The sequence below is a fragment of the Streptomyces sp. Mut1 genome (genome assembly GCF_030719295.1).
GTDB classification, from domain to species: Bacteria; Actinomycetota; Actinomycetes; order Streptomycetales; family Streptomycetaceae; genus Streptomyces; species Streptomyces castrisilvae.
This window is the reverse complement of sequence record NZ_CP120997.1, coordinates 6,472,726-6,586,869: the sequence shown is the minus strand read 5'-3', so window position 1 is coordinate 6,586,869 and position 114,144 is coordinate 6,472,726. Positions and strand designations below refer to the sequence as shown.

Here is a 114,144-nt window from a genome sequence, read left to right as displayed (position 1 = left end):
CAGTCGTGGTCCTCGTCCGCCGGGTGCGGCCGGTCCGCGCTCGCGCCGCGCCGGCGGCGGGTCTCCCAGCCGTCCATGATCTTGCCCTTGTGCCCGAAGCGCTCCGGGTCGAAGTGCGCGGGCTCCGGCTTCAGCAGGTTCTCGCGCTGGGCGAAGAACTCGTCGTTGGCGGCGATCACGCCCGCGCCGAGCCGCCGGTCGGCGAGGTCCACGAGGTGGGTGAAGGGGTGGCCGGCGGTGCGGTAGTCGGCGTACGGGTCGCCGCCGCCGTACGGGTCGGCGTCGCCGGTGAAGTGTGCTGTCGCCGTCATGCGCGGTTGTCCCTTGTCTGGAGGCGGCCGGTGGGTTCGGCGAGGACGCCGTCGGCGGCGATGCGCACGCCGCGCAGCCAGGTGGAGCGCACCACGCCGTGCAGGGTGCGGCCGGCGTAGGCGGTGACCTGGTTGCGGTGGAACAGCTCGGCCGGGTCGACGGTGAAGGTGGCGTCGGGGGCCAGGACGGCGAAGTCGGCGTCGCGGCCGGCCTCGATGGCGCCCTTGTGGCGCAGCCCGGCCAGGGCGGCGGGGGCGGCCGACATCCAGCGGGCCACGTCGTCCAGGCTGTGGCCGCGCCTGCGCGCCTCGGTCCAGATCGCGGGCAGGCCGAGCTGGAGGGAGGAGATGCCGCCCCAGGCGGAGGCGAAGTCCGGCGTCTTGAGGTCGGTGGTGCAGGGCGAGTGGTCGGATACGACGCAGTCGATGGTGCCGTCGGCCAGCGCCTGCCACAGCGCGTCCTGGTTGGCGGCCTCGCGGATGGGCGGGCAGCACTTGAACTCGGTCGCCCCGTCGGGGACCTCCTCGGCGGTGAGGGTGAGGAAGTGCGGGCAGGTCTCGACGGTGAGCCGGACGCCCCGGCGCCGGGCGGCGGCGATCAGCGGCAGGGCGTCGCTGGAGGACAGGTGCAGGACGTGGACGCGGGCGTTCAGCCGCTCGGCGTGGGCGATGAGCCCCTCGATGGCGGTGTTCTCGGCGTCGCGCGGCCGGGACGCGAGGAAGTCGGCGTAGGCGGGGCCGCTCCGCTGCGGCGCGGACGCCAGGTGGCGGGGGTCCTCGGCGTGCACGATCAGCAGTCCGCCGAAGCCCGCGATCTCGGCCATCGACCGGGCCAGCTGCTCCTGGTCCAGCTCGGGGAACTCCTCGACGCCGGAGGGCGAGAGGAAGCACTTGAAGCCGAAGACTCCGGCCTCGTACAGGGGGCGCAGGTCCTTGACGTTCGTGGGGATCGCGCCGCCCCAGAAGCCGGTGTCGACGTGCACCTTGGGCTCGGCGACCCGCTGCTTGACGCGCAGGTGCTCGACGGTGGTGGTGGGCGGCAGCGAGTTCAGCGGCATGTCGAGCAGGGTGGTGATGCCGCCGGCCGCGGCGGCGCGGGTGGCGGTGTGGAAGCCCTCCCACTCGGTGCGGCCGGGGTCGTTCACATGGACGTGGGTGTCGACGAGGCCGGGCAGCAGGACGTCGTCGCCGAAGTCCTCGACGCGGGCGCCCGAGGGCGGCTCGGCGTCGTACGGCAGGACGGCGTCGATGGTCCCGCCGGTGACGGCGACGGCCGCGGGCCGGGTCCCGCCGGGGGTGACGACGCGCGTCGAGCGCAGTAGCAGCTTCACGTCCGTACCGGGCACCCGTGCTCCTCACTTCGCGAATTCAACGAACTGTTGAAGGAGTCTTCACTCGGGAACGCGACCCGTCAAGACCTGCCGCCGCACCCCTGGCGTCGCGCCACCCGCTTCTGGAGGTTTCCACAAAGTAGAAGGTTCATTTCGGAGTGCGGAACGTAGAATGGGCCAGAGGCGGCGTCGCCGGACCGCCGCACGGCCTGCGGACACCCGGACAAACGGGCGCTGACCGGCCATGACGGCCCCCGTCGGCAGTGGGCCGATCGGGAACGGCCCGATAGGCTGCTGCCTTGCTCCTCCGCTTCGAAAGGACCGTTGACGTGCCGCCGTCCCACGCCAGCACTTCCGACTCCAAGCCCGCCGGTTCCAGCGGCGGTGTGCAGTCCCTTGAGCGCGCCTTCGATCTGCTGGAGCGGATGGCAGACGCGGGGGGCGAGGTCGGCCTGAGCGAGCTCTCCGCGAGCAGCGGGCTGCCGCTGCCCACGATCCACCGGCTGATGCGCACGCTGGTCGTCTGCGGTTACGTACGCCAGCAGCCCAACCGGCGTTACGCGCTCGGCCCCCGCCTGATCCGGCTCGGCGAGTCCGCCTCCCGGCTGCTCGGCACCTGGGCCCGCCCGTATCTGGCCCGGCTGGTCGAGGAGACCGGCGAGACGGCCAACATGGCGCTGCTCGACGGCGACGAGATCGTGTACGTGGCGCAGGTGCCGTCCAAGCACTCGATGCGCATGTTCACCGAGGTCGGCCGCCGGGTGCTGCCGCACTCCACGGGCGTCGGCAAGGCGCTGCTGGCGCACACCCCGCCGGAGGAGGTGCGCGCGCTGCTCGCCCGGACGGGGATGCCCGCCGCCACCGAGAAGACGATCATCACCCCGGACGGCTTCCTGGAGGCGCTCGACCAGGTCCGCCGGCTGGGATACGCGGTGGACGACAACGAGCAGGAGATAGGGGTCCGCTGCCTGGCGGTCCCGGTGCCCAACTCCCCCACCTCGGCGGCGATCTCGATCTCCGGCCCGGCGGGCCGGGTCACCGAGGCGGCCACCGAGCGGATCGTGCCGATCCTCCAGCAGGCCGCCAGGGAACTGTCCGACGCACTGGCCGGCTGAGCCACGGCGTACGAGAAGGGGCCCGGAGCGAGCGCGCTCCGGGCCCCTTCTCGTCCCCGGCGTCAGGCCGGGACCTCCGCCGTCAGCCGGCCGTCGAGCATGGTGACCGTGTGGTCCATGCGGTCCAGGTGGGTGCGGTCGTGGGTGACCAGGACCGTCGCCGTGGACCGCTGCCGGGTCAGCGTCACGAGGAGGTCGAGGACGGCCGCGCCGCGTTCGTGGTCGAGGGCGCTGGTCGGCTCGTCGACGAGCAGGAGCGCCGGGTCGTTCATCAGGGCCCGCGCGATGTTGATCCGCTGGCGCTGCCCGCCGGACAGCTGGTGGGGCCTGCGGCCGGCCTGGCCGGCGAGGCCGACCGCGTCGAGCAGTTCGAGCGCCCGGGAGCGGGCGGCCTTGGCCGGGCGGCCCGACAGGTGCGTCATGACCTGGAGCTGTTCGGCGGCGGTCAGCGAGGGCAGCAGGTTGGGCTGCTGGAAGACGATGCCGATCCGCTCCCGGCGCAGCGCCGCCTTGTCCGCGCGCCCCAGTCCCGCGGTGTCCGTACCGGCGACGACGACCGCGCCCTCGTCGGGGGCGACCAGTGTCGCGGCGACCGCGAGGAGACTCGACTTGCCGGAGCCGGACGGGCCGACGACGGCGGTGAGGGTGCCGGCGGGGACGTCGAGCGCGACGCGGTCCAGGGCGGTGAGGCGCCCGTCGCCGTCCGGGTAGGTGAGGGTGACATCGGTGAGCGTGAGGGTCATCGGGCACTTCCGAGCGCGGTGAGCGGGTCGACGGAGGTGATCCGCCGGATGGACAGGGCGGCCCCGGCGGCGCCGAGGACGATGAGCACGGCGGCCGGGACGAGGACGGTCGCCGTGTCCAGGACGAAGGGCACGGCCCCGCCGGAGACCAGGGCGCCGATGCCGGAGGCGAGCGCGGTGCCGAGCCCGGTGCCGGCGGCGAGCATCACGACGGCCTGCCCGAGCGCGTCCCTGAGCAGATACGGGGTGGAGGCGCCCAGCGCCTTGAGGACGGCGACGTCACCGCTGCGCTGGATGGTCCAGACGGTGAAGAACGCGCCGATGACCAGGGCGGAGATGGCGAAGAGGAAGCCGCGCATCAGTTGCAGGGAGCCGTTCTCGGCCTGGTAGGAGCCGATGGCGGTCAGTGAGTCGTCGAGCGTGAGCGTGCGGGTGCCCGCCGCCTTGTCGCCCGCTGCCAGGTCGGCGCCCGAGGTGGTGGTCAGGGCGATGACGGTGGCGTCGCCACCCGCGCCGCCGCCGGTCTTCTGCCAGTCGGCGAGCGCGGTCCACACGACCGGTGTGTGGCTGTAGGAGGCGTCTCCCGCGACGGCGGCGACGGTGACCTCCTGGCCGCCGATCCGCAGCCGGTCACCTGCGTGTGCGGCCAGCTCGTCGGCGCCGCCCTCCGAGAGGACGACCTCGCCCGGCGCGACCCGGGTGCCGGGGGGCGTCAGCCCGCTGCCGGGCTCGACCCCGAACGCGGAGACGGCCGCCGTACGCTTCCCTCCGTCGGCGGCGGCGTTCAGGGTGCTGATGCCGAGGGGCTGCGCGGACTCGACGCCGGGCCGGCCGGCCCAGTCGCGCCAGGCGGACTCCTCGACGGCCGAATCGGTGAAGGACACCGACCGGCCGTCGGGCGGGGCGGCGAACGCCAGGTGGTCGGCGTTCAGCCCGGTGACGGCCGAGGTGTTCTCCCGGGCCAGTCCGGCCGTCAGACCGGACAGCAGGCCCACGAGCAGCGTGATCAGGACCACGACCGTGCCCATGAGGGCGAACCGGCCCTTGGCGAACCGAAGATCTCTCCATGCGACGAACATGACTCCAGCGTCCTTTTCCCCGGCCCCGGAAACATCGCCCGCGAGCTGGTGCCGACATCAACCTTTCGATTGACCGGCCCCGGGCGGCCCGCGCCTACGCTGGACTCATCATGGAAACGCGCGCTCATCCCCCGGTCGCCGCCGCGCTGCGGCTGTGTCTGCACGGCCTCATGCTGGGCCTGCTGGCGCTCGCCGCCGCCAAGGCCGTCAGTGACGGGCAGGCGCACCCCGGCGCGGTGATCGTGGCCGCCTGCGTGCTGGCGGCGGTGTACGTGGCGGGGGCCGCGGCCCCGTTCGTGCAGCCGGGGACGCGGGCGGGCGCGGCGTGGCTCGCGGTGCTCGGCGTGCTGTGGGCGGCGCTGCTGGTGCTGTCGCCGGACGCGCTGTGGGTGGCCTTCCCGCTCTACTTCCTCCAGCTGCACCTGCTGCCGATCCGGTGGAGCCTGCCGGCCGTGGCGGTCACGGCGGCCGCCGCCATCGCGAGCTTCCTGCTGCACGGGCAGGCGGTGACACCCGGCACGTTCATCGGCCCGCTGCTCGGCGCGGCGGTCGCCGTCGCCACGGTCCTCGGGTACGAGGCGCTGTTCCGGGAGAGCGAGCGGCGCCGCGAGCTCATCGAGGAGCTGGTGGCCACCCGGGCGGAGCTGGCCGAGGCGGAGCGCGCCGCGGGGACCCTCGCCGAGCGCGAGCGGCTGGCCCGGGAGATCCACGACACCCTCGCCCAGGGCCTGTCCAGCATCCAGCTGCTGCTGCGCGCCGCCGAACGGACCCTGCCCGAGGACGCGCCCGCCGCCGCCCATGTGCGCCGGGCGCGCGAGGCGGCGCAGGACAACCTCGCCGAGGCCCGGCGCTTCGTCCGCGCGCTGACCCCGCCCGATCTGGAGAACGGTTCCCTGGCCGCCGCCCTGGAACGGCTCTCGGCCCGTACGACCACACCCGCGCTCACCGTGCAGTTCGCCGTGAGCGGGACACCGGTCGAGCTGCCCACGCCGTACGAGGTGGCGCTGCTGCGGACCGCGCAGTCGGCGCTGGCCAACACCGTGCGGCACGCCGGGGCCCGGCGGGCGGAGATCACGCTGAGCTTCATGGACACCTCGGTGTCGCTGGACGTGGTGGACGACGGCCGGGGCTTCGGGCCGGAGGCCCCGGCGGGCGGTGACACCGGGTCCGGGGGCTTCGGCCTGCCCGCCATGCGCTCCCGGGCCCGTTCGCTCGGCGGCACCCTGAGCGTGGAGTCGGCGCCCGGCCAGGGCACCGCCGTCGCGCTGACGCTGCCGCTCCCCGTCGGCCGGACCGGGCAGGACGCGGCATGAGCACCCCGATCAGGCTGCTGCTCGCCGACGACCACCCGGTGGTGCGCGCGGGGCTGCGGGCCGTACTGGACACCGAGCCGGACTTCCGGGTCGTCGCCGAGGCCGCCACCGCCGAGGAGGCGGTGGCGCGTGCCGCGGCGGGCGGGCTGGACGTGGTCCTGATGGACCTCCAGTTCGGCTCCGGCATGCACGGCTCGCAGGCCACGGCTGAGATCACGGCGGCGCCGGACGCGCCCCGGGTGCTGATCCTGACGACGTACGACAGCGACGCGGACATCCTGGCGGCGGTCGAGGCGGGTGCGGCGGGCTATCTGCTGAAGGACGCGCCGCCCGAGGAACTGGCCGCGGCGGTGCGTACGGCGGCCGCCGGCCGCTCCGCCCTGGCGCCCGCCGTCGCGCACCGGCTGATGGACCGCATGCGGACCCCGGCCCAGGCGCTCACCAAGCGCGAGCTGGAGGTCCTGCAACTGGTCGGCGAGGGCCTGTCGAACGCGGAGATCAGCAAGCGGCTCTTCCTCAGCCAGGCGACGGTGAAGTCCCATCTGGTGCACATCTACGCCAAGCTCGGCGTCGATTCGCGCACCTCCGCCGTCGCCGCGGCGACGGCCCGCAGGCTCATCCGCCGCTGACCTCAAGCCCGTTCCCCGTCAGCGGCGCGGCGGCTCGCCGAAGAGGTCGACGGCGACGCGCACGTCCCGGAGGGCCGACGCCAGGGCGCTGACCGAGCCGATCGCCCCCGCGATCAGCAGCAGCGAGCGGCGGAGCCGGGGGATCTCGGGCACCCCGCTGAGCGCCATCGCGTCCAGCGCCGCGAGTTCGTCCTCGGCGATGGCCCGGTCGGGAAACCGCGCGGGGTGTCCGGCCAGGGCCCGCCGGAGCCGGGAGACCGCGGTACGCAGCTCCGCCACTCTGGGGTCCTCACCGCTGCCGGTCACCCGCTCCTGCCCCACGCTCTTCAACAAAGCTCCCCCTCGCACATCCTTGTGCCAGTGTTTCGACCGGGCCCCGTACCGTGGTCAAGTGTCCGGGGGTGCGGGCAAGTTAACGCCATGAAAGGTGTCGGGCGCCACTCCGGGGACGTAACACACGCCGTACGGGTGGCGAGCCTGGGCGGGAGCGGCCGCCATGGGGTATCCAGGCGGCATGACAAGCACACCGCATGCCCCCGTCGTCGCCGGACTGCTGCTCGCCGCGGGTGGCGGACGCCGGCTCGGCGGCCGCCCGAAGGCCCTGCTGGAACACCGCGGCGGCCTGCTCGCCGACCACGCGGTGCGCTCCTTGCGCGAGGGCGGCTGCGGGCCCCTGCATGTGGTGCTCGGCGCGGCGGCGGGCGAGGTGCGGGCCAGGGCCGCTCTGGACGGCTGCGCGGTGACCGTCAACGAGGAGTGGACCGAGGGCATGGGCTCCTCCCTGCGGGCGGGGCTCGGCGCCCTCGCGGACACGGGCGCGGACGCGGCGCTCGTCCTGCTGGTCGACCAGCCGGGCATCGACGCGCGGGCGGTGGCCCGGGTGCGGGCCGCGTGCCGGGACCGGACGAGCCTGGTGGCCGCCTCGTACGCGGGGGAACGCGGTCATCCGGTGCTGTTCGGGGCGGATCTGTGGGCGGACATCGTGGCGGGCGCGGTGGGCGATCAGGGGGCGCGGGCCTATCTGCGGGCGCACCGCGACGCGATCACGCTCGTCGAGTGCGCCGATGTGGCACAGGCGTACGACATCGACACCCCGGAGGACCTGACACACCTGGAGTGAACACACTGGCACGGTGCGCCAGCACCGCTCCACTTCTGTCGAGCCGGAGAATCTCGACATCAACAAACCAGTCAACTACCCGGCCCTAAGGGCCAGGCTTGGAGGTAGAGCCCGACTGGCTGCCGGGTGGGCTCCTCCGTCCAGCACCCTAAGCGGGTCCAGGGGCGCGTGACTCCGCCCCGCTTCGCCACAACTCCAGCGCTCGCGCGCGGACGTTGCGGGAGCCATTGCGGTCGGCGTGATCAACGAATCCGCACGACCGGCATGCGAACCGTCCCTGAGAGACACGGTTCAGCTTGTCTGTGTGCCCACACTCCGCGCACGTGCGGGAGGTGTAGGCGGGATCGACGAACAGGACGGGCACTCCGGCGCGGCGCGCCTTGTACTCCACGAACCGTCCGAGCTGGGCGAAGGCCCAGGAGTGCAGCGCGACCCGTTGGGGCTTGCGGAGCCGTACCCGTTGGCGGATACCGGCAAGGTCTTCCATGCCGATTCCGCGTCCGGTGCGTTCAGCCTCGGTCACGATGCGCTTGGCGATGATGTGGTTGGCCCCGGTCGCCTTGCGCTGCTCCTTGCGGCGCTGCCGCCTGAGGAGCCGCTTGGCGGACTTGGTGCCCTTCTTCTGGAGCTTGGCCCGCAGGGCAAGCTGACGCTTGCGGTAGCGGTTCAGCTCACGTCCGGCGTGGATCTTCCCGTCGGATGTGGTGGCAATGTTGACGATGCCGAGGTCCACGCCGAGGAAGTCTGCCGGCTCATACCGCTCGGCCTCGGGGACCTCGCACGTGGCGATCAGGAACCACACGCCGTCGCGGTGCACGAGATCGGATTCGCCCTTGCGGTGCTCGGCCAGGAGCTTGCGGGCCTGCCCGGAACAGGCGAACCGCACCCCGCGCACGCGCCCGCCCGTGGTCCAGATGGACACGGTCTGCTCGTCCACCTTCCAGGACAGACACCGGTCGTCGTACGGCTGCGCGGCATCGGGCCGGAACGTGACCGGCTTCGACTCGGCCCTGGCCCGGCGCTTCGAGCCCGGCCTGCCAAGGTTTCCCGCCCGGATGTTCGCCCGCAGGGTGGTGTAGGCATCGGCGACCTTCCGCAGCACGTGCAGCGCGGGCTGAGCCGACAGGCCCCACGTCTTGAGGTCGTGGTAGGCGAAGCCCTGCAACGCCTTACGCGAGGTCTCACCCCGCCGGTGCCCCTCACCGGAAAGCCAGTTCGCCGCATCGTTCGCCGTGCGCAGGGTCGCCTCAAGCGCCGACGCCACCTCGGGCGACGGCATGAGCTTGACCTGCACCACGACCTTCATACGGATCACCGTAGCATCGTGTCTATGTCACCGAGATGGGAACCAAACCCGGACATCCGCAGAGGCCGCAGCGTCGTCCACACCCTCCACGCGCATCTGGTCTTCGTACCGAAGTACCGGCGCAGTGTCTTCACCGACGAGATCCTGACCAGGTGCGAGGAGATCATGCGGGAGGTGTGCGCCAAGGCCAACGCCGAGCTACGCGAGTTCAACGGCGAACGCGACCACGTTCATCTCCTGGTCCACTACCCGCCGCAGGTCAAGCTCTCCGCCCTGGTCGGCTCCCTCAAGGGCGTCTCCGCGCACTACCTGCGCAAGGAACACGCCGACCACATCCGCAAGTACCTGTCGGGCGAACACTTCTGGTCGCCGTCCTACTTCGCTGCCTCCGCAGGCGACGCACCGCTCGCCCTGGTCAAGGAATACATCGAGAACCAGAAGCGGCCAGACTGACCGCCACACCCGCAGGCGCAGCGAACTCCGACGCTCCGCGTCTCCGGGCCGAGGAAGCAATTCCTCCCGAGCCCCAAAGGGCCGGGATTCCTCGCTAGAGCATGTTGAACTTCCACCATGAGGAAACTACTATCCACTGGTCAGAAGCCCTCTGCACCTCAGACGGCGGCCACAGCCGTATCCCGGAGCCCTGGCACGCCGTGCCGTTAGGGGCGGCCCGGCGGCCGTGGGACGCCGTCCGCACCGCCCGCTGAAGGAGTGACAGCTCATGTCCGCACCAGCGCCGTCCTCGCTGGCCATCGTCGATGCCGAGCCCCTGCCCCGGCAGGACGAGGTCCTCACCCCCGCGGCCCTCGCGTTCGTGGCCGAGCTGCACCGCCGGTTCACGCCCCGGCGCGACGAGCTGCTCGCCCGCCGCGGCGAGCGCCGTGCCGAGATCGCCCGCACCTCCACGCTGGACTTCCTGCCCGGGACCGCGGCGATCCGTGCGGACGACTCCTGGAAGGTCGCCCCGGCCCCGGCCGCGCTGAACGACCGCCGGGTGGAGATCACCGGTCCGACCGACCGCAAGATGACCATCAACGCCCTGAACTCGGGCGCGAAGGTCTGGCTCGCCGACTTCGAGGACGCCTCCGCCCCCACCTGGGAGAACGTCGTCCTCGGCCAGCTCAACCTGATGGACGCCTACAACCGGTCCATCGACTTCACCGACCCGAGGTCCGGCAAGTCGTACGCGCTGAAGCCGGCCGACGAGCTCGCCACCGTCGTCACCCGCCCCCGCGGCTGGCACCTGGACGAGCGCCACCTCCAGCTCGACGGCACCCCGGTGCCCGGCGCACTGGTCGACTTCGGGCTCTACTTCTTCCACAACGCCCAGCGCCTGATCGACCTCGGCAAGGGCCCGTACTTCTACCTGCCGAAGACGGAGTCGCACCTGGAGGCCCGCCTCTGGAACGACATCTTCGTCTTCGCCCAGGACTACGCCGGCATCCCGCAGGGCACCGTCCGCGCCACGGTCCTGATCGAGACGATCACCGCCGCGTACGAGATGGAGGAGATCCTCTACGAGCTGCGCGACCACGCCTCCGGGCTGAACGCCGGCCGCTGGGACTACCTCTTCTCCATCGTCAAGAACTTCCGTGACGGCGGCCCCAAGTTCGTCCTGCCGGACCGCAACGCGGTGACGATGACCGCCCCGTTCATGCGGGCGTACACCGAACTCCTCGTTCGCACCTGCCACAAGCGCGGCGCCCACGCGATCGGCGGCATGGCGGCCTTCATCCCGTCCCGCCGCGACGCCGAGGTCAACAAGGTCGCGTTCGAGAAGGTCAAGGCCGACAAGGACCGCGAGGCGCACGACGGCTTCGACGGCTCCTGGGTCGCCCACCCCGACCTCGTCCCGATCGCCATGGCCTCCTTCGACGCGGTCCTCGGCGAGAAGCCGAACCAGAAGGAGCGCCTGCGCGAGGACGTCTCGGTCGCGGCCGGCGACCTGATCGCCATCGACACCCTGCACGCCAAGCCCACCTACGAGGGCCTGCGCAACGCCGTCGCGGTCGGCATCCGCTACATCGAGGCCTGGCTGCGCGGCATGGGCGCGGTCGCCATCTTCAACCTGATGGAGGACGCGGCCACCGCCGAGATCTCGCGCTCCCAGATCTGGCAGTGGATCAACGCGGACGTGGTCTTCGAGAACGGCGAGCACGCCACCGCGGAGCTGGCCCGCGAGGTCGCCGCCGAGGAACTCGCCGCGATCCGCGCCGAGACCGGCGACGAGGCCTTCGCCGCCGGCCAGTGGCAGGAGGCCCACGACCTCCTCCTCCAGGTCTCGCTGGACCAGGACTACGCGGACTTCCTGACGCTCCCGGCGTACGAGCGGCTGCGCTGACGCGTTCCGCCGCCTGCCCCGCCCCCGGTGTACGTCTCCGGGGGCGGGGCTCGCGCGTTCACCCGGTGCGGATCGAGGTGACCTCGTGGACGAGCGCCGCGCTCGTCGCCGGTCCGTTGCAGGTCAGCTGGTTCGGCGGGGCGCGGTGCGCGGTGACCTCGACGTCGTAGGGGGTCGCGTGGGGCGGGGGGCCGGTGACGCGGATCAGCCAGTGGGGGCCGGCCCGGGAGGTGCCGGTGACCGTGTAGTCGTGCCGGCCGGCCGGGCCGAACCGGGCGAGCACGGCGGCGACGGCGGCCTGCTGGGGCGGGAGGAGGTCGGTGTAGCCGCGCAGGTGGCCGGGGTGGACGCGGCCGGCGAGGTGCTGTTCGACCACGGCGAGGGAGGAGGGGGCGTCGAGGCCGCCGTAGTAGACGCCGTCGGGTGCGACGAGGACGTTGGCGGCGAACCGGTCGCCGCCCACGTGGGTGCACTCCCACACCAGGTCGGGCCACCGCTCGCTCAGGGCGCGGGCCACCGGCCGGCCGCGTACGGCGCAGCAGGTGTCGTGGCGGCCGTGGGTGCAGACGAGGACGACGGGCGGGTGGCCGGGCTCTCCGGGGGCACCCAGCGCGGCGGCCGCCCGCGCCAGGTCCTCGTCGCGTTCCCAGGTGCCCCACTGCTGGCGGTGGCCGCCGGTGCCGTCGTACCGCAGTACGGCCCAGCGCCGGGGGCCCGCTTCCTTGTCCCGGCGGCCGTGGCGCCTGATGAGGAGCACCCGGGCCCGCACCGCCCGCGCCGCTTCGAACAGGAGGGTCCTGACGCCGGGTTCGAGGGCGAGGCCGTCGAAGCCGTTGGCCGGCCAGGCGCCCCCGTACTCGACGAGGACCCAGACCAGGCCGTACGGGGCCGTGCCGGTGAGCGCGTCGCCGCGGGCGCGGGCGGCGTCGGCGCAGAGGAAGCGTTGCGCTCTCACTGAGCGGCCGGCACGAGGACGCCCGCGCGCAGCAGCCTCCGCGCGCAGGCGAGGCCGAGGTCGCCGGCGGTGCGCACGTCGCCGGCGAGCAGGCGGGTCAGGGCCGGCAGATCGGTCTCCGGGAAGTCGAGCCACCCCACGCGGGTCATCAGCCGCCGGTCGTGCAGCCGGGCTTCCAGCGCGTCCCGAAGCCGGACGGGTGTGGCGGGCGCCAGGTGGTCGACGGCGGTGAGCTGGGCCAGCGGCCCGAGCGGTCCGGGGCGGGCCCCGCCCCGGCGTGCGCGGTGGAACCCGGGGGCGGGGTCGGCCTCGCCGACGGCCGCGAGGAGGCGCGCGCGGACCGGGGCGGTCACGTCGTCCGGTCCCGCCGCGCCCAGCGGCAGGGAGCCGCGCGTCCACGGGTCGTCGCGCAGCTCCGAGAGCGCGGCGCGCATGAGCTGTTCGGCCAGGGCGTAGCGCGTCCAGGCGTGGACGCCGAGCGTCAGGTGGACGGAGACGGCGCCCTGTGCCTCGGCGGCGTGGAGCCAGCCGCGCGGCAGGTAGAGGACGTCGCCCGGTTCGAGCACGGTGTCGAGATACGGCTCGCCCTGCGCGGCCTCGGCGACGGCCTCCCGGTGATCGGTCCAGGGCTGGTCGCGCAGCGGGTCGGGGTGCACGGGCCGGTGGACGATCCAGCGCTTGGTGCCCTCGATCTGGAGGACGAAGACGTCGTGGACGTCGTAGTGGGCGTCGAACCCGCGGTTCTGCGGCGGGGTGACGTAGGCGTTGGCCTGCACCGGGTGTCCCAGTTCGGCGGCCAGCCGGGCGGTGAGGTCACCGACGGGCGCCCAGGTACGCTGGAGCGCTTGCAGGACGAGGGTGGCGCCGTCGGCGAACTCCCGCCACAGGGCCGTGTCGTCCACTTGGTCGGCGATGGTGGCGCCCACGCCGGCCGGTGCGGTGAACGACGCGTCGGGAAGGGTCGCGCCGTTCTTGGCGACGCGGAGGAACGGCGTGCGCAGGCCGCGCCGCGAGACGAGTTCGTCCACGGCTCCGGCGGAGAAGAGGTCGGAGAAGTCACTGGCGCGGCGGGTGAGAAGCGCCGTGCGCGACCAGATGTCGCGGGCGAATTCCTCCCGGCTCAGGCCGGTGGTCAGACGTGTTTCCAGGACCCCGGGGCGCGCCGTCGCGGCGCCGGGGTCCTGGGGGCCGGCCGGGGAGGGGCTCAAGAACCGGTGCCGGACGAGCCCGCGCCGCCGTCGGCGCCACCGTCGGCCCCACCGTCGTGGACACCGGGCGTACCGGCGGCACCACCATCGGCCGGACCCTCGGCCGCACCGTCCGCACCACCGTCATGCACGCCCGGCGTACCCGCCGCACCACCATCGGCCGGACCTTCGGCCGCACCGTCCGCACCACCGTCATGCACGCCCGGCGTACCCGCCGCACCACCGTCCGCCGGGCCCTCCGCGCCGCTGTCCGCGCCACCGTCGGCACCGCCATCGGCGCCGCCGTCGTGGACGCCCGGCGTACCGGCCGCGCCCCCGTCCGCCGGGCCCTCCGCGCCGCTGTCGGCGCCTCCGTCCGCGCCGCCGTCGTGGACGCCGGGGGTGCCCGCCGCACCGCCGTCCGCGGGGCCTTCCTGCTGGTTCGGGTCCTGCTCGGGGCTGGTCATATTTCCTCCCGCGCATCGAGCGGCTGGGGCCGGGCCGCATACCGGGCCCGGTTCTGACGCACGGCGGTGCCACCGGGGCACCGCCGTGACCAGCCTACCGCCATGGGCGGTAAGTCTCGATTTGAGGGAAATTACCTGATACGGGCTACTTCAGCCCGTTGTCCAGGGCACCCATCAGCGTTCCCTGGGGGGTGTCGCCGGACATCTCCCAGACCATGACGCCGAGCAGGCCCTTGTCCTTCACGTAGTCGGTCTTCTTGCCGATGGACCAGGTGTCGTCGAAGGACCACCACTGGTTGCCGGTGTATCCGTACGTCGATATGGACTGCTCGTCGTGATGGACCGTCATCGTCGGGTAGGCGCCGATGAGGTTCGAGTAGCCCCGGGTGCCGGCCTCCTCCGCGAACTGGCCGGGGGCCGCGCCACCGGCCGGCTGCCACTCGCCCGCCGCGCCGCCGTCGGTGACGTTCTGCCAGCCCCGGCCGTAGAACGGAATGCCGAGGGTCAGCTTGCGGGGCTCGACGCCCGCGTCCGTGTACGCCTTGATGGCGGTGTCCGCGCTGAAGTGGAAGTCGTACGGGTCCTGGTCGTCGTTGTAGAGGTTGGCCTGGTGTCCCGTGCGGTCCGGCTCCCAGGAGTTGTCGCTGCCCGAGCCGTGGAAGTCGTAGCCCTGGACGTTGGCGACGTCGAGCGAGTCGAAGACCTTGGACAGGTCCCAGCCCTCGTCGATCTTCTGCGGGTCGGCGGGGGTGAAGGCGGTGAGGAGGCGGTGGCCGCCGCCGAGGGCGTCGAGCTGCTTGCGGAACTCGGCGAGCAGCAGGGTCAGGTTGTCCTTGTCGTCGGGCGAGTAGTGGTTGCCGGGGTGCCCGGTGCCGGTGCCCGGCCACTCCCAGTCGATGTCGAAGCCGTCGAAGATGCCGGCGGCGGTGCCGGGGCCGCCCGCGCCGCCGTACTCGGGCAGGTTGCCCTTGATGTACATGTCGATGCAGGAGGAGACGAACTTCTTGCGGGCGGCGTCGGTGGCGGCGACGTCGGAGAAGTACTTGGAGTAGGTCCAGCCGCCGAGCGAGACCACGATCTTGAGGTCGGGGTGGAGCTGCTTCAGCTTCTTCAGCTGGTTGAAGTTGCCGCGCAGCTTGCCCCAGCCGTCGTCGGCGACCCCGTCCACGGACTGGGCGGCGCTGAAGGGGCGGGCGTAGTCGGCGTCTGCGTCACCGGCTCCGGTCCCCTGCTCCGGGTCCTGGGGGTCGGCGGTGGTGCCTTTGGTGACGCCGTTGAGGCAGGTGAGGTTGTTGGGATCGATGTTGGCGAAGGCGTAGTTGATGATGTCGAGCTTGTCGGCGGCGCCGGAGTCCTCCAGGTTCTTGACGAAGTACTGGCGGCCGTAGATGCCCCACTGGACGAAGTAGCCGACCTTGGCGTAGTTGCCCGCGCCGACGATGTCGTCGGTCTTGACCGTGAGGGCGTTGCTGGCGGGTGAGGCGTTGTCGGCGGGGTCCCTGGCCTTCACGGTGAAGGTGTACGAGGTGGAGGGCGACAGGCCGCCGATGGTCGCGGTGGTCGTGGTGCCGGAGACGGTGGTGGCCGGCTCGGAGCCCCGGTAGATGTCGTAGGCGGCGACCCGCTGGTTGTCCGTCGCGGCGGTCCAGGCGAGCGTCACGGACGAGGAGTCGGTGGCGGTGGAGTGCAGGGCGCCGGGGGCCGTCGGGGCGGAGGTGTCGGTGGCCGGGTCGACGGTCGTCACGGTCAGCGGGGCGCTCTCGGCGGAGACGTTGCCCCGGGTGTCCTTGGCCCGGACGGTGAAGGCGTAGGCGGTGGCCGGGGTCAGGCCGGTGACCGTGGCGCCGGTCGTCGCGGTGGCGGAGCCCACGACCTCGCCGCCCGCCAGGATGTCGTACGAGGCCACGGGGAAGTCGCCCGCGGTGGCGGCCGTCCAGGACAGCGAAGCGGTGCGGGCGGTGACATCGGTCCGCGTCAGACCGCTGGGCGCGCCCGGCGGCGCGTCGGCGGACCCGTCGCACTTGTCACCGTTGACCCGGCAGCCGGCCGGCGCGGCGATCGGCCCGGTCGCGACGAACCAGAAGCTGTACGGCTCGGTGGAGCTGTGCGCGGCGACCGTGCCGTTGTAGTGGGCGTTGACCGCGGTGATGTGACTGCCCTGGGCGGTGACGGTGCCGTTGTACGAGGAGTCGATGGCGACCCCGGCGGGCAGGTCGAACTCCAGGCTCCAGCCGGTGACGGCGGTGTCGGTGTCGTTGTGCAGGACGTAGGTCCCCTTCCACCAGGGGCCGTTGTCGGCCGAGGTGAAGGTCGCCGTGAGCTTGCCCGCGGCGTGCGCGGGGACGGCCTGCAGGGACAGGAACGTGAGGAGCAGTCCGAGAACGGCGAGCAGTGCGGTCGCCGTTCTCCGTCTGAGTGGCATGTGCTCGGACATGGTTCTCCCTTGAGGCAGGGACCGGTGAGGCGGTCCTCGGGGAGGTGCGGATGGCGTTTCCATGGAGCACAGGGGAAAGTAATTGGTCTGGACCAAGTCGTCAATAGGTACAGACCACTTACGGTCGGCCGGGCGGACGGGCCCCACACGCCCGGCCCTCACGCGTCCGGTACTCACCGTCCGGCTCTCACGCGTCCGGCACGCGCGCCGTCAGTCGCCGAGGACGACCGTGCGCACCGCCGAGAAGTCGCCCCACTTGCCGTCCGGCAGCTTGGCGCGGATCTTCATCGCGTAGCGGGTCCCGCGCGGGTCGGTGACGGTGAGCCGGTAGTTCGCCCGGCCGGTGGGCGGCTCGCCTCCCCAGACGATCGTGGTGGTCAGCCGGCCGTTCAGGTAGAGCTGGTACGCCGGGATCGCGCCGCCCGTTTCGGGCTGCTCCCAGTCCAGGTCGACGGCGTACGCCTTGCCCTCGGCCTTCGCCGTGACCCGCAGGTCCGTGGGGGCGGTCGAGGCGGGGGCGCCGGGGGCGGAGGCGGTGGTGATGTCGATGGCGTTGCTGTCGGGTGACGAGGTGTCGGCCGCGTCGCGGGCCCGGACGGTGAACGTGTAGACCGTGCCGGGGCGCAGCCCGGTCAGCCGCGCGGTGGTCCGCGTACCGGGCACGCTGTGGATGCGCGAGTCCTCCTGGTAGATGTCGTACGCGGTGACCCCGACGTCGTCCGTCGAGCCGCCCCAGGACAGGGTCGCGGCCCGGCTGCCGTCGGCCTTGCCGCGCAGTTTCACCGGCCGGGTCGGGGCCTCGCGGTCGGCGGGGGTCGGGGCGGGGGTGGTGACGGAGGCGGCGGAGCTCGGCGCGGAGAGGTTGCCGGCCGCGTCGCGCGCGCGGACGGTGAACGTGTAGGCGGTCGAGGCGGCGAGCCCGTCGATGTCGATCATCACCCGGCTCGCCGGCACCGACTTGACCTTCTCGCCCTTGCGGTAGACCTCGTAGCCGGTGACACCCGTGTCGTCCGTGGCCGCCTCCCACATGACGTGCGCGGAGGTGGCGCTGCTCGCCTGCGCGGTCACCCCGTGCGGCGCGGTGGGCTTCTCCGTGTCCGCCGGGTCTTCGGAGCCGCAGGCGGTCAGGGCGGCGAGGAGCAGGGCGGCGGAACAGGCCAACGCGGCAGGCGTGTGGGGGGATCGCACGGTCTTGCCTTCCATCCGGCAGCAATGGTCCAGACCTGTATCGCACGGGGTGGGGCCCGCCGACAAGAGCACGGAGCGGAACCTTCCGCAATGTGCCGGTGTGCGCCCGCCCCCGCACCGGCCCGTCCGGGTGGACCGGGCGGACCATGCGCAAGGGCGGGCGCACACCGGCTGGTGGCCGGGCGGCCGAGCCGGGCGCCGGCGGGGGCGTCAGCTGGTGAAGAACTCCGTGATGCGCTGGGCGACCTGCTCGGGGTCGGCCTCGTGCGGACGGTGGCCGCCGCCGAGGGTGACGAGGTGGCAGTCCGGGATCATCGACGCCATGTCCTGGAGCCGGGCCTGCGGCATGGTGCTGCCCGGCCCGCCGGCGAGCATGAGCGTGGGGGCGACGATCTCGCCGAGCCCCTCGGCCCAGGCGGGATCGGGGTCGGCGAGCTGGGCGCCGACCGCCGCGAGCGCGGCCTCGTCGTAGTCGACCGGCCCGCCCGGCGGGACGGCGGGGCCCGCCGCGCCGGGGAACGGCGCCGGGGTCTCCACCAGCACCAGCCGCTCCACCCGGTCGGGGTGCTCCTGGGCGAGGAGGTGGGCGACGACCCCGCCCATCCCGTGGCCGACGACCCCGGCCCGGTCCAGCTCGCACGCGTCGAGGAAGCCGAGGACGTCCTCGCACATCTCCTCGAAGTCGTAGGTGTCGGGCCAGTCGCTCTCCCCGTGGCCGCGCAGGTCGATCGCGTACACCCGCCATTCCCGGCCCAGCAGACTCCCGGCCGCCTCCCAGCTCGCGGCGCTCGCGCCGAGACCGTGCAGCAGTACGACGGGCGAGCCGAACGGGTCGCCCCAGGTCCGGTACGCCAGCCGCACATCGCCGACATCCACCACAGACTGATCTTCCATGCCCCCGACGCTACCGCCGAATGCGCCGGGCCCCGTCCACCGGCCTGGCAGTCTGGTCCGGTGAAGCTCACCCCGCGTTCCCTGGCCACCTCCCTCGCCGCCCTCCTCCTGACCGTCACCGCGCTGTCCGGCTGCACCGGGGGCGGACCCGGCGGCTCGTCGGCCAAGGGCTCGAAGGGGCCGGGCCTGGCCGATCCGGTGAAGAAGGACATCGCCATGCAACTGGTGTCCAGCGCGGAGAACTCGACGCTGGACTGGAAGGCGCAGTACGGCTACATCGAGGACATCGACGACGGCCGCGGCTACACCGCGGGCATCATCGGCTTCTGCTCCGGCACCGGGGACATGCTCGGCGTGGTGGAGCGGTACGCGGACTCCCGGCCGGGCAACGCGCTGGAGCGGTTCCTTCCGGCGCTGCGGAAGGTGAAGGGGAGCGACGCGCACACGGGGCTCGGCCGGGCGTTCACCCGGGCCTGGGCCGCAGCGGCCGGTGACGCGGAATTCCGGGCCGCGCAGGACGCCGAGCGGGACCGGTCCTACTTCGACCCGGCGGTGGAACAGGGCAGGGCGGACGGTCTGGGCGCGCTGGGGCAGTTCATCTACTACGACGCCTACGTGATGCACGGGGGCGGGGACGCGGAGGGCACCACCGGCTTCCGCACGATCCGCCGCCGGGCGCTCGCCGAGGCCGACTCCCCGGCGGAGGGCGGCGACGAACTGTCCTATCTCGACGCGTTCCTCGACGCCCGCGTCACCGCGCTCCGCGAGGAGCCCGCGCACAGCGACACCAGCCGGGTCGAGACGGCCCAGCGGGTCTTCCTGCGCGAGGGCAGGTTCGGCCTGGAGACCCCGCTGCGCTGGAAGGTGTACGGCGACAGCTACGTCATCGAGGGGCCCGGCCGACCCGGGACTCCGGCTTCGTAAACCCATGCCCGACCGGCGCGCGAGGCATTGGCCGCGCGACCTGTGTGCGCCGGTGCGCACCTGGTACGACCTGCTCTTTCCCGCCCGTGTGACAGCGGGAGGCGGCCCGTGACCCGGGCGCCGCCCGGTCCGTTGAGGCGGGCGGACGGCTCACGCGCCGTGGGCCGGATGACCGAGGAGCATGCGCATGATGAAGAAGATCCTGCTGGCCGCGACGGCGCTGGCCGCCGGTCTCGGGCTGGCCCTCTCCCCCGCCGCCCAGGCCACCCCTCAGACCCCGGCCCGGCATCACGTGGCGGCGGCGCCGACCCTCGTCTGCACGGTCAACGACAACGGGGTCAACTTCCGTGGCGGGCCGGGAACGGACTACCCGGTGCTCGGCCAGGTCAACCGGGGCCAGAACCTCGACTACCGGGGTCAGCAGGGCAACTGGGTGATGGGCGACCTGTGGGGCGGCCCGACCGGCGTCTGGATCCACGTGGCCTACCTGAACTGCTGAACCGTCCCGCACCACCCCGCGCCGGACGCCCTCCTCGTCCGGCGCGGGGTTTCCGTACGGCCCGCAGGCTCTCAACTCCGGTCTGCCGCAGGGGTGTACGAGCCCGCCCACCCCTGATAGGAAAGCTTCCTAACAGAACAGCCGGAACGACGAACTCCCTGGAGGACAGGTGTACGCTCCCCACAAGCGCACCGCACGTCGCACCACTCGGTCCCTGCGCGTCGGGCTCCTCGCGCTCGGGCTCACCCTCACAGCGGTGCCCGCCACCGCCTTCGCAGGCACCGCTCCCGCCTCCGTGGCGGCCCACCGCCAGGAGGCGGCCGTGACCGGGCTCGACGATCCCGCGAAGAAGGACATCGCCATGCAACTGGTGTCCAGCGCGGAGAACTCGACGCTGGACTGGAAGGCGCAGTACGGCTACATCGAGGACATCGGCGACGGCCGCGGCTACACCGCGGGCATCATCGGCTTCTGCTCCGGCACCGGCGACATGCTCGACCTGGTGGAGCTGTACACACAGCGCGAGCCGGGCAACGTACTGGCCGGATACCTCCCCGCCCTGCGGGACGTGGACGGCGGCGACTCGCACGACGGCCTGGACCCGGGCTTCCCCGGCGCCTGGGAGACGGCCGCCCAGGACCCGGCGTTCCAGCAGGCCCAGAACGACGAGCGCGACCGGGTGTACTTCGACCCGGCCGTGGGCCGGGCCAAGAGCGACGGGCTCGGCACACTCGGCCAGTTCATCTACTACGACGCCATCGTGATGCACGGCGACGGCGGCGACAGCACGAGCTTCGGCTCCATCCGGCAGCGCGCCCTGGCGCGGGCGGCGACCCCGGCGCAGGGCGGCGACGAGGTGGCCTACCTCGACGCCTTCCTGGACGCGCGGGTCTGGGCCATGGAGCAGGAGGAGGCCCACTCGGACACCAGCCGGGTGGACACCGCGCAGCGGGTCTTCCTCAGGAACGGCAACCTGAACCTGGACCCGCCGCTCGACTGGCAGGTCTACGGCGACAGCTTCCACATCGGCTGAGCCGCGCGGTGGCGCGTACGGTCACGGCCGTACGCGCCACCGGCCGCCGGCGGCCGGTCCGTCAGTGGGCGGCCGCCTCCACCGCCCCGGCCGGGTCGTGGCCGCCGGGCGCGGTCCCTGCCTCCGGCCTGCGGCCCAGGTGGTTGAAGGCGAGGTTCAGGACGATCGCCACCACGCAGCCGGTCGAGATCCCCGAGTCCAGGACGACCAGGAGGTCCTTCGGGAAGGCGTGGTAGAAGTCCGGCGCCGCGATCGGTATCAGTCCGACGCCGACGGCCGCGGCGACGATCAGCGCGTTCTCGCCCTTCTCCAGGGCGGCGCCGGCCAGGGTCTGGATACCGCTGGCGGCGACCGAGCCGAACAGCACGATGCCCGCGCCGCCGAGCACGGGCAGCGGGACCAGGGCGATGACGGACGCGGCAACCGGGACCAGGCCGAGCAGGACGAGGATGCCGCCGCCCGCGGCGACGACGAAGCGGCTGCGGACCTTGGTCATGGCGACCAGCCCGATGTTCTGGGCGAAGGCGCTGCACATGAAGCCGTTGAACAGGGGGCTTACGGCGCTGCCGAGGGTGTCGGCGCGCAGGCCGCCCTCGATGGTCCGCTCGTCGGCCGGGCGGTCGACGATCTTGCCGAGGGCCAGCATGTCCGCCGTGGACTCGGTCATGCAGACCAGCATCACGATGGACATCGAGACGATCGCGGCGATCTCGAACTGCGGCGCCCCGAAGTGGAACGGAGTGGGGAAGCCGACCACGTCGGCATCCCCGATGGCACCGAAGTCCGTGATGCCGGTGGGGATGGCGATGAGGGTGCCGGCGACGAGTCCGAGCAGGATCGCGATCTGCTGGAGGAAGCCGCGCAGGAGCTTGCGCAGGGCCAGCACGATGACCAGGGTGACCGCCGCCATCGTGATGTTGGTGGTGGAGCCGTAGTCGTGGGCGGCGGCGTTGCCGCCCTGGGACCAGTTGAAGGCGACCGGCAGCAGCGAGACACCGATCAGGGTGATGACGGTGCCGGTGACGACGGGCGGGAAGAACCGGACCAGCTTGCAGAAATAGGGGGCGAGGACGAAGCCGAGCAGGCTCGCGACGATGATCGCGCCGAAGATGACGGCGATGCCGTCGTGCCCCCGGTCCTTGCCTATCGCCACCATCGGGGTCACCCCGGCGAACGAGACGCCGTTGACGAACGGAAGCCGGGCGCCTATGCGCCAGAAGCCGATCGTCTGGAGCAGGGTGGCTATGCCCGCGGTGAACAGGCTCGCCCCCATCAGGAAGGCGGTCTCCTTCGGGGTGAGGCCCACGGCGGGCCCCACGATCATCGGCGGGGCCACCACGCCCGCGTACATCGCGGCCACGTGCTGGAGGCCGCTGGTGAACATCCTCAGTGGGGGGAGCGTTTCGTCGACCGGATGCTTCCGGTCGGACGGGGCCGTCACCGGCTCGCCGTCGGGGTGGGCGGTCGCACATGCGTCGTTGCGAAACCTGGGCGTGGCTGCCACAGCGGTTCCTCCGGTCGGGTACACGTCTGCGGTGACGTGGGTGTCAGGGAGGTGGTACCGGGGCCGGTCCGCCGGACCGGGCCGCGGGTGATGCGGTGATGCGGATGGGGCAGGTCGTGCAGCTGGTGCGGCAGCTTTGATCGCCGGTACGGGAGGCGCGTGCGTCTGGGCAGCGCCTCCCGTACCGGTTGCCGCGGACCCCGCTCGGGTTCGCGGCGGCCGGCCGAGGGCCGTCCCCCTCGTCCGGCCGGTATCGGGGGGCCGCCGGGCGTCAGGCCCCGGCGGCGATCCGGGCGAGGCGGCGGGCCTCGTCGCGGGTGGCGCGGGCGATGGCGTCCTCGTCCCCGTTGACCAGGCGGCCGGACTCGACCACCGGCTTGCCGTCGGCCAGCGAGAGGGTGACCGGGGCGGCGGCGCCGAGGACGAGCGCGATGACCGGGTCGGCGATGGAGGAGTGGGCGAGGGTGTCCAGCTTCCAGAGCACCAGGTCGGCGAGCTTGCCGGCCTCCAGGGAGCCGGTCTGCGCGGCCCGTCCGAGGACCTGGGCGCCGCCGTAGGTGCCCAGGCGCAGCGCCTGACGGGCGTTCAGGGCGCGTTCGCGGTGCGGGCCCAGGCGGTTGATGAGGAGGGCGTTGCGCAGTTCGGTGTGGAGTTCGCCGGACTCGTTGGACGCGGTGCCGTCGACGCCGAGGCCGACCGGGACACCGGCGGCGAGCATGTCCGGGACGCGGGCGGTCCCGGCGGCGAGACGGGCGTTGGACGAGGGGCAGTGGGCGACGCCGGTGCCGGTGCGGGCGAAGGCGGCGATGTCGGAGTCGTTCATGTGGACGCAGTGCGCCATCCACACGTCGTCACCGAGCCAGCCGGTCGACTCGAAGTAGTCGGTGGGGCCCATCCCGAACAGTTCGTGGCAGAACTTCTCCTCCTCCACGGTCTCCGAGCCGTGCGTGTGCAGCCGCACCCCCTTGCGGCGGGCCAGTTCGGCGCCCTGGCGCATGAGTTCGGTCGATACGGAGAACGGCGAGCACGGCGCGACGGCGATCTGGGTCATCGCGTCGAAGGAGGCGTCGTGGTACGTGTCGACGGTCGCCTCGGTGGCGGCGAGCGCGCCCTCCAGGGACTCCACCGCGAAGTCCGGCGGCAGCCCGCCGTCCTTCTCGCTGCGGTCCATCGAGCCGCGCGCGAGGGTGAACCGTACGCCCAGGTCGCGGGCGGCGCCGATGATGGCGCCCGACAGGTCGCCGGAGCCCCGCGGGTAGACGTAGTGGTGGTCCATCGCGGTGGTGACCCCGCCGAGGGCCATCATGGCGAGCGAGCCCTGCGCGGCGGCGCGGGCCATCGGCTCGTCGATGCGCGCCCACGTCGGGTACAGCGCGACCAGCCAGTCGAAGAGGTTGTGGTCGGTCGCCAGGCCCCGGGTGATCCACTGGTAGAAGTGGTGGTGGGTGTTGATCAGGCCGGGCGTGGCGAGGTGGCCGGTGCCGTCGATCCGGCGTACGACGTTCTCCAGGCCCTCGGGCGCCCGGCCGGCGCCGACGGACTCGATGCGGTTGCCCGCGACGACGACGTGTCCCGAGGCGTACTCGGTGTCGGCGGCGTCCACGGTCGCGATCGCACAGTTCTCGATGACGATGCGTTCCACCCGGTCGGGGGCTGCCGGTGCTGCCATGGTGCTTCCTTCTCTCATCTGCGGTGTGGGCACGGCAGGACCCTAGGAGGATTTGAGTGCCACGGCGGTGCGGCCGTGGGTGCCGAGATGGTGGAAGAACAGGTTGAGCGGGACGGCGACGAGCGCTCCCGCACTGGTGCCGGAGCCCGGGACGGTCCGGGCCCAGGACGGAAAGTCCGTGTGGAGGCCGGGCGCGGCGAGCGGGACGGTGCCCGCGCCGCCGGGTACGGGCAGGGGGGCGAGCCGGACGACCGTGCCGGCACCGGGAAGCGGCCGAGGACCGGCGGGGCCGCGCCCGCCGGGGCGACGACACGCTCCGGCGGGGTGGAACAGGGGCCTTCTGCTTCCGCGGGGCGGGATGCCGGCTGTGCCATGAGGGGTCCCTCCGGCCCGGCCGGTGCCCGGCCGCCGTGAGCGGGCGGGCACCGGCTCGGAGCCGCGTCAGAGGTTGGTCATGTCGACCGGGATCTGCGGCTCGACGCCGTCCCGGAGCACGGTGCCCTCGATGAGCCCGTACGGACGGTCGGCCGCGAAGTAGACCTCGTTGTCGTTCTTGAGGCCGAACGGCTCCAGATCGACGAGGAAGTGGTGGTTGTTCGGGAGCGAGAAGCGGATCTCGTCGATCTCGCTGCGGCTGTTGATGATGCGCGAGCCCATCTGGTACAGCGTCTGCTGGAGCGAGAGGGAGTAGGTCTCGGCGAAGGCGTGGAGCATGTGCTTGCGCGCCTGCTCGTAGGACTTCTCCCAGTTCGGCATCCGCTGCTCGTCGCTGGTCCAGTTGTAGCGCCAGCGGGCGGAGACGTCGGTGGCCAGGATGCGGTCGTACGCCTCCTTGAGCGTCGTGTACTTGTCCTTGACGTAGCCCCAGAACTCGGAGTTGGTCGAGTTCAGCACGGTGAGGTCCTTGAGGCCGGAGATGACCTGCCACTTCTCACCGTCGAAGGTGATCTGGGCGGTGCGGATCTCCTGGTTCCTGCGTACGAAGGAGTGGTTGACCTCGTCGGACCCGATGAACCGGGAGTTCGCGTCGGAGGTGGCGATGCGGTCCCAGGCGTACTCCTCGATCCGGATGCGCGCCTGCTTGATCGGCTCCTGCGAGGTCACGAAGTGACGGGCGAGGTGGATGCCGAACTGCTCGGCGGATTCGATGCCGTGCTCCTTGGCGAAGGCGAACACCGTGTTCTTGGTGGTGTCCGTGGGCAGCACGTGCGCGTTGGAACCGGAGTAGTGGACGTCTTCCATCTCGCCGGACAGGGCGACCGAGACGTTCAGGTCCTTGATGTGGTGGGTGTCGCCGTCCCGCGTCACCCTGACGACGCGGTTCTCCGCTTTGCCGTACTGGTTCTGGCCGAGAATCGTGGGCATGTGTCTGCTAGCTCCCTCGGTATACGGAGTAGCCGAACGGGTTGAGCAGCAGCGGTACGTGGTAGTGCTCGCCCGGGGTGACGGCGAATGTGATCGCCACCTCCGGGAAGAACGCGCCGCTGTCCCTTACGCGGGGGGCGTCCTGCTGCGCCTCGGCTTGCTTCTTGGCGGTGAAGTACGGCTCGGTCTCGAAGTCGAGCCGTACGTGGGTGGTGCCTTCCGGCAGGGCCGGCAGGTCCTTGCAGCGCCCGTCCGCATCGGTCGCGGAGCCGCCGAGCGTCACCCAGTCCGCTTCGCCGCCCGATCGGGCGGCGAGCGAGACGGCGACGTCCGCGGCGGGGCGGCCGACGCTGGTGTCCAGGATGTGGGTGGACACCGATGCGGTGGCGAAGGTGCTCAAGGCCTTCCCTCTCCTTCTGTTGGGTCGTGTCCGGCGGAACAGGGCCGGAACCCCGGCCATGATCCGCCGGACACGGCCTAGGCGTCTTCCGTGACGAGGCGGGTGAGGCGGACGCGGTTGATCCTGCCCAGTTCGGTGCGCACGTGTCCGCGCTCCCGCTCGGGCGGGTTCCCGATCCGGGACTTCACCGCGTCGCGCATCTGTTCACCGGTGGCCCCGGTGGCGCAGATCAGGAAGACATGTCCGAACCGCTCCTGGTAGGCCAGGTTGAGTTCGAGCATCTCGGCCTTGAGCTCCTCGGTGGCGCCGGCCATTCCCCGCTGTTCGCGGGAGGAGGTCGGGTCCCCGGGCTTCGGGCGGCCGATCGGCGGGTGACCGGCCATGGCCTCGGCCAGGTCCTCCGTGCCGAGGGCCGCCGTGGCGGTGTCGCTCGCGGAGAGCAGGGCTTCGGTGGTGGCGTACGGGCGGTGGGAGAGGATCGCTCGTCCCCATGCCGCACTGGCACAGACCTCGTGCAGTGCGGCGGCCGCCGCGTCGTCCGCCAGGGTGTTGAACCGGGCGAGGCCCGGCGTGGAGCTCGAAGTCACGGGAGCCTCCGTGGCTGTTCCTCGCTGTGCGTTGGTCGGGCTGCGGATAGCTAACGCCCTCCGCCACACGGCGTCAACAGTTTGTTGAAATTCCGTTCACGCAGAGGGCCGCCGTCCGGTGATCCGGACGGCGGCCCGGTCGGCCATGTGCGGCCCGCCTGCGCGTGGGCGCCCAACTACGCCCCCTTGGTGCCGTTTTCCCTGTTCAGGTAGTTGTAGACGGTGAACCGGGAGACCCCCAGGGCCCCCGCCACCGTCTCGACGCCGTGCCGTACGGAGAAGGCACCGCGTGCCTCCAGGAGCCGGACCGCCTCCTGCTTGGTCTTGCGGTCCAGCCCGGCGAGCGGCATCCCGTGCCGGCGCTCCATCGCGGCCAGGATGTGGTCCAGCGACTCCGACAGCTGGGGCAGACGTACCGCCACGACGTCCTCGCCCTCCCAGGCCAGCACGACGTCGTCGGCGCGCGCGTCCCCCGGGCCGAGCAGTTCGGCGCCCATGGCGTCCGCGAGCGGCTTCACCGCCGCGACGAGAGGGTGGTCCACCGGCCCGGTCACCTCGGGTCCTCTCCGATGACGTTGACCTGGAGCGAGACCCGGGTGGCACCCGATGCCAGCGCCTGGCGCAGCAGACTGTCCACGGCGGTGAGCACCTCGTCGGCGCCCCCCTCCGCCGTGTTGCCGAACGGGCCGACGTCCACGGCGTCCAGCTCGGCCGCCTGGATGACCTCGCGCGCGACGACCGCGTGCGCGGGCGCCTCGTCGAGATCGAAGGGCTCCGTGGTGAACTCCACCCTCAAGCGCACTGTGCCTCCCTGATGCGTTCCACCGCCGGGACGACCCGCGGCTCGGCCACGACCCTAACGCCCCGGCGGCGGCGCCCTACAGGGGCAGCACGCAGACCGCGGCCGGGGCGTCGTACGCGGTGCCCACCGGCTCCAGGGTCCCGGTGGCCGCGTCGACGCGGAGGGCGGTGACCGTGCCGGACTTCTGGTTGGCCGCGAAGAGCAGGCTCCCGTCCGGGGAGAACGCGGTGTGCCGGGGGAAGTCGCCGCCCACGGGGACGGTGTCGATCAGGCGCAGCGCGGCCCCGCCGTCCTCGGTCGCGTACCGGGTGACGCTGTTGTGTCCCCGGTTGGCGAGGTAGGCGAAGCGGCCGTCGGCGGTGACGAGGAACTGGGCGGGGTAGCTGGTGCCCCCGCCCGTTCCGGTGGACTGCGGGTCGCCGGGGGTGAGGGTGCCGGTGGCGGGGTCGTAGCCGCAGACGACGGCGGTGTTGTCGAGCTCGCAGGCCAGGTACGCGTGGCGGCCGTCCGGGTGGAAGGTCAGGTGGCGGGGGCCGGCTCCGGGGCGCAGCGCCGCGTACGAGAGCTGTTCCAGGGTGCCGTCCGTCTCGTCCAGCCGGTAGGTGTAGACGGTGTCGGTGCCGAGGTCGACGGCCAGGATGTGGCCGCCGTCGGGGGCGGTGATGATCTGGTGGGCGTGCGGCCCGTCCTGGCCGGGTCCGGGCGCGGGTGAGCTGTGGGCGACCAGGTCCGTGCGCTCCTCCACCGATCCGTCGGCGGCCAGGGGGTGCACGGCGACGCTGCCGGAGGTGTAGTTGGCGCTGAAGAGCCAGCGGCCGCCCGGGTGGACCGAGAGGTGGCAGGGTCCGGCGCCGCCGGTGTCCCGGGTGCCGAGGACCTCGAAGGTGCCGTCGTCGGCGAGGGCGACCGCGGTGACGCCGCCGTTCTGCTGCTCGTCCACGGCGTAGAGCGTGCCGCCCGTGGGGTGGAGCGCCAGGTAGGAGGGGTTCTCGACGCCGGTGACGACGGTGCGGGCGGTGATGCTCCCGGCGCTCCGGTCGTACGCGGCGACGCCGATGCCGGTGCCGCCGGGGCTGGTGGAGGTGTAGGTGCCGAGGAACAGGGTGCCGGTGCTGCGGGCGGCGGGGTGTGCGGGGTGCGGCGGGCGGCCGGGGTGGTGGCGGGCGGTGCGCGGGAGCGTGGGGGCGGCGGCCAGGGCACCGCCCGCCAGGAGTGCTCCGAGCAGGGTGCGGCGGCTGGTGGGGGATGTCATGCGAGGCACCTCGTGGGGTCGGTCGCTTCGGATGTGTCAGCCACAGTGGCCCCACCCCGGGACCACCGCAAGAGGCGCACCGGTCATTGCGCAGGGTGCAACGCCGGGCGCCTCGGGTGCCGGTGGCCGGGCCTCAGTCACCGGACTGGATGTCGCCGCGTGTGGAGGAGGTGATCGGCTCGCCCCGGGCGAAGTCCCCCGGCGGGATGCCCGGGTGGTGGCCGCCCTCGACGGGCCGCACGGCGGCGGCCGGGCCGAGTGCCAGCCGGGAGACGATCCGGTAGCGGTCGCCCCGGTAGAGCGAGTGCACGTACTCGACGGGGCGGCCGGTGGTGTCCGAGGTCAGCCGCTCGAAGAGCAGGGCCGGGGACAGCTCCGGCACGTCCAGCAGCCCGGCCTCGGCGCGGGTCACCACGGTCGGCTCGATCGCCTGGACCGCTTCGTGGACGTGTACGTCGTGGCGCTCGCGCAGGTGCTCGTACAGGTCGCCGTTCTCCAGCTCGTCGGCGGACAGGCCGGGTACGAGTTCGGCCCGGATGTGCAGGTGCTCGATGGCCATCGGGGCGCCGTCGACCAGCCGCAGCCGGGCCACGTACACGATGTCGGCCGCCGGTGACATGCGCAGCTTGCGGCCGACGCGGGCGCCGGCCTGGAGGGTGGTGAACTCCAGCAGCCGGCTCGACCAGGCCCCGGCCGCCTGCGGCACGGACAGGGCGAGGTCGGCCGAGATCAGCTCCTGGGTGATCTTCTCGGGTGCGACGAACATGCCCCGGCCGTGTTCGCGCACCAGGAGCCCGGCGGCGACCAGCTCGTCCACCGCGGCGCGCAGGGTGGGGCGGGACACGCCGAGCGTGGCGCACAGGGACCGCTCCGACGGGATGGCGTCACCCGGCCGCCGTGACTCGATCAGCTCCAGAACGGCGTCCCGGGCCCGCTCCCGTTTGAGCACCGTCCCCGATGCGTCGGCGTCCATGTGCTGCCCCCTCCTGACGTCGTACTTCCTTGACCACTTGCTGGACCAGCCCGCCCGACCGGACCACTGGTCAAGTGGATTGTAGCCGGTGCTGAGCCAAACCTCTTGGGTCGATTTTCGCGAAGATCGCCAAAAACCCCTGTAACCAAGGGGGTTGACGGCCCCATTGGTCTATGCCACCTTCATCCACCAACAAGAGGTGAGCTGTCCAGCGGCCTTCACTGGTCAGGTGGTCAGGTCCTGTTTCCCCAGAGGTGAACCGTGAAGTACCGCTTGCTTGCCGGTGGGTCCGCGCTCGTGATGGCCGCCCTGCTCAGTGCCTGTGGCTCCTCCGACGACACGGCCGGAAAATCCGCCGAAGGCCGGACGAACATCGATGTCTGGCTGATGCGCGACAGCGTCTCGGCGCAGTTCCAGAAGGAGTTCGTGAAGGGCTTCGAGAAGGCGCACCCCGGCATCCGGGTCCGGGTCCAGATCCAGGAGTGGGACGGCATCGGCGAGAAGATCACCGCCGCGCTCGCCAGCAACGACGCGCCGAACGTCATCGAGAGCGGCAACACCCAGGTCGCCCAGTTCGCGCAGAGCGGCGGGCTCGTCGACCTCAGCGACAAGGTCGAGGAGCTGAACGGCAAGGACTGGCTGCCGGGGCTCGCCGAGCCGGGGGCGTACGAGGGCAAGCAGTACGGCATCCCGTACTACGCGGCCAACCGGGTGGTCATCTACCGCACCGACCTGTTCGAGAAGGCCGGCATCGACGCGAAGGCGGTCAGGACCCGCGACCAGTGGATCGCCGCGACCGAGAAGCTCGACAAGGGCGGCACCCAGGGCATCTACCTGCCCGGCCAGACGTGGTACGCCCTGGCCGGGTTCGTCTGGGACGAGGGCGGCGACCTCGCCACCGAGTCCGGCGGCGCCTGGAAGGGCGCCCTGGACACCCCCGAGGCGCTGCGCGGAATGGAGTTCTACGAAAAGCTCCAGGCCCTCGGCAAGGGCCCCAAGGACGCCGACGAGGCCGACCCGCCGCAGGCCGACGTGATGGCCCAGGGCAAGGTCGCCCAGGTCATCTCCACCCCGGGCGGCGCCAACGTCGTCATCGAGAAGAACCCGGAGCTGAAGGGGAAACTCGGCTTCTTCCCGATCCCCGGCAAGACCCCGGACACCCCGGGTGCCGTCTTCACCGGAGGTTCCGACCTGGTGATCCCCACCGCGTCCGGCAAGCAGGACGCCGCGCTCACCTTCATCAAGGAACTCACCGGTGACGCCTGGCAGAAGAAGCTCGCCGTCGCCATGAGCTACGTGCCGAACCGGACCACGCTCGCCTCCGCGGTGGCCGGTGACCCGGGCGCCGCCGCGATGGCGGTGGGCGCCGCGAACGGCCACGCCACGCCCAACACACCGAGCTGGGCCGCGGTCGAGGCGGAGAACCCGATGAAGGACTACATGACCGCGGTCCTGACCGGCGGCGACCCGGCGAAGGAGGCCGCCAAGGCGTCCGCCGACATCACCCGGGCCATGAAGACCGACTCCTGACCCGCGGGCCCCGGCCCCGCCCGACCGTCCGAACCATCGAGAGGAGGCGTGCCGTGTCGGTCATCCGGGAACGGACCGCACCCCCCAGTCCCCTGCGCCGGGCCGCACCCGGCACATCCGGGCCGCCGCCCCGCCCGCGGTCCGGGGAACCCCGCGGCGTGTGGCCGTACGCCCTGATCGCCCCGGCGGTGGGCGGGATGCTCTACCTGCTGCTGTATCCGCTGCTGCGGGCGGTGCTGATCTCGCTCCAGGACTTCCGGCTGCGCCAGCTGATCACGGGCGACGCCGAGTTCGTCGGACTGCGCAACTACCGCACGCTGCTGTCCGATCCGCGGTTCTGGGAGGTGGTCAGGCGCACCTTCCTGTTCATGGCGGTCAATGTCGTCCTGATCATGGTGATCGCGACGCTGGTCGCCCTGATGACCGAGCGTCTGGGCCGGTTCGGCCGCACGATGGTGCTCAGTTCGCTGGTGCTGGCCTGGGCCATGCCGGTGATCGCGGCCACCACGGTCTTCCAGTGGCTGTTCCACTCCGAATTCGGCATCGTCAACCATCTGCTGACCGGGGCGGGCTTCTCCTCCTTCGACCGCTACCCCTGGTTCGCGCACGGCACCGCGGCCTTCGCCATCCTGGTGCTGCTGGTCGTCTGGCAGTCGGTGCCGTTCGCGGCGGTCACGGTCTACTCCGCGCTGACCACCGTCCCGGCCGAGCTGTACGAGTCGGCGCGGCTGGACGGGGCGAGCGCCGCCCGGATCTTCCGCTCGGTGACCCTCCCGGTGCTCCGGCCGATCTTCCTGCTGGTGTTCTCGCTGGAGGTGATCTGGACGTTCAAGGCGTTCGTCCAGATCTGGGTGATGACCCGCGGCGGCCCGGGTGACGCGACCACGATCCTGCCCGTGTACGCGGTGCAGACCGCGCTCGCCGGCCAGCGCTACGACCTGGGATCGGCCGCCTCGATGGTCACCGTGGTCCTGATGTCCGGGGTGCTCGTCCTCTACTTCCGCCAGATGCTCCGCCAGGAGGACGAGATCCGATGAGCCGTGCCCGTACCGCGCGCATGCGGCGGATTCCGCTGAACGCCGCCGCCGTACTGACCGTCCTGGTCTGCCTGTTCCCCGTCTACTGGATGATCTCCACCGCGTTCAAGCCGTCCCGGGACATCCAGTCGACGCACCCGCGGCTCGTCCCGCACACCTGGACCCTCGACCACTTCCGTACCGCCGTGCAGGCCGACGGGTTCGGATTGTTCTGGCGCAACAGCGTCCTGGTGACGGTGAGTTCGATCCTGCTCGCCCTGATCGTCGCGCTGGCGTCGGCGTACGCGGTGGCCAGGCTCCGCTGGAAGGGCCGGCGGCAGTTCATGCTGATGGTCTTCATCGCGCAGATGGCGCCGTGGGAATCCCTGATCATCCCGATCTACATCATCTCCCGCGACACGGACATGCTGGACCGGCTGCCCACACTCACCCTCGTCTACTTCATGGTCACCCTGCCGTTCTCGGTGATCGTGCTGCGGGGCTTCATCGGGACGATCCCGCCGGAGCTGGAGGAGGCGGCCCAGGTCGACGGGTGCACCAGGACCGGCGCCTTCCGGAAGGTGGCCCTGCCGCTGCTCGCGCCGGGGCTCATGGCCACCTCACTGTTCGGCTTCATCACCGCCTGGAACGAGTTCGCGTACGCCAACTTCCTGATCATCAAGCACCAGGACAGCCGCACCCTGCCGGTCTGGCTGTCCTCCTTCCAGAACACCTTCGGCACCGACTGGGGCGCCACGATGGCCGCCTCCACCCTGTTCGCCCTGCCCGCGCTGGTGGTCTTCCTGCTGCTCCAGCGCCATGTCACCTCCGGCTTCGCGGCCGGCGCCGTCAAGGGCTGACCGACGACCCCGCTCCCCTCCCGGAGGCCCCGCATGCCCGAACCCCGCCCCGAACACTCCCTCGTCCCCCGGCCGCTCAAGGTCTCCTCCCGCCCCGGCCGCTTCACCTTCGCCCCGGACACCGCGATCCGCGCCTCCCCCGGCGCGGAGGGCGCGGCCGGTCTGCTGCGCACCCTGCTCGCCCCCACCACCGGGCTCCCGCTGGCGCCCTCCGCCACCGGCCGGATCGTGCTGGCCCTGGACCCGGAGCTGAGCGGCCTCGGCGAGGAGGGGTACGGGCTCACCATCGGCCCGGACACGGTGCTGCTGCGGGCCGCCCGCCCGGCCGGCCTGCTGTGCGGGGTCCAGACGCTGCGCCAGCTCCTGCCCGCCGAGACCCTGTCCGGGGCGGGCCGGCGAAACGGACCGTGGACGCTGCCCTGTGTGGAGATCAGCGATGTGCCGGCGCACGCGTGGCGGGGCACGATGCTCGACGTCGCCCGGCACTTCCAGCCGGTCTCCTACCTGCGCCGGTACGTGGACCTGATGGCGCTGCACAAGCTCAACACACTGCACCTCCACCTCACCGACGACCAGGGCTGGCGGATGCCCGTCGCCGCCTACCCGAAGCTCACCGGGATCGGCGGCCACCGCAGCCAGTCGATGGCGGGGCCCCCGGGCGGGGTCCCCGAGACGTTCGACGGGGTCCCGCACTCGGGGGCGTACACCCGGCAGGAACTGCGGGACCTCGTCCGGTACGCGGCCGCGCGCGGGGTGCGGGTGGTGCCGGAGATCGAGATGCCGGGCCATGTGCGCGCGGCCCTCGCCGCCCATCCCGAGCTGGGCAACGATCCCTCGCGGCGGCTGGGCGTGTGGACCCGCTGGGGCATCTGCGACACGGTCCTCGGCGTCCACGAGGAGGTCTTCGACTTCTGCCGGACGGTACTGGAGGAGGTCATGGACGTCTTCCCCTCGCCGTACATCCACGTCGGGGGCGACGAGTGCCCGACGAGCGAGTGGGAGAACAGCCCGGCAGCCGGGCGGCGGGCCGCCGCCGAGGGGCTGGCGGACGCGCGGGCGCTGCACGGCTGGTTCATGGGCCGCATCGGGGCGTTCGTGACCGAGCGGGGCCGCACCCCGGTCGGCTGGGCCGAGACCGGCACCGAACTCCCCCTCGACTTCACCGTGATGACCTGGCGCGACCCGTCCCACGCCCGTACCGCCGCCGTGCGCGGCCACCAGGTGGTCGCCGCGCACTACCGGGCCACCTACCTCGACTACGCCGAGTCCGCCGACCCCGGCGAACCGCCCGCGCAGCCGGGCCCGCCGGTCGGACTGCGCGCGGTCCACGGCGACCGGTCGCTCGCCGACGGCTGGGACCGCGCCGCCGCGGGCCGGCTCCTCGGCACGCAGGCCCAGCTGTGGACCGAGTACGCGAGCACCCCGGACCGGATCGAGTACCGGACGTATCCCCGGCTGTGCGCACTCGCGGACCGCGCCTGGTCGGGCACGCGCGCCGACTGGCCCGGGTTCCTCACGCGTCTCGGCCCCCACCTGGCACGGCTGGACGCGCTCGGCGTCCGCTACCGGCCCCTGAACCCCCGGCCGCTCACCGCGGCTTCCCCAGGAACAGCGCCAACCCAGTGAAGAGGCACTCCCCCACGACCGTTCCGGAAAGGAACAGGCTGATGAAGTCACTCGCGAAGAGCCGGATACGCGCCGCCGCCGCGGCCGCCGTCACCGTGGCGCTCGGCTGTACGGCACTGGCCGCCGTCCCCGCGACGGCGAGCGCCGCCGACGGGTCGCTGGCCGTGCAGTACCGCACCGGCGCGTCCGGGGCCACGGCCGACCAGAGCGAACCCTGGCTCAAGGTGCGCAACACCGGCAGCGGGTCCGTCCAGCTCAGCGACGTCAAGGTCCGCTACTACTTCAAGGGCGAGGCGGCGGGCGACGCCTACCGGTTCGCCTGCTCCTGGGCGGTGAAGGGCTGCGGCAACATCACCGGCACCTTCGGCACGCTCGCGTCCCCGACCGCCACCGCCGACCGCTACCTGGAGATCGGCTTCACCTCCGGCGCGGGTTCGCTGGCACCGGGTGCCGACACCGGGGACATGCAGCTGCGGTTCTACCGGTCGACCTGGCAGCCGCTGGTGCAGAGCGACGACTACTCCTTCGGCGCCGGCGCGACCGCGTACGCCGACTGGTCGAAGGTGACCGCGCAGCTCGGCGGCGCCACGGTCTGGGGCGAGGCCCCCGAGGGCAACACCCCGACCGAGCCGACCGACCCCACGGACCCGACCGATCCGACCGACCCGACCGACCCTTCGGAGGACGGGCCGACGCTCTTCGACGACTTCAACTACAGCGGCCACACCGATCCGCAGATCAACGCGCACGGCTGGAGCGTCCGTTCCAACTCCGGTGGCCCCGGGGTGCCGGGGGCCACCTGGGCGCCGGAGAACGTCACGTTCGCCACGGAGAGCGGCAACTCCATCATGAACCTGGAGACGTCGACGGCGGGCAGCGGCGAATCGACCAGGCAGACCGAGATCCTGACCCAGTCCATGAAGTTCCGCAACGGCACCTACGCGGCGCGGGTGAAGTTCGAGGACGCGCCGAAGTCGGGCCCGGACGGCGACCACCTCGTCCAGACGTTCTTCACCATCAACGACCTCAAGGCGCCGATGGCGGACGACTACGCCGAGTACGACTTCGAGTACCTGCCCAACGGCGGCTGGGGCGAGAGCGGCAACATCCTCTACACGACCTCGTGGGAGACCTACCGGCCCGACCCCTGGGAGGCCGTCAACGAGCACACCGAGTCCCGGCAGAGCTACGCCGGCTGGCACGACCTGGTCGTGACCATCGACAACAGCGAGATCACGTACTACATCGACGGTCAGGTGTTCGGCACGCACGGCGCCGCGTACCTGCCGGAGCGGGGCATGTCGATCAACTTCAACCAGTGGCTGATCGACCTGGCCGGGCAGACGAGCACGACGCCCCGCGCGTACGACCAGCAGGTGGACTACGTCCTGCATGTGAAGGACCAGGTCCTCACCCCGGCGCAGGTGAACGCCAAGGTGGCCGCGTACCGCGCGGCGGGGACGACGTTCCAGGACACGGTTCCGGCCGGATGACCCGGTAGCGGCACGGCGAACAAGCGGGGCGGACGGCCGACGGGCCCTCCGCCCCGCCTTTCGCTTGCCCGGAGCCCCCGTGCGGACCCTCCGGGCCGGGCCGAATTGCGGGCACCCCCTTGACAGCCCCGCCACCCTCCGGGCAATCTTCCGTTAAGCAGAAACAAACTTCCGCAATACGGAAGGAGCGCCGAAACCCTCATGGGCTACCCGGACCAGCGCTTCGATGTGAACCTCTCGATCCTCTTCACGGAACTCCCGCTCCTGGAGCGGCCCGCGGCAGCCGCCGCGGCCGGCTTCACGGCGGTCGAGCTGTGGTGGCCCTGGATCGAGACCCCCACCCCCGAGCAGGCCGAGCTCGACGCCCTCAAGAAGGCGCTCGACGAGGCCGGCACCCAGTTGGTGGGGCTGAACTTCTACGCCGGACAGCTCCCCGGCCCCGACCGCGGCGCGCTCTCCGTGCCCGGCACGGAGTCGGACCGCTTCCGGGCCAACATCGAGGTGGCGGCCGGCTTCGCCGCCTCGGTCGGCTGCAAGGCGCTCAACGCGCTCTACGGCAACCGGATCGACGGCGTCGCCCCCGCCGCCCAGGACGAACTGGCCCTGGAGAACCTGGTCGTGGCCGCCCGCGCCGCCGACCGGATCGGCGCGGTGCTGCTGATCGAGACCCTGAACGCGCCGGAGTCGCCGCGCTACCCGCTGGTGAGCGCACCGGCCGGGATCGAGGTCGTGGACCGGGTCAACGCCGCCACGGGCCTGGGCAACGCGAAGTTCCTGCTGGACCTGTACCACCTGTCGATGAACGGCGAGGACCTCAGCCGGGTCATCACCGCGTACGCCGACCGGACCGGACACGTCCAGATCGCCGACAACCCGGGCCGCGGCGCGCCCGGCACCGGCTCGCTCCCCCTGGAGCAGCTCCTGGACGAGCTGACGAAGGCCGGTTACGCGGGCTGGGTCGGGCTGGAGTACAAGCCCGGCGACCGCCCGAGCGCCGACTCCTTCGGCTGGCTCCCGGCCGCCGCGCGGCCCGCCCGCTGAGCGCGGCGAGAGCCCCCTCCACACGTAGATCGGAAGACACCCTCATGAGCAACAACCTCCCCAAGGTCGCGTGGATCGGTCTCGGCATCATGGGCTCGCCCATGTCCGAGAACCTGATCAAGGCCGGTTACGACGTCACCGGTTACACCCTGGAGCAGGACAAGGTCGACCGGCTGGCCGCGGCCGGCGGCACCGGCGCCGGCTCGATAGCCGAGGCGGTCGGGGACGCGGACGTGGTCATCACGATGGTGCCCGCGTCCCCGCAGGTCGAGGCCATCGCGTACGGCCCCGCCGGCATCCTGGAGAACGCGCGGCGCGGCGCGCTGCTGATCGACATGTCCTCGATCACCCCGCAGACCTCCGTGGACCTCGCGAAGAACGCCGCCGAGAAGGGCATCCGGGTCCTGGACGCCCCCGTCTCCGGTGGTGAGGCCGGCGCGATCGAGGCCGTGCTGTCCATCATGGTGGGCGGCGAGCGGGCCGACTTCGACGCGGCGAAGCCGCTGCTCGAAGCGCTCGGCAAGACCATCGTCCTCTGCGGCCCGCACGGCTCCGGCCAGACGGTGAAGGCCGCCAACCAGCTGATCGTCGCGGTGAACATCCAGGCGTGCGCCGAGGCCGTGGTCTTCCTGGAGAAGTCCGGCGTCGACCTGACCGCCGCGCTGGACGTCCTGAACGGCGGCCTGGCCGGTTCGACGGTCCTGACCCGCAAGAAGGACAACTTCCTCAACCGCGACTTCGCCCCGGGCTTCCGGATCGACCTGCACCACAAGGACATGGGCATCGTGACGGACGCCGCCCGCAACGTCGGCGCCGCGCTGCCGGTCGGCGGCGTGGTCGCCCAGCTCGTCGCCTCGCTGCGCGCGCAGGGTGACGGCGGCCTGGACCACTCGGCGCTGCTGCGCTCGGTCGAGCGCCTGTCGGGTCAGCCCGTCCAGGCCTGATCCCGGCCGCCCCCTCCCTCCCTCCCTCCCTCCCTCCCTCCTTCCCCCTCCCCTCTCCTCCCCCCCCAGACTTCCGGACGGTGCCGTCGCTGACACCTGTCCTGTCGCGCCCAGGCGCCGGCACCGTCCGGAACACCCTCCCACCACGAATTTCAACAAACTGTTGACGCCGGGTTCGGGGCGTATCTACGCTCCCGACACACCCCCAGGACTCTGCCCCCTGGCCCTCGCAGTTCAGCAGCTCCCGTACGGAAGGTCGCCCCGACACCATGACGCAGCGTGTGCTTACGACCGAGTCCGGCGCCCCGGTCGCCGACAACCAGAACTCCGCCACCGCGGGTGCCGGAGGACCGATCCTCCTCCAGGACGGCCACCTCCTGGAGAAGCTGGCCCGCTTCAACCGGGAGCGCATCCCGGAGCGCGTGGTGCACGCCCGGGGCTCCGGCGCGTACGGCTACTTCGAGGTGACCGACGACGTCACCGCCTTCACCCGCGCCGGCTTCCTCTCCGAGGTGGGCCGCCGTACCGAGACGTTCCTCCGCTTCTCCACGGTCGCCGACTCGCTGGGCGGCGCGGACGCGGTCCGCGACCCGCGCGGCTTCGCGCTCAAGTTCTATACGGACGAGGGCAATTACGACCTGGTCGGCAACAACACCCCGGTCTTCTTCATCAAGGACCCGATCAAGTTTCCCGACTTCATCCACTCGCAGAAGCGCGACCCGTTCACGGGCCGTCAGGAGCCGGACAACGTCTGGGACTTCTGGGCCAACTCCCCCGAGGCCACGCACCAGGTGACCTGGCTGATGGGTGACCGGGGCATCCCCGCCTCGTACCGCCACATGAACGGCTACGGCTCGCACACCTACCAGTGGACGAACGCCGAGGGCGACGCGTACTTCGTGAAGTACCACTTCAAGACGAACCAGGGCGTGCGCTCCCTGTCCGCCGACCAGGCCGCCGAGCTCGTCGGCAAGGACGGCAGCTCGCACCAGACGGACCTGCTCCAGGCCATCGAGCGCGGCATGAACCCGTCGTGGACGCTGTACGTGCAGCTCATGCCGGCCGCCGAGGCGGCGGACTACCGCTTCAACCCGTTCGACGTGACGAAGGTGTGGCCGCACGCGGACTACCCGCTCCAGCGGGTGGGCCGGCTGGTACTGGACCGCAACCCGGACAACGTCTTCGCCGAGGTCGAGCAGGCCGCGTTCTCCCCGAACAACTTCGTGCCCGGCATCGGCCCGTCCCCGGACAAGATGCTCCAGGGCCGCCTGTTCGCCTACGCGGACGCGCAGCGCTACCGCCTGGGCATCAACCACACCCAGCTCCCGGTGAACGCGCCGCGCGCCGCCACCGCGGACAACTACGGCCGCGACGGGCTCCACGCCACCCGCTACGGCTCGCGCCACGACAAGAACTACGAGCCCAACTCGTACGCGGGCCCCGCCCAGACGGACACGGCGCTCTCCGCCCCGCTCCCCGTCCAGGGCTGGACCGGCACCCACGAGGCACCCGCCCACACCAAGGACGACGACTTCTTCCAGGCGGGCGAGCTGTACCGGCTGATGTCGGACGACGAGAAGGCCCGCCTGATCGCCAACATCGCGGGCGGCCTGTCGCAGGTGACCCGGGACGACGTCATCGAGAAGAACCTCGCCCACTTCCACGCGGCCGACGCCGAATACGGCAAGCGCGTGGAGGAGGCGGTCCGCGCCCTGCGCGAGGACTGACCCTCCCCTCGAGCCCTGCCCGCGCCGACGCGTCCACCCGGATGAGGGGTTGTGCGCGACGCGGGCAGGACGAGGCCGCGGCGGCGGTGCGATGCCAGTGCGGTGGTACATGGGCGGGCGGCCCGGTCACCAGACCTGAAGGCCCGTGCAGCCCCCCTTCGCACCACCGCCGCGGCCCCTGTTCTTTTCCCTGAACCAAGGCGCGGAGTACGGATACGGTCCCGTACTCCGCGCCCTTTTCTTGTGCTCACGGAACGACGGACCTCACCGCTTCCAGCAGTACGGCGGTGCTCGCCCCGGGATCGTGATTCATGGTGAGCGTCCGGTAGGGCAGCTGGGCCAGGTGGCCGACGAGCGCCTTGGTGGACGTCTCGGCGGGCAGGAGCCCGAAGACGTCCGGGTACCGGTTCTCGGTGGCCGAGCCGAAGAAATCGGCGTCGGAAACGCCCCGGGCCGCCGTGGTCAGTGCGGGGGCGGCACCCGGAACGATTTCCGGGAAGAGGATTCCGACGACGTGCCCTTCGGTGGCCAACGTCAGCCCGAGCCAGGATTCCAGCTGGTCGGGAAAGAACTGCGGCTTCAGCTCGGCTCCCGACGTCGTCCACAGCGGGGTGCGATCACCAGCGAGGAGCGCGTCGGTCACTTTCTGCTTCTGGGTGGGATGCATCCGCCCGCCCGCCCGGGCACGGGCGCGCACGGGCTCGTACCAGCCGAGGGCATCGAGCAGCCCGAAGCCGATGGCCGCCGCGCTGGGCCAGGGCAGGACGCGGACGACTTCGCCGTCGAGGCGGGCGAACACTCGGTCGTTGGCCAGGAGATGGAGGCCGGTACGGGCCAGGAGAAATCCGGTAGTCGTCTTGCCGGCCCCCTTGTTGCCCAGAGTGAGGAGCGTTGCGCCGTCGTTGGGGCGGGTGACGGCCGATGCATGCAGAATCCGCCAGCCGTCGGAGAGAAGGCGGCCTCGGACGACTTCCCTGGCAAGGCGTGCTGTCGCGGTGGCGACGGCCGTCTCATCGGCACCGACGATCCGCATCCGACCGGCGGCCGGGTCCCAGGCGTATGACAACCCGTCGTCCGGCTGCGTAGCCGTGACAAGGCCGGTCGCGTCGCGGATGATCAGCATCGGGGCGGTGGCGTACGTGACCTCGTCCGGTCGCCCGGCCAGCACGCGGGCTCCGAGCGCGGCGTGCTGCTCCACGTCGACATCGGCGCGGATCACCGGGCCGGTGGGCGTGCGGCCCGGGCCGACGTCAGCAGCCGTCCACCACAGGCCCAGGTACCGGCTGACCCAGTCGGTGATGGCCAGGGTGCGGCTCATGACGGTGACCGATTGGTGGCCGGCCGTCGTGATGCGGGTAGCGAAGGTCATGACGCGGACATCTCCTTGAGGGTCGAGCAGAGGTGGTGATAAGCGGACTGCAACTTGACCTCTGCGGCCGCGAGGTCGCGATTCTCGCCGGCGTCCAAGCGCGGGAGACACACGGTGGGCTGCCCGGAGGAGAAGTGCAACGGCATTCCGAGATAGGTGTTGTCCCCCGGTGCGGACAGCTCGATGAGCCCGTCCGTGACGCCCAGGACAAGAGCGAGGGCGGCCACGGTGGCAGCGGCAGGACCGGAGCGGACCCGGCCGATCCCGGCGGCGATACGGCCGGGCCGCGCCGCCATCTCGGCCCGGATCGCCTGCACGGGGACGCGGACGGCCCGACCGTAGACGGTGGTGGAGGAGGCGCAGATCACCGCCAAGTCCCCGTGCTCGCCGATCACATGTCCTTGTACGGCCTGGGCCGGCACCCCCACCTTCCGGGCCAGGATGAGCCGGTACCGAGCGGTGTCGGTGCTGGAGCCGATCCCCCACACCCGCGTACTGCAGGACACCTCCGCGTACAGGCGGGTCATCACGTCGACGGGGTTGGTCACCACGACGACCGGTCCGGAGAACCCGGCCAGTTGCTGAGCGAGGTGCCGGATCAAAAGCCCGTTGGCGGTGAGGCCCGCCATGCGGATGTCAGTCGCGTGCCCGTTGATGAAGGCAGCTCGCGGGCAGAGCACGAGGGCATCGCACGACTTCATGAGTGCGAGGCCGACCCGGCGCGCTCGCACGGGTGATGCACTGACGAGGCTCATGTCCTCCAGATCGGTGACGAGCCCGTCGGCGCTGCGTCCGTGGCGGGACGACACCATCACGGTGTCGCACCAGTCGGTATGGACCAGGAGTGCGCCTACGCCCTGGCCGACGGCCCCGGCGCCGATGATGCCGATGGCCGTCACCGGGTCGCCGCCTGCGCGACGTGAGCCAGGCACAGACGCCACAGGTCACGCCCAGAAGGCAGGAGGGCGAGCGTGGAGGTGCAGAGATCGAGCATCTGGCAGACAGCTCCGGCCCTGGCGACCACGGCCGCAGCGTTACGGGTCATCGGCAGACCCGTCGGATGGGAGAGGTACGTAGTCAGGATGTTGGTGGTGTCCATCAGCCACAGGGTGACGAGCTGCCGCAGATGCGCGCCCTCATCCAGGGCGGACAGGCGCGTAGCCGCAGCGTCTGTATACACCGCGACCTGTTCCAGAACCATGCGGACGGACTCTTCTCCGGGCCTACGGGCGACCAGGTCGAGAAAGAGCCGGGAGAGAAGCTTGGCGAGGTCGCCGCAGGGCGGGTCACGCATGAGGCCCGGGTCGATGAACGTGGGCCGGCCACCATCGGACGGGAACAGCACGTGCTCCGGTTTGAGGTCCCCGAAGATGACCCTCCTCAACGGCGAGGATGCGGCAGCGTTGGCCCGACGCACGCGGAAAACGATGTCTCGGAGCACTTCCTCGTGTGGCGACCGTCGCAAGTACCCAGCGTCCCCTGCGCCGTTGAACTTCCGTTGGAACGTTCCGGGGATCGACCTCTCGACAATCGGTGCATGGTCGACCAGCGCCGCGACCTCGCGTCCGCGCCGCACCGGAGCGAGTTCCTGGTGCACGAGATGCAGCAGGTCAGCTGTGCGCCCCGGGGACGCGGCGATCAGTTCGGCGAGCGTCGCTCCGTGAACGTACGCAGTGAACAGGACCCCGGGCCGGTAGCCGACAACCTCCGGTACGCACAGCCCTACGGCGGCGAGCACCTGGATCTGTTTGGCCTCGCGCTCAAGAAGTGTGTCCGGTCCGGCGAGGTAGGCGCGCTGAGCGGCCTTGACCATGGGCCAGTCACCGCCACTCCCCCGGATGACGGAAACCAGGGACATCCCAAGCAGCTCCGCCTTCGCGTACAGCATGCTGCCGTCGACGGTGAGCCGCTGTACATGGCTGGTGACGCTCGGGACGACAGCGCCGAGCCGAACAGCGGAGGTCGGCCACAGCTCGCGTGCGGCTGCCGCGATGCTTCCGGTCGCGTGGTCGGCCACCAATTCCGGCGTGGGGGCTCGTACGACGTCGGGGTACGTGGCGCTCGTGGCAGGTTGATACACAAGACACTCATTTCTTCCGGATCGACCGGTACGAGGGAGTTGACCGCGTGGCACATCAGTTGCCCGGCCGAGCGGAGCCTGCCGATGCGGCGGTCCGGTGCAACGTGTCCGCGAGGAGCAGCGCGTCGTCGGCGTCCAGGTAGTCGAAGCGGACGCGGTTGCCGCCGTGCCGGCCTCGGCAATGTCCGCAGGTGGGCACCGACTCGACAAGCAGCACCTGGCCGGTCGCGGAGATCACCCGCTCCAGTTCCCGGGCGAACCGCTCGTGGTCGTGCCAGTCCCCGAGGTCGAGGTCGCGCAGGACCGACTCGTCACCGCCGAGACTGCGATAGAGCAGCGCGCCCGCGTCCATATCGAACATGCCGATGTCGATGAGGGACCGGATCCCCATGGTCTGAATGCCGGGACGCCGCTCGACGCCGATGTGCGCCAGCGCGCGGTGCAGCTGCAATGCCGCGTTCTGCACCTCGGTCAGACGCGCTTCGATCAGCCTCCCGAGGGCCCGGACTTCCCTCTCCGAGGGCAGGGTGAGAAGCAGCTCGTGGCCGGGGCACGGCAGGGGCTGTTCGAGGCGTGCCACGTCGGCGGTAATGCCTTCGGCGAGCAAGTGGGCCCGCACGTCTCCGTGCGTCCACGGGTGGGCGGCCGAGGAAACCAACCTCAGGCGCCAGCCACCCGGCGCGGGGTCTTCCTCCAGCTCGAAGTCGAGACCGGCGTACTCCAGTACAGGCTTCAGCGCGCTGGCCGGGGCCACCGCAGTCGTCAGCGATTTCGTCATCGGGTAGTCCTCGTGAGGTAGGTCGAACACCTGCTTGCGTGTGCGGTGGCAGGCCGCTCGATGGCGTACCGCGCGGGCGGAAGACGGTGTCCGCAGCTCGTTGGCACAGTCGCCCAGCCAGTAGGTCGGCACACTCAGAGATCCTTGATGCCGACGAGCACGCGACCGATCAAATTCGCGTCGGCCCGTGCGTCCTTGGGCGCCCGGAGGCCATTCGATGCGGGCCGGTCCGGGAACGCCGCCGAAGCGTCGCGGCCCTCATTCGGCCCCATGGCAGCGAGCGCGACCTCGGCCCACACCACTTTGCCCGGCGCGCTACGAGCCGGGTAGTACCCCCAGGCCCTGCTCATCGCCGCCACGATGAAGACTCCCCGCCCGCCCGTCGCACAGACACCGACCTCCTTCAGAACGGGCGGCCTCGGATCGCGGTCCCACACCGACAACCTGACGGCTCCGGACACGGCCTCCAGCAACAGCTCGAAGGTCTGCACGCTGCTCGGCGGCGAGAACGGCGGCGTCGGCTCCTCGCCGTCCTCCGAGTGCCGCACGGCATTGGTCGCCAGTTCCGACACCAGGAGCTGCGCCGTCTCAACGACGTCGGCACAGACTCCCCAGCCCGAAAGAACATCGGCAGTGTGCAGCCGCGCCAGAGCCACGGCGTTGGGCGTATCCGCCAACGCGAGCCGGCTCGTCCGGGGCGGTTCGTGGGGCATGGCAAGCCTCCTGAGTCGAGCTATGAACTCGTGGAACAACTGCGTGTGGTCTCAGGACCCGCTCCACTCCCAGTAGCCCTTCAGGGCGGAACGAGTCGTTACCAGTCGCTCGCAGTGAGTGACCGACACCCAGATAACTCCCCTCCGCCGAGGGCTGGTTAGGGCGTTCACTTGCTCGCCCAACGGGCTCCCCTAGGGCGTTTTGACCTGGCCTTTACCTGGTGGGCCGAGAGCCCGGCGGCTACCGTGCCCGCATGGACGCGATCCGCAACACCGTCCTTGAGACGTGGATGACCGAGCATGGATACAGCTCCAACAGCCTTGCTGACGCCGTGAACAGCGCTGTCGAAGAGCTGACGGGACGCCCGGGCGGGCTCGACGGGTCATCGGTCAGGGGGTGGAAGGCAGGCCGAGTTACTTGGCCGAAGTCAGCAACCCGTACCGCTCTCGAAAGCGTCACCGGATTACCCGCCGTCGCTTTAGGGTTCGTGCCACGGGGCCGGCCCTCACCCACCCCCGCCTCATCGCAGCCAGAGGAGTCCGACATGAAGCGCCGCACTCTCGTCGGCGGCATCGCTGCGGCTGCTGCCGCAGCGGCAGCCCCGGGGACCGTGTCACCACGCCGGATCGGCATGAGCGACGTCAACCGGCTGAACAAGCGCTTCGCCGAGATCATCGCCAACGACCACCGCCACGGCGGGCAACCCCGCATCGAGGAACAGGCCACCGCGCTCGCCGACGAGGCACTCAACCTCCAGAACGCGGGCAGTGCCACGCAGCGAGTGCGCAGCAGTCTGTATGCCTCCGGAGCCGCGTTCCGCTCGTCCGCGATGTGGGCAGCCATCGACGGCCGGCGCTACGAGGCCGCGAAGGCGCACATGCGCGAGGCGCAGGCCCTCGCGGAAATGTCGGGTGACCAGGCGATCAAGTTCCGCATCTGGAGTCATGCGGGCACCATGTACCGCCACATGGGCCGCCCCGCCGACGCAATCGCCGCCAACGATGTCGCCCGCAACCTGCATCTCACCCGCCGTGACCCACTGTTCGCGTCCCTCGGCCTGGCCCGCCAGGGAGCCATCCACGGCACGGCACAAAACCGGACCGAGACACGTCGCGCGTTCGAGCAGGCGCAGGACGCCATGCTGCGCGCAGACCCCGCTCACCACCGGCCGGTCTGGCTGCTCGCTTTCTATGACCAGGCCGAACTGGACTCCCTGGCTCTCTCCGCGTACCTGGCGCTCGGCGACTACCCGACCGCCGAGTACCACGCCCACCGCTGCCTGGCCTCGCGCCGGCCCCACATGGTCAGGTCTCGCGCCATCACCACGACTCGTCTCGCCCACGCCCTTCTGTCGCAGGGGGCGGCCGACGCCGCCACAGCCACCGCCATGCGGGTCCCCGCAGACGCCGCCACCCGCCACGCCCGCGTGTCGCGCATGCTCCAAGAGTTCGGGGCCGCCCTCCGCGCCACCGCACCGCGCAGCACCACCGTCCAGGCCTGGACCGATCACACCATCACCTGGAGGACGGCCGCATGACCACAGCACCCACCACCGCGTTGCGTACCTTCACCAGCTTGGACACGATCCGCGGCGACCTCCTCGATGTGTACGCCGAGGTACGCTCCCCGCTGCTCCACCTGCCGAACTACGCGGTCACCGCGTTCGGCGAACGCATCGACCGGCACTCCACCGAACCGGGATTCACAGCCGTCCTCGCGTACGCGGACAACCAACCGGTCGGCTACGCGTACAGCAACACCATCGAGCACGGCGACCGCTACTGGCAGCGCACCAGTCCCGCTCCGGCACAGCAGTACACCGAGCGCCCGGCCATGGCCCTCAAGGAGATCGGCGTGCACCCGGCCTGGCGCAAGACCGGCACCGCCCGCCGCATCCACGACGCTCTCCTTGCCACCGGCAACGGGCCGTACGTCACGCTCATGGTCAACGGTGCCGCAGGCGACGGAAAGGTCCACGCGCTCTACAAGGCATGGGGCTACGAGGACATCGGCCATAGCCAGCCGTCACCGGCGTCGCCGGTCCTCACCGTGATGATCCGTGACACTGCTGAGCCGGGAGACGGGCACCGCAGAAGCTGACCCCGGGTCCCAGCCTCGGAGTCTTGCCCCTGGGCATGCCATCCTGGCGTCGCGCACGACCGGAGCGTCCTGCACCTCCTGGTCCTTCGGCGCCAAAATCCTGGAGACATCCATGCCACGTCCGTACGTCCTGCTGTCCGCAGCAGTATCGATCGACGGCCATCTCGATACCCGTCCGGGCGAAGACCGACTCATGCTGTCGAACAACGCGGACTTCGACCGGGTCGACTCCGTACGAGCCGGCGTCGACGCCATCCTCGTCGGCGCCGGGACTTTACGCGCCGACAACCCGCGCCTGCTGGTCAACTCGGCGCAGCGCAGGGCGGCCCGGCTGGCTTCCGGCCAGTCGGAATTCCCGCTGAAGGTCACCGTCACCGCCACGGGAGACCTAGACCCGGGCTGGGAGTTCTGGCACCACGGTGGAGAGAAACTCGTCCTGGCCGCCGGCGACGCGGCCACCAGCAAGACTCGCGCCAACCTCGGTGACCTGGCGGCCGTCCACACCGTCCCCACCGAGTCCGTATGGCCAGCCGCTCTCGATGCTCTGGGTGATGTGTACGGCGTCAAGCGGCTCATGGTGGAGGGCGGCGGCACCGTACACACCCAACTCCTCGCGGCGGGGCTGGCCGACGAACTCCATCTGGTGATCGCCCCGCTGCTCGTCGGCCAGCCGGACGCGGTACGCATGCTCGGCCCGGCCGCCTACCCGGACGGCCCCGCCGCGCGCCTGCGGCTACTGGAGACGCGGCAGATCAACGACGTGGTACTCCTGAGGTACGCCCCCAAGGACACCTCAACGGAGCCACGATGAGCACGACGCCCCCCTCGCCCGACGCCCCGGGAACAGGCCGCGAGCCGAATGCCGCCGACGGCAGATGGCTCGCCCGCGCCTGCGAACTGGCCGCCCTGTGCCCGCCCTCGGAATCCGCGTTCAGCGTGGGCGCGGTCATCGTCGCCGCCGACGGAACCGAACTGTCCCACGGCTACTCCCGGCAGTCCGACCCACACGACCACGCCGAAGAAGCGGCACTGGCCAAACTGCCACCCCAGGACCCCCGTCTCACAACCGCCACGATCTACAGCTCCCTCGAACCCTGCGCAAAACGAGCCTCCCGCCCCCACCCGTGCGCCCAACTCATCGCGGAGTCCGGCTTGCGACGCGTAGTCACGGCGTGGACCGAGCCAGACACCTTCGTCCCCGGCGCAAACGGAACCAAGACACTCGAAGACGCGGGCGTATCGGTCGTAAGGATGGCCGAGTACGCGACTGCTGCGCAGTCGCCCAACGTGCACCTGCTTTGACTTTCAGTCGTCACAGCGCGCCAACTCGAAGATCGTTCGTCAGGAGCCGTTCTGATGAGGGAAGGCGTCGAGAGCGGGGAAAGCAGCTCGTTCTGCGATGCCTGGGCTACTACGGTGGCGCGATGACGCACGTGCGGGAGATGGATGAGGCCGACATCAAGGCCGTTTCTACGATCCGAGTCCGAGGATGGCAGGCGGCGTACGCCGACATCGTTCCCCGGACGTATTTGGACGCCATGACGGTGGAAGGTGATGCCGGCCACCCCCCGCAGGTCAAGCTCTCCGCCCTGGTCGGCTCCCTCAAGGGCGTCTCCGCGCACTACCTGCGCAATGAGCGCGCCGACCTGAGTACATCGAGAACCAGAAGCGGCCAGGCTGACCCTCACAGCCGCAGGCGCAGCGAACTCCGGCGCTCCGCGTCTCCGGGCCGAGGAAGCAATTCCTCCCGAGCCCCAAAGGGCCGGGATTCCTTGCTGGAGCATGTTGAACAGGTGTGAACCGGCCGGCTCGGTTTCCCCTCGCGGGCCGGCCGCAGCAGCTTCAGGTCACTTCGCGTCACGGTCATTTCGCAGGGCCTGGACAAGCCAGGGGTACACCGGGAGCAGGTTCGGAACCGCCTGCCAGCCGTTGACGTTCCACACCAGCCGCCAGTACCGGTCCACCCGGGGATCGTGCGCCTCTTCGAACTGTTGCGCCATCCAGTACTGGAATTCCGTGTCCGGGGTGCGCGCGAACACCACGGCAAAGCTGTGCACGAGGTCGTCGATGACGGGTGCGGCCCTGTCGCCGCGCGGGTCGATCCCCGACGCCATTGCCTCGGCCACCTTCTGACGGGTGAATTCCATCAGTTCCACGCCGGCATCGCGTTCGATGCCGAACGGGCGTCCGGCGGCCTCTCGTACGGCCGCCTGGCGCATCCGGGCACGGAAATCCTCGTCGCCGACCAGTTTGGCGAGCTCCACCCACGCGGCGACCTGCTCGCTGGTTGGAACATCGGGGAGGTCGGGGGTGGCAGCACGCACCATGGCCACCGCGGTCGGGTCGGCATCCACCGTGCCGAAGGTGCCCTCGATGAAATCGTCGATCAAACGTCGGCGTTCCTCGCCGGACAATTGCGTGAGCCTGTGCATGAGCTTGGTCTCCTCGGTACTGGACCCGCGTCTGGCCACGACTCGCAGAACGCTCCGACGCAGTTGCAGCATCCGGATCTGGACATCCAAGGCGTCGGCGTGCGCCGCGGCGACTTCCGCCACCGAGAGCTCGCGGGCCAGTACCCGTTGAATCGTGGCCAGGTCTATGCCCAACTCGCGTAGTGTGCTGAGGAGTTCCAGGCGAACCAGTGCGTCGGGGTCGTAGAGCCGATAACCGGCGGGACTACGGGTGGTCGGCGCCACCACCCCCGAATCGGAGTAGAACCGGATGGTCCTCACGGACAAGCCGGTCCGCCGGGAAAGCTCCCCGATCGAGTGGAGGGTCGTAGCGTCCATGCCCCCCACTCTGCCGTCTCCAGTGACTGGAGACTCAAGGCCCGTTCCCAGCCGGGCCGCGTCCCAGACGTCCACCGAGCCGCTGAAGCACGCGTCGCGTACTCTCCGCTGACCTCCGAAACGAAACGGGCACGCGCCGGACAGCCGGCCGAGGACGCGCTGCCGTAGGACTGCCGGCGTGTCATCGCCGCCGTGCGGCAGGCAGGCACGCCTCCGCTCACCTCAAGGACTGGCGGATCCTCACCATGCTCCGTACCGTCCCCGCCCGCACCACCCTCTTCCCGCGCGCCCTGCTGGTCCGACGAATCTCGAAGCCGACCGCTGAGGTCAGTAGGCGTTCATGTACCAGATCGCGCCACCCAGGAAAATCGGCAGCGTGAAAGCCATCTGGAGTATCCAGGGAACGCCTGGTCCCTCGTCGTCGGGCTTGCCGGGGTTCTCCGCACGCCATGCCATGAAGTCACGCATCGCCTTCCCGTGGCCCACGGCGCCCAGGGCGATGCCCAGGATTCCCCCGCAGTAGACGGGAAGCAGCTCGTTCAGGGGCTGGTCGTAGTTGGCGCTGTAGGCCACAGTCGCCAGGAACCCCGCCACCGGGCCGCACGACACCCAGATCATCTGCCGCCGGTTCACCATCCCGGCGAACATCACCGCCAGATACAGAGCCACGCCGACCGCGGCGAACAGCCACCACAGCGGAGACGATTTCTCCAGCACCAGCACCCCTTCGTCTGCCTTCGCGACCGTGTCCCGAAGGCCCCCCACCTCGCCCGCAAGGGCGGTCTGTACCGCCGTTGCCGCAGCTCAAGGCCTGTAGGACAACCCTAATAGCCAACAGGTGACGGACGTCAGGGGGACGGACGATCCGCTTCCGCCGCGGCCCCGCAAGCGAATCCGTGACGGGCCACGTGCCGAAGAGCGCCTACGGGATCCCGTAGGCGCTCTTCGGGAGAGGGGCCGCAGACTCCTCCGCGATCATGCCCCCACGTACGGCCTGATCGCCGTAGGTGCGTGGCCCGCCTCCGTTGCCACGTCCTCGAACTCGTTGACCGACGCGATGTCCGAGCCGCTCATCGCGATGTTCGTGACGCGTTCCAGGATCGCTTCGACCACCACCGGGACGCGGAACTCCGCGGCCAGCTTCTTGGCCTCCTCGAAGGCCGGGAGGAGGGCGGCCGGGTCCGTGACGCGGATGGCCTTGCAGCCCAGGCCCTCGACCACCTTGACGTGGTCCACGCCGTAGGCGCCCAGTTCCGGGGAGTTGAGGTTCTCGAACTCCAGGTTGACCTGGAAGTCGATGTCGAAGTTGCGCTGGGCCTGGCGGATCAGGCCCAGGTAGGAGTTGTTGACCAGGACGTGGACGTACGGGATGCGGTGCTGGGCGCCGACCGCGAGCTCCTCCAGCATGAACTGGAAGTCGTAGTCGCCGGAGAGCGCGACGACCGAGCCCTCGGGGTCGGCGGTCGCGACGCCGAGTGCGGCCGGGATCGTCCAGCCCAGGGGGCCGGCCTGGCCGCAGTTGATCCAGTGGCGCGGGCGGTAGACGTGGAGCATCTGCGCGCCCGCGATCTGGGAGAGGCCGATCGTCGTGACGTACCGGGTCTCGGGGCCGAAGGCGCGGTTCATCTCCTCGTAGACGCGCTGGGGCTTGAGCGGCACGTTGTCGAAGTGCGTACGGCGCTGCAAGGTCGCGCGGCGCTCCTGTGTGGACGCCGCCCAGGTCGAGCGGTCCGGCAGCTTGCCGACCGCCTTCAGTTCGCGGGCGACCTCGACGAACAGCTCCAGCGCCGCCTTCGCGTCGGAGGCGATGCCGAGGTCCGGGGCGAAGATCTTGCCGATCTGGGTGGGCTCGATGTCGACGTGGACGAAGGTGCGGCCGGCGGTGTAGACGTCGAGCTTGCCGGTGTGGCGGTTGGCCCAGCGGTTGCCGATGCCGAGGACGAAGTCGGACTCCAGGAAGTTCGCGTTGCCGTAGCGGTGCGAGGTCTGGAGGCCGACCATGCCGGCGTTCAGCGCGTGGTCGTCGGGGATGATGCCCCAGCCCATGAGGGTGGGGACGACGGGGACGCCGGTCAGTTCGGCGAACTCGACGAGGAGTTCGGAGGCGTCGGCGTTGATGATGCCGCCGCCGGCGACGAGCAGCGGGCGTTCCGAGGCGTTCAGCATCTCGATCGCGCGCTCGATCTGCTTGCGGGACGCGGCGGGCTTGTGCACCGGCAGCGGCTCGTACAGGTCGGGGTCGAACTCGATCTCGGTGAGCTGCACGTCGATCGGCAGGTCGATGAGGACCGGGCCGGGGCGGCCCGTGCGCATCACGTGGAACGCCTGCTGGAAGACGCCGGGGACCTGCGCGGCCTCCAGGACGGTGGTGGCGGCCTTGGTGACCGGGGCGGCGATCGAGGCGATGTCGACGGCCTGGAAGTCCTCCTTGTGGAGGACGGCGGTCGGGGCCTGGCCGGTGATGCACAGGATCGGGATCGAGTCCGCGATGGCGGAGTACAGGCCGGTGATCATGTCGGTTCCGGCCGGTCCCGACGTACCGATGCAGACGCCGATGTTGCCCGGACGGGCCCGGGTGTAGCCCTCCGCCATGTGGGAGGCGCCCTCGACGTGGCGGGCGAGCGTGTGGTGGACCCCGCCGGCCGCCTTGAGGGCCGCGTAGAAGGGGTTGATCGCGGCGCCCGGCACACCGAACGCGTTGCTGACGCCTTCGCGCTTGAGGATCTCGACTGCCGCGCGGGCAGCGGTCATACGAGGCATTGAGTGCTCCTGCTCGTCCCTGGGTGGAGTCGGGCTCTGTCGCGCCACCTGAGAGCACCAATTCCGTATTACGGAAAGTTGATTCTGTTATGTGGAAGTCAATTTAAGGCGCGTCCGGACTGCCGTCAAGAGAGGCGGGCCGGGGGCGTACGGCCGGGCCGACCGTGGCCGGAAGTGCCGCAAGCAGCTCCCCCGGAGGTCACTCGTGAGGGAGCATGGGGGTACGGAGCGGAGCCGGCCCGGAACACGGGCCCGGCCGCGTCCGCGCGGTCCGGAAGGAGCCCAGGGTGGAGTCAGTGCCGGTACGGTGCCCGGCCTGCCGCCGCGAACACGCGTACGTGACGCCCGTCTATCCGTGCCCGTGCGGGGTACCGACGGCCCCTCCGCTGCTGCGCGGCGCCCCCGCCACCCCGATCACCCACCGCACCTGGAACGACGACTGGGTCACCGTGCGCTGCGGGAGCTGCGGGCGGCACGACCAGTGGCCGCAGCCGGAGCTGTGCTGCCCGTGCGGGGCGGTACTGCGGGTGCCGGTGCGGCCGGTGGCGTCCGCCGGGCACGCGGCGGGGGCCCCGGGCCGGCCGGTGCGGCCCGCGCACATACCACTGCCGCGCACGGCGGCGGCTCCCCGGCCGGCGTTCCGGCCGCTCACGATCCGTACCGCGCGCGACGCGGTCGGCGCGGCGGCGCTCTATCTGACCTGGCTGGGCTTCCGCGAGGTGACGCAGCCGGTGACGCGCCCCGCGTTCCGGATCGACCTGCGGGCGCAGGGGCTGATCGCCCAGGTCGACTCCACCACCCGGCCGACCTCTTTGCGTGACGTCGAGTGCCTATGGCTCAACGCGCTCAACAGCTCGGTCTCCGGGGTCCTCTTCTCGCTCGCCGGATACACGCCGGACGCCCGGGAGCGCGCGGACGGGCTCCGCATCCCGCTGTTCGTCCTGGATCTCACCGGGACCCCGCAGCCGGTGAACGGCGCGGCGGACGAACTCGTCAGCACCGGCGCCTGATCGCACACCCGTACGTTTTCGGACGCGCGGCGGCCGCCACGTGCCGTACCTCACAGAAACCGCCCGGCCACCGTGCGTGTGATCCGTCACGTTCTGGCCAACGGCGGCCGAACCGAGGTTCGTTGTCAGTGGCGGGCCCTAAAGTGGGGCGCATGGTCTTAACTCCACGGACTCCCTCGACCGCGCCCGCGTACGCCCCCGCGCCTTCGACCCGTTCGGCGCAGCTCGCCGCCCTGGAGGCCAACAAGGCGATACGGGCGCTCGTGGACGCCCGCGCGGGCCAGGACTGGTCCCCCGTGGAGTCCGCCGCGTACGAGGTTCTGCTCATCGAGTGGGCCGCCGCGACGCGGGGCGCCGCAGGCGACGTCATCGAAGCCGCCTGACCACGCCCCGCCCGGCGCGCTACCTCCGGTAGTTCTCCCGCAGTTCGATCTTGCGGACCTTGCCGCTGACCGTCATCGGGAAGGCGTCCAGGATCTGGAGCAGGCGCGGCACCTTGTAGTGCGCCAGCTGCCCGTCGCAGAACGCCCGCACCTCGTCCAGCGCCGGAGGGTCCGCCGGGTCGGCGGGGATGACGCAGGCCAGGACCTCCTCGCCGTAGTGCTCGTCCGGCACGCCCACCACCTGCACATCGGCGATCTTGGGGTGGCGGTAGAGGAATTCCTCGATCTCGCGCGGATAGACGTTCTCGCCGCCCCGGATGATGACGTCCTTGATGCGGCCGACGATCTGTACGTAGCCGTCCTCGCGCATCACCGCGAGGTCCCCGGTGTGCATCCAGCGTCCCGCGTCGATCGCCTCCGCGGTCCGGTCGGGCTGGTCCCAGTAGCCGAGCATCACGCTGTAGCCCCGGGTGCACAGCTCGCCCGACATCCCGCGCTCCAGGGTCACCCCGGTCGCCGGGTCGACCACCTTCACCTCGATGTGCGGCATCACGCGGCCGACCGTGCCGGTGCGGCGCTCCAGGTCGTCGTCGCGGCGGGTCTGGGTGGAGACCGGGGAGGTCTCCGTCATGCCGTAGCAGATGGACACCTCGTCCATGTGCATCTCGGCCACGACCCGCTTCATCACCTCGACCGGGCACGGCGACCCGGCCATGATCCCGGTGCGCAGCGAGGTCAGGTCGTACGAGGCGAAGTCCGGCAGGTTCAGCTCCGCGATGAACATGGTGGGCACCCCGTACAGCGAGGTGCAGCGCTCCTGCTGGACGGCGCGGAGCACCGCGGCGGGTTCGAACGAGGGGCCGGGGATCACGATGCAGGCGCCGTGCGAGGTGATGCCGAGGTTGCCCATCACCATGCCGAAGCAGTGGTAGAAGGGCACCGGCAGACAGACCCGGTCCTGCTCGGTGTAGGCGACCAACTCGCCCACGAAATAGCCGTTGTTGAGGATGTTGTGGTGGGAGAGGGTCGCGCCCTTGGGGAAGCCGGTGGTGCCGGAGGTGTACTGGATGTTGATCGGGTCGTCGCAGGACAGCTCCGCCTCGCGGGCGGCCAGCTGATCGGGCGTCACCTCGTCGGCGGTGGCGACGAGTTCGTCCCAGGAGGGGTCTCCGATGTAGTGCACGGCCCGCAGGCCGGGGCACTGTGCGCGGACCTCGTCCACCAGGGCCCGGTAGTCGCTGGTGCGGTGGGCGAGGGAGGCGACCAGGAGCGAGATGCCGGCCTGCTTCAGCACGAATTCCAGTTCGTGCGCCCGGTACGCGGGGTTGATGTTGACCATGACGGCGCCGATGCGGGCCGTGGCGTACTGGACGAGCACCCACTCGGGGCAGTTGACCGCCCAGATGCCGACCCGGTCCCCCTTGGCCACGCCCGAGGCCATCAGCGCGCGGGCCAGCTCGTCGACGTCCGCCGCGAACCCGGCGTACGTCCAGCGCCGGCCGGACGGTACGTCGACCAGCGCCTCGCGCTCCGGGAAGGCCGCGACCGCCCGGTCCAGGTTGCGGCCGATGGTGTCGCCGAGCAGGGCGGTGGTGCCCGTGCCGTGCGCGTACGAAAGCTCCGTCATGTCAGGTCCCCCTCGGCGTATTCGGTTCCGGTGCCCTGGGCGGTGCGCTCGCGCAGCTCGATGCGGCGGATCTTGCCGGACACGGTCTTGGGCAGATCGGCGAACTCCAGCCGCCGGACGCGTTTGTACGGGGCGAGGACGGCCCGGGAGTGGGCGAACAGCACCTTGGCGGTCTCGGGCCCGGGTTCCCAGCCGGCGGCGAGCACCACGTACGCCTTCGGGACGGAGAGGCGCACCGCGTCGGGGGCCGGGACGACCGCGGCCTCGGCGACCGCCTCGTGCTCCAGCAGGGCGCTCTCCAGCTCGAACGGGGAGATCTTGTAGTCGGAGGCCTTGAAGACGTCGTCGGCGCGGCCCACGTAGGTGATGTAGCCGTCCTCGTCGCGGGAGCCGATGTCGCCGGTGCGGTAGTACCCGCCGGCCATCGCCTCGGCCGTGCGCTCGGGGTCGCCGTGGTAGCCGGTCATCAGGCCCACCGGGTGGGCCGACAGGTCGAGGGAGATCTCGCCCTCGACCGCGCCGGGCTCGCCGCTCACCGGGTCGAGCAGGACCACCTTGAACCCCGGGCTCGGCCGCCCCATCGAGCCCGCCTTGAGGACCTGACCAGGGCTGTTGGCGACCTGCACGGCGGTCTCCGTCTGGCCGAAGCCGTCGCGGATGGTGACGCCCCAGGAGCGCCGGACCGCCTCGATGACCTCGGGGTTGAGCGGTTCGCCCGCCGCGACGACCTCGCGCGGCGGGGTCTTCAGCTGGGACAGGTCGGCCTGGATGAGCATGCGCCAGACGGTCGGCGGGGCGCAGAAGCTGGTGATGCCGGAGCGGTCCATCTCGGCCATCAGCCGGCCCGCGTCGAAGCGGGTGTAGTTGAAGATGAAGACGGTCGCCTCGGCGCTCCAGGGGGCGAAGAGGTTGGACCAGGCGTGCTTGGCCCAGCCCGGCGACGAGATGTTGAGGTGGACGTCGCCGGGCTTGAGCCCGATCCAGTACATCGTCGCGAGGTGGCCCACCGGGTAGGACACGTGGGTGTGCTCGACGAGCTTGGGGCTGGCGGTCGTGCCGGACGTGAAGTACAGCATCAGCGGTTCGTCGGCGTCGGTCTCGCGGTCCGGCGCGAACGTACGCGGCGCCTCGTCGGCGCCCGTGTAGGAGAGCCAGCCCTCGGTCTCCTCGCCGACGCAGATACGGGTGTAGCCGCCGGGCACCTCGTCGAACTTGGCGGTGTCGGCGTCCCGGACCAGCACGTGCCGGACCCGGCCGCGCTCCACCCGGTCGCGCAGGTCGACGGGGCCGAGGAGCGGGGTCGCCGGGATGACGACGGCCCGGATCTTCATCGCGGCGAGCGCGGTCTCCCACAGCTCCGTCTGGTTGCCGAGCATGACGAGGATGCGGTCGCCCTCGCGCACCCCCTGGGCGCGCAGCCAGTTCGCGGCCTGGTTGGAGCGTGCGGACATCTCGGCGAACGACATCTCGGTGCGCCGGCCGTCCTCCTCCACGATGTGCAGGGCGGTGCGGTCGTTGTCCCGGGCGATCACGTCGAACCAGTCGAGCGCCCAGTTGAAGTGGTCGTCGCGGGGCCAGCTGAAGCCCTGGTAGGCCGCGGTGTAGTCCTCGCGGTGCCGGAGCAGGAAGTCCCGGGCGGCCCGAAACGTCTCCGTCGCACTCGTTTCCGGCATGTGCCCTCCTCGTTGCCGACCCGACCGGTCCCTTCGGTCCTCACATGATGTAAACAGTGACCCAGGTCTCACCACCCCCGAACGGGGGTGTCGCGGGGCCGCCGTACACCGGGGGCCGAACAGAGAGGCGTCAGCGTGCCGGAATCCGTGGATGCGTTCGAGATGCAAGCGGCGCTGCTGCGGCTGCGCCGGACGAGCGGGCTGCCGGTGGCGTTCGGCGGGCTGCTCTCCGACACCCGGCACACCAGGATCGCCGAGGTGAACGGGGCGCAGACGACGGCGCTGCGCGGGCTCGTGATCTCCTCGGGCAGTGGTCTCGGCGGCAAGTCGATGGCGCTGTCCCGGCCGTGCGCGGTGACCGACTACCGCTCGTCGCGCCACATCAGCCACGAGTACGACACGGCGGTCGCGGCGGAGGGCCTGCGCTCGGTGGTCGCCGTGCCGGTCGTCGTGCGGCGCGAGGTGCGCGGTGTGCTGTACGGGGCGCTGCGTGAGCCGCTGGTGCTCGGGGACCGCACGTTCGACGCGGCGGTGGCGGCGGCCCGTGACGTGGAGCAGGCGCTCGCGGTCCGGGACGAGGTGCGGCAGTTGCTGGCCGCGACCCGGCCGGACCCGGTCGGCGACCCCGGTGCGGCGCCTGCGGCCTGGGAGGACGTCCGGGAGGCGCACCGCGAGCTGCGCGCCCTGATGCCGAAGGTCACCGACCCGGCGCTGCGCGACGAGCTGCTCGCGGTGTGCGGGCGGCTCGCGGCGGCGACCGGCACCCCGGCACCGGGGGCGCGGGAGGTGCAGCTCGCCCCCCGCGAGATCGATGTGCTGGCGTGTGTCGCGGCGGGTGCCACCAACGCGGCGGCGGCGGAGCGGCTGGGGCTGCGCCCGGAGACGGTGAAGGGCTATCTGCGTTCCGCGATGCGCCGGCTCGGGGCGCACACCCGCCTTGAGGCGGTCGTCGCGGCACGGCGCGCGGGGCTGCTGCCTTGAGGGCTGTCCCGTAGGCCGTGTCCGCGGAGTCCCGCCTGGGCCCACGACGCCTGGCCGGCGCTCCCGCCGGTCCGGCGGACGGGCGGTGCCGGGCCCGGGTCAGCGGCGAGGTCCGAGGACCCGTGGGCGGCCGGTGCCCCGCCCCGGTCAGCGGCCGAGGTCCACGAACCGGGCGAACCGGATGTCGTGGCCGGTGCCGTCGGTGGTGGCCGGGACCATCACGGAAGGCAGGGCGGCCGCCTCGTCCGTCAGGGCGTCGCGTTCGGCGGCGGTGAGCGGGCGCAGTTCCTGCACGGTGAGCACGGCGGGTGCGTCGCGCGGGGTCTTCTCCAGCCGCCAGACCGCGGCGAAGAAGCCGTCCACCAGCACGCTTCCGTAGGTCTGGTTGCCCACCCCGTTGAGCCCCCTGAGGTGGAGCGGGATGACCCGGGTGCGGTCGGCGTGGCCGAGCAGGACGTTGTCGAACTCGGGGAGGAAGCGGGGCGGGGCGGGGGTGTCCTCGGCGGGGCGCGGGGCGTCGGGCAGGTCGAAGAGTTCGACGCCGTTCTCGTCGCGGAAGGTGATCAGCCGGGGCCGCAGCCGTTCGAAGACCTCGCCCAGCCGGGTCAGCCCCGCCCAGAACTGCATGTCCTTCACGGACGCCGGGCCGAAGGCGCCGAGGTAGCGCAGCACGGTGGCGTCGGGGGCGGGTGCCGGCAGGGCCGGCCGGCCGAGCCAGTGCTCGGCGGTGGTCAGCGCGACGCCGCCGCTGTGGCCCCAGACACCGCGCGGGGTGACCTGGACCAGGGGCAGCAGACAGCGGGCGGCGGTGCTCAGCGCACGCGGTTCCGCTTCGGGCCACTCGGGGAGCAGCCTTTCCCGGATCTGCTTCGGGGTGCGGGGCTCCTCCTCCACGTACGCCCGGCTCAGCTCGGCGAGGCGGTCCAGGTCCACGCCCGTGAGGCCCTTCCGGAAGACCCCGAGCTCCCGGTCGCGGGCCGGCTGCACCAGGGGGCGCAGGGTCAGCGCGTCCTCGGCGGTGTGGGTGTGGATGGTGGAGCGCAGGGTGACGATGCGGACGACCTCGCGCGACTCCATCAGCGCGGCCAGCTCGGCCGGTCTGAACCCCTTCAGCCGTGCCAGGAGCTGGTAGTACGGCGGCTTGGTGTTCTGGGCCTGGAGGCCGACGAGGTGGGCGACGGCGTCCTTCGCGCTCATCTCGGTCCGGCGCAGCAGGAGCTGGCGTTCCAGGGTCGCCCGGCCGAGCGCCCTGGGCGTGAGGACGGGTGCGGTGCCTGCGGAGGTCTTCGTGTGCGCGGCCATGGACGGCACGCTACGCGGCCATCAGGTCCGGTTCGTTCCTAATCGGGCCCGCCCGGCGAAGGCCGCCATGCCGTGGTCCGGAGGAAGCCGGGATCGGGCCGGGGCGACCCGCATGATGGTCCGGTGATCGCCGTCCTGTTCGCCATTCTGACCGCCTTCAGCAACGGTTCCGCCTCCGTCCTCCAGCGCCGCGCCGCCCTCGAAGTCCCGCACACCGACGCCGTGGGGATGTCGCTGATCGGCCACCTGCTGCGCCAGAAGGTGTGGCTCGCGGGAATCGGCCTGGTCATCGTCGCCGCCGTCTGCCAGGCCGTGGCGCTGGCCACGGGCCCGATCTCGGTGGTCCAGCCGATCTTCGTGATCGAGCTTCCGGCGACGCTGCTGCTGGCCGGCTTCATGATGCGGGCGCCGCTGCCCCGGCCGGTCTGGCTCGGGGTGGCGGCCGTGACGCTGGGGCTGGCCCTCGGCATGGCGTCGGCCGCGCCGGGCGGCGGCAGCAGCGCGGTGCACGGGGCCGCGTGGGTGCCGGCGCTGATCCTGACGGGCCTGGTCGAGACGCTGCTGATCGCGGGTGGGCTGGCCACCCGGGGCAATGTCCGTGCGGCCCTGCTGGCCACGGCCGCCGCCTGCGCCTACGCGCTCACCGCCGCGCTGATGAAGGACGCCATGGCCCGGCTCGACGGCGGGGGCGGTGCCGGGGCGCTGTTCACCTCCTGGCAGCTGTACGCCACCGCGGCGGCGGGCGTCGGGGCTCTCTTCCTCCTGCAGAACGCGCTCCAGGCGGGCACGCTCGTCGCCGTGCAGCCGTGTCTGACCCTGGGCGACGCGCTGATCAGCGTCCTGTACGGGGTGACCCTGTTCGGCGAGGACCTGCGCACCGGCTGGTGGGTGCTCCCCGAGCTGCTGGCTCTCGGGCTGATCGCTGCGGGGTGCGTGGAGCTGGCGCGTTCCCCGCTCGCCTCGGGAAACGCGACGGCCCCGGCCCGCGCGCGCCGGGTCGACTGACCGGGCGCCCGCGGGCCGGGGCTGCGGTGCGCGTGGCCCCCGCCACGCGTTACTTGCTGATCGCGAAACGCATCAGGGCGTGCTCGTCGCCCTGCTTGATCTTGCCCGTCTCATTGATCACCTGGAGCTTCCAGCCGGCCCCGACGCGCATGGCCTTCGCCACCGCGCAGCCGTTGTCGGTGGTGAGCAGGCTCGGCCAGATGTCGGCGACCTGCTGGCTGCTGCCGCCCGTGGCGTCGTACACCTTGATGCTGACGTTGCGCGCGTTCTGGAAGGAGCTGCCCTTCTTGTACGCGGCGGCGATGAAGACGATCGCGGTGACGTTCGGCGGCACCTTGGCGAAGTCGACGGTGACCGTCTCGTCGTCGCCGTCGCCCTTCCCGGTCTGGTTGTCACCGCTGTGGATCAGCGAGCCGTTGCCCAGCGGGTCCAGGGAGTCCAGGCCTGCCAGCCGGACCGGGTCCGCGCCCTGCATCGCGATGGCGATGAGGTCGAGGTCCGTGCCCTTCTTCTGCCGCAGCTTCCCCATCAGCCCGCCACTGCTGCCGACGGTGGGGTCCCAGGAGACGCCGATGGACAGGTGGGTGACTCCGTCCAGGTCCGCCGGGCCGTCTTCCTTGTTCAACGTGATCATTGGTGATCCTCTTCGTGGCGAGATTCCTACAGGGTGAGTCTGCCTGGTGTCCTCCCGGAGCCGCCCACCAGGGGCAAAATTTCGACCAAGTGTTGGACGTGCGGGGCCGGATTGTCCTGCGTCGGCACGATGTACGTACACGTGTCCTCGTGGTAGGACGCGGTCCGCGCGTGGACGTGCCGGGGCGCGGCCGCTCGGTTCCGAGCTGCCGCGCCCCGGGGCGGTGAGGGAGTTCTCAGCCGTTCCAGGCGGCCTGTTCGCGTACCACCAGGGGTGTTCCGAGGCGCTGATGGCCGCCGCTGGCGAGCATGCGCACCTCCCCGTGGTCGCTGATCTCGGCGCGGACGATGCCTGTCTCGTCCTCGTAGACGGGGTGCCCGCCCGCTCCGCTCCGTGCCGTGCGCCGGACGGTCACCGTGTCGTCCTCGACGGCCGACGACTGGAACACGAGCTGGTAGCTCTCGGGATAATCCATGACGCGCTCTCCAGACGACCTCTCCTGGCCTCTCGTGGCCGGCCCTTCCTGCGGGCGCCCGACGGGTACCCCCGGCTCGGCCTGCACTGTCCATGGTTGCGCACACTTCACCCGATTGCAGGCGCACCGCCGCGCCCTGCGGGGCCGGGCGCCTGCTGCCTATGCTGAAGGGGAGCCCCGCCACGGGAAGGGAAGCGCCATGGATGATGCCGACCGGGGCGACGACGTCTATCAGCCCCAGCCTCAGTCGCAGGCCGGTGACCCCGTCGAGCAGCTGGACACGGAGGACACCCTCGCCGACCCGGAGCTGGCCGACGTGCTCGACCGGGGCTATTCGCCGCCCGAGCGGCCGTGGGCGGCGCAGGATCTGCTGACGACCCCGGCCGAGCAGCGGCGGGGCGAACCGCTGGAGGAGCGGCTGTCGCGCGAGCTGCCCGAGGAGAGCGCCCCGGACGGGGACGGTGTGGGCGATGTCGTGGACGGGGACGGTGAGCCCTGGGACGGTGAGGTCGGCACCGCGCGCGCCGGACGGCTCACCCGTGACCTCGATGTGAACGAGCCGGACAGCATGGCCGGCGAGGACGTCGGGATCGACGGTGCGGCGGCCTCCGCCGAGGAGGCGGCCATGCACGTCATCGCGGACGGCCCCGACGGGACGTAGCGCCCGCGCACCCCCTTACCCCGGAGGTAATCGACGGTCCGCGCACCGTCGGACATCGTGTTCCTCACGAGCACAGCGCTCCCCGGCCCACCGGCCGGGAGCCCGATGAGAGGACTCCACGATGACCGCGTACGACGACGCCGTGCAGCGCTACTTCGCCGCCTGGAACGCCGCTCCCGAGGAGCTGGACAAGGCCGTCGCCGCGGCGTTCAGCGACGACGCCACGTACACCGACCCGCTCGCCGACGTCCGGGGCCACGAACAGCTGGCGGCGGCCATCTCCGGTGCCCGGCAGCAGTTTCCCGGGTTCGTCTTCCGGCCGGCCGGGCCGGTGGACGGCCACCACGCCCTGGTCCGCTTCGGCTGGGAGCTGGTCGCCCCGGACGGTTCGGCGCCCGTCGCCGGTTCGGACGTGGCGGCCCTCACCGACGACGGGCGGATCAGCTCGGTCAGCGGCTTCCTGGACCGGGTGCCGGCCGCCTGATCACGCGCCGGGGTGCGAACGGCGGCGCAGGGCCGGGTCGGTGAGGTCGGCGGGGTGGTAACCGGCGTCCCGGGACGAGAGGTTGGTGCCCGGCGGGACGATCTTGTCGATCCGGTCCAGCACGTCCTGGCTCAGCCGCACCCGGTCCGCGCCGAGCTGGCTGGTCAGCTGGTCCAGGGTGCGCGGGCCGATGATCGCGGAGGTGACGGCGGGGTGCTCCAGCACGAAGGCCAGGGCGAGCTGGACGAGGGTGAGCCCGGCCTCGTCGGCCAGCTGGGCGAGCGCCTCGGCGGCGGCGAGCTTGGCGGCGTTCTCCGGGGACGCGATGTCGAACCGCTCGGCCTGCCGGGCGGCCCGGCCGGAGTCCGGCTGGGCGGCCCCCTCGCGGTAGCGGCCGGAGAGCCAGCCGCCGGCCAGCGGGCTCCAGGACAGCACGGCGAGGCCGTACCGCCGGGCGGTGGGCAGCACCTCGCGCTCGATGCCCCGGGCCAGGATCGAGTACGGGGGCTGCTCGGCGACGACGCGTTCGCGGCCGCGCCGCTCGGCGGTCCACTGGCCCTCCACGATCGCCGACGGCTCGAACGTGGAGGTGCCGATGTAGCGGATCTTGCCCTGGTGGACCAGGTCGGAGAGGGCGCCGAGGGTCTCGTCGAAGTCGGTGCCGGGCTCGGGGCGGTGCACCTGGTAGAGGTCGATCCAGTCCGTGCCGAGCCGGCGCAGGCTGTTCTCCACCTCGCGGATGATCCAACGGCGGGAGTTCCCCTGCTCGTTGGGGTCGGTTCCGAGGCTGCCGTGGAACTTGGTGGCGAGGACGACGTTGTCGCGGCGCCCGCCGGCCAGTGCCTTGCCGACGATGGTCTCGGACTCACCGGCCGAGTAGACGTCGGCGGTGTCCACGAAGTTGATGCCGGAGTCCAGTGCGTGGTGGATGATCCGGACGCTGTCGTCGTGGTCGGTGTTGCCGCGCGCCCCGAACATCATCGTGCCCAGGCACAGCGGGCTGACCTTCACTCCGGTGCGGCCGAAATCGCGGTACTGCGTCATCGTGCGTTCTCCTTGACGAGTTCACTGACATTCAGGTGGTCGACGGCCGCGCCGGGGCCGGTCTCCCGGAAGGCGTCCCACAGCCGCCGGTAGGGGCCGCGGGCGGCGAGCAGGTCGGTGTGGGTGCCGGTCTCGACGACGGTTCCCGCGTCGAGCACCACCACCCGGTCCGCGCGGGCCGCCGTGGTCAGCCGGTGGGCGACGACGACGGTGGTACGGCGACGGGCCAGCGCCTCGGTGGCCGCGGCGACCCGGCGCTCGGTGGCCAGGTCCAGCGAGGCGGTCGCCTCGTCCAGCAGGAGCACGTCCGGGTCGACGAGTTCGGCCCGTGCCAGGGCGAGGAGCTGGCGCTGCCCGGCGGAGAGACCGCGGCCCCGCTCCCCCACCGGCTGGAGGTAGCCGAGCCGCAGCCCGGCGACCATCTCGTGTGCCCCGACCGCCCGGGCGGCCCGCTCCACCTCGGCGTCGGTGGCGTCCGGGCGCCCGTAGGCGATGGCGTCGCGGACGGTGCCGCTGAACAGGTGCGCCTCCTGCGGGACCACGCCCAGCCGGCGGCGGAAGGCGGTCAGGTCCAGGTCGCGCAGGTCGTGCCCGTCCACCCGGACCGTACCGGCCGACGGGTCGTAGAACCGGGCGAGGAGCTTGACCACCGTCGACTTGCCCGCGCCCGTGGCGCCGACGAGCGCGACCGTCTCGCCCGGCGCGATGCGCAGGCTCACCCCGTGCAGGACCCGGTGGCCGCCGCCGCCCGCGTACCCGAAGGAGACCGCGTCGAACTCCACCTCGCCACGCAGGGCGGGCACCGGCCGGGGGTTCTCCGCGGGCGGGGTGCCGGCCGGGGTGTTCATCAGGGTGCGGAGCCGGCCGAGGCCGACGACCGCCTGCTGGTAGCCGTCGAAGACCTGCGAGAGCTGCTGGATCGGTGAGAAGAACAGCTCCACGTACAGCAGGAACGCGATGAGCGTGCCCGCGCTCAGCTCCCCCGCGCGCACCTGGGCCGCGCCCACGGTGAGCACCGCCGCCGAGCAGAGCGTGCCGAGGAATTCGACGAACGGGAAGAACGTGCCCATGTACCGCTGGGCGCGCAGCCGGGAGTCCCGGAAGGACCGGGCGAGTACGGCGAAGTCGGCGGCGTTGCGCTGTTCGCGGCGGAAGGCCTGGGTGACGCGGATCGCGGTGACGTTCTCCTGGAGGCAGGCGTTGACGGCGCTGATCCGCTCCCGGGCCTCGCGGTAGGCGGGGACCGAGTAGTGGCGGAAGACCGCGGTGGCGGCGATGAGCAGCGGGAGCGCGGCGAGCAGCACCAGGGCGAGTTCCGCGTCGATGACCAGCAGGGTGACCAGGACGCCGAGGACCGTGAGCAGGCTGACCACGGCGGTGATCAGGCCGGTCTGGAGGAAGTTCGACAGGGCGTCGACATCGGTGGTCATCCGGGTCATGATCCGGCCGCCGAGTTCGCGCTCGTAGTAGTCGAGGCCGAGGCGCTGGAGCTGGGCGAAGGTTTTCACGCGCAAGGTGTAGAGGAGGCGCTCGCCGGTGCGCCCGGTGGTCCGCACCTGGGCGACGCCGGTCAGCCAGTTCGCGGCCACCACCAGGCCGGCGACCGCCGCCGCGGCGAACAGGACGTGCCCGGCGTGGTGGGCGACGCCCCGGTCCACGCCGTGCCGCACGAGCACCGGCACCGCGATCTGGGCTCCGGCGTCGAGCGCGACGAGCAGCAGGCCGAGCAGGAGCGGCAGCCGGAGGGGCCGCAGCAGGGCGCCGAGCCCGAAGTGCGTGTCGGCGGCGACGGCCTGTTCGGTGGGCACCTTCGGGTCGGCGGCGGGCAGCGGGAGCCGGGCGAGTCCTTCGAGGAGTTCGGGGCTGGGCGGGGCCGAGCCGAGCACCCCGCCGCCGGGTCCCGCGCGTCCGGGCCCGGAGGTGGCCGCGGCCTCGGCGAGTGCCTGGGCGGCGCGGACCGCGGTGCCCTCCAGCTGTTCGTCGTCGTCGCCGTCGGGGCGCAGCCACAGGTGCGGGGTGGGGCAGCCCGGGGCCGTGCCGGGGGCGGGCGCGGGAGTGTCGCCCGGGGTGTCCTCGGTGGCGAGGAGTGCTCGGAACAGGGCGGATCTGCCGCGCAGTTCGTCCGGTGTACCGGTGTCCGTGACGCGGCCGCCGTCGAGGATCGCGACGCGGTCGGCGAGTTCCAGCGTGGAGCGTCGGTGCGCCACGATCAGCGTGGTGCGGCGGCGGTCGTCCTCGCGGAGCCGGTGGTGGATCTCGGCCTCGACCCGGGCGTCGATGGCCGAGGTGGCGTCGTCCAGGACGAGCACGGCCGGGTCGCCGATCAGGGCGCGGGCGAGTGCCATGCGCTGGCGCTGGCCGCCGGAGAGGGTGAGGCCCTGTTCGCCGACGACGGTGTCGTAGCCCTCGGGCAGCCGTTCGATGAATTCGTCGGCGCGGGCGATCCGGGCCGCCGCGCGCACCTGTGCGTCGGTGGCGTCGGGCATTCCGTACGCGATGTTGGCGCGCACGGTGTCGGAGAGCAGGAGGCTCTCCTCGAAGACGTAGCCGATCCGGGAGCGCAGCGAGTCGAGGGTGAGGTCGCGGACGTCGCTGCCGCCGACCCGTACGACGCCGGAGGGTACGTCGTAGAAGCGGGGCAGCAGGGCGGCGGCGGTGGACTTGCCGGAGCCGGCCGGGCCGATCAGGGCGACGGTCTCGCCGGGGCGGATGTAGAGGGTGAAGCCGTCCAGGAGCGGGGCGCCGTCGCCGTACCCGAAGGTGACGTCGTCCCAGGAGACGGCCGGGGGCTCGTCGGGCAGTTCGCGGGCGCCGGGCGCGTCCGTGATCACGGGGGCCTCGTCCACGACCTCCAGGACGCGTTCGGCGCCCGCCCGTGCCTGCTGCCAGACGGTGAGCAGGGTGGCGACCTGGCGTACCGGGGTGACGAAGGAGCCCAGGTAGGTGGTGAAGGCGAGGAAGGTGCCGAGCGAGATCCGGCCGTGCAGGGCCATCCAGCCGCCGAGCGCGAGGACGGCGACCTGGCCGAGCGCGGGGACCGCCTGGAGCGCGGGGTTGTAGCGGCTGGTGAAGCGGACGACGCGCAGCCGGGAGGCGAACAGGTGGCGGGCGCGCGCTTCGAGGCCGGTGAGTTCGCGCTGTTCCTGGCCGAAGCCCTTCACCACGCGGACGCCGGTGACGGTCGCCTCGACGGTGGACGCGACCTCGGCGGCCTCCTGCTGGGCGTGCCAGTTGGCGGGGAACAGGTCGCGGCGGCTGCGCAGGGCGATCAGCCAGAGCAGCGGGCCGACGACCAGCGCCACGACGGTCAGCAGCGGGGAGAGGACCGCCATGAAGACCAGCGAGAACAGGAACATCAGCGCGTTGCCGGTGAGGTTGGGCAGGAATTGCAGCAGGGTCTGGATGAGGGTGATGTCGGAGATGGACCGGCTCACCACCTGCCCGGTGCGCAGATCGTCCTGCTGGGCGCCGCCGAGCCTGAGCAGCGCGGCGAAGGCGTCGTTGCGCAGGTCGTACTGGACTCCCAGGGAGAGCCGGCCCGAGCGGTAGCGGCGGGTGAAGCTCGCGCCGAAGCGGAGCGCGCCGAGTGCGGCGAGCAGTCCGGTCCAGGGGGCGAGCGAGGCGGTGGTGCCGGCCGCCACCCCGTCCACCACGTGCCGCAGCACGAGGGGCAGGGTGGCGGTGGCGACGGCGGCGGTCACCGCGGCGCCGAAGGCCATGAGGAGATCGGTGCGGTGCCGCAGGCAGTAGCCCAGCAGCCGCCGCGCCCAGCCGGGCGGCGGCTGCCGGACCGTACCCGTACCGGTCCCCGGATGCGGACAGTCCGTCACCGGGCCTCCGCCAGACCGATGCCGAAGTGGCCCGCGCCGAGGTCGACCTCGTCGAAGAGGCGGTTGGCCGGGCGGGGCAGCCCGTAGTGCCCGCGCAGGGTGCTCGCGGTGTACTCGGTGCGGAACAGGCCGCGCTCCTGGAGGATCGGCACCACCCGGTCCACGAAGACCTCCAGGCCGGAGGGGAGGACGGCGGGCATGATGTTGAAGCCGTCGGCGGCCCCGCTGTCGTACCAGTGGTCGATCGTGTCGGCGACCTGTTCGGCGGTTCCGGCGAAGGTGCGGTGGCCGCGTCCGCCGCCGAGCCGGCCGATCAGCTGCCGTACGGTCAGCTTCTCGCGCCTGGCCAGCTCCACGATGAGCGTGTAGCGGCTCTTGGCTCCCTCGATCTCGTCCTCGGTGGGGATGTCCTCGGGGAGTTCCGCGTCCAGGTCGAGGTCCTCGGGGGCGATCTTCAGCCGCTTGGCGAGCTGCCGCTTGGCGTACTCGGGGACGATGAGGTTCTCCAGTTCGGCGTCGAGCGCCAGCGCCTCGGCCTCGGTTTCGCCGATGACGGGCACGATGCCGGGAAGGATCTTGATGCCGTCCGGGTCGCGGCCGATGGCTCGGGCGCGCTCCTTGACGTCCTTGTAGAACGCGGTGCCCTCCTCCAGCGTCTGCTGGGCGGTGAACACGGCCTCCGCGTACCGGGCGGCGAAGTCCTTGCCGTCCTCGCTGGACCCGGCCTGTACGAGCAACGGGTAGCCCTGCGGGGGGCGTTGGACGTTCAGCGGGCCGTCGACCCGGAAGAACTCGCCGCGGTGCCCGATCTGCCGCACCCGCTCGGCCAGGGCGTGCACGCCGCGGTCCTTGTCGGCGATCACCGCGTCGTCGGCCCAGCTGTCCCAGAGTTTGGTGGACACCTCCACGAACTCGCCGGCGCGCCGGTAGCGGTCGCGGTGCAGCGGGGTGTCGTCCAGGCCGAAGTTGCGGGCCGCGTCGGCGCCGGCGGTGGTGACGATGTTCCAGCCGGCCCGGCCGCCCGAGACGTGGTCCAGCGAGGCGAACCTGCGGGCCAGGTTGTAGGGCTCGTTGTAGCTGGTCGAGGCGGTGGCGATGAGGCCGATGTGGCGGGTGGCGCCGGCCAGCGCGGTGAGCAGGACGGTGGGTTCCAGTTTGGCGGCGGGCCGGCGTCCGGGGTCGCCCATCAGGACGGGGCTGTCGGCGAGGAACAGGGAGTCCAGCCTGCCGCGTTCGGCGATCCTGGCGAGGTTCTTGTAGTGCTCGATGTCGGAGTTGGCCCCGGCCGGGCTCTCGGGCAGCCGCCAGGACGCCTCGTGGTGGCCGGTGGACATGAGGAAGGCGTTGAGGTGGAGCTGCTTGCGGTCAGGCGTGCGGGGCATGGGAGTCCTTCGCTTCGGTACGGGCCGGGGGCTGGGCGACCCCGAGCGCGGTGAGCAGGGTGTCGCGGTACTCCTGGAACCGGGGTTCGCGGCGGGAGCGCGGGGTCGGCAGGTCGATGGTGAGGTCGACGGAGATCCGGCCGTCCTCCAGGACCAGGACCCGGTCAGCGAGTTCGACGGCCTCGTCGACGTCGTGGGTGACCAGGAGCACCGCGGGGCGGTGGCGTTCGTAGAGTTCGCGCAGCAGGTCGTGCATCTTGATCCGGGTCAGCGCGTCCAGTGCGCCGAACGGCTCGTCGGCCAGGAGGAGTTCGGGTTCCCGGACCAGGGCGCGGGCGAGGGCGGCGCGCTGCTGTTCGCCGCCGGACAGCTCGTGCGGCCAGGAGCGGTCGCGGCCCCCCAGGCCGACCTCGGCGAGGGCGGTGAGGCCGCGTTCGCGGGTGGCGGGTCCGCGGAGGCCGAGGGTGACGTTGTCGATCAGCCGGAGCCAGGGCAGCAGCCGGGAGTCCTGGAAGGAGAGGGACACCCGGTCGGGGACGGTGAGTTCGCCGGAGCCCTCGACGGTGTGGTCGAGGCGGGCGACGGCCCGCAGCAGGGTGGACTTGCCCGAGCCGCTGCGGCCGAGCAGCGCGGTGAACTCGCCGGGTGCGACGGTGAGATCGAGCCCCTTGAGGATGTCGCGGTCGCCGAAGCGGCGGACCAGTCCGCGGGTGCGGATGGCGGGGCGCGGGGCGATTGCGGTCACGCCGGGGGCGGTCAGCCCGCCAGGGTGCGTCGCCATGACAGGACCTTCCTCTCGACGGCGCGTACCGCCGCGTCCGATGCGAAGCCGAAGATCCCGTAGGCCACCAGGCCCACGATGATCACGTCGGACTGGGCGTACTGCTGGGCCTGGAACATCATGTAGCCGATGCCGCTGGTGGCGTTGATCTGCTCGACCACGATCAGCCCGAGCCAGGAGGCGGTGACGCCGAGGCGCAGTCCGACGAAGAAGCCGGGCAGCGAGCCGGGCACGACGACCTTGCGGATGAACTGCGCGCGGCTCAGGTCGAGTCCTTCGGCGAGTTCGACGTACCGGCTGTCGATGCCGGTGAGCGAGGCGTACGTGTTGATGTACATGTTCACCGCGACGCCGAGCGCGATCACGGTGACCTTCATCTGTTCGCCGATGCCGAGCCAGAGGATCAGCAGCGGGAGCATGGCCAGGGACGGGATGGCGCGCTTGATCTGGAGCGGGCCGTCCAGGAGGTATTCACCGGTGCGGCTCAGTCCGGCGGCGACGGCGAGGACGACGCCCGCCGTCACGCCGAAGAACAGCCCGAGCCCGGCGCGTTGCAGCGAGATGAGGACGTTGTCCTGGAGCCGGCCGCTGGACACGAGGTCCGACGCGGTGGAGAGGACGGTCCCGGGCCCGGACAGGATCCGGGGGTCGAGGTAGCCGATGGCGGAGGCGAACCACCACAGGGCGATGACCAGCACCGGGCCGATCAGCCGCCCGAAGGGGACGGCGCGGCCGGGACCGAGCCGTCTGCGGGCCGCCCTGGGGGCGGGTGCGGGCTCCTCTGTCCGCGCGGGTGCGGCGGTCCTGCCGACGGGTGCGGCGGTGCGGGTTTTCGTCAGCAGCTCGGTCATGACGTCTCCCGGTACTGGGCGGGTACGGCCTCGGCGGCCAGCCCCTCGAAGCGGCGGTCGAACAGTTCGGTGGCGTCCTGCTCCGGTACGAATCCGCCGGCGGCCATCAGGTCGGCGGTCTCCTGCTCCCATGCGATGGCCTTGTCCCAGCTGACCGGGAACTGCGGCTTGTGGAGCGACTCGACGATGCGCCTGCCGTCCTCGTGGGAGACGCCCTGGTCCTTGACGTAGTACGTGTCGATCCACTCGTCGGTGTTCTCCCAGGCCCAGACCTGGCCCCGGGCCCAGAGCGGGACGAAGCCGCGGACGGCCGCCGCCTTGGCCCGGTCGTTGAGCACCTCGTTGGGCGCCCAGAGCACCGAGAGCAGGTCCACGACGTCGGTCCTCACCCCGCGCGCCCCGTCCTTCTCGTACTGGTCGAGGTATTTGGTCAGGGTCGGTTCGCCCAGCGGTGCCACGTCGACCTGCTTGGACTGGAGGGCGGTGAGGAACTGGGTGCTGGGCAGGGCGACCAGTTCGACGTCCTGGTGGGAGATGCCCGCCTGCTTCAGCGCCCGCAGGACGACGACGCCCTGCGCCTGGCCCTGGGAGAAGCCGATCTTCCTGCCCCGGAAGCCGGCGACGGACCGGATGTCCGAGCCGGGCGCGGTGGCGAAGACGTACGAGGGGTGGTTCCGCACCTGCACCGCGACGATCTTCGCGCCGACATCGATGGCGCGGGCCTGGATCGGCGGAATTCCGGCGTTGACGGCCAGGTCGATGGAATGCGCCCTGAATCCCTGGATGATATCGGGGCCCGCGCTCAGATTGGGCCATTGCGAAACGGTGAAGGAAAGGTTCTTCTCCAGTCCTGCGGGGCCGAGTTGGAGATGCGTCGAGCGGACGGCTATGGACAGTTTCGTGCCCGGCGGTGGCGCCCCGGACGGAAGCTTTCCGGCCGGTTCGGCGCTCGCCGCCGATTTCACCTGCGGTGAGCAGGCGGCGAGTGTGCCGACGAGGGCGGTGCCGGTGAGCGCGAGGAACGACCTACGGCCGACCGGCCGGCGGGTGTGGTGGCGTGACATGGGTGAGTCCTGATCTGTGGGCGCCGGGGGCGGTCAGAGGGAGTGGTAGCCGCCGTCGTGGAAGAGCAGCGGGCTGCGGCCCTCGTCGAGCCAGGCGTCCACCACCCGGGCGATGACGATGCGGTGGTCGCCGGCCGGGACGATCTGCTCGGTCTCCACCCGCAGCCGGCCGGCCACCCCGTCGAGCGCGGGTTCGCCGCCGGGCAGGCGGTGCCAGCGGGTGGGTTCGGCGAAGCGGTCGACGCCGCTGGTGGCGAACGTCGTGGCCAGCGGCTGCTGTTCGGCGCCAAGGAAGTGCACGACGGCGGTACGGGCCTGCTCGAAGTGCGGCCACGAGGAGGTGGTGGTCCCGATGCCGAACGAGATCAGCGGCGGATCGAGCGAGAGCGAGGTGAGCGAGGTGGCGGTGAAGCCGACGGGGCCGCGGCCCGCGTCCGTGGTGATGACGACGACGCCCGCGGGGTACTGGCGGAACGCCTTCCTGAAGCGGTCGGGGGCGATCCCCGCCGGGGCGGGGGCGGGGGCCTGAGCCGCGTACGAGGGCACGGTGACGGTCAACGTCTCTCCCTGGATGGAAAGTCGGAAAAAGGGGCGGCAGCACGGAAATTGCCTGGGGCGCGCGGAAACGCGCATGGCGAGGCGCGCGGCGGCGCGGAACATTCGCCGAATTTCAGCGGGTGATTACCTGGGGCCCGGACAGCGGCCGCGACACAGCGGCCGGGCGTCCGTGGACGCCTGCGCGGACGAGCGGAAGGAGTGCGTCACCGAGGACGCTTTCCCTGAATTCCGCTGTCGGCTGGTCATGAATCCATCATCCCGTCGGGGTTCGCACCCGGTCAACAATGCAACTGTCTGAATTAAGTCCGCCGGCGAGAACGGGCGCGATACGAGGGCGGGTTCAGGAAACCGCGGGCAGCGCGGGCCAGGGCCCGAGCGGGTCCGTGTACAGCGAGCCGAGCGCCACCGCGCCGCCCGCCGTGGCCAGCACCGACCCGGTGAAGCTGCTCGGCACCACGGCCCGCTCGGGGTCGTCGCACACCCAGGAGCGCTCCGCCACCTCCGCGCGCAGATCGGCCAGGCACTCCGGCATCCGGCCGGCCCCCGGCTCGACCACGACGAGCACCTCCGGGTCGAACATGTCCAGCAGCAGGGCCGCGGCCCGCCCCACCAGCCGGGCCCGCCGGCGGAACAGCGCCACCGCCCGCGCGTCCCCGGCCAGCGCCCGTGCCAGCAGTTGGGGGAAGGACCCGGTGACCAGCCCCTGGGCGGCGGCGCGCCGCACCATGGCCCGCTCGGAGACCTCCGACTGGAGGCATCCGGTCCGCCCGCACGAGCACGGCTCCGCGCCGCCCGACCCCCCGGCGCCCAGCGGCAGATGGGCGACGCTGCCCGCCCCCGAGCGCGGGCCGCGGTGCATGGCGCCCTCGGTCGCGAAGGCGGCGTCCACGACCGCGCCCACGAAGAGCAGGACGGTGCTGGTCCGGGTCGACTCCTGGCCGAACAACTGCTCCGCGCGGGCCAGGGCGCGGGAGTGGCTGTCCACATGGACCGGCAGCCCGGTCGCGGCGGCGAGCAGGTCGCGGGCCGGGACGTCGTGCCAGCCGAGCTGCGGATGCGCCACGATCACGCCGCTCGCCGGGTCGACGCGGTGGCCGGTGGCCAGGCCGAGGGCGAGGACGGTACGGCCGCCGGCGTGCTCGGCCACCAGCCGGGGCAGCCGGGCCGCGAGTCCGGCGAGCAGCCGGTGCGGGTCGGTGGTGCGGTGCGGCTGCCGGTCCTCGGCGACGATCCGGCCGCGCAGGTCCATCAGCGAGAGGGTGGAGTGGGCGACGGCGATGTGGGCCCCGGCCACCAGATAGGTCCCGGTGTCGATCTCGACGGGGATGTGCGGCCGGCCGAGCCCCTTGGGCCCCGAGGTCTCGGCGCTCTGCCGGACCAGGCCCCGGGCGAGCAGCCGGCCGACGTGCCCGCTGACGGAGGCGGGCGAGAGGCCGGTGAGGCGGGCGACGGTGGACCGGGCGACCGGGCCGTGGTCGAGGATCGCACCGAAGACGGAGCCGGTGCCGGTGGGGCGGCGCACGGGCGCCGGAGCGGGTATGTCGGCGCGGCGCAGCGGGCCGGTGCGGGGTTCACGGGGGCGGCGGGCGGGGGCGGACAGACTCTTCACAGTGTCTTCCAGGTCCTCGGGGGCGGCGATGGGCGCGGTGTCTGCTCGGCACAGGGCTCGGGCACAGGGCTCGGGGACCGGGAGGGCGGTGGTCCGGGCCGGCGCGGGCGTGGTGCCTCAGGCGCGGTGACACACGGCGGAGCACACACGCTTCAGGTCGATATGACCCCGCGTCGTCAGGTGTGCGGATCGCTGCATGCCGCGCAACGTAGCCGGACCGGCGCAAGCCGGTCAAACCATCGCCGCATCATGGACAGTCCCGCTCGTGACCGAACGTTTTCCGGAATTCACCTCTGATGCCTTGTCATCGCCTGTTCTACGCGCATAGCTTGTGCTCCTTCACCACACTCTGAGGGGCAGCTTCCGTGCGCATATCCACACCCCGTTCCGTCCTGCTGGCCGGCGCGGTAGCCGTGACGCTCTCGGCGACCGCGCTGCCCGCCGCCTTCGCGGCACCGTCCGCGTCCGCCGTGATCTCCGAGGTGTACGGAGGTGGCGGGAACTCGGGTGCGACGCTCACCCGGGACTTCATCGAACTGGCGAACGCGGGCTCCGCCGCGTACGACCTGTCCGGCTTCAGCGTCCAGTACCTGCCCGGCGCCCCGTCGGCGGGTTCGACGTGGCAGGTCTCGGCGCTGACCGGTTCGCTCGCGCCGGGCGGCCGCTATCTCGTCGCCGAGTCGGCGGGCACCGGAGGCACGGTCGCCCTGCCCACCCCGGACGCCACCGGCACCATCGCGATGGCCGCCGCGAGCGGCAGCGTCGCCCTGGTCTCCGGGACCACCCCGCTGACCTGCAAGACGGCCGCCGACTGCGCCGCCGACACCCGTGTCGTCGACCTGGTCGGCTACGGCACCGCGGTCGTCCGGGAGGGCAGCGGACCGGCCACCGGCGCCTCCGCCTCCGCCTCCGTGGCGCGCGCAGCCTCGCTCGCGGACACCGACGACAACGCCGCCGACCTGACCGCCGCGGCCCCCACCCCGGTCAACGCGGCCGGCGAGACCTCCGGCGGCGGCGAGGACCCCGGCGACCCGGGCAACCCGACCGAGCCCGGCACCGTGCGCGTGCACGACATCCAGGGCACCACCCGGGTCTCCCCGCTGGACGGCCGGGCCGTCACGGGCGTGCCCGGGGTCGTCACGGCGGTGCGTGCCTCGGGTTCGCGCGGGTTCTGGATCCAGGACACCGCGCCGGACGCCGACCCGCGCACCTCGGAGGCCGTCTTCGTCTACACCGGCTCCGCCGCCCCGGGCGTCTCGGTGGGCGACTCGGTGCTGGTCAGCGGCACGGTGGACGAGTACTACCCGTCCACCACCACCCAGTCGGTCACCGAGATCACCTCGCCCCGGGTCACCGTCCTGTCCTCCGGCAACGCGCTGCCCGCGCCGGTGGTGCTGAACGCCCGGGCGGTGCCCGCCCGGTACGTGCCGTCGGCCGGCGGCGGCTCGATCGACGCGCTGCCGCTGGAGCCGTCGAAGTACGCGCTGGACCTGTACGAGTCCCTGGAGGGCACCCGGGTCCGGATCGCCGACACCCGGGTGACGGGTGCGACGACCGCGTACGGCGAGGTGTGGGTGACGGTCGAGCCGAAGCAGAACCCGACCCGGCGCGGCGGCACGCTGTACAGCTCCTACACCGACCAGAACACCGGCCGGATCAAGGTCATGTCGCTGGACGCGGACAAGCCCGTGCCCACCGCGAACGTGGGTGACGTGCTGTCCGGCACCACCTCCGGCGTCCTGGACTACGACTCCTACGGCGGCTACAACCTCCAGGCCACCCAGCTCGGCAGCGTCACCGACCACCATCTGCGCCGCGAGGTGACCCGCAAGCAGAAGCACAAGGAGCTCGCGGTCGCCACGTACAACGTGGAGAACCTCGACGCGCTCGACGAGCAGGCGAAGTTCGACACCCTGGCCGAGGGCGTCGCGGTCAACCTCTCCTCCCCCGACATCGTGTCCCTGGAGGAGATCCAGGACGACAACGGCGCGGTCAACGACGGCACGGTCGGCTCCGAGGCGACGCTGAAGCGGTTCACGGACGCGATCGTGGCGGCGGGCGGCCCGCGCTACTCCTGGCGCTATGTCGCCCCGCAGGACGGCAAGGACGGCGGCGAGCCCGGCGGCAACATCCGTAACGTCTTCCTCTTCAACCCCCTGAGGGTCGACTTCGTGGACCGCCCGGGTGGCGACGCGACGACCCCGGTCGCGGCGGTGAGGACGAGGAAGGGGGTCACCCTCTCGGTTTCGCCCGGCCGGATCGCCCCGGCCAGTGCCGCCTGGGACGACAGCCGCAAGCCGCTGGTCGGCGAGTTCCGTTTCCGCGGCGAGCCGGTCTTCGTCGTCGGCAACCACTTCGCGTCCAAGGGCGGCGACCAGCCGCTGCACGGCCGCTACCAGGAGCCGGTGCGCGGCTCGGAGACCAAGCGCGTGCAGCAGGCGAAGGAGGTCAACACCTTCGTCAAGTCGCTGCTCGCGGCGGACAAGTCGGCCCGCGTCGTCGTCCTCGGCGACCTCAACGACTTCGCCTTCTCGCCCACCGTCGGCGCGCTGACCGCCGGCAAGGTCCTCAAGCCGCTGATCACCACGCTGCCGAAGAACGAGCAGTACAGCTATGTGTACGAGGGCAACTCGCAGACCCTCGACCACATCCTGACCAGCCCCGGGGTGCGCCGCTTCGACTACGACGTGGTGCACATCAACGCGGAGTTCGCCGACCAGGCGAGCGACCACGACCCGCAGATCGTCCGGCTGGACGTGAACACCCCGGACCACGGCCACCACGGTCACCGCTGATCCGGGCGGGCGGGCGGCTCAGCCGCCCGCCCGTGGCAGCGCCGGACCTGCCGCGCCCGTGCGCGGACGCGGCAGGGCGGCGAGCGGCCGGAGCGCGGGGGCGGCCTCCAGCGGCCGGTCGGTGAGGAAGCGGGCCACCAGGTCCGCCACGTCGTCGGCGCGCTCCAGGACGACCCAGTGGTCGGACTCGCCGATGGTCAGGAAGCGGCTGCCCTCGATGGTGGCCGCGAAGTCGGCCTGGCGCGGCGGCGAGGTCACGGTGTCGTGCTCGCCGGCGAAGACGAGCGCGGGGACCCCGCTCAGCCCGCCGGAGAAGTCGGGCCGGTGCTCCAGCGCCCGGCGCAGCGACCGCTCCGCGTGCGAGGAGTGCGTGAGCGCGTGCACGAAGGACCGGCGCACATAGCGCAGGGCGAGTTCCCTGCGGTGGACGGGGCGCTGCGGGTCCAGGCACATCAGCGCCTCGGCCGTCAGCCGGGCGAGTCCCTGCACGTCCCCGGTCTCCAGCCGGTCGACGGCCCGGCTCCACTGGTCGCGCTGGGCCTGGCTGATGTGCGCCGGTACGCCGCCGAGGGCCAGACGGGCGATCCGGCCGGGGTGGCGCTTGGCGCAGCCGAACGCGATGGACGTGCCGTAGGAGAAGGCGAAGAGGTTGACCCGTTCCGCGCCCAGGTCGTCGATGATCCCGGTGACGGCGGAGTACAGGAGGTCGTCGCGGGTGCCGGGCGGCAGCGGGTCGGCGCCGCCCATGCCGGGCAGGTCGGCGGTGACGACGGTGGCGTGCGGGCCGAGGTGTTCGTCCATCTGCGGCCAGCCGTACATCCCCTGGAGCGCGCCGCCGAGGACGATGACCGGTTCGGTGCCGGGCGCGGGCTGCGGCAGGGCGCGGTAGTGGTAGCGCAGTCCGTCCACCGAGAGGGTCCGGATGATCTCGTCGGGCATGGTCATCGGTCCTTCGCGGTGGTCAGGCCCTGGTGAGGACGAGGGCGGCGTTGTGGCCCCCGAAGCCGAGCGAGGTCTTGACCGCGGCGTCGAACGCCGCGGGCCTGGCCTCCTTCCGCACCACGTCGACCGGGATCTCCGGGTCGGGGGCATCGAGGTTGACGGTGGGCGGGACGAGTCCGTGCTGGAGGGCGAGCACGGTCAGCGCGGTCTCGATGCCGCCCGCCGCGCCCAGGGTGTGGCCGGTCATCGCCTTGGTGGAGGTGATGAGGGGGTGTTCGCCCAGGACCCGGCGCAGCATGGTCGCCTCGATCAGGTCGTTGGAGACGGTGGAGGTGCCGTGGGCGTTGACGTGGCCGATGTCGGCGGCGCAGGTCCCGGCGTCCGCGAGGGCGGTGCGCAGCGCCCGTTCGATGCCGAGTCCGCCGGGGTCGGGGGCGACGGCGGAGTACGCGTCGCTGGAGGCGCCGTATCCGGCGACGTGGGCGCGGACGGCGGCGCCCCGGGCGCGGGCGTGCTCGGGGCGTTCCATGACGAGGAGCCCGGCGCCCTCGCCGACGACGAAGCCGTCGCGGTGGGTGTCGAAGGGGCGGCAGGCGGCCCTGGGGTCGTCGCGGCGGGTGGAGACGGCCTTCAGCCGGCAGGCGCTCGCGATCAGGAGCCGGGAGCAGACCGATTCGGCGCCGCCCGCGACGACGATGTCGCAGGCTCCGGTGCGCAGCATCTGGTGGGCGGTGCCGATGGCGACGGTGCCGGAGGAGCAGGCGGTGGAGACGGCCTGGCTGGGGCCGTGTGCGCCGAGGTCGGTGGCGACGCTGCTGGCGGCGCCGTTGACGACGGAGAGCGGTGCGAGCTTGGGCGAGACACGGCGGGCGCCGCGTTCGGTGAGGGCGGTGTGCTGTTCGTCGTAGAAGGGCAGGCCGCCGTGGGCGGAGCCGATGACGACGGCGACCCGGCCGCTGTCCCAGACGGCCGGGTCCAGGCCCGCGTCCGCGACGGCTTCGCGGGCCGCGATGACGGCGAGGTGCGAGAAGCGGTCCATGAGGCGGTGCGCGGCCACGCCGAGCACCGTCCGGGTGTCGAGGCCGGTGACGCTGTACATGAAGTCGCAGGGCAGGCCGTGCAGTTCGGACCGGTGCGGCACGCAGGGGGCGGCCGCGGGGTCGGTCACCGCGCGCCAGGTGGCCTCGGCGCCGACGCCCGCCGATGTGACGAGTCCGATGCCGGTGACGGCGGCGGCGAAGGGCGGGAGGCGGTACGGGGCCGTCACGCGGCGGCCTTGCGGTGCACGGCGTCGATCAGATGGCCGACCGTGTCGCGCGAGGTGAGCTGGACGTCGTCGAGGTCGATGCCGAGCCGGTCCTCGATGAGGAGCCGCAGTTCCTCCAGGGCGAGCGAGTCCAGGCGGAGCTGACGGAGCGGCACCTCGGGGCGGATCGCCACGGGGTCGGTTCCGAAGTTCGCCGTCAGCAAGGTGCTGATCTCGTCTGCCGTGCTCATGCTCATCGGGCACTTCTCCGCTGTCGTACGCGGTGACGCCTTGCCGCGTGAGATGTGAGTGCCATCGGGGACGCCGGCTGGTCCGGAGTTCTCTGTTATACGCCCTGGCGACGACGGCGCCGGTCCGCGTTCCCCCGTGCGGTGGGGGGCTGTCCAGGTGTACGAATCCCGGAGAGCGCACTCCGGGCCGCCCGTGCGCCAACTCCGTTGGAGTGAAAGGACGTTCGACACACGCAGGCATGATTGTCATACGTTCGACGGCTCTCTATCGTGAGCAGCTTCGCGGCCGCCGGGCCGCTCCCCACCAAGCCCGGCGCCGTTCTCCTTCCCCCACACAGCTGGAGCAGGTATGCCCACACGCGCCGCCCACCCCAAGGCCCGCGCATCCCTCCTGGCGGCCCTCACCGCCACCGTCCTGGCGGCGACCGGCACCCCGGCCCTCGCCACGACGGACCCCGGACACCCGATGGACCGGGCGTTCGAGCGGGCCGCCGAGGAGTTCGACGTACCGCGTGATCTGCTCGCCGCCGTCGGGTACGGCGAGACCCGCCTCGACGGCCACGCCGGACGCCCCAGCCAGGCGAACGGCTTCGGCGTGATGCACCTGGTCAGCAACCCCTCGCACCACACCCTCGAACGGGCCGCCGCCCTCACCGGCGAACCGCTCGCCGCCCTGCGCTCCGAGACCGGGGCCAACATCCTCGGCGGCGCCGCCGTACTGCGCGGCTACGCGGACACGCTCGGCCTCGACGCCGGGGACCGCGACGACCTCGACGCCTGGTACCCGGCCGTCGCCCGCTACGGCGGTACGGACGGGCCGGCCGCGGCCCTCTACGCCGACACGGTCTACACCTTCCTCGCGGACGGCCTGGACACCCTCACCCCGGACGGCGAGCGGATCACGGTGACCGGCCGCCCGGTCTCGCCGCACAAGGACGGCATCGCCGCCGCGGACACCGGCGCCCGCAGCGCCGACTACCCGGCGGCGCTCTGGGTCCCGGCCGACCCGAACAACTACGCCACCGGCCGCACCGCGGCGATCGACAAGGTGGTCGTCCATGTCACCCAGGGCTCGTACGCGGGCTCGATCAGCTGGTTCCAGGACCCGGTGTCCGAGGTGAGCGCGCACTACGTGGTGCGTTCGTCGGACGGCCAGATCACCCAGATGGTGCGTGACGCCGACACCGCCTACCACGCGCGCAGCGCCAACGCCTCGGCGCTCGGCATCGAGCACGAGGGCTTCATCGACGACCCGTCCTGGTTCACGGACTCGATGTACCGGTCGTCGGCCGCGCTGACCGCCCACCTGTGCGACAGGTACGGCATCCCGAAGGACCGGGCGCACATCATCGGGCACAGCGAGGCCCCGGGCAACGACCACACCGACCCGGGCCCCTACTGGGACTGGAACCGCTACATGGAGCTGGTGGGCGGCACCGACACGGGCGGCGGGAGCCGTGACGGGCTGAGCTTCGACACGTACACCACCCAGCGGACCGGTTCGGCGGGCCCGCAGGTCAAGGCCCTCCAGCTGCTGCTGAACGAGCAGGGCTACCCGGCCGGGGACGCGGACGGCACCTTCGGTACCGCCACCACGGGCGCGGTGACGTCGTTCCAGGCTGCGCGCGGTCTGGAGGCCGACGGGGTCGTGGGAGCCAGGACCTGGACCGCGCTGCTGTCGGCGGGCTCCTCGCCGGTCCTCGCCGAGGGCGCGACGGGCGAGGACGTAAAGCGGCTCCAGCGCGCGCTGACAGCCGCGCTCGGCTCGACGGTCGCGGCCGACGGAAGCTTCGGCCCGGCGACGGCGACCGCGGTCCGCTCGTACCAGACGAGCCGGGAGCTGACGGCCGACGGCATCGTGGGGCCCGCCACCTGGGCGGCGCTCCGGGCGGGGCGCTGACGGCCCCGGTCCCGGGGCCCGCGGCCGGGCCCCGGGACCCCCTCGTCACGTTTGGGTAACCTGCCGGAAACCCTTGACGTTCCTCCAGACGCTTTCCTAATCTCCTCGTGTAGTCGTACTTCACGTGCTGCGGCGCTTTCCGCAGTGTTTTGGCAGGCACAGACAAAGACCACCTGTCGGTGGTTTCGTCATGCCTGTTTTTTCTGCGTTCCCCGTGCCACCGATGGGTCTTCCTCGAAGGCGGATTCATGGCACAACGTCCGAGCGTCAAAGGCGTCGCCGACGTCGTTGCGCTCATCGATGGGCTGGGAAAGATCACCGGCCGGGCGCAAGTCATCTGGTTCCTCGTGTTCGGCGGGCTGTTCCTCGACGCCTACTCGAACGCGGCGCTGAGCGCGGGTCTGGGACCGATGACGTCCCAGATGGACCTGACCAGCACGCAGGTCTCGATCCTCACGGCCACTGCTCCGGCCCTGGCGATCATCTTCAACCCGGTCGGCGGCTGGCTCGCCACCCGGATCGGCCGGGTCCCCCCGCTGCTCATCGCGAAGGTCTTCGCCATCGCGGGCGCCCTGCTGGCCGCCTTCGCCGGCGACTTCACGGTCGTCTGGCTGGGCCGGGTCCTCGTCGGTGTCGCGTACGGCATCGACTTCGCCGTCGCCATGGCCCTGCTCGCCGAATACACCCCGGCCAAGCTGGGCGGCCGGCTGAACCTGTGGCAGGCCGTCTGGTACGTCGCCACCACCAGCAACCTCGCGCTCGCCCTGCTCTTCTTCAACCTGGACGTCGGCGCGGACATCTGGCGCTGGTCGGTCGGCTCGGCCGCCGTCGTCGCCGTCGCGCTGCTCCTGGGGCAGTGGCTGATGCTCAGGGAGAGCCCCACCTGGCTGGCGAGCAAGGGCCGCCTGGACGACGCCGTCCTCAACCTGGACCGCATCTACGGGATCAAGGCCGTCGCCGGGAAGCCGGACGAGGCGACCCGCGCCGCGACCGCGGCGCCCGCCATCGGCTTCCGCCAGGCCGGGCTGCTCTTCAGGGGCGAATACCTGCCGCGCACCATCCTCTCCTCGGTCATCTCGCTCGGGCAGTCGATGCAGTACTTCGCGGTCGGCTGGTACCTCCCGCTGATCAGCCTGACGATCTTCGGTGAGAGCTTCGAGAAGGCCACGATCGGCTCGATGGTCTTCAACGCCTTCGGCATCGCGGGCGGGCTGCTGTCCGCGTACTTCGGCCGCCGGCTGGGGCTGCGGCTGAGCTCGGCCGCGGGCTTCGCCGGGGTGTTCGTCGCCCTGATCGCGATGGGGCTGACCTTCGAGAAGGTGCCGACGGCGGTGGCGTTCCTGCTGCCGGTGCTGTTCATCCTCTGCCACTCCACCGGTCCGGGTGCCAACGGCAAGTCCATCGCCGCGCTCTCGTACAGCAGTGACGTGCGCGCGCTGGGCACCGGCGTCACCGGGATGGTCGGCAGCTTCGGCAGTGTCGCCGGGCTGTATCTGTTCCCGCAGATCAAGGAGTCGCTCGGCCTCGCCGACACCTTCCTGGTGCTCTCCGTCGTCCCGCTGCTCGGCATGATCACCTGTCTGGCCATCAAGTGGGACCCGATGAAGGCCGCGTCGCCCGACGAGGCCGCGGCCCAGCAGGTCACCGGTTCGCCGGAACACGCGGAGTCCGTCACCGCGCGCTGACCGTCCGCCGCGCCTGCCCCGCCACACGATGGTCCCTCTCCCCTCCGCACAGCTCGCGATGCTCGCAATGAAAGGGCTGCAATGACGCAGACGCTCCCCGGCGCCGCCCCCCGGCGCGGTGTGCTGGCCATCGACGAGGGCACCACCGGCACCCGGGCCGGAGTCGTCCTCGACTCCGGCGCCGCGCACGAGGTGTTCTACCGCTCGATCGCGGTCAGCCATCCGGACGACCTCTCGGTCGAGCAGGATCCGATGGAGATCTGGACCGCCACCCTGGACGTGGCGCGCCGGGCCGTCGGCGCGGCCAGGGCGGAGGGGATCGAGCTCACCGCCGTCGCCCTCTCCACCCAGCGGGCCACCGCGATGCTCTGGGACCGGGTCACCGGGCGGCCGCTGCTGCCCGCGGTGGTGTGGCAGGACCGGCGCCACGCCGCCGAGCTGACCGCGCACGAGGCGAAGTGGGACGCCGTCCTCACCGCCCGCCAGGGCCGTCCGGTCGGCGCCCGCGCGCCGTTCCTCTGGGCCGCCCGGCAGATCGCCGCGCACCCGGAGGTCGCCGCCGCGCACCGCGCCGGCCGGCTGCTCTTCGGCACCGTCGACACCTGGCTGATCTGGCGGCTGACCGGCGGCGCCGTGCACGCCACCACCCCGACCAACGCCGCGTCCAGCGGGGGATACCTGCTGGAGCGGCACGCCTGGGACGAGGAGTGGATCGGCCACCTCGGCTTCCCCCTCGACCTGCTTCCGGAACTCCGCTCGGACGACGCCGGATTCGGCACCACAGACCCGGGAACCCTCGGCATCGCCGTCCCGCTGGCCGCCTCCATGGGCGACCAGCACGCCGCACTGATCGCGCTCGGCGGCCTCGCCTCCGGGCAGGGCATGTGCATGTACGGGACCGGCGCGTTCGTCGACGCGGCGACCGGCACCACGCCCGCCCTGCCCCGGCCGGACATCTCCGGGGTGCTCGCCCAGCCCGGCTACCGGCAGGGCGACATCAGCCACTACAGCCTGGAGGCGTACACCTCCACGGCGGGTTCGGCGCTGCGCTGGCTCTGCGACGACCTGGGCCTGTTCGCCTCGCCGAAGGAGCTCGGTGAGGAGGCCGGCCGGGTCCCCACCCGGCCGGGCCGCACCCCGCGTTTCGTCCCGGCGCTCGCCGGGGTACGGACGCCGGTCTGGCACCCCGAGGCCACCGCCGCCCTCACCGGGCTCACCCTCGCCACCACCCGCGCCGATCTGGCCCGCGCCGTCCTGGACGGGATCGCGCACTCGGTGTGCGACCTCGTCGACGGGGTGGCCGCCACGATGGGCGCCCCGTTCACCCGCCTCCGGGTCGGCGGCGGGGTCGCGGGCAGCGACCCGCTCCTGCGGATCCAGGCCGACCTGACCGGTCTGCCGCTGGAGCGGGTCGCCGACTCGGCGACCGCCAGCCTGCGCGGCACCGCCTATCTGGCCGGGGTCGCGCAGGGACTGTGGGGCTCGCTGGAGGAGATCGTCGAGGCGCAGCCACGCGGCCAGGTCTTCGAACCGTCGGCCGGCGCGGACGAACGCGCCGAGCGGCGGACCGCCTGGCGCGACGTGCTGATCGGCCATCTCAACGACCCCGCGCTCACCCCCCTCACCACCCCCCACTGACGGCCCTCACCGTCAGCAGGCGGCCGGTATCCCGACCACACCGCCGCCGCACCGAAACACCAGGAGTTGATGTTGTGATCACCATGCCCGCCCGGAAACCGCGGCGCAGCGCCGCGGCGACCCGCCGCACGCCCCTGCTGCTCGACCGCGCGGCGGCCAAGCGGCGGCTGGCCGACGACACGTACGACGTCCTCGTCATCGGAGGCGGCATCACGGGGGCGTACGCCGTGCTGGACGCCGCCTCGCGGGGGCTGCGCGCGGCGCTGGTCGAGAAGGACGACTTCGCCTCCGGCACGTCGTCGAAGTCCTCGAAGATGGTGCACGGCGGTCTGCGCTACATCGAGCAGGGCAACGTCAACCTCGTACGGCACTCACTGCTCGAACGGCACCGCTTCCGCAAGAACGCCCCGCATCTGGTGCACCGGCTGCCGTTCCTCTTCCCGATCCTGGAGAAGGAGGGCATCTTCGACGCCCGTCTCGCGAAGGGCTTCGAGGGCCTGCTGTGGACGTACGACCTGGTCGGCGGCTGGCGCATCGGGAAGCTGCACCAGCGGCTGACCGTTCCGGAGGTCCTCGCGCAGGCGCCGACGCTGCGCGCGGAGAACCTGAAGGGCGGGCTGATGTACTTCGACGCCCGCACCGACGACGCCCGCCTCGTGCTGACCATCGTGCGGACCGCCGCGGCGCTCGGCGCGACCGTCCTCAACGGGGCGAAGGCCGAGGGTCTGCTGACGCAGGCCGGAAAGGTCGCCGGGGCCCGGGTCGAGGTGGACGGTGACAGCGTCGACATCCGGGCGCGGGCCGTCGTCAACGCCACCGGGGTGTGGACCGACGAACTGGACGCGAAGGCCGTCGACGGCCACCGGCCGCAGGTGCGCCCGGCCAAGGGCGTGCACATCGTGGTGCCGTGGGACAAGGTGCGGATCAACTGCACGGTCACCGTGCCGATCCCGGGCCGTGCCCGCCGCGCGACCTGCACCCGCTGGGGCAACAGCGTGGTGCTGGGCACCACGGACGAGGACTACCAGGGCTCGCCCGACGACGTGCACTGCACGCGCCAGGAGATGGATTTCCTGCTGGAGGGCGCCAACACGGCCTTCGAGGGCAGGCTCACCCCGGACGACGTGGTCGGCTCCATAGGCGGGCTGCGTCCGCTGGTCGGCGGCAAGGAGGGCGCCACGCTCGACATGCGCCGCGACCACCACATCAGCGTCGGCCGCACCGGCATGGTGACGGTGACCGGCGGCAAGCTCACCACCAGCCGGCACATGGGCGAACTCGTCATCGACAAGGTGATGACGGTCCTGGGCCGCAAGGGCAGGAGCCGTACGACCGACCTGCCGCTGCTGGGCGGCGCCGGGTACGACGCCGAGGCCGTGGCCGCGTCCGGTGGCATCGCCGCGCACCTTGGCGAGCGCTTCGGCACCGAGGCCCGCTTCGTCGGCGACCTCATCCAGGAGGACCCGACGCTGGCCGAGCCCGTCGTCGCCGGTCTCCCGTACACGAAGGCCGAGGTGGTCTACGCGGCCCGCGCCGAGCTGGCCCGCTCGGTCGACGACGTCCTCTCCCGCCGGACGCGCGCCCGGCTCTTCGCCCGCGACGCCTCCGCCGACGCGGCGGGCGCGGTCGGCGCGATCCTCGGCCGGGAACTGAACCTCACGGAGGCCGAGGTGGAGCGCTCCGTCTCCGACTACCTCGCGGCCGTCCGTCACGAAAAGTCCGTACTCCTCGAAGGGGCAGCAGCATGATCAGCCGTCAGACCATCACCCACCCGTTCAACCGGGGCAACTACACGATCGGCGCCCCCAGTTTCGCCAAGTGGGCGCAGAACACCCCGATCGGCGACGGCGAGGCCGCGCTCCAGAACAACCCGGTCCAGGTCCCGGAGACCGTGATCGAGGCCCTGCGCGGGGCCGCGCACGCCGTGCACGTGGAGCGCGACGAGGTCGTCACCCGGACCCGCGACTGGTGGGCCGGTTCGATGATCGGCGAGACCGAGGGCCGTCCCGCGACGCCGGACGCCGTGATCGTCGAGGCGGCCGACGCGGACCAGATCGCGGCCGTGCTGCGGATCTGCCACGAGGCCGGCATCCCGGTCACCCCGTCGGCGGGCCGCTCCAACGTCACGGGGGCCGCGCTGCCGGTCTTCGGCGGTGTCGTCCTGGACGTGTGCGCGCTGAACGGGATCACCGGCTTCGACGCCGAGTCGAACGTGGTGGACGTCCAGGCCGGCATGTTCGGCGACCTCTTCGAGAAGCAGCTCCAGGAGGAGTACGGCGTCACGACCGGCCACTGGCCGTCCGCGTTCGCCGTCTCCACGGTCGGCGGCTGGATCGCCTGCCGCGGCGCCGGCCAGCTCTCCACGCGCTACGGCAAGATCGAGGACATGGTCGTGGGCGTGGACGTCATCCACGCGGACGGCACCCGCGCCACGTACGGCGACTACGCCCGCGCGGCGGTCGGCCCGGACCTGCGCCAGCTGTTCATCGGCTCCGAGGGCACCCTCGGTGTCATCGTCTCGGCGCGGCTGCGCGTGCACCCGCTCCCGGAGTACGCGAACGCCGTCGCCTTCGGTTTCGAGACCTTCGCCGAGGGCCTGGACGCCTGTCGCAAGATCATGCAGCGGGGTGCGACGCCGGCCGTGCTGCGGCTGTACGACGCCCTGGAGTCGGGCACCCACTTCGGCCACCCGGAGACCAACCTGCTGCTGATCGCGGACGAGGGCGACCCGGCGATCGTGGACGCCTCCATCAAGGTGGCGGCCGAGGTCTGCTCCGCGTACGGCCCCGAGCTGGACTCGAAGGCCGTCTTCGAGCGATGGCTGGACGAGCGGATGCTGGTCGGCAAGTCCGCCGACGGCTTCACACCCGGCCCCGGCTTCGTCGCCGACACCCTGGAGATGGCCGCGTCCTGGGCCGGCCTCCCGGTGATCTACGACGAGGTGGTCGCCGCGATCCAGTCGGTGCCCGGCACCCTGGCGGCGTCGGCGCACCAGTCGCACGCGTACACCGACGGCGCCTGCGTGTACTTCTCGCTGCGCGGCGAGGTGGCGCCCGAGGCGCGCCGCGACTGGTACCGGTCGGTGTGGGACGCGGCGAACGCGGTCCTCATCAAGCACGCGGCGGCGCTCAGCCACCACCACGGCTGCGGACTGCTGCGCGGCCCCTACCTGGCGGAATCCCTGGGCGCGGGCTTCTCGACGTTCGTGGCGGTGAAGGCGGCCCTGGACCCGGCCGGGATTCTCAACCCTGGCAAACTGGGTCTTCCCAGCCGATTCGGTACGTCTCCGCTGAACTGACCCAGCAGCAGCCGCGCACCCTCTTCCCAGTCAGGGCCTGCCATGACCCCTTCCCCGCCCCGGTCCGGCGCTCCGCTCGATCCCCGGCTCACCTCGGCGTTCGCCGAGGTGCCCGTCATCGCGTCGGTCGTCGGTACCCAGCCGCTGCGGCAGTTCCTGACCGCACCGGCCAGGGTGTGCATCCTCGCCTCGTTCGCGGTGGGGCAGCTGCCCCAAGTGGTGCCGGCGCTGGGCCGGGCGGGGAAGGTCGTCTTCGTGAACGTGGACAGCAGCCCCGGTCTCGCGCAGGACCGGGGCGCGCTGGAATTCCTCAAGAACATGGGCGCGCACGGCGTGGTCAGCACCCGGCTCCCGCTGATAGAGAAGGGCCGCCCGCTCGGCCTGCTGACCATGATGAAGGTGTTCGTCACCGACCGGTCCAATCTGCGCCGCTCCACGGACGCGATCTCGCGCGGGGCGCCGGACCTGGTCGAAGTCATGCCCGCCCCGATCATCGCCCGGATGAGCGCGCAGGCACAGCGCGCGATGTCCCCCTCGGTGGCCGCGGGCTTCGTGGAGACCCCCGCGGACGTGGCGCTCGCCCTGGCCCTCGGCTCGGCCGCTGCCGCCACGTCCGACCCCCGCCTCTGGCACCTGCGCCGCGACCAGCTGCCGCCGGTCCCGCCGGCCGCCCTCAAGAGGCCCGCCCCACCCCAGGAGTAGTACCGACATGACATACGTGGTCGTAGCCCGCTACCGAACGAGGCCCGGCGAGCAGGACACCGTCCTCCCCCTGCTCGACACCATGGCCGCCGCCTCCCGCCAGGAGCCCGGAAACCTCGCCTACCGGGTCCACCAGGGCACCGAGGACCCGCGGGCGATCGTGCTCTACGAGGAGTACGCGACGGAGGCCGACTTCACCGCGCACTGCGCGACCCCGCACTTCCAGGAGATCGTGCTCGGCAAGGTCGTCCCGCTGCTGGAGAGCCGCGACGTGCTGCGCTGCGCACCGCGCGACGGGGTGAGGGCGTGAAGACCCGCGCGGTGGTCCTGCGCGGCATATCAACGGCCCGCCCCTACGCGCGGACCCGCCCGGTCGAGGTGGAGGAGCTGACCCTCGCGGCCCCGCGCGAGGGCGAGGTCCTGGTCCGGGTCGCGGCCGCCTCCCTGTGCCACTCGGACCTGTCGGTCGTCAACGGCGACCGGGTCCGGCCGCTGCCGATGGCCCTGGGCCACGAGGCGGTCGGCGTGGTCGAGGAGACCGGCCCCGGCGTCCACCGGATCTCCCCCGGTGACCACGTCGCCCTGGTCTTCGTGCCGAGCTGCGGCTTCTGCGCCGACTGCGCGGCGGGCCGCCCGGCCCTGTGCGCGGCGGCCGCCGCGGCGAACGGCTCCGGCGCCCTGCTGCACGGCCCCTCCCTCCTGACCGACGCCTCCGGCGCCACGGTCCACCACCAGCTGGGCGTCTCGGCGTTCTCCTCGTACACGGTGGTGGCCCAGGAGTCCGTGGTGCCGATCCCCCGCGACATCCCGTTCACCGTGGCCTCGATGTTCGGCTGCGCGGTCCTGACGGGCGCGGGCGCCGTCATCAACACGGCCGCCCTGCGCCCCGGCCAGTCGGCGGTCGTCTACGGGCTGGGCGGCGTGGGCCTGTCGGCGGTGCTCGGGGCGCGGGCCGCCGGCGCGTACCCGGTCATCGCCGTGGACCCGGTCCCGGAGAAGCGCGCGCGGGCGCTGCGCCTCGGCGCGACGCACGCGTACGCCCCCGACGAGGCGGTCGCCGCGATCCGTGAACTGACGTCCGGCGGGGCGGAGGTGGCGGTGGAGGCCGTGGGCAGCCCGAAGGTGATGGCCGCGTGTCTGACGGCCGTGGCCCGGGGCGGCAAGGTCGTCTCGGTGGGCCTGCCCTCCCCGGACCGCGTGCTGGAGGTCCCGGCCCTGGCCTTCGCGGGCGAGGGCAAGTCCCTGCTGGGCTCGTACATGGGCGACGCGGTCCCGCGCCGGGACATCCCCCGCTTCCTGGACCTGTGGCGGGCGGGCCTGATGCCGGTGGAGGAGATGCACACCGGCACCCTCGCGCTGGGCGAGGTCAACCACGCGCTGGAGGAGCTGGCGTCGGGGCGGGCGATCCGTCAGGTGCTCGACGCCTCGGGGCTGCTGGGGGCCGGGGGCGCGGCCGGCCCGGCTTGACCACCGCGTCGTGATGGTGCGACATGTACGGAGCGGGCGCGCCGGACCGGTGCGGCGTCTCCGCGCCGCCACGGTCCGGATCCGCCCGAGGAGTCGCGCACATGAGAGTCGGAACGGCACGCGCCGCCGCGGTCCGCTGGGTGGCCGCCCACGCCCGCTCCGTCCCCGGATACCGGGGGGCGTACTTCAGCGGGTCGACGGTCGGCCGGGCGGACGACGCCGAGCTGGCGGCCTCCTCGGACGTCGACGTCGTGGTCGTCACGGAGGACGAGGACCCGCCCGTCAAGCCCGGAAAACTCCGGTACGGGGGCGCCCTGCTGGAGATCAGTTACGTGCCGTGGGCGGAGCTCCGCGACGCGGAGACCGTCCTCTCCTCGTACCATCTGGCGGGCAGTTTCCGCGTCGACACCGTCATCGACGATCCGACCGGCGGGCTGCGCGCCCTGTACGCGGACCTCTCGCCCCGCTTCGCCGAGCGCGAGTGGGTCCGGCGGCGGTGTCTGGACGCCCGGCGGCGCGTCGAGGGACGTCTCGCCGCGTTCGACGGCACCGCACCCTTTCACGAGCAGGTGCCGGCCTGGATGTTCCCCACCGGGGTCACCACCCACGTCCTGCTCGTCGCGGCGCTGCGCAACCCCACCGTCCGACTGCGCTACCCGGCCGCCCGTGAGGTCCTCACCGCGTACGGGCGGCCGCGGCTGTACCGGGAACTGCTGGAGCTGCTCGGCTGCGCCGACGTGTCCGCGGAGGTGGTGCGGCACCACGTGGGCGAGATGACGCGGACGTTCGACGCCACGGTCCCGGTGGCGCGCACGCCCTTCTTCTTCAGCAGCGACCTCACCGAACGGGCCCGCCCCATCGCGGTCGACGGCAGCCGGGAGCTGATCGACCGGGGCGAACACCGCGAGGCCGTCTTCTGGATCGTCGCGACGCTCGCCCGCTGTCACACCGTGCTGGCCGTGGACGACCCGGCGCTGCACACCGCGCGCCTGCCCGCGTTCGAGGCGGCCGTGGCCGACCTGACCGGGATCACCGGCACCGCGGACATCCTGGAGCGGCGCGAGGAGGTCATCCGGTTCCTGCCCGGGCTGTGGGCGGTCGCCGAGGACATCCTGGCGGCCAACCCGGACATCACCTGACCGGCCGCTCTGCTAGCTTGCCCGCATGACTCTTCCTCGTGCGTAGGACCCCGAGACGTCCGCACCCGTCGTCACGGGTGCGGCACTCCGGTGTCCCCGCATACCCGCAGCGCCGGGTCTCCGCGCTGCCTCACGAGGAATGTCGTCGTGCACACGTCTTCTCCCACGCCCTCCTACGCCGCCGTGCTCCGAACACCCCATGCCGCGCGCCCCTTCGCCGCCGCGCTGCTGGGACGGCTTTCGTACGGCGTCGCCCCCCTCTCCCTCCTGCTCGCGCTCAAGGACGCCACGCACGCGTACTCCGTGGCCGGGGCCGCCATGGCCCTGTTCGGGGCCGCGAGCGTCACCCTCTCCCCCGCCCGCGCCGCGCTGATCGACCGGTACGGACCGCGCCGGGCCGTGCCGCCCATGGCGGGGCTGTACGCGGCGCTGCTCACCGTGATCGCCCTGGCCACCTGGAGTCCCGGTGCCCCGGCACTGCTCCTGAGCGGGCTCACCACGGCGGCGGGTGCCTGCACTCCGCCGCTCGGTCCGGTCATGCGGGCGCTGTGGAGCGACCTCGTCCCCGACCGGGAGCTGTTGCAGCGCGCGTACAGCCTGGACGCGGTGGCCGAGGAACTGATGTACGTCACGGCCCCGTTGCTGGTCGGGATCGTGGTGACGGTCACCGTGCCGGCGGCCGGTGTGCTGGCCGGTGCGGTGCTCGTGTTCGTGGGGGCGGTGGCGCTGGTGACGTCCCCGGCGGTGCCCCGCGCGGCGCGCGCGAAGCAGCCCGCGGCCGGCGGACCGGGCGCGCCCCGGCTGCGCCTGCGCGGCATCGTCGACCTGCGGCACGCGGTGCTGGTGACGGCGGCCGTGGGGCTCTGTCTCGGGGCGCTCGATCTGCTGGTGGTGGCGTTCACCGAGCGGCTCCACCGGGCGGCGGCCGTGTCCTGGGTGCTGGCCGCCCTCTCGGCCGGAAGCGCCGTCGGCGGGCTGGCCTACGGGGCGGTCCGGTGGAGGTCGGCAAGCCGGGTGCGGCTGCCGGTGGTGGCCGCCGCGCTGGGCGCCGCGCTGCTGGCGGCGGGGATGTCACCGCGTCTGTACGTACTGGTCGCGCTGGTCGCGGTCGCCGGGCTCTTCGTCGCGCCCGCGCTCACGACCGCGTATCTGATCGCCGACGAGTCGGTGGACGCCTCCCGGCGCACCCAGGCGGGCGCCTGGGTGAACACCGCGTTCAACGCCGGGTCGGCGGGCGGCACCGCCGCGGTCGGTCTGCTGGTCGACCGGCTGCCGCTCGCCCTGTGCTTCGCGCTGGCGGCGGCTCCGGCACTGCTGTGCGCCGCTGCGGTGGCGGGGGCGCGGGGCGCCGCCCGCCGCCGTCGGATCGCGGAGCGCCCGGGGGTGGAAGCCGCGGACGAGGTGCGCGGAGTCTGATCGCGCCGGGCCGGCGCGGCTCGTGTCAGCCGCCGCTCCAGGACTCCCAGACCGCGGTGAGTTCCGCGTCCACGGCCGGGACGACCGTGTCCAGCAGCCGGACCTGCGCCCCCGGGCCCGCCAGGTCGGTGCGGTAGGGGTGCGGCGGGCCCGGTGGGGTCCTGCCGAGTGCGGTGACGGCGCCGATGACGCGGTGGGGGCCCAGGATGCCGGGCAGTCCGCGCAATCCGGGGTCGGTCAGGTCGAGGTCCTCGACGAGGAGTTCACGCCCGTCGTACGTCACCCGGGTCGTCGCCCGCACGCTTCCGCCGCGTTCGCCCGAGCGGCCGAGGACCAGGGTGTCGCGCCACAGCATCCGGGCCCCGGCGGCCAGCCGGACGTCCATGTCCCGCTCGACGTCCGCCCCGCCGGACACCACGAATGGCAGCCCGCACCAGAGGAGTTCGCCGCCCTCGGCGACGTCCACCCGGGCCTGCCAGCGGGAGCTGCCGCCCCGGTGGTCGTAGGCGACGAGCCCGGCCGGTTCGACGAGTTCCAGGCGGGCGCCGGGGCCGACCGAGATCCGCAGCCCGAGTGCGTCGCCCGCGAGCAGTCCGGCCCGGGTGCCGACGAGGGCGACGCGGATCCGGCCGGCCACCGGCAGCAGCGGGCGCGGGGCGAGGAACGCGCCGGGCCGCAGTTCGCGCGCCAGATGACGGCCCGTGGCGTCGCGCTCGACGCCGATGACCACCGGTTCGTTCACGAGTGGCTGTGGCTGTGGGGCGCCATCGGGCCGGGGTCGGTGGGGACATGGCTGCCGGAGCGGTGCCGGGCGAGCAGGGAGCGTACCCAGTCGGCGAGTTCGGCCGTGGAGGCCGGGTCCTTCCTGGACAGGGCGAGCACGGGGAGCCCGCCGCGGGCCGCCTCGGCGTCGGCGACCATGGCGGCCACGTCCACCTCCACATGGGGTGCGAGGTCCGTCTTGTTGATGATCAGGAGGTCGGCGCCGGCAATGCCGGGGCCGCCCTTGCGAGCGACGTCGCCGCCGCCCGCGACATCGATGCAGAACAGCTGGGCGTCGGCGAGGGCCGGGCTGAAGGTGGCGGTGAGGTTGTCGCCGCCGCTCTCGATGAGGACCAGGTCCAGCGGCCCGTACGCCTCCTCCAGATCCTCGACGGCGTCCAGGTTGGCGCTGACGTCGTCGCGGATCGCGGTGTGCGGGCAGGCTCCGGTCTCGACCGCGCGGATGCGTTCGGTGGGCAGGACGCCCGCCGAGCGCAGGAAGCGGGCGTCCTCGTCGGTGTAGATGTCGTTGGTGACGACGGCCATGGACAGTTCGCCGGCGAGCGCGCGGCACAGGGTGGCCAGGATGGAGCTCTTGCCGGTGCCGACCGGTCCCGCGACGCCGAGGCGCAGGGCGCGCGGCTGGTTGAGCGGCTCGTGGAAGTGGGGGTTGTTCAGCGGTGCGGGGGTGGTGGCGCTTTCGGGCAGGGAGTTGTCAGGCAAGGAAGAGTCTCCGTTCGCGTCGTGCGTGTTCGAGCGCCCACTGTTCGGTGAGCGGGGCCGTACGGGCGGGAAGTCGGTCCGGGCTCCGTACGGCGAGGGCGGTGGTCACCGCCCGGGCCGCTTCGGGTTCGGCGGCGAGGATCCAGGCGACCGCGTCGAGCGGGTCGCCGGGCAGGAGTTTCAGTGCGGCCGACGCGATGGTCTGGAGCTCGTCGTAGACGACGGCGTGCGCCAGTTCCTCCTCGGTGACCTTCAGTACGGCTCCGAGGGCGCCGAGCGTGACCGGCCGCAGGGGCCGGGCGGGCAGGGCCGCGAGCGCGGTGACCGCCGGGTGGTCCGGGGCGAGCCGGCGGGCCAGCCTGCGCACGCCCCGGCCGAGCGTCGCCGACGCCTCCCGCTGCGGGGCGGCGGGCGTCCGGGCGGTCAGCGCCTCCTGCACGGGCCCGTAGTCGGCCGGGTCGCGCCCGGCGGCCCGCAGCGCGAGGACGGCGGCTGCCGCCTCGGTGACGGCCGTGGTGTGCAGCCGGGCCCTGAGGAGAGCGGGAATCCGGTCGCGGGTGAGGCCGGCGGCGACGGCCGGTTCGAGGCCCGCGCTGTAGGTGTACGCGCCGACCGGGAGCCGTCCGTCACCGAGCAGGAGCGAGGCCAGGGACACCATCAGAACATGGAGTACCGCTGGGTCAGCGGCAGTTCGGTGGCGGGCGACGGCTCGACCGGTTCCCCGTCGATGTGGATGGCGAAGGTCTCCGGGTCGACGTCGATGGCGGGCAGCGCGGTGTTGTTCGGCAGATCGGCCTTGGTGAGGTGGCGGGTGGGGCGCACGGCGACCAGTTCGCGTACGAGTCCGAGGCGTTCGGCGAGACCGTCGGACAGCGCGGCCGGGGCGACGAAGCTGACGGAGAGGTGCGCGGTGGCTCCGGCGGCGGCCGTGGGGCGCAGCAGCACGGGCTGGGTGGTGGGGATCGCGGCGTTGGCGTCGCCGAGGGGCGCGTACACGACCATGCCGCCCTTGATGACGGCCGCGGGGCGGATGCCGAAGAACGCGGGGTCCCAGAGCACCAGGTCGGCGAGCTTGCCCGGTTCGACGGAGCCGACGACGTGGTCGATGCCGTGGGCGACGGCGGGGCAGATCGTGTACTTGGCGACGTAGCGGCGGGCCCGTTCGTTGTCGGCGGGCAGGGCGCTGCCGCGGTCCCCGAAGCGCTGCTTCATCACGTGGGCGACCTGCCAGGTGCGGCAGATCACCTCGCCTATCCGGCCCATCGCCTGGGCGTCGGACGAGGTGATGGAGAGGGCTCCGATGTCGTGGAGGATGTCCTCGGCCGCGATGGTGGTGGCGCGGATGCGGGACTCGGCGAAGGCCAGGTCCTCGGGGACGCGCGGGTTGAGGTGGTGGCAGACCATCAGCATGTCGAGGTGTTCGTCGACCGTGTTGACGGTGTGCGGGAGCGTCGGGTTGGTGGACGCCGGAAGGATGTGGGGGTGGGAGGCGAGGGTGATGATGTCGGGTGCGTGGCCGCCGCCGGCGCCTTCGGCGTGGAAGACGTGGATGCCGCGTCCGGCGATCGCGTCGAGGGTCCCCTCGACGTAGCCGGCCTCGTTGAGGCTGTCGCCGTGCAGTGCGACCTGGAGTCCGTAGGCGTCGGCGGCCCTGAGGGCGGCGTCGATGGCGGCGGGGGTGGCGCCCCAGTCCTCGTGGACCTTGTAGCCGCCGGCGCCGCCGAGCGCGGCCTCGCGCAGCCCCTCCGCACCGACGGTGGAGCCCTTGCCGAACAGCATGACGTTGAGGGGGACGTGGTCCAGGGACCGGTGCATCATCGCGAGGTTCCAGGCGCCGGGGGTGACCGTGGTGGCCTTGGAGCCCTCGGTGGCTCCGGTGCCGCCGCCGATGGCGGTCGTGGTGCCGGTGGCCAGCGCCTCGTGGAGGGTCTCCGGCATGAGGAAGTGGACGTGGGTGTCGACGGCTCCCGCGGTGAGGAGGCGGCCCTCGCCGGAGACGACGTCGGTGCCGGGTCCGATGACGAGGTCCGGGTGGACGCCGTCGGCGATGTCGGGGTTACCGGATCGGCCGAGGGCGACGATCCGGCCGGCCCGGATGCCGATGTCGGTCTTGACGACGCCCCAGTGGTCGAGGACCACGACGTTGGTGATGACCAGGTCGAGGGCGCCATCGGCGCGCGAGGCGGTGGCCTGGCCCATGGACTCGCGGATCGACTTGCCGCCGCCGAAGACGGCCTCCTCGCCGCCGAAGCAGCGGTCCTCCTCGACCTCGATCCAGAGGTCGGTGTCGGCGAGCCGGATGCGGTCGCCGGTGGTGGGTCCGTAGAGCGCCGCATAGGCGGCGCGGGTCAGCTGTGCCATGTCACACGGCCTCCTCTGCGTCGGATTCGGCACCCGGAGCGGCGGGGAGCACGATGCCGGGCACCGTCCCGCGGCCGCCGAGTGCGACAAGGGTGATCTCCGCGCCGACGCCGGGCTCGAAGCGCAGCGACGTACCGGAGGGAATATCGAGCCGGAATCCCTTCGCCGACGGGCGGTCGAAGGAAAGCGCGGGATTTACGTCGGGGAAATGGAAATGGGATCCGATCTGAATGGGCCGGTCCCCGTCGTTCACCACGGTGAGCTGAATCCTCGGGCGGCCGGAATTGATGTGCACCACGCCGGGTCCGGTCCGCACCTCGCCGGGGATCACGGGATCGGCGAGGTGATCGTGACGAGCTTGCGCCCGTCGGGGAAGGTGGCCTCGACCTGGACGTCGCTCAGCATCTCCGGGACACCTTCCAGCACGTCAGCACGGGTGAGAACGGAGCGGCCCGCGGTCATGAGATCGGCGACGCGGGCTCCTTCGCGGGCCCGTTCCATCGCCCAGCAGGCGAGCAGCGCGACGGCCTCCGGGTAGTTGAGGCGGACGCCCCGCGCCCGCCGGTCACGGGCGACCATTCCAGCAACACTCAGCAGCAATTTCTCCGTGTCGGACGGAGTCAGAAACATGGGAAACCTCCATGGCGGCAGTCCCCGGAATTCCCGGAATCGCCTCGGCCACGCTCCTCTTATAAACCTCCCGGTGGCGCCGTGGCAACTTCCGTCGCACCGCAAAAAGTCCCTTTCTGCCGTTATCACCTGCCATATACGGGCAAACAAGACAAATTTTGATGATCGAAGAAGGGCGGAAGGAAGCGAAGAGGCGGCCGCGCAGCCCGTTCCCGGGGTGCGCGGCCGCCTCGGTGGCGATGCTCAGCAGGTCACTTCAGGCCGAAGGCCCGGATGATCTCCTGGTCCACCGCGAGACCGTTGCCGGCCTCCGCGTGCGCCTTGAGCGAAACCGCCGTGGCGCCCTTCTTCGGGGTCTTGAACCGGGCGGTCCAGGAACCGGCCCCGTCCTTCTTCAGCTGCACCGCGCTCCAGGTCTTCCCGTCGTCGTAGCTCACCGACAGCGCGGCCTTCTTCGCCTTCACGGCGCCTTCCAGCCACTCCTGCGTGGTGGACGAGAGACCGATCTCGGTCTGCTTTCCGGCCTTCACGTCACCGGCCAGGTCGGTGTGCACGTCGTAGTCCAGCTGGAGCATCGGGATGTCGGCCTGGTACGGGCCCTCGGGGTCGAGTGCTCCCGAGACGAACGACCACTCCGAGTGGGTGCGCACGGACGTCTTCCAGGTGTCCGCGTCGCGCGAGGCGTCGAGCACCAGCCGGTAGGGCAGCTCCTCGGCGGGCAGGTCCCCGACGGATCCGGCGCGGCCGGGGGACTCGTCGAGCAGCGTGTCGCCCTGGTAGACCGCGGCCTTGCCGGTGTCGTACTCCTTGTCCGGCATGGAGCCCGAGTGACCGGCCCCGCCGTCCGTCCACGGTGTGACGTTGTACTGGATGTCGCCCCACTGCGAGCGGAACGGCCCCCAGTAGCCGGTGCCGAGGCGCGGCCGCGTGACGGGCGCGAACCACTGGGCCCTGCTGCTGCCGCCGGCCCGGTAGTCCAGCTCGCCGCTGCGCTCCTCCAGCGCGGTGTCGGTGCCCTCGGCGTTGTACTGGGCGTGGTCCTCGTACCAGTACGAGGCGCCCGGCAGCGGGGTGACCCACTCGGTGCGGGTCGCGGGGTACTTCTCGTACTCCGGGAAGCCGATGCCGAAGCCGTAGTCGGGGATGTCGTAGCGGTAGCCGGCGCCGACGACGTCACGGTGGCCGTAGAAGGTGTTCTCCACCTTCGCCAGCTGCCGGGTGGCCGGGGCGAAGGCCAGCGAGCGGTCCGGGACCGTGCCGTCGTGGCGGTCGACCAGGTCGTAGACGTAGCTCGCGTACTTGTGCTGGTCGACGGTCAGCTTCTTGCCGCGCCGGGCGGCCTTGATCAGGCTCTCGCCCGCGATACGCTGGACCGAGGCGACCGGGATGGCGAGCGTGGTGCCGTAGTCGGCGTAGGACTCCATCAGCCGGCCGTCGCCCGGGTTGACGACGAACAGCGCCTTCGCGCCTGCGGCGACGGCGGCGGCGGCCCGGTCGGCCGGGGTCACCGCGTCACCGCCGCGGATGACGACGGCCTTGCCCCGGGCGTCGACGTGCTTGTAGTCGGCGGCGGAGCCGTTGCCCGCGAAGACGCCGCGGAGCTTCTTGCGGCTGTTCTCGGCAACCGGCGAACCGTTCTGCACGGCCACCGGGACGTCCCGGCCGTCGGCCGTCAGGTCGATCAGCTTCTCGCCCTGGCGCCAGCGGGTCAGGAACGAGAAGCTGCCCTGGGTGACCTTCTTGGTGGGGCTCGCCCACAGCTGGTCGTACGTCAGCGGGATCTGGTAGGCGTCGCGCTGGACGGTGCCGTCCGGAGCGGTGCGTGCCATGTCATACCGCAGCTGGCGGGTCTCGGTCTCCTTCGGCGTGCGCACGCTGACCTTGTGGGCCTTCGAGGCGTCGAGCGTGACCGTGACCGGCTTGTCGAGGACGACCTCCGGGGCCGCCAGGAAGGCGATGGCCTGCGAGTCGGCGGTGTCGCCCTTGATGTCGGCGGCGGACCAGGCGGTGTAGTTGCCCGGGGGCAGCCGCAGCGTGGTGTCACCCGCCACCTGGACCGGCGTCAGGTTCGGGTCGCCGAGCGCGCCGATCACGACGACACCGTCCATCGGCTTGCCGGCGCGGTCACGCAGCCGCAATGTGAGGTTGTACAGCTCCTGCTCCTTGCTGAGCGCGAAGCCGGTGTGCGCGACGACGGTGCCCGAGGCGTCCTTCGCGAGGACCTGCCCGGAGAACGTGGTGCCCGGCTCCGTCTTCGACGGGTCGAGCGTGAGGACGGCATCGGCGGTCGAACCGGCCGGGACGGTCAGCCGCTTCACCGACAGCGTGTACGCGTCCGGCGCGCCGTCCGTCGTCAGGTCGAGGGTGACGTCCCGCGCCCCCGTGTTGCGGTAGGTGATGGTCCGCTCGGTGACCGGGTCCGACGCGCTGTGCGGCCAGTCGTACGCGGCGACCGCGACCGAGCCCGTGGCCTCGATGGTCGTGTCGATGGCGGCCTTCACATCGAGCCGGCCGGTGCCCTGCTCGTACGGGGTGTAGTCCGGCAGCACCTTCGACGAGGTCATCAGCGCGTCCTTGACGCGCTGGCCGCTCCAGTCGGGGTGACGCTGCTTCAGGATGGCCGCGGCGCCCGCGACATGCGGGGTCGCCATCGACGTGCCCGACATCGACTGGTACATGCCCTCGATGCCGGGGACCGACTGCGAGGCGGCGGCGTTGATGTCGACGCCCGGAGCGGAGAGGTCCGGCTTCAGGCCGTAGGAGCGCACCAGCGGGCCCATGGAGGAGAAGTCCGCGCGGCCGTCCTGCTTGTCGACGGCGGCGATGGTGAGCGCCTTGTCCGCCGAGCCGGGCGAGCCGATGGTGCCGGCGCCGTACGCGTTGCCCGCGGCGATCACGAAGAGCGGGCCGCCGTCCTCCGAGAGGGCGTCGACGGCCTGGGACATCGGATCGGTGCCGTCGTCCGGGATGCTGGAGCCGAGGCTCATGGACACGACGTCGGCGCCCTCGGCCTTCGCCCACTCCATGGCCTCGATGATGCCGGAGTCGGCGCCCTCGCCCTCGTCGCTCAGCACCTTGCCGACGATCAGGCCGGCCGCCGGGGCGACGCCCTTGTTGACGCCGTCGGACGCGGCGCCCGAGCCGGCGATGGTGGAAGCCACGTGCGTGCCGTGGCCGTTCTTGTCGTCGACCTCCTGGCCCGGCACGAAGCTCTTCGTCTCCAGGATGCGGTCCTTGACGTCCGGGTGGTCGACGTCGATGCCGGTGTCCAGGACGGCGACCTTGATGCCCTTGCCGTCGTAGCCGTCGGCCCACGCCTGCGGGGCGTTGATCTGCGGCACGGAGTCCTTGAGCGCGGCCTCGGCACGGCCGTCGAGCCACAGCTTGGCGATCCCGTTGTCCAGCGAACGGGCCGTGGTGGTGCGCGCGATGTCGTCCCAGAAGGCCCGCGCGGTGTCCTTGGCGGTCTTGAGGGCGGCGCCGTGGATGGACTCCAGCTGCCGGACCGCCTTGCTGCCGCGCGGTGCGGCGGGCAGCGAACGCGCCTTGCTCGCCGGGTAGGTGGCGATCAGCGGGATGCCCCCGGTCCGCTCGTCGTCGTAGCCCATCTTCGCGAGCGCCGAGACGTTGAAGAGGCGGCGGTCGAGCCGGCCGGCCGCGAGGAGGCTCTGCGCCTCGTCGGGCAGCACGTAGATGTCGTCCCCGGCCTGCTGGACGTGGACGCCACCGGTCGCGCCCTCGGGGCGGTCCACGGTGACCGTGTCCTGGCTGCCCGCGCCGTCGGAGAAGTGGACGACGTCGCCGGTGACGAGGGTGATGTCGTAACGGTGGACGGGCTTCGCGGCGGGGGCCGTTCCGGCGGGGGCGGTGGCCGCGGAGGCGGTGCCCGTGACGGGGAGCAGGACGCCGCCGACCAGGGCGGCCGAGGTGGCTATGAGGAGGGCTCTGCGTCCGGCGCGGGCTGGTCTCACCCGGCCGGAGGCGGTGGAGGGGGTGAATGTCATGCTGCTGATCTACCGGTAAACCGGGGACCGCGGTGCCGTCCGAGCCTGGCGTGAATGTGCCGTGGCGGCAACCCGCCGATTGACGCCGCCTCCCGCGAGGGACGGGTTCAGGCCACGGAACCGATGCGACCGGCCGGCGGCAGCCCTCCGGGGTGGTGGATCGGGGTGTGGGCGCCGGTCAGCGGCGTACCGCTGCCGCCGCGCCGGACGGCGACGATCTCGGCGGCGATCGACAGGGCGGTCTCCTCCGGCGTACGGGCTCCGAGGTCGAGGCCGATCGGCGAGTGCAGGCGGGCCAGCTCCAGTTCGGTGACGCCGGCCTCGCGCAGCCGCTCGTTGCGCTGGAGGTGGGTGCGGCGCGAGCCCATCGCGCCGACGTAGGCGACGGGCAGTTTCAGCGCCGCCTCCAGCAGCGGGACGTCGAACTTGGCGTCGTGGGTGAGGACGCACAGGACGGTGCGGGCGTCGACGCCGGTCGCGGCCAGGTAGCGGTGCGGCCAGTCGACGACCAGTTCGTCGGCCTCCGGGAAGCGGGCCTTCGTGGCGAAGACGGGGCGGGCGTCGCACAATGTGACGTGGTACCCGAGGAACTTCCCCGCCCGTACCAGGGCCGAGGCGAAGTCGATGGCCCCGAAGACGATCATCCGGGGCGGCGGGACGCTGGATTCCACGAGCAGGGTGAGCGGCTGCCCGCACCGCGAGCCGTCGGCCCCGATGGTGAGGGTGCCGGTGCGGCCGGCGTCGAGCATGGCTCTGGTCTCGGCCACGGCGGTGCGGTCCAGCTCGGGGTGGCCGCCGAGCCCTCCCTCGTACCCGCCGTCGGGGTGGACGAGCAGGGGCCGGCCGAGGAGTTCGGCGGGCCCTTCGGTGATCCGGGCGACCGCCGCCGCCTCCCCCCGTGAGGCGGCCGCGAGCGCGGCGGCGAACACCGGCCGGGCGGGATCCTCCGCCCGGACCGGGGTCACCAGGATGTCGATGACACCGCCGCAGGTCAGGCCGACGGCGAAGGCGTCCTCGTCGCTGTAGCCGAAGCGCTCGACGACGGTGCGGCCGTCGTCCAGGGCCTGTTGGCACAGCTCGTACACCGCGCCCTCCACACACCCGCCGGAGACCGATCCGATCACCGTGCCGTCACGGTCGACGGCCAGCGCGGCCCCCGGCTGCCGGGGCGCGCTGCCACCGACGGCGACGACGGTGGCCACGGCGAAATCGCGTCCCTGCCCGGCCCAGCGGGCGAGCTCTTCGGCGATGTCCAGCATCTCGGTCTCCTTGGCGGGTGCGGGAGGGGCGGGTCAGCTGACTCCGAGCCAGCTCTCGATCGGGTGCAGGGCGAAGTAGACGAGGAAGATCACCGTCAGGCCCCACATGAAGGCGCCGATCTCGCGGGCGCGGCCCTGGGCGGCCTTGATGGCGACGTAGGAGATGACGCCCGCCGCCACACCGGTGGTGATGGTGTACGTGAACGGCATCAGGACCACCGTCAGGAACACCGGGATGGCCACGGAGCGGTCGCCCCAGTCCACGTGCCGGGCGTTCTGCATCATCATGGCGCCGATGACGACGAGGGCGGCGGAGGCCACCTCGGCGGGCACGATCGCGGTGAGCGGGGTGAAGAAGAGGCAGGCGGCGAAGAACAGGCCGGTGACGACGGAGGCGAGGCCGGTCCTGGCCCCCTCGCCGACGCCGGTCGCCGACTCCACGAAGACGGTCTGGCCCGAACCTCCGGCCACGCCGCCGATCGCCCCGCCCGCGCCGTCGATGAACAGCGCCTTGGACAGGCCCGGCATCCGGCCCTTGTCGTCGGCGAGCCCTGCCTCCGTACCGACACCGATGATGGTGGCCATCGCGTCGAAGAATCCGGCGAGCACCAGGGTGAAGACGATGAAGCCGACCGTCATCGCGCCGACGTCGCCCCAGCCGCCGAACTCGATGTCGCCGAAGAGCGAGAAGTCCGGCGAGGAGACCGCGGAGCCCTTGAGCTCGGGCGGGCCGCTGCTCCAGATCTTCGGGTCGACGCCGGCGGCCTTGTTGATCACGATGGCGACGACGGTGCCGACGACGATGCCGATCAGGATCGCGCCGGGGATGTTGCGGGCCTGGAGCATGAAGATCAGCAGCAGGGTCACCGCGAAGACGAGGACGGGCCAGCCGGCCAGTTCACCGGCCGGGCCGAGGGTCACCGGGGTCGCCGTGCCCTTGCCGACGAAGCCGGCCTTGTAGAGCCCGATCAGGGCGATGAACAGGCCGATGCCCATCGTGATGCCGTGCTTCAGCGGGAGCGGGATCGCGTTCATGATCAGCTCGCGCAGACCGGTGACCACCAGCAGGCAGATCACCAGCCCGTACATCACGCACATGCCCATGGCCTGCGGCCAGGTCATTTCGGGGGCGACCTGCGAGGACAGGACGCCCGAGACGCTGAGGCCCGCGGCGAGGGCGAGCGGGACCTTGCCGACGAAGCCCATCAGCAGGGTGGTCGCCGCCGCCGCGAGCGCGGTGGCGGTGATCAGGCCCGGCTGGCTGAGCAGGTTGTCGTCGACGTCCTTGCCGCCGAGGATCAGCGGGTTGAGCAGGAGGATGTACGCCATGGCCATGAAGGTCGTGACGCCGCCGCGCACTTCACGCGCGACGGTCGAGCCGCGCTCGGATATGTGGAAGTACCGGTCGAGCCACGATCTGCCGGCGGGGACGCGCGAGCCGGGGCCCGCGTCCTCCGCACCGGTTTTGGGCTGCACTGACTGCTGGGTCATGATGCCTGACTCCCAAGGTTCACAGGGGCACCCGCGATGGAGAATCGATATGCGGGATTTGGGATGACTGCGCTGGCGGCACGACCCGGGGGACGGCCCGAGACGAACTGTTCATGCAGGAATTGAGCGGAACGGATGCCGCCGTTCCGGTGCGGGGGGTCGGGGGCCGCGAGCGGAGCGGAACCCTGGACTCCGGGCGGTGCGGGCCGGGAAGTGTGACGTTCACCGGAGGCGTGCACCGCCCGGAGAGCTGTGGTGGAGCCGCGGTCAGAGGCCGGTGAGGTGTTCGGGCCGCACCGGCGTGCGGTTGAGCTCCAGGCCCGTCGCGTTCCGGATGGCCGCGAGGACGGCCGGGGTGGACGACAGGGTGGGGGCCTCACCGATGCCGCGCAGCCCGTACGGGGCGTGGTCGTCGGCGAGTTCGAGCACATCGACCGGGATGGTCGGCGTGTCGAGGATGGTGGGGAGCAGGTAGTCCGTGAAGGAGGGGTTGCGCACCTTCGCGGTCACGGGGTCGACCATGATCTCCTCCATGACGGCGATGCCCATCCCCTGGATGGTGCCGCCCTGGATCTGGCCGACGACCGACAGGGGGTTGAGCGCCTTGCCGACGTCCTGGGCGCAGGCCAGTTCGATGACCTTGACGAGCCCGAGTTCGGTGTCGACCTCGACCACCGCGCGGTGCGCGGCGAAGGAGTACTGGACGTGGCCGTTGCCCTGTCCGGTGCGCAGGTCGAAGGCCTCGGTGGGGCGGTGGCGCCACTCCAGCTCGATGTCGACCGCCTCGTCCTCCAGCACGTCGGCCACGTCGGCCAGCACCTCGCCGCCGTCGGTGACGACCTTGCCGCCCTCCAGGAGGAGTTCGGCGGTGGCCCAGGCAGGGTGGTACGTGCCGAACTTGCGGCGCCCCATCTCCAGGACCTGTTCCCGGACGGCCTCGCAGGAGTTCTTGACCGCGCCGCCGGTGACGTACGTCTGGCGGGAGGCGGAGGTCGATCCGGCGGAGCCGACCTTGGTGTCGGCCGGGTGGATGGTGACCTGGGCGACGCCGAGTTCGGTACGGGCGATCTGGGCGTGCACGGTGACGCCGCCCTGTCCGACCTCGGCCATGGCGGTGTGCACGGTCGCGACGGGTTCGCCGCCGATGACCTCCATGCGCACCCGGGCGGTGGAGTAGTCGTCGAAGCCCTCGGAGAAGCCGACGTTCTTCAGGCCGACCGCGTAGCCCACACCGCGTACGACGCCCTCGCCGTGGGTGGTGTTGGACAGGCCTCCGGGCAGCGCCCGTACGTCGGGGTGCTCGCCGGCGCTCTCCCACTGGCGCTCGGGCGGCATCGGCATGGCCTTCACCCGGCGCAGCAGTTCGGCGACCGGGGCGGGCGAGTCGACCTGCTGGCCCGTGGGCAGCAGGGTGCCCTGCTCCATGGCGTTGAGCTGCCGGAACCTGACCGGGTCCATGCCCAGTTCGGCGGCGAGCTTGTCCATCTGCGCCTCGTAGGCGAAGCAGGCCTGGACCGCGCCGAAGCCGCGCATCGCGCCGCACGGGGGGTTGTTGGTGTAGAGGGCGAGCGCCTCGATGTCGACGTCCTCGATGACGTACGGGCCGACGGCCAGGGAGGAGGCGTTGCCGACGACGGCGGGGGACGCGGAGGCGTAGGCGCCGCCGTCCAGCACGATGCGGCACTTCATGTGCGTGAGCTTGCCGTCGCGGGTGGCGCCGTGCTCGTAGTGGAGCCTGGCGGGGTGGCGGTGGACGTGCCCGAAGAAGGACTCGAAGCGGTTGTAGACGATCTTCACGGGCTTGCCGGTGCGCAGGGCCAGCAGGCAGGCGTGGATCTGCATCGACAGGTCCTCGCGGCCGCCGAAGGCGCCGCCGACACCGGAGAGCGTCATGCGGACCTTGTCCTCGGGCAGGCCGAGGACGGGCGCGATCTGGCGGAGGTCCGAGTGCAGCCACTGGGTCGCCACGTACAGGTCGACCCCGCCGTCCTCGGCGGGTACGGCCAGGCCGGACTCGGGTCCGAGGAAGGCCTGGTCCTGCATCCCGAAGTAGTAGTCCCCGGTGACGACCACGTCGGCGCGGGCCTTCGCCGCCTCCGCGTCGCCGCGCACGATCGGCTGGCGGTGGACGATGTTGGGGTGCGGCACGTGGCCGATGTGGTGGTCGTCGCGGCCCTCGTGGATGAGGGGTGCGCCGGGGGCGGTCGCGGAGGCCTCGTCGGTGACGACGGGCAGTTCGCGGTAGTCGATCCTGATCTTCGCGGCGGCACGGCGGGCCGTCTCCGGGTGGTCTGCGGCGACGAGCGCGACGGGCTCGCCGTGGTGGCGGACCCGGCCGTGGGCGAGGACGGGGGTGTCCTGGATCTCCAGGCCGTAGTTCTTCATCGCGGTCGGCAGGTCGTCGTAGGTGAGCACCGCGTAGACGCCGGAGGTGGCGAGCGCCTCGGAGATGTCGATCGAGGCGATCTCGGCGTGCGCGACGGTGGAGCGCAGGGTGTGGCCCCAGAGCATGTCCTCGTGCCACATGTCCGAGGAGTAGGCGAACTCGCCGGTGACCTTCAGGATTCCGTCGGGGCGCAGCGTGGACTCGCCGATGCCGCCCTTGGTGCGGGTGCCCTGGTTGATGTTGGTGGGGGAACCGGTAACGCCCATCGTCTAGACCGTTTCTTCCGCGCGGGCGGCCGCGAGGCGGACCGCGTCGAGGATCTTCTCGTAGCCGGTGCAGCGGCAGAGGTTGCCGGAGAGCGCCTCGCGGATGTCCGCGTCGGAGGGCTGCGGGGTGCGCTCCAGGAGTTCGTCGGCCGCGACCAGGAGGCCGGGGGTGCAGAAGCCGCACTGGACGGCTCCGGCGTCGATGAACGCCTGCTGGATCGGGGAGAGTTCCCCGGTGTCGCGGGTCTCCTCGCCGGCCGGTGCGGCCTTCCATCGCCGGGCGCTGTCGAGCGCGGTGCCGCAGGCGCCGGGGGCGCAGCCGGTGCCGGGGTGGGCGTCGGAGCGGTGGGCGGCGAAGTCGGCGAGCCCTTCGACGGTGACGACGTCGCGTCCCTCGACCTGTCCCGCGGCGACCAGGCAGGAGCAGACGGGCACGCCGTCGAGGCGGACCGTGCAGGAGCCGCACTCGCCCTGCTCGCAGGCGTTCTTGGAGCCGGGCAGCCCCATCCGCTCGCGCAGGACGTAGAGGAGGGACTCGCCCTCCCAGACGTCGTCGGCCTCGTGGCGGCGGCCGTTGACCGTGAAATTGACGCGCATGATCAGGCGGCTCCTTCGGTGCTGCGGCCGTTGCCGCGGTACGACTCCCAGGCCCAGCCGAGGGTCCGGCGGGCCATGATCCCCACGGCGTGCCGGCGGTAGCTCGCGGTGCCGCGGACGTCGTCGATCGGGTTGCAGGCGCCGGCGGCGAGCGTGGCGAACTGCTGGGCGAGGGACGGGGTGATGATGGTGCGGCTGTCCCAGAAGCCGCCCTCCTCCAGGGCCGCGTTCAGGAACTCCTCGGCCTCCTTCGCCCGTACGGGTGTCGGGGCGGCCGATCCGATTCCGGTGCGCACGGTGCGGGTCTCGGGGTGCAGGGCGAGGCCGAAGGCGCAGACGGCGATGACCATCGCGTTGCGGGTGCCGACCTTGGAGTACTGCTGGGGTCCGTCGGCCTTCTTGATGTGCACGGCCCGGATCAGCTCGTCCGGTTCGAGGGCGTTGCGCTTGACGCCGGTGTAGAAGGCGTCGATGGGGATCAGCCGGCTGCCGCGTACGGACTCGGCCTCCACCTCGGCGCCGGCGGCGAGCAGGGCGGGGTGGGCGTCACCGGCCGGGGAGGCGGTGCCCAGGTTGCCGCCGACGCCGCCGCGGTTGCGGATCTGCGGCGAGGCGACGGTGTGCGAGGCGAGCGCGAGCCCCGGCAGCTCCGCGCGCAGGTGGTCCATGATCCGGCTGTACGGGACCGAGGCGCCGAGCCGTACGTTCTCCTGGCCGACCTCCCACTCGGTGAGCTCACCGATGCGGTTCAGGTCCAGGAGGTACTCGGGCCGCCGGTGGTCGAAGTTGATCTCGACCATCACATCGGTGCCCCCGGCGATGGGAACAGCCGTCGGGTGCTCGGCCTTGGCGGCGAGCGCCTCCTCCCAGCTTGCGGGGCGAAGGAAGTCCATGCTGGCTCTCTTCTTCTCATCGGGTTGTGCGCCGGGGCTGGGTGACGGCCGGCCCTCGAACTTGTTCATGATGTGTTCACGCGGTGTGCGGCCCAGTACACAAGCCCTGCTCCACCTGGTGCAGTCACCGAACCCATGAAGGAGTTGGCTGCTCTCCGCTCATGTCTTGTAGATTCGAACGAATGGCGGGGATCAACAGCCTCACCACAACAACCAGACTCCCCCCGTACCAACGAAAGAGATCGGCGGCGACGAGATGCGGCTGCGCGCACTGCTGGAGAACGACGCGCTGGGCCTGCGGCTGCTCGGCGGCGACGAGGAGCTGGACCGGTCGGTCCGTGGCGTGATGACCACCGACCTGCGCGACCCCAGCCGCTACCTCACGGGTGGCGAGCTGGTCCTGACCGGTCTGGTCTGGCGCCGGGACGCCCAGGACTCGGAGCCGTTCGTCCGCATCCTGGCGGGCGCCGGGGTGGCGGGGCTCGCGGTGGGCGAGGCGGAGCTGGGCGCCATCCCGGACGATCTCGTCGAGGCGTGCCGCCGGCACCGGCTGCCGCTGTTCGCCGTCCATGAGACCGTCGCTTTCGCAATGATCACCGAGTACGTGGTCCGCCAGGTGTCCGGCGAGCGGGCCGGCGATCTGGCGGCGGTGGTGGACCGGCACCGCAGGCTGATGACCTCGGGCCCGGCGGGCGGCGGCCCGGAGGTGGTCCTCGACCTGCTCGGCTCCGACCTGGACCTGCACGCCTGGGTGCTCTCCCCCACCGGCCGGCAGATCGCGGGCGCGGGCGCCCCGCTGCCCGCTTCCCTCGGCGCGGAACTGGCCGGGCTGCACCTGGCCGCGGTCCGCTCCGGCCGCCGCGCCCCGCACCGGGCGGCGCTCGCCGGGACCACGTATTCGCTCTTCCCGATCCGGAACAACGGCCGGGGCGCCGCACCGGCCCCCCGCGATGTGCGGGAGTCGGTGCTCTCCGACTGGCTGCTGGCCGTGGAGGCGGACGCGGGCGACTGGCCGGCCGCGCGGCTCGACCTGCTCCAGGGCGTCACCCAGCTGATCGCCGTCGAACGCGACCGGCGCGACGCGGCCCGCACGGTGCGCCGCCGGCTCGCCCAGGAGGTCCTGGAGCTGGTCCAGGCGGGCGCCGCGCCCGCCGAGATCGCCGCCCGGCTGCGCGTCGCCACCCCGGTCCTGCTCCCCGGGCTCGGTACGGCACCGCACTGGCAGGTGGTGGTGGCCCGGGTCGAGTGGGAGGAGGGCGGCGCGCCCGGCGGCGCCGGCTCCCGGATCGAGGGCGGCCCGGTCGCGCAGGCGCTGCTGGAGGAGATCCTGGTCGACCCGGCGGTGACGGGTCCCGACTCGGCGGACCGGATCGCCGTCGCCCACACGGATGACGAGGCCATCGCCCTGGTGCCGCTGCCCGCCGCCCCGGAACGGCCGGCCGACGCGGGGGAGGCGGAAGGCGGGCCGGAGGCGGCCGCCGCGCAGGAGGGGCCGGCCCTGCACGCCGACGCCCTGCTCGCCGCCGTCCGCGCCCCGCTCTCCGCCGGGCTCGGCGACGACGGCCGGCTGACACTGGGTGTCAGCGCCTCGGTGCACTCGGCCGAGGGGCTGCGCGGCGCCCTGGAGGAGGCCCGGCACGCCCGCCGGGTCGCGGCGGCCCGCCCCGGCCGGGTCTGCGCGGCCGGGCACCACGAGCTGGCCTCGCACGTGCTGCTGCTGCCGTTCGTCCCGGACGACGTGCGCCGGGCGTTCACCGCACGTCTGCTCGACCCGCTGCGCGAGTACGACCGGCGCCACCGCGCGGAGCTGATCCCGACCCTGGAAGCGTTCCTGGACTGCGACGGTTCGTGGACGCGCTGCGCGGCCCGGCTGCACCTCCACGTCAACACGCTGCGCTACCGGGTCGGGCGAATCGAGCAGTTGACGGGGCGTGATCTCGCGCGGCTGGAGGACAAGCTCGATTTCTTCCTCGCCCTGCGTATGAGCTGATCTCCGGGCCGGCGGGGCCCTCGCGCCCTCCCGTCGATTGTGAAAAGTTTCACCTGACATTGCCTCGCCCTCTTGGCCCGGCGTGCCAATCCATGCTGTGATGCGGGTCATACCCAAGAGCATCCGGTCCTCATGACCGGACGCTCTCCACAGCTCGATGGCGCGCTCGGGGAGGGCAATGTGGCGCAGACCGCCATGTCTGGTTCCGGAACGACAGCCGATGACGATCCGCCGCTCCAGACCGCGGTATGGCGGCTGCGCTCACGCGGCTGCTGGACGGACGCAGCGGCCCTGCTCGAACACGACGCCGCCACCGACCCGGCGGCGGCCCTCCAGCGGACGGCCCTGCTGACCGAGCGGTGCCTGTACACCGGGCAGGGCTGGACCGAGGCCGAGGACGCCCTGCGCACCGCGGAGGCGATGGCCCACGACGACGCCGAGCGCGGCGCGGCCGCCTGCGAACGCGGCCATCTCGCGTACGCCTCGACCCTGCTCGGGGTGCGGGACCGGGCCGACGAGGCGCGCGTGGCGCTGAGCCGGGCCGCCGCCCTGCTCTCCCCCGCCGCCCCGGGCCGGCCGCTGCTGGACTTCCGGCGGGGCCTGATCGCGCAGAACATCGCCGACTCCCCGCAGGCCGCCCGCGCCGCCTACCGCAGGGCCCATGCCGGCGCCACCGCGCAGGGCGACGCGCTGCTGCTCTCCTCCACCTGGCGCCATCTCGCGCTGATCGCCCTGCGCGAGGGCGAGCTGGCGGAGGCCAGGCACGGCTTCGCGGAGTCCCTGCGGATAAGGGAGGAGCTGGGCTATCTGGTCGGTACGGCCCCGGCGCTCATCGCGCTGGCCGACGCCGAGCCGGAGCCCGAGGCGGCGACCCGGCTGCGGGCCGAGGCGGGCCGTCTCTTCCGGCTGCTGGGCGGCGTCCCGACCTGGCTGGGCCCGCATCTGGACCCGCCCCCGCCGCAGACCGCCGAGGCGAACTGAGACCGGGCGCCGGCCCGGCCCGGCCGGGTCAGCCGTCGGCGCCCGCGAAGTGCTCCCGTACGAGCGACTGCACGACGGTCACGTCCTGGGCGATCAGGGCGTCGAGCAGCGCGGTGTGCTCGGAGGCGTCGGCCAGCAGGTCGGCGCGGCGGGTGACCCGGTTGTCCACCAGGGGCCACTGGGAACGGCGGTGCAGGTCGTCGGCGACCATGACGAGCCGGCTGTTCCCGGCGAGCGCGAGGACCGCGCCGTGGAACGCCCGGTCCGCCTCCGCGTAGCTCGCCCGGTCGCCGACCGCCGCTGCGGCCACGGTGGCGTCGGCCAGCGGGCGCAGCGCGCACCAGTGGGCGGGCGGGACGGTGCGGGCGAGCCGCAGCATGACGGGGACCTCGATCAGGGCCCGCACCTCGGCCAGCTCGGCCAGCTCGCGCGGTCCGCGTTCGGCGACCCGGAAGCCCCGGTTCGGCACGACCTCCACGGCCCCTTCGCCGGCCAGCTGCTGCATCGCCTCGCGCACGGGCGTCGCGGAGACCCCGAAGCGGGCGCCGAGCGCGGGGGCGGAGTAGACCTGTCCGGGGGCCAGCTCGCCGTCGACGAGGGCGGCGCGCAGGGCGTCCAGGATCTGGCCGCGCACCGAGTGGCGGCGCACCTGGATCCGGGGGGCGGGGGGCGGTTCCTCGCAGTGGGTGTGCTCGCCGCGGGCCTGCTCGGGCACCCGGACGGGCGGGGCGGCGGGCACGGACGCGGCGGCCCCGTACGGCGGCCGCACCTCCTCACGCGCTCTGCCCTGCTCCACGGGCACCTCCTCGGCCGGTCGGGGGCACGGCTCGCGCTTCCCGCACCCTGTGTGCACGATAGGCGCAGGAGGCCGCAGTTCAAACATCGATCCGGTCGGGTAAGGTAAGGCTTACCTGCTGACGATCGTGATTCGGTGGTCCCCGCATGACCCTGCCCGCCCTGCTCCCCGCAGCGACGGCCTCGGCCCTGGCCGACGCGTACGCGCGCCTGACCGAAGTCTTCCCCGGTATGCGCGCCGACATCCTCGCCGAGGGCGAAAGGGCCCCCGGGGGCCCCGGCTGGGTGGGCGCGCACGAGCTCGCGGCCGGCGGGGACGCGCTGGACACCTTCCTCGCCTTCGACGACGCCCAGGTCCAGCGGGACTACGGGCAGCAGGCCCGCCCGGACGTGATCGCCAGTTTCGGCCTCCATCGCTACGCGTGGCCGGCCTGCCTGCTGGTGACGGTGCCGTGGTTCCTGTACCGGCGGGTGCCCCGCATCCCGGTCGAGGACGTCTCGTTCCAGCGGGCGCTGGGGCATCTGACGCTGCGCGTGCGGGAGTTCGCGTGCCTGCCCGGTGACCCGGCGGCCTCGCTGCCGGGGGCCCGGGTGGTGGCCGACGAGGCGGCGCTGCGCGCCGAGGTGCTCGACGCGGTGGCGGGACACCTCGGTCCGGTGCTCGACGGCTTCCGGCCGCGCATGCGGCGCGGCAAGCGGGCCCTGTGGGGCATGGCGACCGACGAGATCGTCGAGGGCCTCTGGTACATCGCCCATCTGCTGGGCGAGGAACAGCGCGCCATGACGGAGCTGGAGGCGCTGCTGCCGGGCACGACGAAGCCGTATGTCGGCACGGCGGGCTTCCGCGAACTGACCGGTCCGAACGGGGAGTCGCTGCCCACCCGCGACCGGGCGAGCTGCTGCCTGTTCTACACGCTGCGCCCCGAGGACACCTGCGTCACCTGCCCGCGCACCTGTGACGCGGAGCGGATTCGCAGGCTGGCGGCCGTTCCCGCCGCCCAGTAGGTGAGCCGGCGCGTCCCGGTGTCACCCGGACCCTTGCCGGGCCGGCCAGTGCCCGGTGCGGGCGAAGCGCTCGATGACGGCCTCGTGGGGCGCGGGATCGAGTCCCCGGGCCCGCACCCATGACGGGTCGAGGTGGGTCTCCAGGTACGGGTCCGCGCTGTCGCCGATGAGAGTCACGATGCTCCCCCGCGCCCCCGCCTCGTGCATCCGGGCCGCCAGGTGGCACGTGCCCCAGAGGTTGGTGCCGGTCGCCGGGCCGGCTTCGGTCCCGGCGGTACGGAGCCACCGCATCGCCGCGACGGACGCCGCGTCCGGCACCGGAATCACCAGGTCGATCAGCGCGGGGCGGAAGCCGGGTTCGGTCCGGGGCCGGCCGATGCCGGGGATCCGGGACGGCATTCCCGTCGTGTAGTCGTCGCACCCGCTCGCCCACGCGGGGAAGTAGGCGGAGTTCTCCGGATCCACCACGGCCAGCCGGGTCGGGTGGCCGTGCGCGCGCAGGTGGCGTCCGACCACCGCGGAGGTCGCCCCGGTACCGGCCCCGGTGACGATCCACTCCGGAACCGGGTGCGGCTCCCCGCTCAGCTGCTCGAAGACCTCGTCGGCGATCGTCGGCTCCCCACACGCGGCGACCGCCCGACCGGCGTCGGTGAAGTGGTCCAGGAAGTGGGCGCCGAGCCGTCCGGCCACCGCCCTCGCCTCGTCCTGCACCGCGGCGGGCGGCAGCTCACCCCGCTGCCACCGCCCGCCCTCCTCCTCGATCCCGGCCAGGGCCCGGACAGGGGTTCCCGCCGGTACGACAGCGGTGAAGGCCAGGCCCAGCAGGCGGGCGAAGCGGGCCCCCGCGACGGCGACCGCCCCGCTCGTCGCCGCGACCACCGGGGTGCCCTCCGTGAGGGCGCCGCTCGCGAGCGCCTCGGTGAACATGGCCCGCACCAGGCGGTACTTCATGCTGCCCGTGGGGTGCGCGGACTCGTCCTTGAGGTAGATGTCGATACCGCGGACCGCGGGCAGCGAAAGCCGCCGCAGGGGCGTGGGGGTGTGGTGCGGGCCGTCCGCGCGCACCCGCCGGATCGCCTCGGCGGCCCATGGGTCGGAGTACTCCTCGGTCATGACCGGACCCTACGGGACGGGTGATTCGATTCGAACGCAATGCGCGCATCAATGACGGGTGTTCGATCAGATCGCGGATATCGGCGGGCTCCGCCACCCCATTGGCGTTCACTTGCCCCGAAACCCTCTGGACGCGAGGAGTTCTCCGCCACGATGGCGCGGAAATCGCCCTACGCAACGCAAGGGACCGCGCATGAGAATGACCGACATATCGCTTGACTGGCTGCTTCCGGGCGCCGTACTGCTCGTGGGGGTCATGGCGGCGGTTGCGGTTGTCGCGCGCGGCAAGCGCGCCTCTGACACATCCGCGGCGGACGACTCCTGGGAACGCAGCGAGGAGCGGCGCCGGCGCAAAGAGACCCTCTACGCCACCGCGTCGTACGTGCTGCTGTTCTGCTGCGCCGCGGTCGCCGCCGCGCTCTCCTTCCACGGGCTCGTCGGCTTCGGCGAGCAGAACCTCGGGCTCTCGGACGGCTGGGAGTACCTGGTGCCGTTCGGCCTGGACGGGGCGGCGATGTTCTGCTCGGTCCTCGCCGTACGGGAGGCCAGCCACGGGGACGCGGCGCTCGGCTCCCGGCTGCTGGTGTGGACCTTCGCCGGTGCCGCCGCCTGGTTCAACTGGGTGCACGCGCCGCGCGGGGTGAACCACGCGGGCGCCCCGCACTTCTTCGCGGGGATGTCCCTCTCGGCCGCCGTGCTCTTCGACCGTGCGCTGAAGCAGACCCGGCGGGCCGCGCTGCGCGAACAGGGCCTGGTGCCCCGGCCGCTGCCGCAGATCCGGATCGTGCGCTGGCTGCGCGCGCCCCG

General features: G+C 72.1%; 99 protein-coding genes and 3 pseudogenes (2 of these 102 cut by a window edge). 43 read left to right on the top strand and 59 right to left on the bottom strand.

Translation table 11 applies throughout. The features are described 5' to 3' along the window. Together alc and allB are read right to left on the bottom strand one after the other, a co-directional pair. Positions 1-311, bottom strand: the start of a protein-coding gene (alc, locus tag P8A18_RS28670) for an allantoicase (protein WP_306059129.1). 805 nt of this gene lie to the left of the window's left edge; only the first 311 of its 1,116 coding nucleotides appear in the window; it begins with the start codon at positions 309-311; its stop codon lies off the left edge, out of view. Continuing rightward, positions 308-1,657 carry an allantoinase AllB gene (gene allB / locus P8A18_RS28665; protein WP_306059127.1) on the bottom strand — a complete coding sequence of 450 codons (1,350 nt, stop codon included), beginning with the start codon at positions 1,655-1,657 and terminating at the stop codon, positions 308-310. Before allB ends, alc begins: the two co-directional genes overlap by 4 nt. A gap of 314 nt (positions 1,658-1,971) precedes the next feature. Between allB and P8A18_RS28660 the strand changes: the two genes are divergently transcribed. Beyond that, on the top strand, positions 1,972-2,757 hold the full coding sequence (locus P8A18_RS28660) for an IclR family transcriptional regulator (protein ID WP_306059125.1): 786 nt from the start codon (positions 1,972-1,974) through the stop codon (positions 2,755-2,757). 62 nt (positions 2,758-2,819) lie between these two features. Here the strand turns inward: P8A18_RS28660 and P8A18_RS28655 are convergent, their stop codons facing one another. Further along, entirely contained in the window at positions 2,820-3,500 is a 681-nt protein-coding gene (locus P8A18_RS28655; protein ID WP_306059122.1) for an ABC transporter ATP-binding protein, read from the bottom strand. Next, positions 3,497-4,579: an ABC transporter permease gene (locus P8A18_RS28650; protein ID WP_306059120.1), complete on the bottom strand. Its 1,083-nt coding sequence runs from the start codon at positions 4,577-4,579 to the stop codon at positions 3,497-3,499. Before P8A18_RS28650 ends, P8A18_RS28655 begins: the two co-directional genes overlap by 4 nt. Before the next feature lie 110 nt (positions 4,580-4,689). Here P8A18_RS28650 and P8A18_RS28645 point away from each other — a divergent pair, with 110 nt between their 5' ends. Next, positions 4,690-5,892, top strand: coding sequence for a sensor histidine kinase (locus P8A18_RS28645; protein WP_306059118.1), 1,203 nt, complete (start codon positions 4,690-4,692; stop codon positions 5,890-5,892). Then, on the top strand, positions 5,889-6,521 hold the full coding sequence (locus P8A18_RS28640) for a response regulator (RefSeq protein ID WP_306059116.1): 633 nt from the start codon (positions 5,889-5,891) through the stop codon (positions 6,519-6,521). The genes P8A18_RS28645 and P8A18_RS28640 overlap by 4 nt, the downstream gene beginning before the upstream one ends. A gap of 18 nt (positions 6,522-6,539) precedes the next feature. On the opposite strand, the gene P8A18_RS28635 is transcribed toward P8A18_RS28640, so the two are convergent. Beyond that, a complete protein-coding gene (locus P8A18_RS28635) occupies positions 6,540-6,842 on the bottom strand; it encodes a DUF5955 family protein (RefSeq protein ID WP_306061201.1) in 303 nt (100 codons plus the stop codon). A 193-nt stretch (positions 6,843-7,035) separates the two neighbouring features. On the opposite strand from P8A18_RS28635, the gene P8A18_RS28630 reads away from it, so the two are divergent. Further along, on the top strand, positions 7,036-7,641 hold the full coding sequence (locus P8A18_RS28630) for a nucleotidyltransferase family protein (protein ID WP_306059114.1): 606 nt from the start codon (positions 7,036-7,038) through the stop codon (positions 7,639-7,641). Positions 7,642-7,789: 148 nt separating this feature from the next. On the opposite strand, the gene P8A18_RS28625 is transcribed toward P8A18_RS28630, so the two are convergent. Continuing rightward, a complete protein-coding gene (locus tag P8A18_RS28625; protein ID WP_306059111.1) occupies positions 7,790-8,947 on the bottom strand; it encodes an RNA-guided endonuclease InsQ/TnpB family protein in 1,158 nt (385 codons plus the stop codon). Positions 8,948-8,971: 24 nt separating this feature from the next. On the opposite strand from P8A18_RS28625, the gene tnpA reads away from it, so the two are divergent. Both tnpA and aceB read left to right on the top strand, forming a co-directional pair. Then, positions 8,972-9,400 (top strand): IS200/IS605 family transposase, encoded by a 429-nt coding sequence (gene tnpA / locus P8A18_RS28620; RefSeq protein ID WP_306059109.1) that lies wholly within the window; start codon positions 8,972-8,974, stop codon positions 9,398-9,400. Between the two features lie 268 nt (positions 9,401-9,668). Continuing rightward, the gene (aceB, locus tag P8A18_RS28615; protein WP_306059107.1) at positions 9,669-11,288 is read left to right on the top strand and encodes a malate synthase A; all 1,620 of its coding nucleotides are present in this window, start codon (positions 9,669-9,671) and stop codon (positions 11,286-11,288) included. Between the two features lie 58 nt (positions 11,289-11,346). Here the strand turns inward: aceB and P8A18_RS28610 are convergent, their stop codons facing one another. Together P8A18_RS28610 and P8A18_RS28605 are read right to left on the bottom strand one after the other, a co-directional pair. Then, positions 11,347-12,243, bottom strand: coding sequence for a sucrase ferredoxin (locus P8A18_RS28610; RefSeq protein WP_306059105.1), 897 nt, complete (start codon positions 12,241-12,243; stop codon positions 11,347-11,349). Next, positions 12,240-13,451 (bottom strand): cupin domain-containing protein, encoded by a 1,212-nt coding sequence (locus tag P8A18_RS28605; RefSeq protein WP_306059103.1) that lies wholly within the window; start codon positions 13,449-13,451, stop codon positions 12,240-12,242. Before P8A18_RS28605 ends, P8A18_RS28610 begins: the two co-directional genes overlap by 4 nt. Positions 13,452-13,507: 56 nt before the next feature. On the opposite strand from P8A18_RS28605, the gene P8A18_RS28600 reads away from it, so the two are divergent. Continuing rightward, on the top strand, positions 13,508-13,954 hold the full coding sequence (locus P8A18_RS28600; RefSeq protein WP_306059101.1) for a hypothetical protein: 447 nt from the start codon (positions 13,508-13,510) through the stop codon (positions 13,952-13,954). An 88-nt stretch (positions 13,955-14,042) separates the two neighbouring features. Here the strand turns inward: P8A18_RS28600 and P8A18_RS28595 are convergent, their stop codons facing one another. The 3 genes from P8A18_RS28595 to P8A18_RS28585 form a co-directional block, all read right to left on the bottom strand. Beyond that, the gene (locus P8A18_RS28595) at positions 14,043-16,331 is read right to left on the bottom strand and encodes a glycosyl hydrolase family 18 protein (protein ID WP_306059099.1); all 2,289 of its coding nucleotides are present in this window, start codon (positions 16,329-16,331) and stop codon (positions 14,043-14,045) included. A 210-nt stretch (positions 16,332-16,541) separates the two neighbouring features. Beyond that, positions 16,542-17,534 (bottom strand): fibronectin type III domain-containing protein, encoded by a 993-nt coding sequence (locus P8A18_RS28590; protein WP_306059097.1) that lies wholly within the window; start codon positions 17,532-17,534, stop codon positions 16,542-16,544. 195 nt (positions 17,535-17,729) lie between these two features. Further along, on the bottom strand, positions 17,730-18,413 hold the full coding sequence (locus P8A18_RS28585) for an alpha/beta fold hydrolase (RefSeq protein WP_306059095.1): 684 nt from the start codon (positions 18,411-18,413) through the stop codon (positions 17,730-17,732). Positions 18,414-18,473: 60 nt separating this feature from the next. On the opposite strand from P8A18_RS28585, the gene P8A18_RS28580 reads away from it, so the two are divergent. From P8A18_RS28580 to P8A18_RS28570, 3 genes are all read left to right on the top strand, one after another. Next, the gene (locus P8A18_RS28580; protein ID WP_306059094.1) at positions 18,474-19,337 is read left to right on the top strand and encodes a chitosanase; all 864 of its coding nucleotides are present in this window, start codon (positions 18,474-18,476) and stop codon (positions 19,335-19,337) included. A gap of 187 nt (positions 19,338-19,524) precedes the next feature. Further along, positions 19,525-19,836 carry an SH3 domain-containing protein gene (locus tag P8A18_RS28575; RefSeq protein WP_306059092.1) on the top strand — a complete coding sequence of 104 codons (312 nt, stop codon included), beginning with the start codon at positions 19,525-19,527 and terminating at the stop codon, positions 19,834-19,836. Positions 19,837-20,005: 169 nt separating this feature from the next. Beyond that, a complete protein-coding gene (locus P8A18_RS28570; RefSeq protein ID WP_306059090.1) occupies positions 20,006-20,869 on the top strand; it encodes a chitosanase in 864 nt (287 codons plus the stop codon). A 61-nt stretch (positions 20,870-20,930) separates the two neighbouring features. On the opposite strand, the gene P8A18_RS28565 is transcribed toward P8A18_RS28570, so the two are convergent. The 10 genes and pseudogenes from P8A18_RS28565 to P8A18_RS28520 all read right to left on the bottom strand — a co-directional run bounded on the left by P8A18_RS28565 (position 20,931) and on the right by P8A18_RS28520 (position 29,421). After that, the gene (locus P8A18_RS28565; protein ID WP_371933726.1) at positions 20,931-22,373 is read right to left on the bottom strand and encodes a nucleobase:cation symporter-2 family protein; all 1,443 of its coding nucleotides are present in this window, start codon (positions 22,371-22,373) and stop codon (positions 20,931-20,933) included. Between the two features lie 271 nt (positions 22,374-22,644). Then, complete coding sequence (locus P8A18_RS28560; RefSeq protein WP_306059088.1) at positions 22,645-24,042, bottom strand: 8-oxoguanine deaminase; 1,398 nt, start codon at positions 24,040-24,042, stop codon at positions 22,645-22,647. Positions 24,043-24,084: 42 nt separating this feature from the next. After that, positions 24,085-24,353: pseudogene (locus P8A18_RS28555) on the bottom strand (purine permease); the annotation flags it as partial. Between the two features lie 130 nt (positions 24,354-24,483). Next, a complete protein-coding gene (gene pucL, locus P8A18_RS28550) occupies positions 24,484-25,407 on the bottom strand; it encodes a factor-independent urate hydroxylase (protein ID WP_306059086.1) in 924 nt (307 codons plus the stop codon). Positions 25,408-25,414: 7 nt separating this feature from the next. Next, positions 25,415-25,807: a hydroxyisourate hydrolase gene (gene uraH, locus P8A18_RS28545; RefSeq protein ID WP_306059084.1), complete on the bottom strand. Its 393-nt coding sequence runs from the start codon at positions 25,805-25,807 to the stop codon at positions 25,415-25,417. 77 nt (positions 25,808-25,884) lie between these two features. Continuing rightward, positions 25,885-26,394, bottom strand: a complete 510-nt coding sequence (gene uraD / locus P8A18_RS28540) for a 2-oxo-4-hydroxy-4-carboxy-5-ureidoimidazoline decarboxylase (RefSeq protein WP_306059082.1) — start codon at positions 26,392-26,394, stop codon at positions 25,885-25,887. A gap of 176 nt (positions 26,395-26,570) precedes the next feature. Further along, positions 26,571-26,948, bottom strand: a complete 378-nt coding sequence (locus P8A18_RS28535; RefSeq protein WP_306059078.1) for a helix-turn-helix domain-containing protein — start codon at positions 26,946-26,948, stop codon at positions 26,571-26,573. Continuing rightward, the gene (locus tag P8A18_RS28530) at positions 26,945-27,184 is read right to left on the bottom strand and encodes a YkoF family thiamine-binding protein (protein WP_018554633.1); all 240 of its coding nucleotides are present in this window, start codon (positions 27,182-27,184) and stop codon (positions 26,945-26,947) included. The genes P8A18_RS28535 and P8A18_RS28530 overlap by 4 nt, the downstream gene beginning before the upstream one ends. A gap of 88 nt (positions 27,185-27,272) precedes the next feature. After that, complete coding sequence (locus P8A18_RS28525; protein WP_306059074.1) at positions 27,273-28,448, bottom strand: lactonase family protein; 1,176 nt, start codon at positions 28,446-28,448, stop codon at positions 27,273-27,275. 133 nt (positions 28,449-28,581) lie between these two features. Next, positions 28,582-29,421, bottom strand: coding sequence for a GntR family transcriptional regulator (locus P8A18_RS28520; RefSeq protein ID WP_306059072.1), 840 nt, complete (start codon positions 29,419-29,421; stop codon positions 28,582-28,584). Positions 29,422-29,682: 261 nt separating this feature from the next. Here P8A18_RS28520 and P8A18_RS28515 point away from each other — a divergent pair, with 261 nt between their 5' ends. The 8 genes from P8A18_RS28515 to P8A18_RS28480 all read left to right on the top strand — a co-directional run bounded on the left by P8A18_RS28515 (position 29,683) and on the right by P8A18_RS28480 (position 39,658). Next, positions 29,683-30,951, top strand: coding sequence for an extracellular solute-binding protein (locus P8A18_RS28515; RefSeq protein WP_306059070.1), 1,269 nt, complete (start codon positions 29,683-29,685; stop codon positions 30,949-30,951). A 53-nt stretch (positions 30,952-31,004) separates the two neighbouring features. Next, positions 31,005-31,988, top strand: a complete 984-nt coding sequence (locus P8A18_RS28510; protein WP_306059068.1) for a carbohydrate ABC transporter permease — start codon at positions 31,005-31,007, stop codon at positions 31,986-31,988. Further along, positions 31,985-32,827 (top strand): carbohydrate ABC transporter permease, encoded by an 843-nt coding sequence (locus P8A18_RS28505; RefSeq protein WP_306059066.1) that lies wholly within the window; start codon positions 31,985-31,987, stop codon positions 32,825-32,827. The genes P8A18_RS28510 and P8A18_RS28505 overlap by 4 nt, the downstream gene beginning before the upstream one ends. Positions 32,828-32,860: 33 nt before the next feature. After that, entirely contained in the window at positions 32,861-34,453 is a 1,593-nt protein-coding gene (locus P8A18_RS28500) for a beta-N-acetylhexosaminidase (RefSeq protein WP_306059064.1), read from the top strand. 41 nt (positions 34,454-34,494) lie between these two features. Further along, entirely contained in the window at positions 34,495-35,946 is a 1,452-nt protein-coding gene (locus P8A18_RS28495) for a cellulose binding domain-containing protein (RefSeq protein WP_306059062.1), read from the top strand. A 201-nt stretch (positions 35,947-36,147) separates the two neighbouring features. Continuing rightward, a complete protein-coding gene (locus P8A18_RS28490) occupies positions 36,148-36,987 on the top strand; it encodes a TIM barrel protein (protein WP_306059060.1) in 840 nt (279 codons plus the stop codon). A 44-nt stretch (positions 36,988-37,031) separates the two neighbouring features. Beyond that, positions 37,032-37,931 carry a 2-hydroxy-3-oxopropionate reductase gene (locus P8A18_RS28485; RefSeq protein ID WP_306059058.1) on the top strand — a complete coding sequence of 300 codons (900 nt, stop codon included), beginning with the start codon at positions 37,032-37,034 and terminating at the stop codon, positions 37,929-37,931. A gap of 269 nt (positions 37,932-38,200) precedes the next feature. Then, entirely contained in the window at positions 38,201-39,658 is a 1,458-nt protein-coding gene (locus tag P8A18_RS28480) for a catalase (RefSeq protein ID WP_306059056.1), read from the top strand. 247 nt (positions 39,659-39,905) lie between these two features. Here the strand turns inward: P8A18_RS28480 and P8A18_RS28475 are convergent, their stop codons facing one another. The 5 genes from P8A18_RS28475 to P8A18_RS28455 all read right to left on the bottom strand — a co-directional run bounded on the left by P8A18_RS28475 (position 39,906) and on the right by P8A18_RS28455 (position 44,598). Further along, positions 39,906-41,027: a hypothetical protein gene (locus P8A18_RS28475; protein WP_306059054.1), complete on the bottom strand. Its 1,122-nt coding sequence runs from the start codon at positions 41,025-41,027 to the stop codon at positions 39,906-39,908. Then, complete coding sequence (locus P8A18_RS28470) at positions 41,024-41,926, bottom strand: lactate/malate family dehydrogenase (protein WP_306059052.1); 903 nt, start codon at positions 41,924-41,926, stop codon at positions 41,024-41,026. The genes P8A18_RS28475 and P8A18_RS28470 overlap by 4 nt, the downstream gene beginning before the upstream one ends. Beyond that, complete coding sequence (locus P8A18_RS28465) at positions 41,923-43,044, bottom strand: phosphotransferase (protein ID WP_306059050.1); 1,122 nt, start codon at positions 43,042-43,044, stop codon at positions 41,923-41,925. Before P8A18_RS28465 ends, P8A18_RS28470 begins: the two co-directional genes overlap by 4 nt. A gap of 118 nt (positions 43,045-43,162) precedes the next feature. After that, positions 43,163-44,017: a hypothetical protein gene (locus P8A18_RS28460; protein ID WP_306059048.1), complete on the bottom strand. Its 855-nt coding sequence runs from the start codon at positions 44,015-44,017 to the stop codon at positions 43,163-43,165. Between the two features lie 2 nt (positions 44,018-44,019). Then, entirely contained in the window at positions 44,020-44,598 is a 579-nt protein-coding gene (locus tag P8A18_RS28455) for an ATP-binding protein (RefSeq protein WP_306059046.1), read from the bottom strand. A 254-nt stretch (positions 44,599-44,852) separates the two neighbouring features. Here P8A18_RS28455 and P8A18_RS28450 point away from each other — a divergent pair, with 254 nt between their 5' ends. The 4 genes and pseudogenes from P8A18_RS28450 to P8A18_RS34465 form a co-directional block, all read left to right on the top strand. After that, positions 44,853-46,136, top strand: coding sequence for an NsdA family TPR-like regulatory protein (locus tag P8A18_RS28450; RefSeq protein ID WP_306059044.1), 1,284 nt, complete (start codon positions 44,853-44,855; stop codon positions 46,134-46,136). Next, positions 46,133-46,699 (top strand): GNAT family N-acetyltransferase, encoded by a 567-nt coding sequence (locus P8A18_RS28445; protein ID WP_306059042.1) that lies wholly within the window; start codon positions 46,133-46,135, stop codon positions 46,697-46,699. Before P8A18_RS28450 ends, P8A18_RS28445 begins: the two co-directional genes overlap by 4 nt. A gap of 112 nt (positions 46,700-46,811) precedes the next feature. Further along, a pseudogene (locus P8A18_RS28440) lies at positions 46,812-48,001 on the top strand (dihydrofolate reductase family protein). A 260-nt stretch (positions 48,002-48,261) separates the two neighbouring features. Further along, positions 48,262-48,498: pseudogene (locus P8A18_RS34465) on the top strand (hypothetical protein); the annotation flags it as partial. 48 nt (positions 48,499-48,546) lie between these two features. On the opposite strand, the gene P8A18_RS28430 reads toward P8A18_RS34465, so the two are convergent. The 3 genes from P8A18_RS28430 to gcl form a co-directional block, all read right to left on the bottom strand. Then, a complete protein-coding gene (locus P8A18_RS28430; protein WP_306059040.1) occupies positions 48,547-49,488 on the bottom strand; it encodes a MerR family transcriptional regulator in 942 nt (313 codons plus the stop codon). A gap of 327 nt (positions 49,489-49,815) precedes the next feature. Beyond that, a complete protein-coding gene (locus tag P8A18_RS28425; protein ID WP_306059038.1) occupies positions 49,816-50,211 on the bottom strand; it encodes a hypothetical protein in 396 nt (131 codons plus the stop codon). Between the two features lie 252 nt (positions 50,212-50,463). Next, positions 50,464-52,239, bottom strand: a complete 1,776-nt coding sequence (gcl, locus tag P8A18_RS28420) for a glyoxylate carboligase (RefSeq protein WP_306059036.1) — start codon at positions 52,237-52,239, stop codon at positions 50,464-50,466. Between the two features lie 296 nt (positions 52,240-52,535). On the opposite strand from gcl, the gene P8A18_RS28415 reads away from it, so the two are divergent. Both P8A18_RS28415 and P8A18_RS28410 read left to right on the top strand, forming a co-directional pair. Further along, a complete protein-coding gene (locus P8A18_RS28415) occupies positions 52,536-53,258 on the top strand; it encodes a hypothetical protein (protein ID WP_306059034.1) in 723 nt (240 codons plus the stop codon). Positions 53,259-53,410: 152 nt separating this feature from the next. Further along, the gene (locus P8A18_RS28410; RefSeq protein ID WP_306059032.1) at positions 53,411-53,641 is read left to right on the top strand and encodes a hypothetical protein; all 231 of its coding nucleotides are present in this window, start codon (positions 53,411-53,413) and stop codon (positions 53,639-53,641) included. A gap of 19 nt (positions 53,642-53,660) precedes the next feature. Here the strand turns inward: P8A18_RS28410 and P8A18_RS28405 are convergent, their stop codons facing one another. Further along, positions 53,661-55,268 carry an AMP-binding protein gene (locus P8A18_RS28405; RefSeq protein WP_306059030.1) on the bottom strand — a complete coding sequence of 536 codons (1,608 nt, stop codon included), beginning with the start codon at positions 55,266-55,268 and terminating at the stop codon, positions 53,661-53,663. After that, entirely contained in the window at positions 55,265-56,941 is a 1,677-nt protein-coding gene (locus tag P8A18_RS28400) for an AMP-binding protein (protein ID WP_306059028.1), read from the bottom strand. The genes P8A18_RS28405 and P8A18_RS28400 overlap by 4 nt, the downstream gene beginning before the upstream one ends. A gap of 135 nt (positions 56,942-57,076) precedes the next feature. Between P8A18_RS28400 and P8A18_RS28395 the strand changes: the two genes are divergently transcribed. Beyond that, positions 57,077-57,922 carry a response regulator transcription factor gene (locus P8A18_RS28395; protein WP_306059024.1) on the top strand — a complete coding sequence of 282 codons (846 nt, stop codon included), beginning with the start codon at positions 57,077-57,079 and terminating at the stop codon, positions 57,920-57,922. A 147-nt stretch (positions 57,923-58,069) separates the two neighbouring features. On the opposite strand, the gene P8A18_RS28390 is transcribed toward P8A18_RS28395, so the two are convergent. After that, complete coding sequence (locus tag P8A18_RS28390) at positions 58,070-59,224, bottom strand: winged helix DNA-binding domain-containing protein (RefSeq protein ID WP_306059022.1); 1,155 nt, start codon at positions 59,222-59,224, stop codon at positions 58,070-58,072. Positions 59,225-59,347: 123 nt separating this feature from the next. Here P8A18_RS28390 and P8A18_RS28385 point away from each other — a divergent pair, with 123 nt between their 5' ends. Continuing rightward, entirely contained in the window at positions 59,348-60,229 is an 882-nt protein-coding gene (locus tag P8A18_RS28385) for a DMT family transporter (protein WP_306059020.1), read from the top strand. A gap of 49 nt (positions 60,230-60,278) precedes the next feature. On the opposite strand, the gene P8A18_RS28380 is transcribed toward P8A18_RS28385, so the two are convergent. Further along, the gene (locus P8A18_RS28380; protein WP_018554659.1) at positions 60,279-60,863 is read right to left on the bottom strand and encodes a TerD family protein; all 585 of its coding nucleotides are present in this window, start codon (positions 60,861-60,863) and stop codon (positions 60,279-60,281) included. 235 nt (positions 60,864-61,098) lie between these two features. After that, the gene (locus P8A18_RS28375) at positions 61,099-61,338 is read right to left on the bottom strand and encodes a DUF6296 family protein (protein ID WP_306059017.1); all 240 of its coding nucleotides are present in this window, start codon (positions 61,336-61,338) and stop codon (positions 61,099-61,101) included. A 199-nt stretch (positions 61,339-61,537) separates the two neighbouring features. Here P8A18_RS28375 and P8A18_RS28370 point away from each other — a divergent pair, with 199 nt between their 5' ends. Together P8A18_RS28370 and P8A18_RS28365 are read left to right on the top strand one after the other, a co-directional pair. Next, complete coding sequence (locus P8A18_RS28370; protein ID WP_306059016.1) at positions 61,538-61,999, top strand: DUF5709 domain-containing protein; 462 nt, start codon at positions 61,538-61,540, stop codon at positions 61,997-61,999. A gap of 121 nt (positions 62,000-62,120) precedes the next feature. Beyond that, positions 62,121-62,483 (top strand): nuclear transport factor 2 family protein, encoded by a 363-nt coding sequence (locus tag P8A18_RS28365; RefSeq protein ID WP_018554662.1) that lies wholly within the window; start codon positions 62,121-62,123, stop codon positions 62,481-62,483. Here the strand turns inward: P8A18_RS28365 and P8A18_RS28360 are convergent, their stop codons facing one another. The 8 genes from P8A18_RS28360 to P8A18_RS28325 all read right to left on the bottom strand — a co-directional run bounded on the left by P8A18_RS28360 (position 62,484) and on the right by P8A18_RS28325 (position 73,602). Further along, entirely contained in the window at positions 62,484-63,527 is a 1,044-nt protein-coding gene (locus tag P8A18_RS28360) for an aldo/keto reductase (RefSeq protein WP_306059014.1), read from the bottom strand. Further along, on the bottom strand, positions 63,524-67,357 hold the full coding sequence (locus tag P8A18_RS28355; protein ID WP_306059012.1) for an ABC transporter ATP-binding protein: 3,834 nt from the start codon (positions 67,355-67,357) through the stop codon (positions 63,524-63,526). Before P8A18_RS28355 ends, P8A18_RS28360 begins: the two co-directional genes overlap by 4 nt. Beyond that, positions 67,354-68,739 carry an LLM class flavin-dependent oxidoreductase gene (locus P8A18_RS28350; RefSeq protein WP_306059010.1) on the bottom strand — a complete coding sequence of 462 codons (1,386 nt, stop codon included), beginning with the start codon at positions 68,737-68,739 and terminating at the stop codon, positions 67,354-67,356. Before P8A18_RS28350 ends, P8A18_RS28355 begins: the two co-directional genes overlap by 4 nt. Then, positions 68,723-69,520: an ABC transporter ATP-binding protein gene (locus tag P8A18_RS28345; RefSeq protein ID WP_306059008.1), complete on the bottom strand. Its 798-nt coding sequence runs from the start codon at positions 69,518-69,520 to the stop codon at positions 68,723-68,725. Before P8A18_RS28345 ends, P8A18_RS28350 begins: the two co-directional genes overlap by 17 nt. Next, positions 69,496-70,371 carry an ABC transporter permease gene (locus tag P8A18_RS28340; protein ID WP_306059006.1) on the bottom strand — a complete coding sequence of 292 codons (876 nt, stop codon included), beginning with the start codon at positions 70,369-70,371 and terminating at the stop codon, positions 69,496-69,498. The genes P8A18_RS28345 and P8A18_RS28340 overlap by 25 nt, the downstream gene beginning before the upstream one ends. Next, complete coding sequence (locus tag P8A18_RS28335; RefSeq protein ID WP_306059004.1) at positions 70,368-71,435, bottom strand: ABC transporter substrate-binding protein; 1,068 nt, start codon at positions 71,433-71,435, stop codon at positions 70,368-70,370. The genes P8A18_RS28340 and P8A18_RS28335 overlap by 4 nt, the downstream gene beginning before the upstream one ends. 33 nt (positions 71,436-71,468) lie before the next feature. Beyond that, positions 71,469-71,993 carry a flavin reductase family protein gene (locus tag P8A18_RS28330; RefSeq protein ID WP_306059002.1) on the bottom strand — a complete coding sequence of 175 codons (525 nt, stop codon included), beginning with the start codon at positions 71,991-71,993 and terminating at the stop codon, positions 71,469-71,471. A 340-nt stretch (positions 71,994-72,333) separates the two neighbouring features. Then, positions 72,334-73,602 (bottom strand): ROK family transcriptional regulator, encoded by a 1,269-nt coding sequence (locus tag P8A18_RS28325; protein WP_306059000.1) that lies wholly within the window; start codon positions 73,600-73,602, stop codon positions 72,334-72,336. Between the two features lie 365 nt (positions 73,603-73,967). On the opposite strand from P8A18_RS28325, the gene P8A18_RS28320 reads away from it, so the two are divergent. Continuing rightward, a complete protein-coding gene (locus P8A18_RS28320; protein ID WP_306058999.1) occupies positions 73,968-76,397 on the top strand; it encodes a DUF8508 domain-containing protein in 2,430 nt (809 codons plus the stop codon). Positions 76,398-76,415: 18 nt separating this feature from the next. Here P8A18_RS28320 and P8A18_RS28315 read toward each other — a convergent pair whose 3' ends face one another. From P8A18_RS28315 to P8A18_RS28305, 3 genes are read right to left on the bottom strand one after another with little or no spacing between them, the layout of a single operon-like run. Beyond that, complete coding sequence (locus P8A18_RS28315; protein WP_306058997.1) at positions 76,416-77,336, bottom strand: alpha/beta fold hydrolase; 921 nt, start codon at positions 77,334-77,336, stop codon at positions 76,416-76,418. A 22-nt stretch (positions 77,337-77,358) separates the two neighbouring features. Further along, positions 77,359-78,606: a beta-ketoacyl-[acyl-carrier-protein] synthase family protein gene (locus tag P8A18_RS28310; protein ID WP_306058995.1), complete on the bottom strand. Its 1,248-nt coding sequence runs from the start codon at positions 78,604-78,606 to the stop codon at positions 77,359-77,361. Next, positions 78,603-78,836, bottom strand: a complete 234-nt coding sequence (locus P8A18_RS28305; RefSeq protein ID WP_306058993.1) for an acyl carrier protein — start codon at positions 78,834-78,836, stop codon at positions 78,603-78,605. Before P8A18_RS28305 ends, P8A18_RS28310 begins: the two co-directional genes overlap by 4 nt. Positions 78,837-79,185: 349 nt before the next feature. Here P8A18_RS28305 and P8A18_RS28300 point away from each other — a divergent pair, with 349 nt between their 5' ends. The 10 genes from P8A18_RS28300 to P8A18_RS28255 all read left to right on the top strand — a co-directional run bounded on the left by P8A18_RS28300 (position 79,186) and on the right by P8A18_RS28255 (position 92,081). Further along, complete coding sequence (locus P8A18_RS28300; RefSeq protein WP_306058991.1) at positions 79,186-80,736, top strand: peptidoglycan-binding protein; 1,551 nt, start codon at positions 79,186-79,188, stop codon at positions 80,734-80,736. 248 nt (positions 80,737-80,984) lie between these two features. Continuing rightward, complete coding sequence (locus P8A18_RS28295) at positions 80,985-82,421, top strand: MFS transporter (protein WP_306058988.1); 1,437 nt, start codon at positions 80,985-80,987, stop codon at positions 82,419-82,421. Between the two features lie 81 nt (positions 82,422-82,502). Then, positions 82,503-84,059, top strand: coding sequence for an FGGY family carbohydrate kinase (locus P8A18_RS28290; RefSeq protein ID WP_306058986.1), 1,557 nt, complete (start codon positions 82,503-82,505; stop codon positions 84,057-84,059). 74 nt (positions 84,060-84,133) lie between these two features. After that, on the top strand, positions 84,134-85,807 hold the full coding sequence (locus P8A18_RS28285; RefSeq protein WP_306058984.1) for a glycerol-3-phosphate dehydrogenase/oxidase: 1,674 nt from the start codon (positions 84,134-84,136) through the stop codon (positions 85,805-85,807). Next, positions 85,804-87,357 (top strand): FAD-binding oxidoreductase, encoded by a 1,554-nt coding sequence (locus P8A18_RS28280; protein WP_306058982.1) that lies wholly within the window; start codon positions 85,804-85,806, stop codon positions 87,355-87,357. Before P8A18_RS28285 ends, P8A18_RS28280 begins: the two co-directional genes overlap by 4 nt. 42 nt (positions 87,358-87,399) lie before the next feature. Continuing rightward, a complete protein-coding gene (locus P8A18_RS28275) occupies positions 87,400-88,059 on the top strand; it encodes a glycerol-3-phosphate responsive antiterminator (protein ID WP_306058980.1) in 660 nt (219 codons plus the stop codon). A 7-nt stretch (positions 88,060-88,066) separates the two neighbouring features. Continuing rightward, positions 88,067-88,369, top strand: coding sequence for a putative quinol monooxygenase (locus tag P8A18_RS28270; RefSeq protein ID WP_306058978.1), 303 nt, complete (start codon positions 88,067-88,069; stop codon positions 88,367-88,369). Next, positions 88,366-89,526, top strand: a complete 1,161-nt coding sequence (locus P8A18_RS28265; protein ID WP_306058976.1) for a zinc-binding dehydrogenase — start codon at positions 88,366-88,368, stop codon at positions 89,524-89,526. The genes P8A18_RS28270 and P8A18_RS28265 overlap by 4 nt, the downstream gene beginning before the upstream one ends. A gap of 101 nt (positions 89,527-89,627) precedes the next feature. After that, entirely contained in the window at positions 89,628-90,665 is a 1,038-nt protein-coding gene (locus P8A18_RS28260; RefSeq protein ID WP_306058974.1) for a hypothetical protein, read from the top strand. 147 nt (positions 90,666-90,812) lie between these two features. Next, positions 90,813-92,081, top strand: coding sequence for an MFS transporter (locus P8A18_RS28255; RefSeq protein ID WP_306058973.1), 1,269 nt, complete (start codon positions 90,813-90,815; stop codon positions 92,079-92,081). A gap of 25 nt (positions 92,082-92,106) precedes the next feature. On the opposite strand, the gene P8A18_RS28250 is transcribed toward P8A18_RS28255, so the two are convergent. The 12 genes from P8A18_RS28250 to P8A18_RS28195 all read right to left on the bottom strand — a co-directional run bounded on the left by P8A18_RS28250 (position 92,107) and on the right by P8A18_RS28195 (position 107,453). Then, positions 92,107-92,823, bottom strand: a complete 717-nt coding sequence (locus tag P8A18_RS28250; protein ID WP_306058971.1) for an urease accessory protein UreD — start codon at positions 92,821-92,823, stop codon at positions 92,107-92,109. Further along, the gene (ureG, locus tag P8A18_RS28245; protein ID WP_371933800.1) at positions 92,820-93,551 is read right to left on the bottom strand and encodes an urease accessory protein UreG; all 732 of its coding nucleotides are present in this window, start codon (positions 93,549-93,551) and stop codon (positions 92,820-92,822) included. The genes P8A18_RS28250 and ureG overlap by 4 nt, the downstream gene beginning before the upstream one ends. Positions 93,552-93,558: 7 nt before the next feature. Continuing rightward, positions 93,559-94,224, bottom strand: a complete 666-nt coding sequence (locus P8A18_RS28240; RefSeq protein WP_306058970.1) for an urease accessory protein UreF — start codon at positions 94,222-94,224, stop codon at positions 93,559-93,561. Further along, positions 94,224-95,927, bottom strand: coding sequence for an urease subunit alpha (locus tag P8A18_RS28235; RefSeq protein WP_306058968.1), 1,704 nt, complete (start codon positions 95,925-95,927; stop codon positions 94,224-94,226). Before P8A18_RS28235 ends, P8A18_RS28240 begins: the two co-directional genes overlap by 1 nt. 1 nt (position 95,928) lies before the next feature. After that, on the bottom strand, positions 95,929-96,258 hold the full coding sequence (gene ureB / locus P8A18_RS28230; protein WP_306058966.1) for an urease subunit beta: 330 nt from the start codon (positions 96,256-96,258) through the stop codon (positions 95,929-95,931). Beyond that, complete coding sequence (locus tag P8A18_RS28225) at positions 96,255-96,557, bottom strand: urease subunit gamma (RefSeq protein ID WP_306058963.1); 303 nt, start codon at positions 96,555-96,557, stop codon at positions 96,255-96,257. The genes ureB and P8A18_RS28225 overlap by 4 nt, the downstream gene beginning before the upstream one ends. Positions 96,558-96,808: 251 nt before the next feature. After that, the gene (locus P8A18_RS28220; protein WP_306058961.1) at positions 96,809-100,561 is read right to left on the bottom strand and encodes a S8 family peptidase; all 3,753 of its coding nucleotides are present in this window, start codon (positions 100,559-100,561) and stop codon (positions 96,809-96,811) included. A 107-nt stretch (positions 100,562-100,668) separates the two neighbouring features. Further along, on the bottom strand, positions 100,669-101,820 hold the full coding sequence (locus tag P8A18_RS28215) for an XdhC family protein (RefSeq protein WP_306058959.1): 1,152 nt from the start codon (positions 101,818-101,820) through the stop codon (positions 100,669-100,671). Positions 101,821-101,853: 33 nt separating this feature from the next. Then, positions 101,854-103,311: an NCS2 family permease gene (locus tag P8A18_RS28210; RefSeq protein WP_306058957.1), complete on the bottom strand. Its 1,458-nt coding sequence runs from the start codon at positions 103,309-103,311 to the stop codon at positions 101,854-101,856. A gap of 267 nt (positions 103,312-103,578) precedes the next feature. After that, positions 103,579-105,963, bottom strand: coding sequence for a xanthine dehydrogenase family protein molybdopterin-binding subunit (locus tag P8A18_RS28205; RefSeq protein WP_306058955.1), 2,385 nt, complete (start codon positions 105,961-105,963; stop codon positions 103,579-103,581). Positions 105,964-105,966: 3 nt separating this feature from the next. Continuing rightward, positions 105,967-106,560, bottom strand: coding sequence for a (2Fe-2S)-binding protein (locus P8A18_RS28200; protein ID WP_306058953.1), 594 nt, complete (start codon positions 106,558-106,560; stop codon positions 105,967-105,969). A gap of 2 nt (positions 106,561-106,562) precedes the next feature. After that, positions 106,563-107,453 (bottom strand): FAD binding domain-containing protein, encoded by an 891-nt coding sequence (locus P8A18_RS28195; protein ID WP_018554693.1) that lies wholly within the window; start codon positions 107,451-107,453, stop codon positions 106,563-106,565. 256 nt (positions 107,454-107,709) lie between these two features. Between P8A18_RS28195 and P8A18_RS28190 the strand changes: the two genes are divergently transcribed. Next, positions 107,710-109,443, top strand: a complete 1,734-nt coding sequence (locus P8A18_RS28190) for a PucR family transcriptional regulator (protein WP_306058951.1) — start codon at positions 107,710-107,712, stop codon at positions 109,441-109,443. A 195-nt stretch (positions 109,444-109,638) separates the two neighbouring features. Next, a complete protein-coding gene (locus tag P8A18_RS28185) occupies positions 109,639-110,424 on the top strand; it encodes a hypothetical protein (protein ID WP_026250207.1) in 786 nt (261 codons plus the stop codon). A gap of 28 nt (positions 110,425-110,452) precedes the next feature. Here the strand turns inward: P8A18_RS28185 and P8A18_RS28180 are convergent, their stop codons facing one another. After that, a complete protein-coding gene (locus P8A18_RS28180) occupies positions 110,453-111,220 on the bottom strand; it encodes a GntR family transcriptional regulator (protein WP_306058949.1) in 768 nt (255 codons plus the stop codon). A 146-nt stretch (positions 111,221-111,366) separates the two neighbouring features. Between P8A18_RS28180 and P8A18_RS28175 the strand changes: the two genes are divergently transcribed. After that, entirely contained in the window at positions 111,367-112,224 is an 858-nt protein-coding gene (locus P8A18_RS28175) for a (2Fe-2S)-binding protein (protein ID WP_306058947.1), read from the top strand. Positions 112,225-112,245: 21 nt separating this feature from the next. On the opposite strand, the gene P8A18_RS28170 is transcribed toward P8A18_RS28175, so the two are convergent. Then, positions 112,246-113,337 carry a PLP-dependent cysteine synthase family protein gene (locus P8A18_RS28170; protein WP_306058945.1) on the bottom strand — a complete coding sequence of 364 codons (1,092 nt, stop codon included), beginning with the start codon at positions 113,335-113,337 and terminating at the stop codon, positions 112,246-112,248. Between the two features lie 193 nt (positions 113,338-113,530). Here P8A18_RS28170 and P8A18_RS28165 point away from each other — a divergent pair, with 193 nt between their 5' ends. Beyond that, a protein-coding gene (locus P8A18_RS28165) for a DUF2637 domain-containing protein (protein WP_306058943.1) crosses the window boundary here: on the top strand, positions 113,531-114,144 show its 5' portion. Its footprint extends 466 nt past the window's final position; only the first 614 of its 1,080 coding nucleotides appear in the window; the start codon lies at positions 113,531-113,533; the stop codon falls past the right edge of the window.

Bases quoted from the DNA above. Each gene is read 5' to 3' on its own strand.
- P8A18_RS28655 (WP_306059122.1), bottom strand. From the start codon at position 3,500: ATGACCCTCACGCTCACCGATGTCACCCTCACCTACCCGGACGGCGAC.
- P8A18_RS28650 (WP_306059120.1), bottom strand. From the start codon at position 4,579: ATGTTCGTCGCATGGAGAGATCTTCGGTTCGCCAAGGGCCGGTTCGCC.
- P8A18_RS28645 (WP_306059118.1), top strand. From the start codon at position 4,690: ATGGAAACGCGCGCTCATCCCCCGGTCGCCGCCGCGCTGCGGCTGTGT.
- P8A18_RS28640 (WP_306059116.1), top strand. From the start codon at position 5,889: ATGAGCACCCCGATCAGGCTGCTGCTCGCCGACGACCACCCGGTGGTG.
- P8A18_RS28630 (WP_306059114.1), top strand. From the start codon at position 7,036: ATGACAAGCACACCGCATGCCCCCGTCGTCGCCGGACTGCTGCTCGCC.
- P8A18_RS28625 (WP_306059111.1), bottom strand. From the start codon at position 8,947: ATGAAGGTCGTGGTGCAGGTCAAGCTCATGCCGTCGCCCGAGGTGGCG.
- tnpA (WP_306059109.1), top strand. From the start codon at position 8,972: ATGTCACCGAGATGGGAACCAAACCCGGACATCCGCAGAGGCCGCAGC.
- aceB (WP_306059107.1), top strand. From the start codon at position 9,669: ATGTCCGCACCAGCGCCGTCCTCGCTGGCCATCGTCGATGCCGAGCCC.
- P8A18_RS28595 (WP_306059099.1), bottom strand. From the start codon at position 16,331: ATGTCCGAGCACATGCCACTCAGACGGAGAACGGCGACCGCACTGCTC.
- P8A18_RS28590 (WP_306059097.1), bottom strand. From the start codon at position 17,534: ATGGAAGGCAAGACCGTGCGATCCCCCCACACGCCTGCCGCGTTGGCC.
- P8A18_RS28585 (WP_306059095.1), bottom strand. From the start codon at position 18,413: ATGGAAGATCAGTCTGTGGTGGATGTCGGCGATGTGCGGCTGGCGTAC.
- P8A18_RS28575 (WP_306059092.1), top strand. From the start codon at position 19,525: ATGATGAAGAAGATCCTGCTGGCCGCGACGGCGCTGGCCGCCGGTCTC.
- P8A18_RS28560 (WP_306059088.1), bottom strand. From the start codon at position 24,042: ATGGCAGCACCGGCAGCCCCCGACCGGGTGGAACGCATCGTCATCGAG.
- pucL (WP_306059086.1), bottom strand. From the start codon at position 25,407: ATGCCCACGATTCTCGGCCAGAACCAGTACGGCAAAGCGGAGAACCGC.
- P8A18_RS28525 (WP_306059074.1), bottom strand. From the start codon at position 28,448: ATGACATCCCCCACCAGCCGCCGCACCCTGCTCGGAGCACTCCTGGCG.
- P8A18_RS28520 (WP_306059072.1), bottom strand. From the start codon at position 29,421: ATGGACGCCGACGCATCGGGGACGGTGCTCAAACGGGAGCGGGCCCGG.
- P8A18_RS28505 (WP_306059066.1), top strand. From the start codon at position 31,985: ATGAGCCGTGCCCGTACCGCGCGCATGCGGCGGATTCCGCTGAACGCC.
- P8A18_RS28500 (WP_306059064.1), top strand. From the start codon at position 32,861: ATGCCCGAACCCCGCCCCGAACACTCCCTCGTCCCCCGGCCGCTCAAG.
- P8A18_RS28495 (WP_306059062.1), top strand. From the start codon at position 34,495: ATGAAGTCACTCGCGAAGAGCCGGATACGCGCCGCCGCCGCGGCCGCC.
- P8A18_RS28490 (WP_306059060.1), top strand. From the start codon at position 36,148: ATGGGCTACCCGGACCAGCGCTTCGATGTGAACCTCTCGATCCTCTTC.
- P8A18_RS28485 (WP_306059058.1), top strand. From the start codon at position 37,032: ATGAGCAACAACCTCCCCAAGGTCGCGTGGATCGGTCTCGGCATCATG.
- P8A18_RS28480 (WP_306059056.1), top strand. From the start codon at position 38,201: ATGACGCAGCGTGTGCTTACGACCGAGTCCGGCGCCCCGGTCGCCGAC.
- P8A18_RS28475 (WP_306059054.1), bottom strand. From the start codon at position 41,027: ATGACCTTCGCTACCCGCATCACGACGGCCGGCCACCAATCGGTCACC.
- P8A18_RS28455 (WP_306059046.1), bottom strand. From the start codon at position 44,598: ATGCCCCACGAACCGCCCCGGACGAGCCGGCTCGCGTTGGCGGATACG.
- P8A18_RS28450 (WP_306059044.1), top strand. From the start codon at position 44,853: ATGGACGCGATCCGCAACACCGTCCTTGAGACGTGGATGACCGAGCAT.
- P8A18_RS28445 (WP_306059042.1), top strand. From the start codon at position 46,133: ATGACCACAGCACCCACCACCGCGTTGCGTACCTTCACCAGCTTGGAC.
- P8A18_RS28430 (WP_306059040.1), bottom strand. From the start codon at position 49,488: ATGGACGCTACGACCCTCCACTCGATCGGGGAGCTTTCCCGGCGGACC.
- gcl (WP_306059036.1), bottom strand. From the start codon at position 52,239: ATGACCGCTGCCCGCGCGGCAGTCGAGATCCTCAAGCGCGAAGGCGTC.
- P8A18_RS28410 (WP_306059032.1), top strand. From the start codon at position 53,411: ATGGTCTTAACTCCACGGACTCCCTCGACCGCGCCCGCGTACGCCCCC.
- P8A18_RS28405 (WP_306059030.1), bottom strand. From the start codon at position 55,268: ATGACGGAGCTTTCGTACGCGCACGGCACGGGCACCACCGCCCTGCTC.
- P8A18_RS28400 (WP_306059028.1), bottom strand. From the start codon at position 56,941: ATGCCGGAAACGAGTGCGACGGAGACGTTTCGGGCCGCCCGGGACTTC.
- P8A18_RS28390 (WP_306059022.1), bottom strand. From the start codon at position 59,224: ATGGCCGCGCACACGAAGACCTCCGCAGGCACCGCACCCGTCCTCACG.
- P8A18_RS28380 (WP_018554659.1), bottom strand. From the start codon at position 60,863: ATGATCACGTTGAACAAGGAAGACGGCCCGGCGGACCTGGACGGAGTC.
- P8A18_RS28375 (WP_306059017.1), bottom strand. From the start codon at position 61,338: ATGGATTATCCCGAGAGCTACCAGCTCGTGTTCCAGTCGTCGGCCGTC.
- P8A18_RS28370 (WP_306059016.1), top strand. From the start codon at position 61,538: ATGGATGATGCCGACCGGGGCGACGACGTCTATCAGCCCCAGCCTCAG.
- P8A18_RS28365 (WP_018554662.1), top strand. From the start codon at position 62,121: ATGACCGCGTACGACGACGCCGTGCAGCGCTACTTCGCCGCCTGGAAC.
- P8A18_RS28360 (WP_306059014.1), bottom strand. From the start codon at position 63,527: ATGACGCAGTACCGCGATTTCGGCCGCACCGGAGTGAAGGTCAGCCCG.
- P8A18_RS28350 (WP_306059010.1), bottom strand. From the start codon at position 68,739: ATGCCCCGCACGCCTGACCGCAAGCAGCTCCACCTCAACGCCTTCCTC.
- P8A18_RS28345 (WP_306059008.1), bottom strand. From the start codon at position 69,520: ATGGCGACGCACCCTGGCGGGCTGACCGCCCCCGGCGTGACCGCAATC.
- P8A18_RS28340 (WP_306059006.1), bottom strand. From the start codon at position 70,371: ATGACCGAGCTGCTGACGAAAACCCGCACCGCCGCACCCGTCGGCAGG.
- P8A18_RS28335 (WP_306059004.1), bottom strand. From the start codon at position 71,435: ATGTCACGCCACCACACCCGCCGGCCGGTCGGCCGTAGGTCGTTCCTC.
- P8A18_RS28315 (WP_306058997.1), bottom strand. From the start codon at position 77,336: ATGCCCGACGAGATCATCCGGACCCTCTCGGTGGACGGACTGCGCTAC.
- P8A18_RS28305 (WP_306058993.1), bottom strand. From the start codon at position 78,836: ATGAGCACGGCAGACGAGATCAGCACCTTGCTGACGGCGAACTTCGGA.
- P8A18_RS28300 (WP_306058991.1), top strand. From the start codon at position 79,186: ATGCCCACACGCGCCGCCCACCCCAAGGCCCGCGCATCCCTCCTGGCG.
- P8A18_RS28295 (WP_306058988.1), top strand. From the start codon at position 80,985: ATGGCACAACGTCCGAGCGTCAAAGGCGTCGCCGACGTCGTTGCGCTC.
- P8A18_RS28290 (WP_306058986.1), top strand. From the start codon at position 82,503: ATGACGCAGACGCTCCCCGGCGCCGCCCCCCGGCGCGGTGTGCTGGCC.
- P8A18_RS28280 (WP_306058982.1), top strand. From the start codon at position 85,804: ATGATCAGCCGTCAGACCATCACCCACCCGTTCAACCGGGGCAACTAC.
- P8A18_RS28275 (WP_306058980.1), top strand. From the start codon at position 87,400: ATGACCCCTTCCCCGCCCCGGTCCGGCGCTCCGCTCGATCCCCGGCTC.
- P8A18_RS28270 (WP_306058978.1), top strand. From the start codon at position 88,067: ATGACATACGTGGTCGTAGCCCGCTACCGAACGAGGCCCGGCGAGCAG.
- P8A18_RS28260 (WP_306058974.1), top strand. From the start codon at position 89,628: ATGAGAGTCGGAACGGCACGCGCCGCCGCGGTCCGCTGGGTGGCCGCC.
- P8A18_RS28240 (WP_306058970.1), bottom strand. From the start codon at position 94,224: ATGGTGTCCCTGGCCTCGCTCCTGCTCGGTGACGGACGGCTCCCGGTC.
- P8A18_RS28235 (WP_306058968.1), bottom strand. From the start codon at position 95,927: ATGGCACAGCTGACCCGCGCCGCCTATGCGGCGCTCTACGGACCCACC.
- P8A18_RS28225 (WP_306058963.1), bottom strand. From the start codon at position 96,557: ATGTTTCTGACTCCGTCCGACACGGAGAAATTGCTGCTGAGTGTTGCT.
- P8A18_RS28220 (WP_306058961.1), bottom strand. From the start codon at position 100,561: ATGACATTCACCCCCTCCACCGCCTCCGGCCGGGTGAGACCAGCCCGC.
- P8A18_RS28215 (WP_306058959.1), bottom strand. From the start codon at position 101,820: ATGCTGGACATCGCCGAAGAGCTCGCCCGCTGGGCCGGGCAGGGACGC.
- P8A18_RS28210 (WP_306058957.1), bottom strand. From the start codon at position 103,311: ATGACCCAGCAGTCAGTGCAGCCCAAAACCGGTGCGGAGGACGCGGGC.
- P8A18_RS28205 (WP_306058955.1), bottom strand. From the start codon at position 105,963: ATGGGCGTTACCGGTTCCCCCACCAACATCAACCAGGGCACCCGCACC.
- P8A18_RS28200 (WP_306058953.1), bottom strand. From the start codon at position 106,560: ATGCGCGTCAATTTCACGGTCAACGGCCGCCGCCACGAGGCCGACGAC.
- P8A18_RS28195 (WP_018554693.1), bottom strand. From the start codon at position 107,453: ATGGACTTCCTTCGCCCCGCAAGCTGGGAGGAGGCGCTCGCCGCCAAG.
- P8A18_RS28190 (WP_306058951.1), top strand. From the start codon at position 107,710: ATGCGGCTGCGCGCACTGCTGGAGAACGACGCGCTGGGCCTGCGGCTG.
- P8A18_RS28185 (WP_026250207.1), top strand. From the start codon at position 109,639: ATGTCTGGTTCCGGAACGACAGCCGATGACGATCCGCCGCTCCAGACC.
- P8A18_RS28175 (WP_306058947.1), top strand. From the start codon at position 111,367: ATGACCCTGCCCGCCCTGCTCCCCGCAGCGACGGCCTCGGCCCTGGCC.
- P8A18_RS28170 (WP_306058945.1), bottom strand. From the start codon at position 113,337: ATGACCGAGGAGTACTCCGACCCATGGGCCGCCGAGGCGATCCGGCGG.